101 protein-coding genes and 1 tRNA gene (2 of these 102 running past the window's edge) are annotated in these 115,343 nt (G+C 42.0%); 37 read left to right on the top strand and 65 right to left on the bottom strand.

Going from position 1 to position 115,343, the window contains the following annotated elements:
* The 9 genes from MTN96_RS02145 to MTN96_RS02105 all read right to left on the bottom strand — a co-directional run.
* Window positions 1–264, bottom strand: partial view of a Kiwa anti-phage protein KwaB-like domain-containing protein gene (locus MTN96_RS02145; protein WP_008305532.1) — the beginning only. 648 nt of this gene lie to the left of the window's left edge; the window shows 264 of its 912 coding nt (coding positions 1–264); the start codon lies at window positions 262–264; the stop codon falls past the left edge of the window.
* Window positions 264–827, bottom strand: a complete 564-nt coding sequence (locus tag MTN96_RS02140) for a hypothetical protein (protein WP_032479280.1) — start codon at window positions 825–827, stop codon at window positions 264–266. The genes MTN96_RS02145 and MTN96_RS02140 overlap by 1 nt, the downstream gene beginning before the upstream one ends.
* 104 nt (window positions 828–931) lie before the next feature.
* The gene (locus MTN96_RS02135; RefSeq protein ID WP_248530612.1) at window positions 932–4,045 is read right to left on the bottom strand and encodes an HsdR family type I site-specific deoxyribonuclease; all 3,114 of its coding nucleotides are present in this window, start codon (window positions 4,043–4,045) and stop codon (window positions 932–934) included.
* A gap of 8 nt (window positions 4,046–4,053) precedes the next feature.
* Complete coding sequence (locus MTN96_RS02130) at window positions 4,054–5,259, bottom strand: AAA family ATPase (RefSeq protein ID WP_032482197.1); 1,206 nt, start codon at window positions 5,257–5,259, stop codon at window positions 4,054–4,056.
* On the bottom strand, window positions 5,259–6,497 hold the full coding sequence (locus tag MTN96_RS02125) for a restriction endonuclease subunit S (protein ID WP_248530611.1): 1,239 nt from the start codon (window positions 6,495–6,497) through the stop codon (window positions 5,259–5,261). Before MTN96_RS02125 ends, MTN96_RS02130 begins: the two co-directional genes overlap by 1 nt.
* Window positions 6,494–8,044 (bottom strand): type I restriction-modification system subunit M, encoded by a 1,551-nt coding sequence (locus MTN96_RS02120; protein ID WP_248530610.1) that lies wholly within the window; start codon window positions 8,042–8,044, stop codon window positions 6,494–6,496. The genes MTN96_RS02125 and MTN96_RS02120 overlap by 4 nt, the downstream gene beginning before the upstream one ends.
* Before the next feature lie 69 nt (window positions 8,045–8,113).
* Complete coding sequence (locus tag MTN96_RS02115) at window positions 8,114–9,037, bottom strand: WYL domain-containing protein (protein WP_248530609.1); 924 nt, start codon at window positions 9,035–9,037, stop codon at window positions 8,114–8,116.
* A gap of 317 nt (window positions 9,038–9,354) precedes the next feature.
* The gene (locus MTN96_RS02110; protein WP_222784413.1) at window positions 9,355–9,654 is read right to left on the bottom strand and encodes a hypothetical protein; all 300 of its coding nucleotides are present in this window, start codon (window positions 9,652–9,654) and stop codon (window positions 9,355–9,357) included.
* Window positions 9,655–9,867: 213 nt separating this feature from the next.
* On the bottom strand, window positions 9,868–10,773 hold the full coding sequence (locus MTN96_RS02105; protein ID WP_248530608.1) for a 3'-5' exonuclease: 906 nt from the start codon (window positions 10,771–10,773) through the stop codon (window positions 9,868–9,870).
* A 655-nt stretch (window positions 10,774–11,428) separates the two neighbouring features.
* On the opposite strand from MTN96_RS02105, the gene umuD reads away from it, so the two are divergent.
* Both umuD and umuC read left to right on the top strand, forming a co-directional pair.
* Window positions 11,429–11,878, top strand: a complete 450-nt coding sequence (gene umuD / locus MTN96_RS02100; RefSeq protein ID WP_248530607.1) for a translesion error-prone DNA polymerase V autoproteolytic subunit — start codon at window positions 11,429–11,431, stop codon at window positions 11,876–11,878.
* A 7-nt stretch (window positions 11,879–11,885) separates the two neighbouring features.
* Entirely contained in the window at window positions 11,886–13,154 is a 1,269-nt protein-coding gene (gene umuC / locus MTN96_RS02095; protein ID WP_282451874.1) for a translesion error-prone DNA polymerase V subunit UmuC, read from the top strand.
* Window positions 13,155–13,354: 200 nt separating this feature from the next.
* Here the strand turns inward: umuC and MTN96_RS02090 are convergent, their stop codons facing one another.
* Both MTN96_RS02090 and mobI read right to left on the bottom strand, forming a co-directional pair.
* The gene (locus MTN96_RS02090) at window positions 13,355–14,020 is read right to left on the bottom strand and encodes a pentapeptide repeat-containing protein (RefSeq protein ID WP_248530606.1); all 666 of its coding nucleotides are present in this window, start codon (window positions 14,018–14,020) and stop codon (window positions 13,355–13,357) included.
* A 123-nt stretch (window positions 14,021–14,143) separates the two neighbouring features.
* A complete protein-coding gene (gene mobI, locus MTN96_RS02085; protein WP_000348525.1) occupies window positions 14,144–14,587 on the bottom strand; it encodes a conjugative transfer protein MobI(A/C) in 444 nt (147 codons plus the stop codon).
* 464 nt (window positions 14,588–15,051) lie between these two features.
* Here mobI and MTN96_RS02080 point away from each other — a divergent pair, with 464 nt between their 5' ends.
* The 3 genes from MTN96_RS02080 to MTN96_RS02070 all read left to right on the top strand — a co-directional run bounded on the left by MTN96_RS02080 (window position 15,052) and on the right by MTN96_RS02070 (window position 17,541).
* Window positions 15,052–16,026, top strand: coding sequence for a ParM/StbA family protein (locus MTN96_RS02080; protein WP_025441391.1), 975 nt, complete (start codon window positions 15,052–15,054; stop codon window positions 16,024–16,026).
* A 125-nt stretch (window positions 16,027–16,151) separates the two neighbouring features.
* Window positions 16,152–16,298 (top strand): hypothetical protein, encoded by a 147-nt coding sequence (locus tag MTN96_RS02075; RefSeq protein ID WP_248530662.1) that lies wholly within the window; start codon window positions 16,152–16,154, stop codon window positions 16,296–16,298.
* A gap of 1 nt (window position 16,299) precedes the next feature.
* Window positions 16,300–17,541, top strand: a complete 1,242-nt coding sequence (locus tag MTN96_RS02070) for an integrase family protein (RefSeq protein ID WP_012368404.1) — start codon at window positions 16,300–16,302, stop codon at window positions 17,539–17,541.
* 16 nt (window positions 17,542–17,557) lie between these two features.
* Here MTN96_RS02070 and MTN96_RS37115 read toward each other — a convergent pair whose 3' ends face one another.
* The 4 genes from MTN96_RS37115 to MTN96_RS02055 form a co-directional block, all read right to left on the bottom strand.
* A complete protein-coding gene (locus MTN96_RS37115) occupies window positions 17,558–17,752 on the bottom strand; it encodes an AlpA family transcriptional regulator (protein WP_012368405.1) in 195 nt (64 codons plus the stop codon).
* A gap of 820 nt (window positions 17,753–18,572) precedes the next feature.
* Window positions 18,573–19,607 (bottom strand): HlyD family secretion protein, encoded by a 1,035-nt coding sequence (locus MTN96_RS02065; RefSeq protein ID WP_248530605.1) that lies wholly within the window; start codon window positions 19,605–19,607, stop codon window positions 18,573–18,575.
* Between the two features lie 24 nt (window positions 19,608–19,631).
* Complete coding sequence (locus MTN96_RS02060; RefSeq protein WP_248530604.1) at window positions 19,632–21,176, bottom strand: MFS transporter; 1,545 nt, start codon at window positions 21,174–21,176, stop codon at window positions 19,632–19,634.
* The gene (locus MTN96_RS02055; RefSeq protein WP_248530603.1) at window positions 21,176–22,684 is read right to left on the bottom strand and encodes an efflux transporter outer membrane subunit; all 1,509 of its coding nucleotides are present in this window, start codon (window positions 22,682–22,684) and stop codon (window positions 21,176–21,178) included. Before MTN96_RS02055 ends, MTN96_RS02060 begins: the two co-directional genes overlap by 1 nt.
* 239 nt (window positions 22,685–22,923) lie before the next feature.
* Here MTN96_RS02055 and MTN96_RS02050 point away from each other — a divergent pair, with 239 nt between their 5' ends.
* Both MTN96_RS02050 and MTN96_RS02045 read left to right on the top strand, forming a co-directional pair.
* On the top strand, window positions 22,924–23,592 hold the full coding sequence (locus MTN96_RS02050) for a TetR/AcrR family transcriptional regulator (protein WP_248530602.1): 669 nt from the start codon (window positions 22,924–22,926) through the stop codon (window positions 23,590–23,592).
* A gap of 427 nt (window positions 23,593–24,019) precedes the next feature.
* Window positions 24,020–26,692 (top strand): ATP-binding protein, encoded by a 2,673-nt coding sequence (locus MTN96_RS02045; RefSeq protein ID WP_248530601.1) that lies wholly within the window; start codon window positions 24,020–24,022, stop codon window positions 26,690–26,692.
* 48 nt (window positions 26,693–26,740) lie between these two features.
* On the opposite strand, the gene rimI is transcribed toward MTN96_RS02045, so the two are convergent.
* From rimI to MTN96_RS02030, 3 genes are all read right to left on the bottom strand, one after another.
* Window positions 26,741–27,208, bottom strand: coding sequence for a ribosomal protein S18-alanine N-acetyltransferase (gene rimI / locus MTN96_RS02040; RefSeq protein WP_029772791.1), 468 nt, complete (start codon window positions 27,206–27,208; stop codon window positions 26,741–26,743).
* A complete protein-coding gene (locus MTN96_RS02035; protein ID WP_055252829.1) occupies window positions 27,195–27,500 on the bottom strand; it encodes a hypothetical protein in 306 nt (101 codons plus the stop codon). Before MTN96_RS02035 ends, rimI begins: the two co-directional genes overlap by 14 nt.
* Window positions 27,501–27,564: 64 nt before the next feature.
* Window positions 27,565–27,641 (bottom strand) — tRNA-Trp (locus tag MTN96_RS02030).
* A 704-nt stretch (window positions 27,642–28,345) separates the two neighbouring features.
* Between MTN96_RS02030 and MTN96_RS02025 the strand changes: the two genes are divergently transcribed.
* A complete protein-coding gene (locus MTN96_RS02025; protein WP_096739171.1) occupies window positions 28,346–29,944 on the top strand; it encodes a BCCT family transporter in 1,599 nt (532 codons plus the stop codon).
* A gap of 153 nt (window positions 29,945–30,097) precedes the next feature.
* Here MTN96_RS02025 and guaA read toward each other — a convergent pair whose 3' ends face one another.
* Window positions 30,098–31,675 (bottom strand): glutamine-hydrolyzing GMP synthase, encoded by a 1,578-nt coding sequence (guaA, locus tag MTN96_RS02020; protein ID WP_024033152.1) that lies wholly within the window; start codon window positions 31,673–31,675, stop codon window positions 30,098–30,100.
* 96 nt (window positions 31,676–31,771) lie between these two features.
* Window positions 31,772–33,241 carry an IMP dehydrogenase gene (gene guaB / locus MTN96_RS02015; protein ID WP_004586134.1) on the bottom strand — a complete coding sequence of 490 codons (1,470 nt, stop codon included), beginning with the start codon at window positions 33,239–33,241 and terminating at the stop codon, window positions 31,772–31,774.
* A gap of 146 nt (window positions 33,242–33,387) precedes the next feature.
* On the opposite strand from guaB, the gene xseA reads away from it, so the two are divergent.
* Complete coding sequence (gene xseA / locus MTN96_RS02010; RefSeq protein WP_064385295.1) at window positions 33,388–34,719, top strand: exodeoxyribonuclease VII large subunit; 1,332 nt, start codon at window positions 33,388–33,390, stop codon at window positions 34,717–34,719.
* 11 nt (window positions 34,720–34,730) lie between these two features.
* On the opposite strand, the gene MTN96_RS02005 is transcribed toward xseA, so the two are convergent.
* The 3 genes from MTN96_RS02005 to MTN96_RS01995 form a co-directional block, all read right to left on the bottom strand.
* On the bottom strand, window positions 34,731–35,411 hold the full coding sequence (locus MTN96_RS02005) for a hypothetical protein (protein WP_248530600.1): 681 nt from the start codon (window positions 35,409–35,411) through the stop codon (window positions 34,731–34,733).
* 42 nt (window positions 35,412–35,453) lie between these two features.
* The gene (gene cysE / locus MTN96_RS02000) at window positions 35,454–36,272 is read right to left on the bottom strand and encodes a serine O-acetyltransferase (protein ID WP_004586131.1); all 819 of its coding nucleotides are present in this window, start codon (window positions 36,270–36,272) and stop codon (window positions 35,454–35,456) included.
* A 124-nt stretch (window positions 36,273–36,396) separates the two neighbouring features.
* Entirely contained in the window at window positions 36,397–37,326 is a 930-nt protein-coding gene (locus MTN96_RS01995) for a diguanylate cyclase (RefSeq protein WP_248530599.1), read from the bottom strand.
* 296 nt (window positions 37,327–37,622) lie between these two features.
* Here MTN96_RS01995 and MTN96_RS01990 point away from each other — a divergent pair, with 296 nt between their 5' ends.
* Together MTN96_RS01990 and MTN96_RS01985 are read left to right on the top strand one after the other, a co-directional pair.
* Window positions 37,623–38,030 (top strand): hypothetical protein, encoded by a 408-nt coding sequence (locus tag MTN96_RS01990; protein ID WP_024033156.1) that lies wholly within the window; start codon window positions 37,623–37,625, stop codon window positions 38,028–38,030.
* 1 nt (window position 38,031) lies between these two features.
* Entirely contained in the window at window positions 38,032–38,346 is a 315-nt protein-coding gene (locus MTN96_RS01985; RefSeq protein ID WP_248451878.1) for a helix-turn-helix transcriptional regulator, read from the top strand.
* 87 nt (window positions 38,347–38,433) lie between these two features.
* On the opposite strand, the gene MTN96_RS01980 is transcribed toward MTN96_RS01985, so the two are convergent.
* On the bottom strand, window positions 38,434–41,313 hold the full coding sequence (locus MTN96_RS01980; RefSeq protein WP_248530598.1) for a pitrilysin family protein: 2,880 nt from the start codon (window positions 41,311–41,313) through the stop codon (window positions 38,434–38,436).
* Between the two features lie 259 nt (window positions 41,314–41,572).
* Here MTN96_RS01980 and MTN96_RS01975 point away from each other — a divergent pair, with 259 nt between their 5' ends.
* Window positions 41,573–42,529 (top strand): methylenetetrahydrofolate reductase, encoded by a 957-nt coding sequence (locus MTN96_RS01975; RefSeq protein WP_024033159.1) that lies wholly within the window; start codon window positions 41,573–41,575, stop codon window positions 42,527–42,529.
* Window positions 42,530–42,606: 77 nt separating this feature from the next.
* On the opposite strand, the gene MTN96_RS01970 is transcribed toward MTN96_RS01975, so the two are convergent.
* The 3 genes from MTN96_RS01970 to MTN96_RS01960 all read right to left on the bottom strand — a co-directional run bounded on the left by MTN96_RS01970 (window position 42,607) and on the right by MTN96_RS01960 (window position 45,917).
* Window positions 42,607–43,584: a sensor domain-containing diguanylate cyclase gene (locus tag MTN96_RS01970; protein WP_154945190.1), complete on the bottom strand. Its 978-nt coding sequence runs from the start codon at window positions 43,582–43,584 to the stop codon at window positions 42,607–42,609.
* Between the two features lie 55 nt (window positions 43,585–43,639).
* The gene (locus tag MTN96_RS01965; RefSeq protein ID WP_004586123.1) at window positions 43,640–44,890 is read right to left on the bottom strand and encodes a DEAD/DEAH box helicase; all 1,251 of its coding nucleotides are present in this window, start codon (window positions 44,888–44,890) and stop codon (window positions 43,640–43,642) included.
* Between the two features lie 325 nt (window positions 44,891–45,215).
* The gene (locus MTN96_RS01960; RefSeq protein WP_029773895.1) at window positions 45,216–45,917 is read right to left on the bottom strand and encodes a DUF3581 domain-containing protein; all 702 of its coding nucleotides are present in this window, start codon (window positions 45,915–45,917) and stop codon (window positions 45,216–45,218) included.
* 167 nt (window positions 45,918–46,084) lie between these two features.
* On the opposite strand from MTN96_RS01960, the gene MTN96_RS01955 reads away from it, so the two are divergent.
* Window positions 46,085–46,477 (top strand): hypothetical protein, encoded by a 393-nt coding sequence (locus MTN96_RS01955; protein WP_029773896.1) that lies wholly within the window; start codon window positions 46,085–46,087, stop codon window positions 46,475–46,477.
* A 4-nt stretch (window positions 46,478–46,481) separates the two neighbouring features.
* Here the strand turns inward: MTN96_RS01955 and MTN96_RS01950 are convergent, their stop codons facing one another.
* From MTN96_RS01950 to proB, 5 genes are all read right to left on the bottom strand, one after another.
* Window positions 46,482–46,781: a hypothetical protein gene (locus MTN96_RS01950; RefSeq protein ID WP_024033163.1), complete on the bottom strand. Its 300-nt coding sequence runs from the start codon at window positions 46,779–46,781 to the stop codon at window positions 46,482–46,484.
* A gap of 161 nt (window positions 46,782–46,942) precedes the next feature.
* Window positions 46,943–48,427 carry a glutamate--tRNA ligase gene (gene gltX, locus MTN96_RS01945; RefSeq protein WP_004586119.1) on the bottom strand — a complete coding sequence of 495 codons (1,485 nt, stop codon included), beginning with the start codon at window positions 48,425–48,427 and terminating at the stop codon, window positions 46,943–46,945.
* Window positions 48,428–48,472: 45 nt separating this feature from the next.
* Window positions 48,473–48,832 (bottom strand): glutaredoxin domain-containing protein, encoded by a 360-nt coding sequence (locus MTN96_RS01940; protein WP_004586118.1) that lies wholly within the window; start codon window positions 48,830–48,832, stop codon window positions 48,473–48,475.
* A 55-nt stretch (window positions 48,833–48,887) separates the two neighbouring features.
* Window positions 48,888–49,862 carry a GGDEF domain-containing protein gene (locus MTN96_RS01935; protein WP_248530597.1) on the bottom strand — a complete coding sequence of 325 codons (975 nt, stop codon included), beginning with the start codon at window positions 49,860–49,862 and terminating at the stop codon, window positions 48,888–48,890.
* Window positions 49,863–50,205: 343 nt separating this feature from the next.
* The gene (gene proB / locus MTN96_RS01930) at window positions 50,206–51,309 is read right to left on the bottom strand and encodes a glutamate 5-kinase (protein ID WP_024033166.1); all 1,104 of its coding nucleotides are present in this window, start codon (window positions 51,307–51,309) and stop codon (window positions 50,206–50,208) included.
* A 116-nt stretch (window positions 51,310–51,425) separates the two neighbouring features.
* On the opposite strand from proB, the gene MTN96_RS01925 reads away from it, so the two are divergent.
* Window positions 51,426–52,391, top strand: a complete 966-nt coding sequence (locus tag MTN96_RS01925) for a DMT family transporter (protein ID WP_004586115.1) — start codon at window positions 51,426–51,428, stop codon at window positions 52,389–52,391.
* Here the strand turns inward: MTN96_RS01925 and MTN96_RS01920 are convergent.
* Genes MTN96_RS01920 through pdsO form a run of 3 tightly spaced genes read right to left on the bottom strand, consistent with a single transcriptional unit; the run spans window position 52,280 to window position 55,636 of the window.
* A complete protein-coding gene (locus MTN96_RS01920; RefSeq protein ID WP_029773899.1) occupies window positions 52,280–52,879 on the bottom strand; it encodes a class GN sortase in 600 nt (199 codons plus the stop codon). The two genes, MTN96_RS01925 and MTN96_RS01920, sit on opposite strands and share 112 nt — an antisense overlap.
* Window positions 52,876–54,858 (bottom strand): marine proteobacterial sortase target protein, encoded by a 1,983-nt coding sequence (locus MTN96_RS01915; RefSeq protein WP_248530596.1) that lies wholly within the window; start codon window positions 54,856–54,858, stop codon window positions 52,876–52,878. Before MTN96_RS01915 ends, MTN96_RS01920 begins: the two co-directional genes overlap by 4 nt.
* A 46-nt stretch (window positions 54,859–54,904) precedes the next feature.
* Complete coding sequence (pdsO, locus tag MTN96_RS01910; protein ID WP_024033170.1) at window positions 54,905–55,636, bottom strand: sortase-associated OmpA-like protein PdsO; 732 nt, start codon at window positions 55,634–55,636, stop codon at window positions 54,905–54,907.
* A 200-nt stretch (window positions 55,637–55,836) separates the two neighbouring features.
* Between pdsO and pdsR the strand changes: the two genes are divergently transcribed.
* From pdsR to MTN96_RS01895, 3 genes are all read left to right on the top strand, one after another.
* The gene (gene pdsR, locus MTN96_RS01905) at window positions 55,837–56,526 is read left to right on the top strand and encodes a proteobacterial dedicated sortase system response regulator (protein ID WP_004586111.1); all 690 of its coding nucleotides are present in this window, start codon (window positions 55,837–55,839) and stop codon (window positions 56,524–56,526) included.
* Window positions 56,526–58,661, top strand: a complete 2,136-nt coding sequence (gene pdsS / locus MTN96_RS01900; protein WP_138611217.1) for a proteobacterial dedicated sortase system histidine kinase — start codon at window positions 56,526–56,528, stop codon at window positions 58,659–58,661. Before pdsR ends, pdsS begins: the two co-directional genes overlap by 1 nt.
* Window positions 58,662–58,802: 141 nt before the next feature.
* Window positions 58,803–58,967 carry a hypothetical protein gene (locus MTN96_RS01895; RefSeq protein WP_024033174.1) on the top strand — a complete coding sequence of 55 codons (165 nt, stop codon included), beginning with the start codon at window positions 58,803–58,805 and terminating at the stop codon, window positions 58,965–58,967.
* 8 nt (window positions 58,968–58,975) lie between these two features.
* Here MTN96_RS01895 and MTN96_RS01890 read toward each other — a convergent pair whose 3' ends face one another.
* Window positions 58,976–60,226 carry a multifunctional CCA addition/repair protein gene (locus tag MTN96_RS01890; protein WP_029773901.1) on the bottom strand — a complete coding sequence of 417 codons (1,251 nt, stop codon included), beginning with the start codon at window positions 60,224–60,226 and terminating at the stop codon, window positions 58,976–58,978.
* A 125-nt stretch (window positions 60,227–60,351) separates the two neighbouring features.
* Here MTN96_RS01890 and MTN96_RS01885 point away from each other — a divergent pair, with 125 nt between their 5' ends.
* A complete protein-coding gene (locus MTN96_RS01885; RefSeq protein ID WP_004586108.1) occupies window positions 60,352–60,579 on the top strand; it encodes a hypothetical protein in 228 nt (75 codons plus the stop codon).
* Window positions 60,580–60,587: 8 nt separating this feature from the next.
* Here the strand turns inward: MTN96_RS01885 and MTN96_RS01880 are convergent, their stop codons facing one another.
* Genes MTN96_RS01880 through MTN96_RS01865 form a run of 4 tightly spaced genes read right to left on the bottom strand, consistent with a single transcriptional unit; the run spans window position 60,588 to window position 64,438 of the window.
* A complete protein-coding gene (locus MTN96_RS01880; protein ID WP_064385316.1) occupies window positions 60,588–61,088 on the bottom strand; it encodes a DUF1543 domain-containing protein in 501 nt (166 codons plus the stop codon).
* A 20-nt stretch (window positions 61,089–61,108) separates the two neighbouring features.
* Window positions 61,109–62,458 (bottom strand): sigma 54-interacting transcriptional regulator, encoded by a 1,350-nt coding sequence (locus MTN96_RS01875; protein WP_055252807.1) that lies wholly within the window; start codon window positions 62,456–62,458, stop codon window positions 61,109–61,111.
* A 2-nt stretch (window positions 62,459–62,460) separates the two neighbouring features.
* A complete protein-coding gene (locus MTN96_RS01870; RefSeq protein WP_029773902.1) occupies window positions 62,461–62,982 on the bottom strand; it encodes a hypothetical protein in 522 nt (173 codons plus the stop codon).
* Between the two features lie 4 nt (window positions 62,983–62,986).
* Window positions 62,987–64,438 carry a HAMP domain-containing sensor histidine kinase gene (locus tag MTN96_RS01865; protein WP_248530595.1) on the bottom strand — a complete coding sequence of 484 codons (1,452 nt, stop codon included), beginning with the start codon at window positions 64,436–64,438 and terminating at the stop codon, window positions 62,987–62,989.
* Window positions 64,439–64,739: 301 nt separating this feature from the next.
* Here MTN96_RS01865 and MTN96_RS01860 point away from each other — a divergent pair, with 301 nt between their 5' ends.
* The 6 genes from MTN96_RS01860 (at window position 64,740) to MTN96_RS01835 (ending at window position 68,582) form a co-directional block, all read left to right on the top strand.
* A complete protein-coding gene (locus MTN96_RS01860; RefSeq protein WP_004586103.1) occupies window positions 64,740–64,973 on the top strand; it encodes a calcium dependent protein in 234 nt (77 codons plus the stop codon).
* A gap of 25 nt (window positions 64,974–64,998) precedes the next feature.
* On the top strand, window positions 64,999–65,226 hold the full coding sequence (locus MTN96_RS01855) for a hypothetical protein (RefSeq protein ID WP_004586102.1): 228 nt from the start codon (window positions 64,999–65,001) through the stop codon (window positions 65,224–65,226).
* 289 nt (window positions 65,227–65,515) lie between these two features.
* Complete coding sequence (locus tag MTN96_RS01850) at window positions 65,516–65,752, top strand: EF-hand domain-containing protein (protein ID WP_248530594.1); 237 nt, start codon at window positions 65,516–65,518, stop codon at window positions 65,750–65,752.
* A gap of 8 nt (window positions 65,753–65,760) precedes the next feature.
* Window positions 65,761–65,997 carry a calcium-binding protein gene (locus tag MTN96_RS01845; protein ID WP_004586100.1) on the top strand — a complete coding sequence of 79 codons (237 nt, stop codon included), beginning with the start codon at window positions 65,761–65,763 and terminating at the stop codon, window positions 65,995–65,997.
* 131 nt (window positions 65,998–66,128) lie between these two features.
* The gene (locus MTN96_RS01840; RefSeq protein WP_248530593.1) at window positions 66,129–67,784 is read left to right on the top strand and encodes an amidohydrolase; all 1,656 of its coding nucleotides are present in this window, start codon (window positions 66,129–66,131) and stop codon (window positions 67,782–67,784) included.
* A 120-nt stretch (window positions 67,785–67,904) separates the two neighbouring features.
* Window positions 67,905–68,582, top strand: a complete 678-nt coding sequence (locus tag MTN96_RS01835) for a FlgO family outer membrane protein (RefSeq protein WP_248530592.1) — start codon at window positions 67,905–67,907, stop codon at window positions 68,580–68,582.
* 50 nt (window positions 68,583–68,632) lie between these two features.
* Here the strand turns inward: MTN96_RS01835 and MTN96_RS01830 are convergent, their stop codons facing one another.
* Window positions 68,633–68,863 carry a YgjV family protein gene (locus tag MTN96_RS01830; RefSeq protein WP_096041230.1) on the bottom strand — a complete coding sequence of 77 codons (231 nt, stop codon included), beginning with the start codon at window positions 68,861–68,863 and terminating at the stop codon, window positions 68,633–68,635.
* A 486-nt stretch (window positions 68,864–69,349) separates the two neighbouring features.
* On the opposite strand from MTN96_RS01830, the gene MTN96_RS01825 reads away from it, so the two are divergent.
* Entirely contained in the window at window positions 69,350–70,006 is a 657-nt protein-coding gene (locus MTN96_RS01825) for a Crp/Fnr family transcriptional regulator (protein WP_004586096.1), read from the top strand.
* 144 nt (window positions 70,007–70,150) lie between these two features.
* Here the strand turns inward: MTN96_RS01825 and MTN96_RS01820 are convergent, their stop codons facing one another.
* Together MTN96_RS01820 and pepB are read right to left on the bottom strand one after the other, a co-directional pair.
* Window positions 70,151–70,717 (bottom strand): phosphoribosyltransferase, encoded by a 567-nt coding sequence (locus MTN96_RS01820; protein ID WP_004586095.1) that lies wholly within the window; start codon window positions 70,715–70,717, stop codon window positions 70,151–70,153.
* 182 nt (window positions 70,718–70,899) lie between these two features.
* Window positions 70,900–72,195: an aminopeptidase PepB gene (pepB, locus tag MTN96_RS01815; RefSeq protein ID WP_054982768.1), complete on the bottom strand. Its 1,296-nt coding sequence runs from the start codon at window positions 72,193–72,195 to the stop codon at window positions 70,900–70,902.
* A gap of 120 nt (window positions 72,196–72,315) precedes the next feature.
* Here pepB and sfsA point away from each other — a divergent pair, with 120 nt between their 5' ends.
* From sfsA to MTN96_RS01775, 8 genes are all read left to right on the top strand, one after another.
* A complete protein-coding gene (gene sfsA, locus MTN96_RS01810; RefSeq protein ID WP_055252803.1) occupies window positions 72,316–73,032 on the top strand; it encodes a DNA/RNA nuclease SfsA in 717 nt (238 codons plus the stop codon).
* Between the two features lie 226 nt (window positions 73,033–73,258).
* Window positions 73,259–73,702: an RNA polymerase-binding protein DksA gene (dksA, locus tag MTN96_RS01805; protein ID WP_004586092.1), complete on the top strand. Its 444-nt coding sequence runs from the start codon at window positions 73,259–73,261 to the stop codon at window positions 73,700–73,702.
* A gap of 16 nt (window positions 73,703–73,718) precedes the next feature.
* Window positions 73,719–74,663 carry a tRNA glutamyl-Q(34) synthetase GluQRS gene (gene gluQRS / locus MTN96_RS01800; protein ID WP_248530591.1) on the top strand — a complete coding sequence of 315 codons (945 nt, stop codon included), beginning with the start codon at window positions 73,719–73,721 and terminating at the stop codon, window positions 74,661–74,663.
* Window positions 74,664–74,897: 234 nt separating this feature from the next.
* Window positions 74,898–76,229: a polynucleotide adenylyltransferase PcnB gene (pcnB, locus tag MTN96_RS01795; protein WP_004586090.1), complete on the top strand. Its 1,332-nt coding sequence runs from the start codon at window positions 74,898–74,900 to the stop codon at window positions 76,227–76,229.
* A 4-nt stretch (window positions 76,230–76,233) separates the two neighbouring features.
* Window positions 76,234–76,719, top strand: coding sequence for a 2-amino-4-hydroxy-6-hydroxymethyldihydropteridine diphosphokinase (gene folK, locus MTN96_RS01790; protein ID WP_029773910.1), 486 nt, complete (start codon window positions 76,234–76,236; stop codon window positions 76,717–76,719).
* Window positions 76,720–76,749: 30 nt separating this feature from the next.
* On the top strand, window positions 76,750–77,544 hold the full coding sequence (panB, locus tag MTN96_RS01785) for a 3-methyl-2-oxobutanoate hydroxymethyltransferase (protein WP_248530590.1): 795 nt from the start codon (window positions 76,750–76,752) through the stop codon (window positions 77,542–77,544).
* On the top strand, window positions 77,544–78,392 hold the full coding sequence (gene panC / locus MTN96_RS01780; RefSeq protein WP_004586087.1) for a pantoate--beta-alanine ligase: 849 nt from the start codon (window positions 77,544–77,546) through the stop codon (window positions 78,390–78,392). The genes panB and panC overlap by 1 nt, the downstream gene beginning before the upstream one ends.
* 30 nt (window positions 78,393–78,422) lie before the next feature.
* On the top strand, window positions 78,423–78,659 hold the full coding sequence (locus tag MTN96_RS01775; RefSeq protein WP_024033192.1) for a hypothetical protein: 237 nt from the start codon (window positions 78,423–78,425) through the stop codon (window positions 78,657–78,659).
* 93 nt (window positions 78,660–78,752) lie between these two features.
* Here MTN96_RS01775 and MTN96_RS01770 read toward each other — a convergent pair whose 3' ends face one another.
* From MTN96_RS01770 to MTN96_RS01715, 12 genes are all read right to left on the bottom strand, one after another.
* The gene (locus tag MTN96_RS01770; RefSeq protein WP_004586085.1) at window positions 78,753–79,718 is read right to left on the bottom strand and encodes a PstS family phosphate ABC transporter substrate-binding protein; all 966 of its coding nucleotides are present in this window, start codon (window positions 79,716–79,718) and stop codon (window positions 78,753–78,755) included.
* 115 nt (window positions 79,719–79,833) lie between these two features.
* Window positions 79,834–81,141 carry a phosphate regulon sensor histidine kinase PhoR gene (phoR, locus tag MTN96_RS01765; protein ID WP_004586084.1) on the bottom strand — a complete coding sequence of 436 codons (1,308 nt, stop codon included), beginning with the start codon at window positions 81,139–81,141 and terminating at the stop codon, window positions 79,834–79,836.
* A gap of 58 nt (window positions 81,142–81,199) precedes the next feature.
* Complete coding sequence (gene phoB, locus MTN96_RS01760; protein WP_004586083.1) at window positions 81,200–81,889, bottom strand: phosphate regulon transcriptional regulator PhoB; 690 nt, start codon at window positions 81,887–81,889, stop codon at window positions 81,200–81,202.
* A gap of 634 nt (window positions 81,890–82,523) precedes the next feature.
* Window positions 82,524–83,588 carry a class II fructose-bisphosphate aldolase gene (fba, locus tag MTN96_RS01755; protein ID WP_004586082.1) on the bottom strand — a complete coding sequence of 355 codons (1,065 nt, stop codon included), beginning with the start codon at window positions 83,586–83,588 and terminating at the stop codon, window positions 82,524–82,526.
* 203 nt (window positions 83,589–83,791) lie between these two features.
* Entirely contained in the window at window positions 83,792–84,967 is a 1,176-nt protein-coding gene (locus tag MTN96_RS01750; protein WP_004586081.1) for a phosphoglycerate kinase, read from the bottom strand.
* A 63-nt stretch (window positions 84,968–85,030) separates the two neighbouring features.
* Window positions 85,031–86,041, bottom strand: a complete 1,011-nt coding sequence (gene epd, locus MTN96_RS01745) for an erythrose-4-phosphate dehydrogenase (RefSeq protein WP_029773914.1) — start codon at window positions 86,039–86,041, stop codon at window positions 85,031–85,033.
* A gap of 178 nt (window positions 86,042–86,219) precedes the next feature.
* A complete protein-coding gene (locus MTN96_RS01740; protein WP_248530589.1) occupies window positions 86,220–86,882 on the bottom strand; it encodes a peroxiredoxin-like family protein in 663 nt (220 codons plus the stop codon).
* 79 nt (window positions 86,883–86,961) lie between these two features.
* Window positions 86,962–87,690, bottom strand: a complete 729-nt coding sequence (locus MTN96_RS01735; RefSeq protein ID WP_248530588.1) for an SIMPL domain-containing protein — start codon at window positions 87,688–87,690, stop codon at window positions 86,962–86,964.
* 137 nt (window positions 87,691–87,827) lie between these two features.
* The gene (locus MTN96_RS01730; protein ID WP_024033196.1) at window positions 87,828–88,451 is read right to left on the bottom strand and encodes a 3'-5' exonuclease; all 624 of its coding nucleotides are present in this window, start codon (window positions 88,449–88,451) and stop codon (window positions 87,828–87,830) included.
* Window positions 88,452–88,466: 15 nt separating this feature from the next.
* Entirely contained in the window at window positions 88,467–90,305 is a 1,839-nt protein-coding gene (locus MTN96_RS01725) for a DUF294 nucleotidyltransferase-like domain-containing protein (protein WP_004586076.1), read from the bottom strand.
* Window positions 90,306–90,418: 113 nt separating this feature from the next.
* Entirely contained in the window at window positions 90,419–92,143 is a 1,725-nt protein-coding gene (locus MTN96_RS01720) for a sodium:solute symporter family protein (protein ID WP_004586075.1), read from the bottom strand.
* A 10-nt stretch (window positions 92,144–92,153) separates the two neighbouring features.
* Complete coding sequence (locus tag MTN96_RS01715; RefSeq protein WP_004586074.1) at window positions 92,154–92,417, bottom strand: DUF4212 domain-containing protein; 264 nt, start codon at window positions 92,415–92,417, stop codon at window positions 92,154–92,156.
* A gap of 392 nt (window positions 92,418–92,809) precedes the next feature.
* On the opposite strand from MTN96_RS01715, the gene MTN96_RS01710 reads away from it, so the two are divergent.
* Window positions 92,810–96,250 carry a PAS-domain containing protein gene (locus MTN96_RS01710; protein ID WP_248530587.1) on the top strand — a complete coding sequence of 1,147 codons (3,441 nt, stop codon included), beginning with the start codon at window positions 92,810–92,812 and terminating at the stop codon, window positions 96,248–96,250.
* 81 nt (window positions 96,251–96,331) lie between these two features.
* Here MTN96_RS01710 and MTN96_RS01705 read toward each other — a convergent pair whose 3' ends face one another.
* The 4 genes from MTN96_RS01705 to MTN96_RS01690 all read right to left on the bottom strand — a co-directional run bounded on the left by MTN96_RS01705 (window position 96,332) and on the right by MTN96_RS01690 (window position 102,449).
* The gene (locus MTN96_RS01705) at window positions 96,332–99,037 is read right to left on the bottom strand and encodes a DUF2339 domain-containing protein (protein ID WP_248530586.1); all 2,706 of its coding nucleotides are present in this window, start codon (window positions 99,035–99,037) and stop codon (window positions 96,332–96,334) included.
* A 175-nt stretch (window positions 99,038–99,212) separates the two neighbouring features.
* Entirely contained in the window at window positions 99,213–100,574 is a 1,362-nt protein-coding gene (locus tag MTN96_RS01700) for a DUF4397 domain-containing protein (protein ID WP_024033201.1), read from the bottom strand.
* A 153-nt stretch (window positions 100,575–100,727) separates the two neighbouring features.
* Entirely contained in the window at window positions 100,728–101,633 is a 906-nt protein-coding gene (locus MTN96_RS01695) for a GGDEF domain-containing protein (RefSeq protein ID WP_248530585.1), read from the bottom strand.
* A gap of 231 nt (window positions 101,634–101,864) precedes the next feature.
* Window positions 101,865–102,449 (bottom strand): YqaA family protein, encoded by a 585-nt coding sequence (locus MTN96_RS01690; protein ID WP_024033203.1) that lies wholly within the window; start codon window positions 102,447–102,449, stop codon window positions 101,865–101,867.
* A gap of 189 nt (window positions 102,450–102,638) precedes the next feature.
* Here MTN96_RS01690 and MTN96_RS01685 point away from each other — a divergent pair, with 189 nt between their 5' ends.
* The gene (locus tag MTN96_RS01685) at window positions 102,639–103,874 is read left to right on the top strand and encodes a TMEM143 family protein (protein ID WP_029772949.1); all 1,236 of its coding nucleotides are present in this window, start codon (window positions 102,639–102,641) and stop codon (window positions 103,872–103,874) included.
* 73 nt (window positions 103,875–103,947) lie between these two features.
* On the opposite strand, the gene MTN96_RS01680 is transcribed toward MTN96_RS01685, so the two are convergent.
* The 5 genes from MTN96_RS01680 to MTN96_RS01660 form a co-directional block, all read right to left on the bottom strand.
* On the bottom strand, window positions 103,948–107,082 hold the full coding sequence (locus MTN96_RS01680) for an efflux RND transporter permease subunit (RefSeq protein WP_248530584.1): 3,135 nt from the start codon (window positions 107,080–107,082) through the stop codon (window positions 103,948–103,950).
* 8 nt (window positions 107,083–107,090) lie between these two features.
* Window positions 107,091–108,338 (bottom strand): efflux RND transporter periplasmic adaptor subunit, encoded by a 1,248-nt coding sequence (locus tag MTN96_RS01675; RefSeq protein ID WP_248530583.1) that lies wholly within the window; start codon window positions 108,336–108,338, stop codon window positions 107,091–107,093.
* Window positions 108,335–109,597 carry a TolC family protein gene (locus MTN96_RS01670; protein WP_248530582.1) on the bottom strand — a complete coding sequence of 421 codons (1,263 nt, stop codon included), beginning with the start codon at window positions 109,595–109,597 and terminating at the stop codon, window positions 108,335–108,337. The genes MTN96_RS01675 and MTN96_RS01670 overlap by 4 nt, the downstream gene beginning before the upstream one ends.
* A gap of 148 nt (window positions 109,598–109,745) precedes the next feature.
* Complete coding sequence (locus MTN96_RS01665) at window positions 109,746–110,054, bottom strand: hypothetical protein (RefSeq protein ID WP_248530581.1); 309 nt, start codon at window positions 110,052–110,054, stop codon at window positions 109,746–109,748.
* Window positions 110,055–110,170: 116 nt separating this feature from the next.
* On the bottom strand, window positions 110,171–110,464 hold the full coding sequence (locus MTN96_RS01660; RefSeq protein ID WP_024033207.1) for a helix-turn-helix transcriptional regulator: 294 nt from the start codon (window positions 110,462–110,464) through the stop codon (window positions 110,171–110,173).
* Window positions 110,465–110,706: 242 nt separating this feature from the next.
* Between MTN96_RS01660 and MTN96_RS01655 the strand changes: the two genes are divergently transcribed.
* The gene (locus tag MTN96_RS01655; RefSeq protein WP_054982782.1) at window positions 110,707–111,693 is read left to right on the top strand and encodes a permease; all 987 of its coding nucleotides are present in this window, start codon (window positions 110,707–110,709) and stop codon (window positions 111,691–111,693) included.
* Here MTN96_RS01655 and MTN96_RS01650 read toward each other — a convergent pair.
* A complete protein-coding gene (locus MTN96_RS01650) occupies window positions 111,690–112,517 on the bottom strand; it encodes an AraC family transcriptional regulator (RefSeq protein ID WP_248530580.1) in 828 nt (275 codons plus the stop codon). The two genes, MTN96_RS01655 and MTN96_RS01650, sit on opposite strands and share 4 nt — an antisense overlap.
* A gap of 112 nt (window positions 112,518–112,629) precedes the next feature.
* Here MTN96_RS01650 and MTN96_RS01645 point away from each other — a divergent pair, with 112 nt between their 5' ends.
* Window positions 112,630–115,343, top strand: partial view of a beta-galactosidase gene (locus MTN96_RS01645; protein WP_248530579.1) — the 5' portion only. It continues 385 nt past the right edge of the window; only the first 2,714 of its 3,099 coding nucleotides appear in the window; its start codon is at window positions 112,630–112,632; its stop codon lies beyond the right edge, outside the window.

Genomic DNA, 115,343 nt, shown 5'->3' with positions numbered 1-115,343 from the left:
ATGAAGAGTTTTAAGCTCTTGTACCAATGGGTCATTGATTGAAAAGGTAAGATATTCAATAGACGCATATTTTTCTGATGGCTGATACGTAGCCATACTGCTCGCCTTATCCTGCATCTGTGTCTTTGTAAAACTAACCATTTCAACTAATGACTTCTGTACGACTTCATCAACAGGAACAAACACAAAACCTCGATTGGGACTATCCAGACCAAGACCAAACTCAGTTATATTTACATTTTCAAAATCAAAGTTAATAGGCATTATTCATCCTCTAAAAATACCGTTTGGCTAAGCCTGTAAGCTGAAATTTTCTCTCCTTTGACAATATGAGAGCGCTTTGTGATTAATACGACAGGAATTCTGCCACTAATAGAGTTATTTTCTGTATCAGGTTTCAACGTATATACCCTGAACCCCTTCATGGCCCAAAAAATGTTCATATAATGCATATTCAGATGCCAAAACAGAAATACAATGAACGTTATTGCCGCCACATGACCCGCTAAGTCTCTAATACTATCGATATTGACACTATAGAAAGGAAGTAACATAGCAAAAAGGTAAACAAGTAGATGATCTCTGTGATCCTCACAATCGCCAGCGGTCAATTCTCGCCGATCTTTTCTTTTTTTTACTAATCTTACGCGGAACCACAAGAATAAATTTGGCACCGTAATAAAAAAAAGGCAGAAAGAAAGAAAATATACTTCCGAAATACCTTTTATTCCCCACCCCTTAATTGCCCAAAGAATGAATAGTGGGGACATACTGCTCAAGACCATTAGTAGTCTAGCTAGCGACAAACCTTCATTATTTCCTGTCATAAAACCACCCTTAAACCTGAATAAACGCTACTCACCAAAAGAATAGATTCTGTAAAATCTATATCATCGAGCAAGCGAGCGGCGCTTAAATAGATCGTCATTTTTTATATCTGCCCACCCACACCTTTGAATTTTTCAACAAAAGCGGCAATTTTCTGAAAAACCGTTTGCTTCTGGGTTCGGTACTGTGGGTTCAATGGGCTAAGTTTGGGCAACGCCTCATTAAGTGCAGTGCCATTTTCAGAGGCGTACTCACGTTTGAGTGATGATGCAATATAACGTTTGGCAGCATCGATATTGAGCTTTTCAGAGGCAATGATGGCATTGGCTTCGCGCTTCTGCTCCGCCTGGGCGAACTTGAAGAAGGCGTCGATAATGCTGGCTTTGTCATTGATCTCATCTAGGTTTGTCTGGTTAATAAAATCAACCACCAAGCTCTCTTTCGCTCTATTGCCAAGGCTACCGCGGATCATACGACGAACTTCTTCAATCAAGCCTTCTTTGCTCTTGTTCTTCTTATTGTGATCAAAAATCAGTTCAAGAATGTAATCGAGGTTTATTTCTTGCGATTTGAGCAAATCAATTTCAAAGACCACATCGTCCCAGTCTACCGTTGACTTATCTTTGTCCTGACCTTCTTTATCGCGTCGCAACCAGTCGCGGGTATCGTTGTAGGTAGAGCGATAATCTTGAATAGCGCGCTCGCTTGGCATATCGATGGTTTGCATTGCCTCGATGTCAGCATCGTCCAGATAGTACTTTGACTTGAACTCTTCAACAGCTTGTTCATCACTGGTATCTAGGCTTTGCAGTGCTTTTAATCCAGCAAACTCATCGTAGTTTTGTAAAATATTTTCTGCTTTGAGGTATTCACCAAATAGCTTGGCAAACTCTTTTTTATCTTGTTCTTTTTCAATATTTTCTGGATTTGGAAAGCGTTCTTGCAGCTCTTTGACGATATCAACAAAACCTCGACGCGCTTGGCCAGTAGCAATATCGTTAAAGCCGTCCATGTATTCTTTGTAGCTCTTCTCCAACACCACGTTTTTGGTGTTTTTGTCACCAAACAAGGTGATTGCATCAATGGTTGCCTGTTCCAAGTCCCGGAAGGTAACAATATTGCCAAAGGTCTTCGTCGCATCATAAATGCGGTTAGTGCGAGAAAATGCCTGCATCAAGCCGTGATAGCGCAAATTCTTATCAACAAACAAGGTGTTAAGCGTAGGCGCATCAAAGCCCGTTAAAAACATCCCCACCACTATGAGCAGATCTATTTCTTGATTCTTCACGCGCTGGGCAAGGTCACGGTAGTAGTTCTGAAAGCCATTACTGTCCACGCCATAGTTAGATTTAAACATGGCGTTGTAATCCGTGATCGCGGCGCTCAAAAACTCTTTCGCGCTGCTGTTCATCGCGCTAACTTCAAAGCTCTCATCTAAAATATCACCGATAGCGTCCTGCTCTTCATTGGCTGCAAATGAGAAGATAGTCGCAATTCGCAGAGATTTACTTGTAGGTCCATTTTCGGCCTCGGCCTGCAATGTTTTAAAGGTTTCATAGTACGCTTTCGCTGCATCAACACTACTGACCGCAAACATGGCGTTAAACCCTTTGGCACCAGAATAGGCTCGATGCGTTTTCTGGTTAAAATGGCTCAGAATATACTGCGAGATTTCACGAATGCGCATTGGATGCAAGAACGCTTTCTTATTCTCCGCGGCACTAAGCTTCTTTTCATCCTGCTCAGTCTCAATGCTCTTAAATTGCGGACGAACATCGTTATAGTCCACTTTGAACTTGAGTACTTTTTCATCACGAATGGCATCGGTGATCACATACGTGTGCAACTGCTGGCCAAACACGCTGCCCGTGGTTTCAGCACCCAAGGCGTTTTCAGGGAAAATTGGCGTACCGGTAAAGCCAAACTGGTAGTACTTTTTGAATTTCTTCTTCAGGTTTTTCTGCGCTTCACCGAACTGGCTTCGATGACACTCATCAAAAATAAAGACAACTTGCTTGTTGTAGATAGCTAAATCGCTTTCGCTTTTGATTAAGTTGTTGAGCTTTTGGATTGTGGTAACAACAATCTTGTTATCGTCTTTGTCCAGGTTACTCTTAAGCCCTGCGGTACTGTCTGAACCGTTCACACTATCAGGCGAGAACCGCTGATACTCTTTCATGGTCTGATAGTCGAGGTCTTTTCTGTCCACCACAAAGAAGACTTTATCGATACAATCTAAATCGGTGGCCAAACGTGCCGCTTTAAAGCTGGTGAGTGTTTTGCCAGAGCCCGTGGTGTGCCAAATGTAACCCCCACTTTCAGGCTTAGCCCAGTCTTTAGCGTTAAACGCGCTCTTTATCTTCCATAAAATGCGCTCAGTGGCCGCAATTTGGTAAGGGCGCATCACGAGCAAGGTATTGCTGACGTCAAACACAGAGTAACGCAAGATCACTTCAAGCAGCGTCTCTTTCTGGAAAAAGGTGGCGGTAAAGTCTTTTAAATCCTTGATCAGCGTATTGTCTGACTTCGCCCAGTTCATCGTAAAGTCGAAGCTGTTTTTGTCGCGCTTGGTGGTATTGGCAAAATAGCGCGTGTCGGTGCCATTAGAGATCACAAACAACTGCAAGAACTTGTACAACGAGTTCTCTGCATTAAAGCTCTCTTTGCTGTACCTATGAATTTGATTAAACGCCTCACGGATAGCCACACCACGCTTTTTCAGTTCAATTTGCACCAAAGGCAAACCATTGACCAAAATCGTCACATCGTAACGGTTGGCATGGCTTCCCGTTTGCTCAAACTGCTTAATGACCTGCACTTTGTTGCGAGCAATGGTTTTCTTGTCGAACAGGTAGATGTTTTCTATATGGCCATCATCAAAGACAAAATCGAAGATATAGTCACTGTGCACCTTACGGGTTTTATCAAGAATATTGTCGCTTGGGGTGTTTAAGTATTGCTCGCAAAAGCGACCCCACTCGGCATCAGTAAACTCGACCTTATTGAGGGCTTGCAACTGTTTACGCACATTCACCATCATGGCATCGGGTGTCGTTAACGCAGGTAAATACTCATAGCCCTGGTTGCTTAGGTCCTGAATCAGTTCACGCTCTAAATCACCTTCGCTTTGATAGCCCTCAGCAATTTGGTCTTGGCGCGTGTATTTATCTAAAACAATGTAATTTTTAGACTCTGCGATTGCTTTGTATTCTGCCATATCTATTCCTAAGCCTGTGTCCCTTGTGGAGCGCGTATCCCTTTATAAATATTGTCTATCTCTTTCACTAGAAACTTAAAGACGCGCTTATGATCTTCTTCGACTTCGGCCACTTCATGGCCTGCGTGTTTTGCATGGTTATATAAATTAATCACCCGTGCATAGGGGTTTACTTGCCCGGTAGCCCTATTACCTTTGACACCGGGCAACAACTCACCCCACTCTTCGTACCCCAAAAACGTTGAGGTTTTTTCGAGAACATTTCGCAAAAAATTAAAGTGGTATTTGTGGATATCGCCTGAGTCTGCCGCTTTCATTAACTCATTCTTTAAATGCAGGTGATACGAGAAGGGCGAATCATTTTCTTGCTCAATCAGGTCATGCTTGCCATCATCGAGCTTGCGCAAAACGAACTTGGGTGCTCGATTAAACTCGTTATGCAAAACATTGTAAAAAAGCGGATTATGAGTGGTGATGATGAACTTAAGACCAGAAATAGCGAAGTCACTCGACTTAATTAAACGAGCTAAATCAACAGCCAACTCTATTAGATGGTTGTCATCTAACGAGCTCACTGGGTCATCAATAAACACATATTGTAATTGGTTAAATTGGTCAGTTTCGCGGCCAGCATCTTCAGGTACATTTAAGATGCTAATCACTTGTTCGAGCAATGAATAAAAAATACTCCAAATAAAGTTACTTTCTTCACCCTTTGATATTTTAATTTTTCTATCTGGTTCGTCATCGCCACCTTGATGTGAAAACGTCACCTCAGAAAAGGCTTTCACGGTAACATCTTTTCCGTCTTTGTCTTTAGCCGTGTATTGCGGATTAAAGCGTGGCGTTAGTTTATCGTTAGCATAGCGCTGGAACGTGCTGATCACGTTCATGTCTTGCCCTTGCTCTTGCAAAATCCAATCGGTAAACGTATTAGGTTGGATTTTTAACTTCGGCTCTGCATCAGCATCTAAGTCGTTATCCCAGTAAAACAAGTCTTCCGTAAACGCGTTGTAATACAAAATCTTATGGCGCGAAAGTGGCGCTTGCTCTGCACCATCAAGATCATCCTGTCCATCTTCCTTTGGCGCGATGATCTCTTTAAATTCACGGGACAAACGCGTCTTACCTGTGCCATTAAAGGCATAGATCAACTGCACCTTGTTTTGACGTGCTTTAAGCTGTTCTGCTATTTCCGTTAGCGTGTTACTCATTAAGCTGCCTCATCTGATTTAGGAAAGCTTAACAACAGATCACGATAATACTCGTATTGCTTTTGGCGTAGCTCAATTTCGCGTGGGAGACCTTCCGAAAGCGATTTTGTGAGTTTATCAAATTTATCTAAGATACTAACTATATGCTCCTGCTTATGGAGTGGAAGAATTGGTACCTTAACTTCAAGGATCTGCCCTTTACGTAAATTTGTTTGATCAACGCCATTATTGTGTTTAAGCAACTGTGGTGTTCTATCTAAAAAATAATGTAAAAACTTAGGCAAAATTTCAGACTTATCTTTAACGGTAATTCCACCTATACGCTGATTTAACGTGTACCTTTCGTCCTCATCTACAATAAATGTTTTTGAGAGAGCTTTACCATTGGGTAGATCACTCATTACGAGTAGAATATCGTCTTTAAAAAGAGGGCATATTTGGCTATCTGAGTACTTAGCAATTAACCCATCTGTGGAGATAAATTTTGAATTTACAACAATAAACTTACCATCTTCTGATATAACTTTCTCATGTCCTTTTCCATTCGCAAAGTGCGCGACCTCCTCCAGCGTCTTCCACTCAACCTCACCCTCTTCAAAACTCAACAACTGGCCGCGGTAGTAGTTGTATTGTTTTTTCCGCATGTTAAGCTCGGCGGTCAGCTCGGCGGTCATGGCGGTAAATGCGTCCAGAATACGCACTATTTCAGCTTGTATTGCCAGCGATTTTTCTGGGTTATCTGGGCATGGGATGGGAACCTTGTAACTTGATATCATTTTCAAATTGAGACCACCACGACCACTATTACCAGAAGAAATCTGGCGTAGATTCTCATATTGAGAATCTAAAAAGTGATATAAATAGTCGCAACTAATTTTTTCCTCATCAAAAGTAATCGCAGCTAGTGATTGATTGGTAGTCAACTCAATTCTAGTTCTTGCAACCTTTCCACGAGTCTTTCCTTGGCCTGCCAATGCCATAACGATTGAGTTTTTCGGTACTATCTTTGCGCTAGAATTTTTAAAGCCAGCCTCGCTAATGTATTGCTCGGTCTTTTCAATGACTTTTAAATTAACCTCGCCTGAGCTCATCCAAGGGATCGTTCCGCCCTCCCAATACTCTGTATTTTTAGTGCTAGGAGTTCCGCCGGAATATATTTTTTTTGCTACTTTACCAAGAGGTATCCACTCTCCACCCATTCCGTCTAACAGTTTTTCCATAAAATTCAGATGGCTCATGCTTCAATCTCCGCCACAATGGAGTCAATATCGCTGCGAAGCGCATCAATTTTAGCAACGGTGGTTTTTAGTTCCGCATTGAGTTCGGTAATGTCTATCACTTCACGCGTGTCTTTGGCGTCTACATAACTACTTACTGAAAGGTTGTATTCAGCTTTAACAATATCATCGAAGTCGACGGTTTTAGAAAAGTGCTCTACATTCTCTTTGCTGATAAACACTTTCATGATGTCCTCAATGTGCTTATCAGTCAGTACGTTATTATTGGTTTCTTTTTTGAAATAAGCTTCGCCGCTTGCATCGATAAACTGGGTGGTGGTATCTAGCTTGTGCTTAGACAGCACTAAGATATTCACCGCAATGGTGGTGCCAAAAAACAGGTTTGGTGCCAGTGAAATCACGGTTTCAACATAGTTGTTGTCAATTAAGTACTGGCGAATTTTCTTCTCCGCACCGCCGCGGTAAAAAATACCGGGGAAGCACACAATGGCTGCACGCCCTTTGCTTGATAGGTAACTTAGTGCATGAAGCACAAAGGCAAAGTCGGCTTTTGATTTAGGCGCAAGCACACCTGCGGGCGCAAAACGGTCATCGTTAATTAAGGTTGGGTCGTCGCTACCAATCCATTTCACCGAATAAGGGGGGTTAGAGACAATGGCATCAAACGGCTTGTCATCCAAAAAATGTGGCTCAGTTAAGGTATCACCCAACTGAATATTAAACTTGTCGTAGTTAATGTTGTGCAAAAACATATTCATACGCGCCAAGTTGTAGGTGGTGTGGTTGAGCTCTTGGCCAAAAAAACCATCTTCAATGATATGCGCATCGAAGTGCTTTTTAGCTTGTAACAGCAACGAGCCCGAACCCGCCGCAGGGTCATAAATTTTATTGACACTGGTCTGGCCGTGCATGGCGAGCTGCGCGATCAATTTTGAAACGTGCTGAGGGGTAAAAAATTCGCCACCGGATTTACCCGCATTGGCGGCATAGTTAGAAATCAGGAACTCATAGGCGTCACCGAATAAATCAATTTGGTTTTCTTCAAAATTACCGAAGGTTAAACCTGCCACACCTTTTAACACAGCGGCTAGGCGTTTGTTTTTTGCCTCTACCGTATTACCCAGACGATTACTGGTCGTATCAAAATCCGCAAACAAGCCTTTGATGTCTTTTTCTGAATCATAGCCATTGGCTGAGTTTTCGATTGCCGCAAAAATAGCGGCCAAATCCGTATTTAAATTGTCGTTTTTGTGCGCATTGGCCGCCACATTGCTGAACAACTGGCTAGGGTAAAGAAAATAGCCTTTGGTTTTAATGGCATCTTCTTTGGCAAAACCGATGTTTTCGTCATCGTCAGACATGGCAGCATAATTAACGCTCTCATCTCCGCCTGTGATGTAGTTGACAAAGTTTTCACTGATAAAACGGTAGAACAGCGTACCCAGTACATATTGTTTAAAATCCCAACCATCCACTGAGCCTCTTACATCGTTGGCAATCGCCCATATTTGGCGTTGAAGTTCGGCACGTTGTTGTAAACTTGTCATTTGTTAATTCCTGCTTTTAATTCGTCATAATTCGTTTATGGGTTATGCAATATTCACTGTCGTCGAACATCATTCGTTAAACCCTGGAGCTAAATTCAAATTTCCGACCCCGTAGAGTGTCGGAGTATTCTTTAACCAAAGTTGGTATTCAGTGCCTTGAAGGCTGTGTGCTTTGGAACAATCCACATGCCATTGGCGAAGCAAATACCCAACGGTTGCCGCCCTGATCTCAACCTTCATCACGCCACCTTTCATGCCATAATCCAGTTCAATCGCTTCCCTGTGCTCTATGCGTGGGTGCGGCACTAACTCCAATTCAACAAAGCGGTTCCATTGCCGGTCTTGGGTTTCGAACTCCGTTTCAGACAACGTGGAGTCTTCAAGCACAACCGCAGCTTTAATTCGGGTCAGCACAAAGTCTCTGAATTCACCATGCTTGCGGTCAAAACCACGAACGTGCCAACGCAAGCCATTGTCTACAAGCGTATGCGGCACAATTTCACGCGTGGTTTCACCGCTCGATAACGACACATAGGTGATACTCAAGGCTTTGCCTTTGTGTATGGCCTCGGTGACTTTTGCCACTATAGATAAACTGGGCTTGTTAAGGTGATAAGGCGCTTCACAAGCCAGCGGTGGTTTTACCTTTCCAGTGAAGCCATCGCCGTACCCTTGGCTAATCGTCGCCAGCGTTCTCACAACGTCGTAGTCGAACAAGGGCTCAAATGCTTCACCGCGCTTGTGCAACTTGAGCTTTTGGTCATACTCAATGTTGCCTGGTGCAAGCTCTCGGTACATTGTGAAGTCTTTCGTTGCTTGTGCGGCGGCTATACTGAAGCGATCGACTAAATCCGCCCGCACCGCTTCTCCCTTAAACAATAAAGTGAAATCGATGTGGGCAATGCGATCCCTGGTTGCTTGTGGCAACTGCGCTATCTGCGAAAGCCTATCTGGCTTCGCCACTACTGTTTGTTTCAGACCATCATTTGTCATGCGTCTTGTTTATCCAATTCAACCAGTTTCTTAAAACTCTGTTTATAAAGTACGGACCGACATCGCGTCATCACATTGAAAAGCGTCACTCAATGCTGCTCTTTATCCGCAATGACTAATCAATCTCTATTGGTTGAAGCTGGACAGATGGCCATAAAACACTGAATAGGCTTCAACCTAATTAATTTTATTAGGTGTCATCCTATCACAAATTATTTTGTAGGGAAGACTAAGCGGCAACTTTTTGATCTGGATTGCAATTGCCGCTCAGGTATGGGCGCAAAGACATTGTTTTGTGCCATTGCTGATAGCCGCTATCAATGCGCTACCCGAACCAATGGCACCACGATGTTACCGTGATGCGATGCCCCTTTGTCCGACTCTATAGACATCAGAACGCGTTGCTCACTCTCCCGAACACGCCTAGCAACTTCTGCCTGGGCGGGTAGCAATGGCAGAATCCCTTCAGCAATCGCTTCTGGTGCAGACTCTTGGCCACAGGACATCAAGTGCTTCCATGGATCTTTAAGAAAGCGCTCGAACGTGATGCCAAATTCAATGATGCGGGCAGAGACGAAGATTTCGCCCCAGTATTCAATGTAGGTGTCTTGGTACATGGAAAGATTCCTCTTGTTGGTTATATACCCTTCCTACTTGCAGCCGCAGCGGTGTTACCTGCATTCGCTCACCCCAATCACATAGAAGACCTATGCTCATGGGGATTCGCTCACTTGCCGCCTAGCTGCAACACCAAGTAGTTTGGGTATAACGTAAGTTCACTTTCCATTTTCCAGAGGTTTTCAAATATGCAAGGCTTACCTTATAGAGAGCTACAAAGCTTTAAATCGATTGCGGGCATCTTTGTAGTCATAGTGGGCATGTTCTGAGCCACGATGATACAAATCATCCAGGTAAGTTTGTTCCTGCGGCAACTCGTCTTCGCTGATTTCGCGCCACCAATGTTTGTTGGCACCTTTAACGCCGTCATGCCAGCGGTAACCACGCTCTTTTAAATAGTCCTTTACGTCAAACGGCGCACCAAACGCACGAACTAACACAGTTCGCCTGTCTGCTTCAGACAACAAGTTTGCAACGGACTCGGGCAACAAATGAAACAACCAGGCCATCGCCAAACAATCGGTTGCAGCTCGGTGTCCTTCATAAAACCAACCTAAGCGAAGCAGCAGGTACTCAAGCTTTCGACTTTCAAAACCCAGCTCCTTCCAATCTATGCCACTGGCTGAACAGGCCCAAGATAGATGTCCTAATGCAGCAAACCGCTTTTCAAAGAAAGGGCGATCAAACTGTGCATTGTGTGCAACCACCAGCGGATCATCGGATAACCAACTCGCTACCAGTGAATCATCAATGTGCTGGCCTTGCACCATCTCATCAGTGATACCGGTTAACTCGGTAATCAGCTCGGGGATTGGCTTGCCGGGATCTTCATACAAGCTGATCACATCAACAATCGACACAATCTGCTTAGCAGAAGGACTGTAAAGCACCTTAACCATACCAAGCTCAATAATGGACTCATCATCGGCAGACAGTCCGGTTGTCTCTGTATCGAGCAGCACCATTGGCTGTTCATCACCGACCATAGGAGAAAGTTCAAGTGGCCAGGACTGCGGCTCACGCGTTAATGGAATACGCTCCAGCAATCTAAAATCTTCTGGTCTTTCTGGGATATCCGCGAGGCGCTCTAGCGGAAATGGCGCAGGAGCTCTTGTCATTGATGGTTCCTCTTCAATTCTATTGTTCTCTTTGGGTTATTTCACTGTGCCCTGTTCGTTTATAAACGCGTTTGTACAAAATGCACCTTGGATACCTCAGCGTTTTTTTAATCTTTCTACTGGGTGAACCCATATATGAAGGCTTTGGCTAAGCCTTTCAGAAAGCCTTAGCTAAACCGTTTAGGTAACCCTTACCGATACCCTTTACGTATGGCTTTGCCAACCCCTTTTCAAACGGTCGCAATAGGCTTGAACTGAGTTCGACTGAGCATTTTAATGATGCTCCTGACTTCGCTTCAAGCCAGTAAATTCAATACGAAGCAGAATTTTACTAACTGTTTTTAAACCCTTTGCGAAGGGTTCAACAAGCCTTGTCTGACGGTTACTTGACCCATGCGTTAACCAGTAGCAGTAACAGGATCAGTAACAGAAACAAGAGCAGTAGGCAGAAGCAGTATTGTCCAAGCCTTGCTGGCTTTGACGAGGGCGAGCAATCCCCACATCAAGCTTTTCAACACAAAAAAAGAAATCACCCACGACACAACGTCTTACTCGAACAACTACAGTTTTACCTACAATTTTACTTGTAGAAATCAGCATAGCATTAGATACTGTATAAACAAACAGTATAAATTATAATTTTTCGAGGTTCGTCATGAGTGTCTCGCTGATAGGCCGTAGCGGCGCACTTGCCTTCATCAAAGCCAAGCGCCTTCGTATTCCATTGTTCATGGAACGTGTTTCTGCTGGTTTTCCCTCACCAGCGCAGGATTATGTTGAGCAAACGCTCGACCTTAACGAGCTTTGCATCAAGCGACCGGCTGCAACGTTCTTTGTGCGTGTTGAAGGTGATTCAATGATTGATGCCGGGATTTACCCAGATGATATTTTGGTGGTTGATCGCTCTGTCCAAGCCGAACACGGTGACATTGTCATCGCTGGCATCCATGGTGAACTCACGGTAAAGGAGCTTCAACTAAGGCCGTGCGTCATGCTGATCCCAAGAAACCAAGCGTATGAGCCCATCCATATTCCTGAAGGGACAGAGTTAGAGATATTTGGCGTGGTTACCAATGTGGTACGAAACATGCGCCGTAAGTCGTGACTGTCCCATGCCTGTGTTTGCTTTGGTGGACTGCAACAACTTTTACGCCAGTTGTGAGAAGCTGTTTCGTCCTGATTTAAAAGATACGCCGGTTGTGGTGCTGTCCAACAACGACGGCTGCGTGGTTGCACGCTCGCGTGAAGCTAAGTTACTCGGTATAAAAATGGGCGTACCCGTCTTTCAGATCAAAGCTGAAATGCAGCGCCATGGCATTTTGGCATTCTCCTCTAACTATGCGCTGTATGCAGATTTAAGCAGTCGAGTGATGCGCACTTTGGAGGAGATGGCACCACGAGTAGAGGTTTACTCCATTGACGAAGCGTTTTTGGACTTAACCGGTATTGAGTCTGCCATATCTCTTGGCGAGTTCGGACAACAAGTGCGAGAGCGCATAGGCCACTGGATTGGGATCACCGTCTGTGTAGGCATTGCACCGACAAAAACACTCGCCAAGCTGGCAAACCATGCCGCCAAGAAATATCCCGCCACTCAAGGGGTTGTAGACCTGACCAATCCAGATCGGCAACGTCGATTGCTCGCATTAGTCCCGGTTGATGATGTTTGGGGCGTTGGTAGACGGCTTTCTAAGCGTTTAAATGCGTTGGGTATCACCACAGCCTTAGACCTAGCCAATGCCTCTCCTAGAGCCATCAGAGACCAGTTTTCAGTGGTTTTAGAGAGAACCGTCAGAGAGCTCAATGGTGAGTCGTGTATTGAACTTGAAGAGATCCCGCCAACTAAGAAACAAATCGTCTGTAGCCGTTCATTTGGCGTAAAAGTGACGCATTTTGAATTGTTACGTGAAGCTGTATGCGAATACGCAACCCGCGCCACTGAGAAGCTTCGCAAAGAACAGCAGCAAGCCAAAGTGCTGACCGTGTTCATACGTACCAGCCCCTTTAAGGACAACGAGCCGCAGTACAGTAACTCCGCATCGGGCGAGTTGTTGATACCCAGTTGTGATACGCGGGATTTTATTGAGCTGGCCAATCACTTACTCAAGCGGATTTGGAAAGATGGTTTTCGTTATGCCAAAGCGGGCGTCATGCTGTCTGACTTTTACGATCCCGGCATGTTTCAACCAGGACTATTCGATGACGTATCGACCCGCTCTAATAGCCAGCAGCTGATGTCTGTATTGGACACTATTAATCAAAGCGGTGCCGGAAAGGTTTTCTTTGCTGGACAAGGTACGAAGAAAGATTGGTCAATGAAGCGAGAGCATTTGTCTCCCGCCTACACAACACGCTGGGACCAGTTACCGCGAGTGAAGTAATGAAATAAATGTAAATTAACCACACAGCTAGACATAGAAAGGAGCTTTACTAAAAGTTTGTAGGCACAAAGAACAAAAAATGCTGTCACTGTCATAAAATCCAACACCATAGGCATCACCTCCACTAACGTTTTAACGACTTCAACTTTCAACCCGCATCGGTCCGTAGACTGGTATCCGTCCGTTATCGTAGGTATTTTCTATGTTGCTGTGGGCCGGGTAATGTCTAAGCTATCAGGATTTCCAACCCTCCGCAAGAATGCCGAAATATAACTCAATGTATAGAAATCGGACTCTAGTGTGTTTAGCTTAGACAAGTTATTGATTAGGTAGTTAACTCCGAATTCATCAAGCAAAAAATCCAGTGCAATTGTATTTACTTTGTCGCCCTTCCTATGAAGCACCCCGGATTTTCTTATAAAAGAATTCTCTCTCAAAACATCAACAATACTCATTAAATCAGAAGGATACTGGGCACCATCAGGAAAACTGTTATATACCTTGCTGTTTTGAAACTGCTTACATGCATGAGTGTTAGTACTTAAAATATAACAATCAACAAATTCGACACCATGTAACTGCATACGCTCAAAGGAAGTTGAAATCAATATGCATCTTTCAAACTTAAGGCCGTCATGTGTACACTTTTTAAAATGAGTTCCCTGTAAAAAACAGTTTTCAAATCTCACATTATTGAGGTTGCAATATTTGAACTTTGCACCAACCAGAGATGTATTTTTGAAATGTGACTCGCTGAATACGGAGCTAAAACTCGAAGTTTTATTGAAGTTTTTGTTGTAAAATTTAGTGTGCTCTGCCTGCTTTTGCACATAACTATATCGATTATTTTTTTTGTTCCTTGCCATAACTCTTCCTGTTAAGCCTAAATTTTCAAGCAACTATACAACAGGAGAGACTAGTCTCCTTGATTTTTAAGGAGATCATATACGCCATTTCTGTTTTTTTGCTGCTTTAGAAAATCAAATACGTCAATATGCATTGACTCTTCGACGAAGCATGTTGAGCTTATCAACCTGGCGTCGAATATCACTGAAAAATTCTTCTTTCTCCATAGCCAGCGCTAACTCCCATTCTTTGGCCAAACCTTGGCAGTCCAAAAATGCGTATCTCAGCTTCGTCTTTGAAATACGCAGCCCCTTGCTAAAGACCACGCGTTTGCCTCGTTGACCGTGAAAACTGTTGATGTACCACTCAATGCCAAAGCCATACTTAAAGTCTCTGATACGGACACCAAGCAGCCCCCAATCTTTAAAGGGCGCATTTTCACGAACCTTGTAATGGGTAACCCAAAAGTCATCAACTTCAGCTCGTGCCAGTGCTTTTAGCCTGTCCGTTTCTTGCTGAAGTAAATCTGATACCTCTGCTTTCCATTGTTCATTGACGATTTCTACCAAACCAATTTCCCCATCCAATTAACCCCAAAAGCCAAAACCACTATCCGTTTGGCTTTTGGATCGAAACGCCAAACGTAAAACTACCGTAACAATCACTGTTTGGCGTCTCGATAAAAATCAACTCGCGCAATCCCATACCTGACAAGGGATGCAGGCCGATTTCACTTAAAAACGCCTAAAAAGACGTATTGCCATGAAAATACAAACCGTTTGGCAAGTTCAGGCCAGAATGCAAACGACGTTTGGCGTCTCGATTTTTTTGGCTAGGTTATCCGCCGCCAAACAGAGCCTATTCTCATACTTTTGCGAAAATGCAATAGGCAGATAGATGAAAGGATTTGTCACCTTTCTGCCCACCGCCAGTGCACCGAATCCTGATAATGACATTTGAGTGAACCGCCAGAGCACTTGGACATACCCAAGCGTGACCAGTGCGGTTGATTGAAAACCGTTAGAGCACTTTGAGTGCACAGGAGATAAGTATGTTTGTACTAGGCGTAGATATCGGTTACTCGAACCTGAAGCTGGCAATTGGCCAATCAGGCAGTGAACCGAAAACCATTATTCTGCCTGCGGGTGCCGGTCCTGCGGATCGCATGCCAGAGCGTATCGGTGGAGGCGATGATGACACTTGTTTGTATGTATCTGTCGATAATGAGCGTTGGGCCGCTGGTGTGCCTGCTGGACGCCTTCAAGGCTGGGAACGAGAGCTTCACCCGGAGTATCCCACCACAAAAACCTATAAGGCGCTTTTTCATGCCGCCTTGTTAATGGCTGAAACAGAATCCATCGATTTGGTTGTCACTGGATTACCGGTTTCCCAGTTTCATGAACCACAACGTAAGTCTGACCTTGTGCAGCGTTTAAAAGGTGTCCATCAAGTGACGCCTAAGCGCAGCATCACTGTTCATGACGTCAAAGTGCTGCCGCAGCCTGCCGGTGCCTATATGGATCTGGTTCAAACAGGTGGTGATTTGGGCTTGATTGAAGAAGGTCGCGTCGTCGTCATCGATCCAGGCTTCTTTTCTGTTGACTGGGTTGCCCTTGAGGCCGGAGAAATTCGCTACAGCTCATCAGGAACCAGTCTTCAGGCAATGTCCGTGCTACTGGAAACCATTGATAAGCTGATTTCGGAAGATCACGGTGCCAAAGTAGGTATGGATCGACTTGAAAAAGCCATGAGAACCGGCGACTTACAGGTCCTGCTATTTGGAGAAAAAGTCGATATTTCACCTTACCTGAATGCTGCCATGAAAAAGGTAGCGCCTGTTGCTCTTACAGCCATGCGCCAATCCATGCGTGACGAAAGCATTAATGCGGACTTGGTATTGATCGCCGGAGGTGGAGCCTTGGCTTATAAGGAAGCGGCCAAGGAGATTTTTTCACGAAGCAAGATTATCGTACCAGAACAGTCTGTTTTGGCGAACGTCCGAGGCTTCTGGTTTTATGGGGCGTGATCATGAGAGTCGTCGTCAACATTCCCCCAGGGAGCCACCCTGAACTGCTCAAAGAATTAGAAAAGACGCCGCCACGGGAACGCGCTGAGCGTCTGAGGATGCTGGCCACCTTTGGCTTAATTCACATGAGCCAACCCAATTTATCCACTACATCTGCACCGGTGGATGGCCATGCACCAGATGATGAAGTGACTTCTATGAGTACAGCGCCAGAACCCAAAGCAGAATCACGCAAACAATCATTAAAATCAAAACTAGGGCTGGGCTTATAACATGGCGTTATCAGTTAGCTGGCTCGATGCCAGGTTAAATAAAGAAGCAAAAGAAACCGTAGTAAAAGCTGACCGAGATGGACTAAGTGCTCGGGTCTCGCCCAAGGGCAAAATTGTTTTTCAGTTTCGTTATCGGTTCGATGGCAAGCAACAGCGGGTAGACATAGGTACTTACCCACTTATGAAGCTTGCTGAAGCCAGGAATGAGCTGGATAGGTTAAGGGCAGTACTTGATCAGGGCCGAAACCCTAAGCTCTACCTACAGCAGGAACGGGCCAAGTATTCTGCCAACCAAAGCTTCGAATCGATTTTTCGAGACTGGATAGACTCTGCCGGTAAGCAAGGGCTAAAGGAGAAAACGTGGCACTTCCAAAAACGCAGCAGTGAAATATATTTGCTACCCCGACTTGGCAAGTACCCATTAACTGACATCAATGAATTGTCCTTGCGAAACTGTCTTCGTGAGGTTTCGGAGTCGTCCCCTTCAAACACAGAGCGCCTAGTGTCTGTGCTGCATAAGTTCTATGACTGGCTGATTGATGAACAAATTTTGGAAATTAACGCTGCCGCTGGGATCACAGCAAAAAAGGTTGGCGGTAAGAAAGGCAAACGAACTCGGGTGCTAAATGACAACGAGATCAGGATACTTTGGCGCTATTTGCACGAGTCAAAAATCACTGAGAAGAACCGCATTTATATAAAATTGCTTCTGCTATTGGGCGGTCGCAAGGGCGAACTCATTCAAGCTGAAAAGCATCACTTTGACTTACAATCTGCAATGTGGACAGTGCCCATAGAGATCCGCAAACAAGGTGAGAAAATAGGAGCGCCGATCATGCGGCCATTAATCAAACCAGCTATCGAGCTGATTGAACTGGCGATGCAGATGAGTAAATCAACTTACTTGTTTCCCGCGAACGGACAAGAAGAACTTGCCACAAATGGCTTTGATACCACTATTCCTAACAATGTGAAAATCTGGGCTCGCAGGTCGCTTGGTATTGAGATGGAACACTGGTCTATGCATGATCTTCGAAGAACGATGCGAACGCGAATGTCGGCAATCACGACGCAAGAAGTTGCCGAGTTGATGATTGGCCACAGCAAAAAAGGGTTGGATGCTATCTACAACCAATATCAGTACCTGGATGAAATGCGTCATGCTTACGACGTTTGGTATCAACAACTAGAAACCATCATCGAGCCGACAGGCTTTCCATTCAACTGGCGTTTCGGACAGTAAAATAAAAGAAAGAGGCTCAGTCCTCTTTCTTCTCATACTCCTCCAAGTCTTCAATGTGCCACAGCTTGTTTCGTGTATTTCGGTTGATACGAGGTTGCGGCAAGCTGCCATCTTTTATTCTTCGCCAGAGCGTCGTATAGCTAATGTGGTAACGAGCCATCACTTCGTAAGATGTTAGAAAAGGGGTTATCTGGTGCGCTACGGCTGTCATCTGCATTCTCCTGAAAATCAATGTAAAGCTATCATCGCCTGATTCATCACTTGTTGATGGTCAGAAAGATGCATGATTTGTTCAGAAGATCAGGCCCATACAAATGAACTTTTAGGACAGCAAGAAAGCAACCGGTAACCAACTCAACCGGCAAACAATTAGAGATAATCGCGAACGTCTTACCATCATTTCTCGATTTTTGGCATAAAAAATATAGGCAAGTTTTGGCTAAAACCCAGTAGGCACAAGGCCTACAGCTAGGTTTGTGTCATGGAATTTGGCTAAAAACGGTAAATATGGCGATTTGTACTCAAGTTTGTACACACTTTCCGAGGTTACGCTTGAACATCATTGAAAAGCAAAGAAACGAGAAAAAGACAAAAAGCCTTTAAATTCAGTACGTAGAGATGTGATTGTGGTGTGCAATGAAAGGTGGTTTTAAGCGTTGAAAGGCTGGGCGGCATCAGGGTGCGATATGATTGCAAAAGTCCTTCGCTTGCTAATTTCGTTGATAATATTCTGGTCTGCCATTAATAAGTTCTTTTAGTTTGATGCCAAGTTACATGCATAACATTGAGTGTATGCAAGGCAACCCGTTAAGTTGATCGTTATTAACTGGGCTTTGAGCAATTTAGTGTGAATAAATTGACAACAATTAACGCCATATAGCTAATTTTTTAATAGTGGCAATTGTAACAGGAGTCGGTATAAAAGTGTGCTATCTAACTCAAAAATATCTTGGCTTTATATGCAAAAGGAAGGAGTAACTAATTTTAAGGGCCAGCAACATGGTTACTGGCCCTGTAATTAACGCAATGTGCTACTGCGTTATTGAAATACTTGGTACCACCGACATACCTACTCGTAACTGCTTAAGCGCCGGCTGGTTTGCATCTAAGCTAATTTTAACCGGTAAACGCTGCACAATTTTGGTGAAGTTTCCCGTGGCGTTATGAGCACCAATGGCTGAGTAGCTCACGCCACTGGCAGGGCTTAGGCTATCAACATGGCCGCGTAAAATTTGCCCTGGTAGTGCATCTACTTTTATTTCAACTGCTTGCCCTACTTTTACATTAGCTAGCTGAGTTTCACGGTAGTTTGCACTAACAAACACTTTATCAAGCGGTACAACAACCAATAGCGGGCTGCCTGGGTTTACATATGCCCCTACACGCACCGATTTTTGGCCAACTATGCCATCAATAGGCGCAGTAATTTGGGTATACGATAACTTAAGCTCGGCATCTACTACACGTGCTTTAGCTTGTACAAGTACGGCTTTGGCTTTTTCGATATCGGCACGTAAAATTTCAATCTGCTGCTTTGCTGCTGCAAGACCTGCTTGGTTTTTATGCAAGTTTGCTTTTTGAATAGCCAGCTTTGCTTGTGCTTCTTCTCGTGCTTGCACAGTGCCTGAGCCATCGGTTGCTAAGTTGGTATAACGCTTTAAATTTAACTGCGCTAATTTAAGTGATGCAGTATCGGCCTCTACCGCAGCTTGCGCTTGTTGTACCAGCGAATCTTGATAAGTTAGCTTAGCTTGCAAGCTAGCTACACTAGCTTTAGCACTATTAGCTTGGGCTTTAGCGGAATCTAGGGCCACTACAAAATCGCGATTATCTATGGTGGCAATTAAATCGCCTTTTTGTACTCGCTGGTTATCTTTAATGAGTACTTGATCTACCGTGCCAGATACCTGAGGCGCCACAAAGGTAAAGTCGGCTTGCACGTAGGCATCGTCAGTTGTTTGAGTTGCACTTTGCGACTCAGGTTTATTAAGATAAATAATACTGCCTGCAACAACGGCAAGTATAGTTGCTGTAACGGTTAATTTAACTACTTTTGGTAAGGCCATAATATATTACTCAACGATTAAAATTTAAGATTTATTAAGATTCGGGGCTGGTACAAAGTTCATACATAGCGCCAGCGGAATTAATACAAGTGCTAACACACCAAGCACCAAGTAGGCATCACCTACCGACATCACTAACGATTGCTGGGCAATAACGCCACCTAATTGCTCATTAGGTATGGTGTTTGCCAATGAGTTACCGACCAGTGAGGCGCGATCTAATAGCATTTCGTTATGAAAATGACTGCGCACCGTTAATAGCTGCCCCACAACAGCCCCGCCAATAAGCGAGCCAAACACACGTAATGTGTTTATGGTTCCCGAAAAAAACGGCCCTTCGCTTGGGTCTAGTACACTGGTCATTAAAAATAAAATAGAGACCACTGCCATGGGCTGGCCAAATGCTTGCAACAGCTGCGCTGTGATAAATTGATCGCGATGCCATAAAGGCGTAATTTGTGCGCCGCTAAAACAGGCCAGCGCAATTAAAAATAATCCAATTGACATCACAATACGGGCGTCTACCCATTTTTTGTATAAAAGCAGTGCCACTACCGAGCCAAGTACAAGTTGTGGTAGCGCAATTAATAACCCTACTGGCGCTAGCTGTAGTGCTCTATAGCTATGCAAACTGGCTAAATGGGTTGAGGGCAACATTGAGCCCGACATCAACACCACTAGCAACATGGTAAGCAGTACAGAACCAATACCTAAATTGCGCCGGCCTAATAATTGCGGTCTCATAAATGGCGCTTTGTGCTGCCACTCGGTTAATACGTAGCAGCCAAATAAAATTAGCCCACCAAAAACACACACACTAATAAGCGATGAATTAAACCAATCTAAACGCACACCTTGATCAAGCGCGATGGCAATTAACGTCAAAGACGATACGCCGCACACTAGGCCTAACCAGTTTCCTTCTTTAAAGCGCGCATATTTAACGCCCTCTTTTGGTAACCCCCACGCAGTTAGTGAGCCCGCAATAATACAAAGCGGAATAACTTGCCAGTAAATCCAGCGCCAGTCCGATAACACATCAGCCCACTGCCCGCTTAGCCAAATAGCTAAGTTTGGGGCGAATGTAGCGGTCATCGCGTAAAGCGCTAAACCGTGTAAACGTATGTTAGGGGGTAAAAATTTAAGTGCAGCCATCATTAATATAGGAATGAGTGCGCCACTACTTACTCCTTGCACAAAACGCAGTGCAATTAATAAGTTTAAATCATGAATAAAAGGCAAAATAGCCGCAATAACACCACATATAGTCACCATAGAAATATGAAAGCGTCTAACCGATAACGTAATGGCAAACCACGAAGCAAAAGGCATAGCGATTAGCTCCCCAACGGTATAGGCGCTTGAAAGCCAAGAGGCATCATCTAAACTTGCCCCCATTACGCCCCTCACATCTGCTAATCCAAGTGCCCCTACTCGGTTATTTAAACCCGCCATCATAGCGGCAATAAAAATGCCTAATAACCCAGCCAGTGCTTGTTTTGATGGCCCTGCGGGCTTAGCAACAGGTGCTGCATTTTGTACAGGCACATTAATCGTGACTGCATTCATTACTCGCCCTCCGCCTTGGCTGACATTGGCGCAAGCGCACTTTCAGGTAGCGCGTCTGGGTTCCAGCCACCACCGAGAGATTTATACAAATTTACAACCGCAATCGAGGCATTGGTTGCACTGTTATTTAACTTAGTTTGGCTTGCTAATAAATTACGTTGCGCCGTTAAAACACTAAGGTAGTCGGCTGCCCCTTGCTGGTAGGCTCTTTCAACGGTTTGTAAAGCCTGCTTATTAAAGTCGTGAGCAATTTCAACTTTGTGATGGTGATTTTGCTGCGCAGCCCAACCATCTACTGCGTTATCAACTTCGTGCCACGCTTTTAGTACAGTTTGACGATACGTTAATGCCGCGTTTTTCTCGCGCTCTTTAGTAAGCTTAAGCTGTGACTTTAAGCGCCCACCCTGAAAAATAGGCAAATAAACATTTGGTCCCACTGAAAAAACACGTGAATCCCAGGTTGATAAATCACTCTGCGCATACCCTTCAACTCCTAATGAGCCCGTTAAAGTAATGCGTGGGTAAAAATTCGCTTCGGCCGCGCCAATAGCGGCAACAGCGCTGTGTAAGTTTGCTTGCGCTTGTAAAATATCTGGGCGGCGTTTCACAAACTCTGATGGAATAGCCGAAGGGATTTCGCTTGGCATAACAGGCGCAGCAATACGCTCGGCTAACAAAGTATTTAAGGCACGTGGTTTTTCACCTACTAGCAACGCAAGCGCGTTCATTAACACATTACGGCGCTGCGTTTGCTCTGGTAGCGCAGCATTAATTGTTGCCAGCTCTGCTTTTGCACTAATTGTTTCAAAACGTGTACTTACACCGTTTTTTTCGCGGCTTTGTGCAAGCTTTAACACACGCTCTGCAATGGTTTTGTTTTCGTGTGTTATGTTGAGCTGCGTTTGCGCACTGCGCAGTAAAAAATACGTTTTAGCCACCTCGCCAGCTAAGCTAACACGCGCGGCTTCACGCGCATACAAAGAGGCCTGCAGCATAGCGACGGCCCCTTCTTCAACACGTTTATTACGGCCCCATAAATCAAGTTCCCAGCTGGCATCAAAACCAAGCTGCCAAAAGTTATCAGGGTCTGAGGGCGCACCAAGTGCAACAAATTTACCATTCTCGCTCAGCCCTTCGCGCTTGTAGTCAAACCCAGCAGATACACTGGGTAAGCGGTCTGCCGATGCAATACCCAATGCCGCGCGGCTTTGGGCAATTCGGCTTGATGCTAACTGTAAATCAAGATTACCTAACTGTGCTTTGCGCTCTAGCTCCGTTAAAATAGGATCGTTTAAAATTGTCCACCAATTCCACGCCAATTCAGCATTACCGCGTTGTAGCTGAGTAAATTCGGGAGTTGGCTTTATAGCATCGTTGTTTATATTTGTATTAGGCTCTTCAAAGTTAGGACCCACTACACAACCCGACAAAGCCGCAGCTAATGTAAGCGCAATAGCTGAATGCCGCGAATAATTAAAAAGTCTTTTATTAAGACACTGATTAGCCATTTTTAAATCCTAAATTAATAACACAATTATTTATGTACTGTACCGCTCGGTTCGAGCGATAAGCAAAAAAAAGCTAAGCACGCTAATTGCTGCCTAGTCACACCTTAAATACATTTAAACAGGGTAATACCGATAGTTAACAGCTGCTAAAAACACCCTTAACTTAAAGCTCAAATTGAACTGTACCGCTCGGTTTGATATGCTAGGCGTAATTTAACATTATGTCAAGGTGAAATGTAATGACAAAAACGCTTACTAATGCCCAAAACACTCTGCCTCCAAGTGAATTAGAGCTTGGTGCAAAAGCACGAACGGTATTACACGCTGCACGTAAAATATTTTTAATTCATGGTTTTAATGGTGCAACCACCGACATGATCCAACGTGAGGCAGGCGTATCAAAATCGACGGTTTACGCTCACTTTGCAAATAAAGAAATTTTATTTTTAGCGGTCATTAAAAGCGAATGCGAAATATTTACAGCATCAATCGATAATATAACGTTTAAGCCAGGCAACTTAACAGAAAACTTACGCCGCCTTGGGCATGCTTATTTACAAATCGCTCTATCAGAGACAGCCATGGCTCTATACCGAATTGTTGTTGCTGAAGCCCCCCGCTTACCCGCCCTAGGTCATATGTTTTATAACTCTGGCCCGCGGGTGGTAAAAGACAAGGTCTCTAGTTATTTAAAAGCGGCAGTGGAATCTAAAGAGCTGGATTTTGAAGAATTAAACATTGAAGAAGCCACTAACCTATTTGTAGCCTTAATGCGCAGTGAGCTACATTTAATGTACTTAACTCACCCCGATCAGCCAGTGCTTAAAAAAGATATAGACCGCTGGGTAGAAGTAGCAATAAACTTTTTAGTGCGCTCTTACGGTACGGCTCACACTCAAAAGAACTAATTTTTAAATGTGTAATACTTTAAATAAATAGCATTTTAAAGCCACGCATTAATTTTAAACGTGGCTAAATTACCCTTAATGCCAATGCCCTAACAACGCATATTTTAATACATTATGCTAAACACTAATAAATATAAAAATAGCGCTATAGGTTTACCCCTTGCGCTCAATTTATGACAGGCATTGATACTGCACTGTTAGCTATATAATTAAAAAACCAAGCAGCGCAGCCGCTAACTTATTTAAACAAAGCTAAATATAGCGCCTTGAAAGATAATCTCGCTTAAGGTGCTCATTAGCCGTATTTAAACCAATTATATACACACTTTTTTTACGCTAAATTAACCCAAATCAGCTTACGCTTCTTGTGTAATAAAGTCGTAACGCATATCATTGCTAGATTGCACGGAGGATAAGTAGTTTGGTCATGAAAACCAGTAAGTTAAGTATTCGATTATTATGGTATATAACCCCGCTTGTTATATTACCCTTGTTGTTTTTAGGTGGTTTTACATTAACTAACGTAACCAACTCAACACAAAAGCAGGCTGATCTTATAATGAGTCGCTTTGTTGAGCAGCAACAGCAAAAGGTTTTCAACTACATAGACTCGTTTCATTCAACAGCAAAACTACTGTCTACCTCGCCTGTTTTAAACGATTTTTTATCAAACGACATTCATGCTGATGGCAGCTATACCCGCCGCTTAGGGGCACTAATGGATGTTTTTGCCAGTTATAGCGAAGCCTACCCAGATATAATTAGTATTAACTTAGTCTCGGCCAGTGGTAAAAGCGACGCGTATTATTCTAATAATTTAACAACCGCACCGCAGTCATACCCATTTTTTAAGCAAGTACTGCAAAGTAATTTGCGCCAACAACAATTTATGGTGCAAAACAACGACGGCACCACCAACTTATTTTTTGTACAGCGCGTACAAAGTGTTGATTACTATTTAAAACGCCCACAACAACTTGGCTTTATAGTATTGCAAGTTGAGCCTTCTATATTAAACACCAGTATTTTAGAGGCGCCTTATAACAACACCCTTAATTTACTGCTAACCAACGACGGGCAAATTTTATTTAGCTCAGACTACAGCTTACGCGGGCAATATATTACCGAGCACGAGCTTGAGCAGGTTCACGATTTAGCCGATGTAGGCACCCTTTCGACTATTGAGCTTTCGAGCATAGATAAAATAGAAAGAATGATATTTGCCGTACAAATGAGTGGCGGTTATTACTTTGTATCAACCATTCCAAAAGGCGTGCTTTATCAATCGGGTAAGGCAATTAGCTTAATCACAGGCTTAATTGTGATAATTTCGGTGATCACCCTGCCTATCCTTATTTTTGTGGTTGTGCGCAATTTACTGCTAAACCCAATTGAGCTTTTAGGGGCCGCCAGCCACCGTGTAGGTGATGGTGATTTATCGGTAAATTTACCTGCTCATACAAATGATGAAGTTGGGGTGTTGTTTAACGATTTTAATCACATGATCAACCAAATAAGACACTACCAAGAACAGCTAGAAGAATATAAACACCATCTAGAAGACAAAGTAGAAAGCCGTACTAAAGCGCTCGAAGCGATGAACAGCCAGCTTGAACTTGCCATAGCTCAAGCAGAGCAAGCAAACCAGCTTAAAAGCCGTTTTTTAGCAAATATGAGTCACGAGATTCGCACCCCACTTACAGCCATTATGGGCTTTACCGAGCAGTTATTAATTAACGATAAAGTGGTTAACGACAAACAGCATTTAAATACCATTTTACGCAACTCTAAACACTTATTAGAGCTAATAAACAACATACTCGATTTATCTAAAATAGAAGCAGAAAAGCTCGCTGTAGAGCAAGCACCACTTAATGTAGTGCAGCTGGTTCACGATATAGAATCAATTATTGAACCGCTAGCACACGAAAAACAACTGGCGTTTAGCATTCATTACGAGCTGCCATTACCGCGCACTATTTATAGTGATATGACGCGCTTAAAACAAATTTTGATAAACATAGCCAGCAATGCCGTAAAGTTTACCGAGCAAGGCAAGGTGTCAATTTGTGTGCACTATTTGCAAAGTAAGCAGCAGCTTGAATTTGTTGTTAAAGACACCGGTATTGGTATGTCTGAGCACCAAATAAAGCGTATATTTAAACCTTTTGAACAAGCTGATGCCACCACCACGCGCCGCTTTGGAGGCACAGGATTAGGTTTATGTATTTCTAAAAACTTAGCGCAATTATTGGGTGGTGATGTTACTTTAAAAAGCGAAATTGGCATAGGCAGTCGCTTTGCTATTACCGTTGATTGCCATATTAACGAGCCTAAACAGTCACTAGAGCTTTTAACTGAGCAAGCACAGCTTATTCCAGAAAAAGACCCTTTCTTGTCGTTTGCCACTTCTAGTTTTGATGCCAACATATTAGTTGCCGAAGATAACCCCGATAACCAGCTACTTATAAAACTGCTTTTACAAACCTGGGGCCTAGAGCCAGATATGGCTAACAATGGTGCACAAGCAGTAGAAATGGCGTTAGTAAACGACTACCAGCTAATTATTATGGATATGCAAATGCCTGTAATGGGCGGCCTTGAGGCAACTAAAATGCTACGTCATGCAGCCTACGATGGGCCCATTATCGCGCTTACTGCCAACGTAATGAACCATGATATAGACACATACATTGAGGCAGGTTGCGATAAAGCGCTGGCAAAACCCATTGATAAAGACGCGCTTGAAAACGTGCTAGTCAGTTACTTAAATCTTGAAAAAGATAATCAGAACAAGTGGGATAGTTTACTAAAAAGTGAAAAGTTTCAACAAATTAACGATAACTATGTGGCTAACCTGCCAAGTTACTTACAAAAGGTAAACAGCTTAAAAGCCAGTAACGATGCAGAGGCGCTTCGAAGCGTAGCTCATAGCTTAAAAGGCAGTGCTGGTTGCTTTAATTTTGACGATATTTACCACAGTGCAGCGCTACTAGAAGAAAACCTGCTTAGTAATGACCAAGCGCAGCGCCCCACATTAATTGTAAATTTAATTAATGCTATTGAGCAAACCATAGCTAAAAGTAAAGTAACAGCCTAAAAATACGCGTTTTACTTTAAACGTTTATTTAGCGCTTAATTTAACCCTTTAACTAAACCCTAAGTTAAGCGCCATACCCATTAGTATGGCGTCTTCATAGCCATTTTTAGAGGGCTCATCGCTTGGGTAATAGTTTTTACGTACCGACATTTGCGTAAAGCCAGCATGTTCGTAAAGCGTTATTGCACGCGCGTTTGATTCGCGTACTTCTAAAAAAAGGTTTTCAGCATTTTGCTGCTCGCCATATTCAATAAACTGGCTAAGTAACTGCCTTGCAATGCCTTTACCTTGCTCACTGGGCGTTACACATATATCCATAAGGGTAAAGTCAGGCCCTGCCTTTTCACCTATATAAAAACCTACCAGGGTGTTTTCATCAAACGCCGCTAAATTAAAGTAACGGCCGCCCATGCAAGAGCTCATTGTTTTAAGAGACCAAGGATGAGAGTGGCAGGCTGTTTCAATAGCCATTAATTGTGCTATTGCGCTTTCGTTTACAGGTTTAAAGTTTATCAAGGTGTGTGCTCATTAAAGCCCATAAAGCGCGCTTATCAGAAGCACTGAGCTGTGAGGTTGGTAGTGTAAGCTTATCGTCGGCTAACTGTATGTCTGCCCCTTTTAAAACATGATTAATTGTTAAAGAAGGTGCACTAAAACGTATATCACTTAATAACTGCTTGCTCAGCGCTAAAGGCTCAGCTGGAGTGCTTTGTGAAACGGCTAAAGTAGGATCAGTATTTTTAGGACGATAATGCTGATTTAGTTCAAGGTTTTCTATACCAAAAATAGCTGCGTAACGTGGATGCATAACAACTCAGTAGATTAAACACTAGAACAATATATGAAGTAATAAAAACGATGTAAAGAAGAAATGGCAGGGGCGGAGAGATTCGAACTCCCAACCGTCGGTTTTGGAGACCGCTGTTCTACCAATTGGAACTACGCCCCTGCAATGTCGACGAATTATAGAGACCTTTTAGAAAAGGTAAAGTAAAAAATTAACTTTTTAGTTTAACTGCTTTTAAATTATACAAAACGCTGAATTAGCAAGCTAAATAGCGCTGTAAAGCCACTTTAGCTTTAGCAGCACTCACCTTTAAAAAAATAAATGCTGCTCAGCTTAGCGTAATTAAAACTGCAGTATGTGCTTTAAAAACGTACGAGCTTAATAACCGCGGTACTGTTTTTACCTACGCTTAGCCCAAACGCTATGCTGTAAATTTCTTCTTAAGTGTTAAATACTTTAGCTAGCATGGTGTATTTACACTTGCTGCTAGTTATTTTTATAGCGATTTAGCTTGGTGGAGTCGCTGTATACATAAACAAATCAATAACATTGGCAGCATTTATGATACAATTTAGCGTCTAGGGGATCCGCGTTATACCAATCGTGTTAAGTTATTAGTCGCTTATAGCGACAGATAAATAGAGCGGTTACAAGGCATTAATTTTTACATGTAGTTGCTCTACCTGAGAAATTTATAACGCTGTTAGCGCTTTATTTAGCTCGCTAGAAAGGCTAAGTATTTAAGTCGATTGGTATTACCACCTAATTGCATATTTCATCATGTATCTTACTTACGCGGGTCATTCACAATGCAAATATGGAGGAGCTTTACTATTAGCAGTTGCTGGTAGTTCACGCCGTGTTATATGAAGTTTAAATCAAAAAAATACAGTATCGATTCAACCGATTACCAAGTAGGACAAGATAACGTTAGCAAATGGGGCATGGATATTCATACTAATGTATTTTCTGTTTCTATTGGCCTATCTCTACTTTTTATAATTACTCTACTTGCACTCTCACCTAACGAAGCTAAAGAGGCGATTAACTCAATAAAAAATGCCGCACTAACTAATTTTGACTACGTATTTATGTGGGGCGCCAATATATTACTGCTGTTTGCAGTAGGTATTGCCGCTTCACCGCTGGGGAAAATTCGCCTTGGCGGCGATAAAGCAACTACAGACTATTCAACCTTATCGTGGGTATCTATGCTCTTTGCTGCAGGCATGGGTATAGGCCTTATTTTTTGGGGTGTGGCAGAGCCCACCGCCTTTTACACCGACTGGTTTGGCACGCCTCTCAATGCAGAGGCCTTTACCGAGCAAGGCCGAGAAATAGCTTTAGGGGCAACTGTATTCCATTGGGGTCTGCACGCGTGGGCAATTTACGGTATGACCGCTTTGTGCCTAGCCTATTTTGTTTATAACAAAGGCTTACCGCTTTCTATGCGCTCAATATTTTATCCGCTTTTAGGAGATAGAGTATGGGGCAAGTTAGGTGATGTTATCGATGTAATGGCGGTATTAGTAACCCTTTTTGGTCTTGCTACGTCGTTAGGCTTAGGCGGGGCACAAGCAGCCAGTGGTATTAGCCACGTACTCGGTTTTAAAAGCTCTTTATTATTACAACAAGGCATTATTTTATTAATTATGAGCTTGGCTATCCTCTCTATTGTGCGCGGTATGGACGGTGGCGTTAAACTCCTGAGTAATATAAATATGGGCATAGCCTTTGTGTTTCTGGGTTTAGTGTTTATTTTAAACTTTACCACGGTACTTGATTCTGCATACACTGCAGTAATAGGTTATGTTAAAAATATCATTCCTCTAAGCTACAGCACAGGCCGAGAAGATACGCAGTGGCTACATGGCTGGACTGTGTTTTATTGGGCGTGGTGGGTTGCATACGCACCTTGCTTTGGTATGTTTGTAGCGCGTATTTCAAAAGGGCGCACCATACGCGAGTTTTTAGTGTATGTATTACTCATTCCTACCCTTGTAACTACTGCTTGGATGTCGGTTTTTGGTGGTGTTGCGATTGATCAAATTATAAATGAAGTTGGGGTACTAGGCGCAAATCAAGGCATTACAGATGTAACGCTTAGCTTGTTTTATATGCTAGATGCTTATGCATTTGGTACGCTGCTTTCGCTTTTAGCTGTGGCGTTAATAATTATCTTTTTTGTTACCACCCTCGACTCCGGCTCTATTGTAATAGATAGCCTTACATCAGGCGGAAAACTAGAAGTACCTATAAAGCAAAAGCTAGTATGGGCCGTTATTGCCAGTATTATTGCTATGTTAATGCTGTGGATTGGTGGCACCGATTCAATTCAAGCATTGCAATACATTACTATTATTGCCGCCCTGCCCTTTACTATTATTTTAATTTTAGGCTGTATTAGCCTAGTTAAAGGGCTACTTACAGAAACCGAGCAACCTACGCCCGTTCCTGCAAAATAAACCCGCTTAGCCCACTTCACTTAATGAGTTTATTGGGCAAGAGCTAACGGTTTTTAGGCATAAAAAAAGTCCGTGTAAGCGGACTTTTTATTATTTAAATAACAAAACTATGTTTGCAATCTAAAAGGCATTAACCATTAGTAAAGACGGGTGTTATTCCCACTCAATAGTGGCCGGTGGTTTACCAGAAATATCGTAAACAACACGTGAGATACCGTCAATTTCGTTGATGATACGGTTAGAAACCACACCTAAAAACTCATACGGTAAATGTGACCAACGCGCCGTCATAAAGTCGATAGTTTCTACACAACGTAGTGATACAACCCAATCGTATTTACGTGCATCGCCCATAACCCCTACCGACTTAACAGGTAAGAATACAGTAAACGCTTGGCTTACTTTATGATAAAGCTCAGCTTTGTGTAGCTCTTCAATAAAGATAGCATCAGCACGACGTAGTAAATCACAGTACTCTTTTTTAATTTCGCCAAGTACACGTACACCTAAACCTGGCCCTGGGAACGGGTGGCGATAAAGCATGTCGTACGGTAAACCAAGCTCTAAACCAATTTTACGTACTTCATCTTTAAATAATTCACGTAATGGCTCAACTAAGCCCATTTTCATGTCATCTGGTAAGCCGCCCACGTTGTGGTGAGATTTAATTACGTGTGCTTTACCTGTGGCTGAAGCGGCTGATTCTATTACGTCTGGGTAAATAGTCCCTTGTCCTAACCACTTCGCATTTTTAAGCTTTTTAGCTTGCTCATCAAATACATTAATAAACGTATGGCCAATGGCTTTACGTTTTTCTTCTGGATCTGATTTGCCTGCAAGGTCAGCTAAAAATTGCTCCTCAGCGTCTACTTTAACAATGTTTAAGCCAAATTTATTACCAAACATGTCCATAACTTGCTGACCTTCGTTTAAACGAAGTAAGCCATTATCAACAAATACACATGTTAGGTTTTCGCCAATTGCACGGTGGATCAGCATTGCTACAACAGATGAATCAACACCTCCTGATAAGCCTAAAATAACTTCATCATCGCCAACGGTTTCTTTAATGCGCTCAATAGCATCATCAATAATTTTGGCAGGTGTCCATAGCTTTTCACATCCACAAATATCAATTGCAAAACGCTCTAATAAACGTTGCCCTTGATGAGTGTGCGTTACTTCTGGGTGAAATTGTACGCCGTAAAAACGTTTTTCTTCGTTAGACATAGCAGCATGCGGACACGTTGGTGTTTTAGCTGTGGTGCTAAAGCTTGCCGGCACTTCCATTACTTTGTCGCCGTGGCTCATCCACACGTCTAAAACGCCGTTGCCGCCATCGGTAATATGATCTTCAATTGCATCGAATAATGCACAGTTACCCACTTTTTCTACTTGTGCATAACCAAACTCTTTTTTATCTGAGCTGTGTACACTGCCGCCAAGTTGAGCTGCCATGGTTTGCATGCCGTAACAAATACCCAGCACTGGCACGCCAGCGTTAAACACGTATTCAGGTGCACGCGGGCTGTTCTCTAGTGTGGTTGACTCAGGGCCACCAGATAAAATAATACCTTGTGGATTAAATTCGCGAATTTGCTCTTCGGTCACATCCCATGCCCACAGCTCACAGTAAACGCCAATTTCGCGGATACGACGCGCGATTAATTGAGTGTATTGCGAACCAAAATCTAAAATTAGAATTCGTGAATCGTGAATATCTTTGCTCATGAAGGATCTCGTAAAGTAGATGCTAGATTCCACTAATTTGCTTAGTGGCTATAAAAGAGGGCTGGTAATTCCAGCCCCGTAATTTAAACGTGTTGTTTAACCTAAGCGGTAGTTAGGCGCTTCTTTGGTAATTTGCACATCGTGGACGTGCGACTCACCCATACCTGCAGATGTAACACGTACAAACTGCGGTTTAGTATTTAGCTCTTCAATGGTGGCACAACCCGTTAATCCCATTGCGCTACGAAGGCCACCCACTTGCTGATGAATAATCGTTGCAATTGGACCTTTATAAGCGACGCGACCTTCAATACCTTCAGGTACTAATTTGTCAGCTTGGTTAGATTTTTGGAAGTAACGATCTGACGAACCTTCTTTTTGATCCATCGCACCCAATGAGCCCATACCACGGTAAGATTTGTAGTAACGGCCTTGGTAAAGTTCAACTTCGCCTGGCGCTTCTTCTGTACCAGCAAGCATTGAGCCCACCATTACACACGATGCACCCGCAACCAATGCTTTAACAATATCGCCAGAAAAACGAATACCGCCATCAGCAATAACTGGAATGTCACGCCCTTGTAAGCCATCTACCGCATCAGAAATAGCCGTAATTTGTGGCACACCACAACCTGTAACAATCCGCGTAGTACAAATTGAACCTGGGCCAATACCTACTTTAACCGCATCCACACCTGCATCAGCAAGGGCAATTGCGCCTTCGGCTGTAGCCACGTTACCGGCAATAATTTGTAAATCTGGGTAAGTTTCACGAGTTTGAGAAACACGGTCAATAACACCTTGTGAGTGGCCGTGTGAAGTATCGATAAGTAAAACATCAACACCCGCCTCTACTAATGCAGCAATTCGCTCATCAGTACCTGCGCCAACACCAACTGCAGCACCTACACGTAAACGACCTAGCTCGTCTTTACATGCATGTGGTTTGTCTTGCGCTTTTTGGTAATCTTTTACGGTGATCATGCCTTTTAGTTTAAACGCATCATCAACCACTAAGATTTTTTCAATACGGTGTTCGTGCATTAAACCTAAAATTTCTTCGCGCGATGCGCCTTCTTGAACCGTTACCAGTTTGTCTTTTTTAGTCATAACGCTAGAAACTGGCTGTTCAAGCTTCGTTTCAAAACGCATGTCACGACCAGTAACAATACCTAGTAGGTTATTTTCGCTATCAGTAACCGGGAAACCCGAGAACCCTTTTTCTTGCGAAAGAAGCGTCGCATCTGCAATGGTTAAATCGGCAGACACAGTAACAGGGAATGACACAATACCTGCTTCGTAGGTTTTAACTTTACGTACGTTTCTCGCTTGTTCTTCAATGGTCATGTTTTTATGGATAAAACCAAGACCACCTTCCTGCGCGAGGGCAATAGCTAAACGAGCTTCTGTAACAGTATCCATAGATGCTGAAATAAGCGGCAAGTTAAGTTTGATACCACGCGTTAAGCGAGTTGAAATATTTGCCGTGTGTGGCAAAACAGTAGAATGACCAGGTACTAAAAGTACGTCATCAAAGGTAAGAGCTTCTTTAGCGATTCTAAGCATTTTGGCAACTTCTCACATGTGGATCTAAGATAAGGAATTGCGGCCAAATTTTAACAGCGTTGTGGGCATTCGTAAATAATATTTCGCAAATATTTATGATAAACTTGCCTTATAACTTGCCTCATAATAGTTTTAGGTTGTTTTTTATGTTTTCGAAGCCTTCGCAAACGGTTTACACCGTATCGCGCCTTAACAGAGAGATTCGTACAGTTCTTGAGCAGGGCTTTGCATCGCTAATTTTAACAGGCGAAATTTCTAACTTCATTACCCCTGCTTCTGGGCACTGGTACTTTTCATTAAAAGATGAAAAAGCACAAATTAAAGCGGCTATGTGGCGCGGCAATAACCGCTCTCAAAGTTACCGCCCCGAAAACGGCGCACAAGTAACAGTAAGAGCCCGTGTTTCACTTTACGAACCACGCGGTGATTATCAGCTTATTGTTGAGCATATGGAACCTGCCGGTGAAGGCCAGCTTAAGCAAGAGTTTGATGCATTAAAAATGCGCCTAGCCGCTGAGGGGTTGTTTAGTTCGGCCTATAAAAAACCACTGCCGCAAAATATAAACCGTGTAGGTGTAATAACCTCAGCAACGGGCGCTGCTATAAAAGATATATTAACCGTACTTAAACGCCGCGCACCACAATTAGAAGTCATTATTTACCCAGCCATGGTGCAAGGCAAAGAAGCCCATGTGCACTTAATTAACCAAATACAGTTAGCCAATGCACGCAATGAGGTCGACGTACTTATTGTAGGGCGAGGCGGTGGCTCGTTAGAAGATTTATGGTGCTTTAACCATGAGCAGCTTGCGCGTGCTATTTATCAAAGTGAATTACCCATAGTCAGTGCGGTAGGCCACGAAATAGACACAACCATCAGTGACTACGTAGCCGATGTACGCGCAGCAACGCCTTCAGCAGCCGCTGAACTTGTCAGCCCTAACACGCAAGAGCTACATAGTAAGGTTATTGAGCTCATTAACCGTTTAAATAATGCCTTTAAACACGATATGGCCGATAAGCGCGCACTAGCAACACAGTTACAGCACCGGCTTAACTTGTGTCATCCGCGCAATCAACTTAATCAAAAAGCGCAGCGATTAGATGAGCTAACTATTGCCTTACAACAAGGCATGCGCAATCGCCTTTACCAACAAGAGCGCACGCTTAATAATTTAACCCCGCGTTTAATGCGTCAATCGCCTGATAAAAAGTTATCGCAGGCCAGCCATCAGCTTATGCAGATACAAACTCGGCTTGAACAAGCAATGCAGCACAAGTTGCAACACGCGCAAAATAGCTTAGCGCTGCAAGCGAGTAGGCTTGACTCGGTAAGCCCACTTAATGTTTTAGCGCGCGGTTACAGCATAACCAAAACCCAACAAGGCAAAGTGGTTAAATCGGTAGATCACATTAAAACGGGTGACGTGCTAATTACAGAGCTGGCCGATGGCGCTATAAAATCAACGGTGTTGTAAAGCTCTTTCAGTTAAAGCTCTGTGGCCATTAGTAAGGTTAGCTCGGTGTCGCTTGACGTTGAGGTTGTTCTTTTAAATTGCAACCAAAACTCTTGCTTCATTAACTTATCGTTTAGCTCTCGCCATTGGGTATGATCAAACGAGTCGTTATCAGTAGGTGCAGCAAGTTCAAATTTGCATACGGTGGTTTTACACGCTGCACTAACAATCTCTGGGATAGAGCTTAGATCAGAGGTAAGTAAAAAATCTTGTAAAGCTATTTCTGTTTGATAAGCCCACTCTTCATTACGTATTTGCTCATCAAATTGCGCTTGCAAAACGGCTTGTGCATCAGAGGGGTCACGTAGCTGCTGCGCCGCGTTTTTCATCAAGGCTTTTTGCGCTGCTAATTGCTGTTTAAGCTGCGATACTTGCTCTTCTAAAGGAAGCTCATCTAGCGGTTGTGGATCTGGTTTAGGGGGATTATCTTTTTGCTCTATACGAGCGCTTTGCTCAGGGGCTGCTGGTATAACACGCTTTGCTGTTGCTTCACTGCTTTTAACTGGCTGAACAAAAGGTGCCTGCTGCTTTGTATCAGCATGTTGTAACTTTGCGGGGTTTGCGTCACTTGAAGATAAATTAAAGTAGCTCCACGTTAAACCTACACCCGCAATAAATCCTATCCCTAGTGTTAATAAGCTATTTTTGTTCATTTTAATTCCTTTTAAAATTATTTTTATTTATACAGGCTGCTATTACAGCATGGCGCTGGTGTGTGATTCGTTTTCAGGCTCTGGAGTGGTTAAAAAGTTTTGGTTCATACTTTGCGCCGGACACGGACAATCCGGTCTGCCAATAATTTTAGCCGGTACGCCTACAGCGGTGGTATGTGGCGGTACCGCAGTTAAAACAACTGAACCTGCGCCAATACGTGCGCCCTCGCCTACTTCAATATTACCCAGCACTTTAGCGCCTGCACCAATAAGCACACCGGCTCTAATTTTAGGATGACGGTCGCCCTGCTCGTTACCCGTACCACCAAGCGTGACCGATTGCAGTATTGATACGTTATCTTCAATTACTGCAGTTTCACCAATAACAATACCGGTGGCGTGGTCAAACATTATCCCTTTACCAACCTGACACGCAGGGTGAATATCAACCCCAAACACTTCTGAGGTTCGGCTTTGAATAAAACGAGCAAGCTCTTTACGGTTTTGCTGCCACAAGCAGTTAGCTAAACGATGCGCTTGAATAGCATGAAACCCTTTTAAGTTTAAAATAACCGTAAGGTAGGTTTCGGCTGCTGGGTCTCTGTCTTTAACGGCTTTAATATCTTCGGCCACATAGGTAAGCATACGGTCGCACTTTACAAACGCTTGGTCAAACAACTCACGTATTGTAAAAGCCGATACAACAGCATCTGCCAACTTATTAGCAACAATAAAGCTTAACGCCGAACCTAAACACTCATGGTTTAAAATGCATGAATACACATGACTTGCTAAAAGTGGTTCGCGAGTTACAACTTCATTAGCTTCACTGCGAAGCTGTTGCCAAATTTCATGACGCATAATACTACACTGCCTTAAATTGATATAAAAAGAGCCTTTTCCTAAGTTTAACGGATTTAAAGCCTAAGGTGTTAACGCCTTAGTTATTTGTTCTGGTTATTAGGTATAACTAAGAGTAAAAAAATTATATGAGTGCTAAATCACTCACACACAAAGCATCTTTTCCTTTATCTTTTGCTTTATAAAGTAAATCGTCTGCTTCTTTGATTAAATACGCACAGGTAAAGTCACTACTGGGTGTAATAGTAGTGAGGCCTACACTCACTGTAAGGGTTTGGCTGGGTAATGAATGTTTATTTTCAATGTTTAACTGTTTTAATTTTTCTAAAATTTCGTTCAATACTAACAAGGCCTGATCTGAGTTTGTATTTCCATACACTAAAACAAATTCTTCACCACCAAAACGGGCACATAAATCACCTGGGCGTTTAGTAAATTCATTAAGTACTTTAGCCACCCTTTTTAAGCATGTATCGCCTTGTTGGTGGCCGTAAGTATCATTGAGTAATTTAAAATCATCTATATCAATAATAGCCAACGAAAGCGGCATACCTAAACGCTGACAACGATTCCACTCTTGCTCTAAAAAAGTATCAAAAAAGCCTCGGTTAGCAATATCAGTTAAGCCATCAATAGCGGCAAGTTTTTGTACTTGCTCTTCAGCCAGTTTACGCTCGGTAATATTTTGATGACTAATAGCGTAATACGCTTTACCGGTATGGCTAAACGACACTACTCGCATCATAAACCAACGTTTTTCATCTTCACTATGACATGGATATTCTAAATAAAAGTCGTCATTAGCCCCCGAAATAACTGATTTAATGCCGTTAAATGCCTTTAAACCAAAGCTATCTCCTTTTTTCGCAGCTTTTTCACACTCTGCTAAGTAATTTTGCTGCTCCCACATATCACAGCAGGCACAGTCGTTTTGCTCACCAAAGTTTTGCCAGCTTCGGTTTATATAAACTATGTCGCCGTTAGAATTAATAACCACTACTTGGTCGGGCGTGGTATCTAGTACCAACTTAAAAAACGCTTTATCGTCAATCACGAGCTTTCCATTTTAGCTTTGTTGTTAATCAGTATAATCAATAACAATTTTTTAACACAATATTGTTACTTTACTTCACGCTAGTTGCATAATTTATTAATGTGAAGTAATACTCCGTATGACAGCTAAGCAGTCTATAAAAAATATAAAAATTTTACTTTTACATTAAAAATCAGATACTAAAGCAGCATGACAGGGTTACTGTCATATGCCAAACTAGCTACTGGCATACTACTGACGGCGTAAAAAATAAAAACAAACGCTAAATTAGCATCATCAACTCAACAAGGATAACGATGATGAAAAACGATATATTGAATACAAAAAAGCTTGGTTATAAATTTTACTTTCAAGATGGCGACAATCAAATAGCCTGTTTTGGAAGCTACTTTACTGGTAAAGAAGAAGTATTTGTAAACGATGACCTATTTAGTAAAAAACGAACTATCTACTGTGCAAGCACGCACTCTTTTGCTTTTGAGGGTTCACAGTACCAAGTAAAATTTGACATGCTTAATATACTTACGGGGCGTCTGGAGTGCACTCTTTATAAAAATAGCAGTGTGATAGCCAAACAAGTTCAAAGTAGTCTTTCAGACGATCCTAAAAAGGCAGCATTTTTTCTTGCTGGCTGTACATTAGGTGGGGCGGTGTTTGGCTATACAACGGCAACAATTGTTGAACTATTTGTAGGGAAGCTTTAACGTGCAATTAAATCCTACAACAGTTAAATCGCTTAGAAGTGAGTTAGATTGGACGCAGCAACAGCTCGCAGATGCCTGCGATGTAAGTTTGCGGACTATTCAACGGGTAGAAAAAGAAGGCGCCGCTTCTAAAGAAACCACTATGGCGCTTTGCGCGGTACTTGAAGTACGCCAAGGCGAGCTAATTAAACTTGATGAGCCTATAAATAATGACGTTAAAAGTACGCCAACTAAAAGCTTTTTAGCGGGGGTTGTTATTAGCTCCTTAATAAGCTTTGCTCTAGGCGCAGGCTCAGTGCTTTTAGCGACTAACTAATATTAAGCTTTAATAGCATTAATTAAATAAAAATGCCCCAGGCTATAAGCGCTGGGGCATTTTTTATATGTTAGAAAAAGAGATTAATTACTGAAACACTTTTTCAACTGCCATTACTTCAATGTTGTTAGCTGGAATAGCTAATTTATAATCGGCAATGACTTTATCCTCAGCAACAAGCGCTGCTGGTTTTTCTGTGTTGTAAACCATTGGCGATGTTTGCTCTGACACTAAACGTTTTTTCATGTCTTCGCCGTCACCGGTAATAAACACGTACTGTACGTTATCTGTTTGTAGATTATCTTTAATCACGCGATTAACATCAGCAAGCGTTAGCTTTTCAAGTTTACTTGTCACGTTTTTTACAAACGACTCTGTGTTATAAAATTCGCTATCAAGTGCATAACCTAATTGGCGGTTTTGACTTGCAACAAGCTGTGGTACGTAGTTAATTAAAAAGTTACGTGTTGCTTCAAAGTCTTTTTCGGTTAAGCCATTTTTAATAAGCTTATCCAGCTCAAACAACGCGGTACGTGTTGCAAAGTGTGCATCGTTATTAGAGCGCAGCGGGCGTAACCAAATTTGGAATATTTGCTCAGAACGTCCTAAGTTTGCATCAGGCTTAGTTTGAAACATGCCACGTGGGAAGTACTCAATGTAAGCGTAATCGCCATAGTTCATACCACGTGTTTGACGAATTCGCTCATACAGGTATGAGTTAGAACTACGGTGCTCACCAAAGTACGAACGCACCAGCCAAAGGGCTGTCCAATCTTCACTACTACGAATAGTATCAATTGGGAAACCAAATGATACCGCAGTAGATTGCGCCGACTTTTCTACAATCGTGGCATGGTGACCTTTAAGCTCTGGTGCATCAGGAATACTTAAACGGCTTTGCTCGCCTTTAGGTAAGGTTGCTAAATCGCTCATGATTTCTACTTTAAGCGCTTTTGGCACAGCGCCAATTAAACCCAGTGTTAGTTTAGATTGGGTAAGCTCTGTGTTGTAAAATGCTTTTACATCATCAAGCGTTAGTGCTTCTAAATCCGAAATATCCCCGTAATTGTAGCTTTCGTATGGGTGACCTTTGTAAAGTGCGCTGTAAAGCACTTCTTTACCTAGCTCTTCATCGTTAGAGGCTTTTAAGCCCGATTTAATACCGTCGATCATTTCTTTTTTAAGGCGCTTAAAGTCATCGTCTCTAAAGCCTGGGTTAAGTAACTGATCGCTTACAAGCGCATACCATGTGGCAGCGTTATCTTTATGAATACGCCCTTGGAATGACAGCATTTCTTTATCTATTTGATAACCAAAGCTGCCAGCAAGCGGATAAAGCGCTTTTTGTATGTCTTTGTAACTCGTACTTTGCGAGCCACCTTGAGCAAGCATAGCGGCGGTGAGCGCAGCAACCCCTTTTTTACCTTGCGGGTCTGCAGCAGCCCCTGTATTGAATAAAAAGTTTACATCAATCAGCGGCGAGCTATTCGTTTTATCAAGCACTTTAAATACGGGTGCCTCTGGCGCTTTATCATGCTTAGCTACTAATGCATTTAAGCTTGTTTCTTGTTCAAAGCCTGGCGCTTTATCAAGTGCCGACATAGTTACAGTAGTACGCGCGTCATCTACAAAATACTTATTAGCCACGGCTTTAATGTCTTGGGCTGTGATGTTGTCGGCCGATTTATAAAGCTGGTTGATAACCTCCGGGTCGCGCTCAAAATGCATATAACTTGCAAGTGTTGACGCAATCGCTTGCGACGAGTCTAAGCCGTTAATAAAGCTGTATTTAAGGTTAGACTTTAAATCACTTAGTTTTTGCTCATCAACAAGTTCGGTACGTGCTTTTGCGTAAGTGCGGTTAATAGCATCGCGTGCTTTTGCTAAATCATCTTCGTTTTCTACTTTTACAAACACATGCAGTAAGCCAGGATCTTTTGTCTCTGGATTGTAGGTAAACATTTGACTCGCTATTTGTTTATCAACAACTAGCTCTTGGTATAAATCGGAGTTATTAGAAAAATAAAGCTGTGAGATTAAATCAAGTGCGGCTCTGTCCTTTTTAGCAGGCTCCCATGCAGCCCCTTTGTAAGATACAAGCAACCAATGACCAGGCAAACCTTCGTTTTTCTCATGTACATATTTAGGCGCTTGTTGTGCAGGCTCGGCTTTTATATCGGCAACGTAATCGCCTTTTTCCCAGCCACCCCAATGTTTTTTAACCATAGCCATTGTGGCTTTAGGGTCAACATCGCCCACAATCACTAGCGATACATATTCAGGCTTATAAAACTTATCAAAAAATTCTTTACCATACGCCATTTGATCTGGCATGGCTTCTATATCTTCAAAAAAGCCCATGGTGGTATGTTTATAAGTGTGCGTGTCAAACGCTTCTTCGCGTACTGCGCTCAATAACTTACGAATTGGGCTGGCGTTATTTTTTAAATACTCCCCTTTAACCGTTAGCGCTTCGGTTCTAAATTGCTCTTCGGTGTAGGTTAAGTTTTGAAAAATATCGGCTTCAATTTCAAGTACTTTATCAAGGTGCTGCTTTGAGAAGTTTAAATGGTAGTTTGTGTAATCGTTAGTGGTGTAAGCACGGTTATCGACCCCTGCATTTTTAAATATGGCAGTGTATTCCTCTTGCGGAAATTTTTTAGAGCCTTTAAACATCATGTGCTCAAAAAAGTGAGCAAAACCGGTTTTACCTGCTTTTACTTCATTACGCGAGCCAACCGAGACCGGAATTTGCAGCGAGACGACATCGGGGTAATCGGTTTTAACAACCATTACGCGTAAGCCGTTATCAAGCTCTTCGATTAAGTACTCTTGCGAAAATACATGTTCGTCAGCTTTTGTTGTTTGCTGTTGTTGTGCCGCTTGGGTGTTTTCGCTTTGCTGTGTTGCGCAGCCTGTTAGTGCCAGCGATACCGCTAAGCTTGTTGCTAGTAATTTAAATTTCATTGTTGTCCCTTTTTAAATTGAGCAAATTTGTTATTAGGTTTAATACTAACTCGCTTAGATTATGCCCCAAAGCCACTAAATATAAGAGCCCAACGGCTATTTATAATGTAAACAACTGTGTCAATTCCCTATTTTAAAAACATTTAAGTATGAAAAAACCTCAAGTTGATTGAAAAACTTTCACTAAATAAATCTATCTAGACGTCTAAATGGCTGCTATATTAAATTACATACATTGGACTAAGCTGGAATGAGGATTATGGCTTTATCACTACAAGAAAAAATAGAAGACACCAATCAAGGTGTTTATCTTATTGGTACTACTCCACCTAAAATTGGTACTGATAAAGCGCAACTAAAAATCATTGCAGAAAAACTACTTGCTCGCTTACACGAAATTGAATACGACGGCGTGATAATTTACGACATTCAAGATGAAAGTAGCCGTACAGATAAAGCACGCCCATTTCCGTTTAAACAAACTGTAGACCCACGTGAATACAGCCACTTACTACGTAATTTATCTGCTCCAGATGTCATTACTTACAAAAGTGTGGCACAGCGTGGTGTAGAGGAGTTTAAAGGCTGGTTGGATGAAACTAAAAACGACTACGATTTAAAAAATGTCGTTTTAGTGGGTAGCCCCTCATCGGTAGGTGATATAAAACTAAGCTTGCCCGATGCCTATAAAACATTGGCAGAGCAAAGTGATGACTTCTTTTTAGGGGGCGTTACCATTGCTGAGCGACATTCAAGTAAGCGAAATGAGCACGAGCGCCTTATAGAAAAAACAGCACAAGGTTGTCAGTTTTTTATATCGCAAGCGGTTTACGACGCGCAAGCAACTATAGAGCTAATCACAAGTTACGCGCGTACCTGTAAAGCACAAGGTATTACACCAAAACGGATTATTTTAACGTTTACTCCATGCGGTGGCGATAAAACCTTAGAGTTTATGCAATGGTTGGGGATCTCAGTGCCAGAGGCCACTAAATGGCGCATGCTCGATGCAGACAATACCTTAAGTGAATCTGTACGTATTTGCCGAGAAAATCTCGACCTAATACTCAAAAGTTGTGCGCACCTAGATGTGCCACTGGGCTTAAATATTGAAAGCTTAACAAACCGTAAAGAAGAAATTGACGCATCAATAAACTTATACCGTTTATTAAAAGCCATTATGGAATTAAACCTAGCCGAAAAACAAATCGCTTAAAGCCTAATTATCCCCGTTTATAGCAAGCCTAATGGCTTGCTTTTTTGTTGCTATGTTTAAGTGTATTACTTTTATTATTATGCTTTTTTAGCCAATTTGTACGCTTGTTTATTTTTATACATTTGGTGATCGGCCAAATTTAATAACGTATCAAAAGGTTGCTTTTGTTTATTAGTAAAACTTTCGCCTATGCTGAGTGTCAGCGCGCATACGTTGTTTTCTAATAGTGCGTTTTTATACTCAATTTTTATTTTATCAATAATATGGCTAAGCTTACTTCTATCACTAATTTGCATCACAGCTACAAATTCATCGCCGCCTAAACGCCCTACTATATCAGCCTCTCTTAAATGTGTTTTTAAGGTATTTGCTAAGAGGATTAACGCTTGATCGCCTATTTCATGGCCATAAGTGTCGTTTAGTTTTTTAAAGTCGTTTACATCAATAAACAAGCAACACACATCAAAACCTAAACGCAGCGCTAAATTAAGTTTGTGTTGGGCAAGTAAGCTAAGTGCACGGCGATTATAAATATTGGTAAGCGGGTCAAGCATGGCTATTTCGCGCATTTGCTCAAAGCTATAAATAAGGGCTAAATCGTCTTCAATTAAATCACGAAGCTGCTCTATTAGCTCAAAATATTCATCGGTGTAACTGGTTTTTTTTGAATCTTTTAAACATAAGGTGCCAAATACTTCACCTTCAGGCCAGTGAATTGGCAAGCCTAGGTAGGATTCAACGCCATCTTCAATAACCTCGGGCATGGTATTCCACTGCGTATCGCTGCGGGTATCGCTAACATACAAAGTGTTGTTGTTTTCGGCTACATATTTACAAAATAAGGGAGTTTCGGGCGGGAGTATAGGGTTGGTTTCAAAGTGTGAGCCACCTTCATTAGCTCTAATAACTACACGATAACCTTTACTAGTAGCCTGAACTATATAACCAGAGGGGGCCGAAAAAAGCCCCGTAATAAGATCAATGGTTTTTTGCCATTTATGTAATGATATTTGGCCATCGACACCAGAAAACGCCCATTGATCTGTTTCAAACATAACTATACCTCAGCTATTTAGTGGCCTTAGTATAGCCAAATAAATATGTTTAAGGCTACTTTCTGCGGCGTTTACTTGGTGCTCTTTGCCCGGTAATGCGCTTTTTATCGCGATCTTTACGCGCTTTGTTGGTGTTTTTACGGTTATCTTTAGGGGGCTTGTTTAAATCAGGCTCGTAACCTTCTAGCCATTGTGGTGCTAAACGGGTATCCAGTAGCACTTCAATTTCTTCCAATAACCATTGCTCGTCAATACTTACCAGCGACATGGCAAGGCCTTGCTCGCCAGCGCGCCCCGTACGGCCAATTCGGTGTACGTAATCTTCTGCTATGTAAGGTAGCTCAAAGTTTATTACGTATTTAAGCGCTGGAATATCTAAACCGCGGGCAGCTACATCGGTGGCAACTAAAACCCGCGTTGTGCCTTCTTTAAAGTTTTGTAATGCACGGTCGCGTGCACCTTGCGATTTATCGCCATGGATAGACTCAGTTTTTAAGCCGTCTTTACACATTTCTTTGGCAAGTTTATCGGCCATTTGTTTGGTACGTGTAAATATAAGTACTTGGCGCCAGTTTTTCATGCCAATCATGTGTGATACAAGCTCACGCTTTCGCTCTTCATCTACTGCGTAAATAACTTGCTCTACTTCAACCGCGGCTGAGTTACGTTTATCAACTTCAATTAGCTCGGGGTTTTTAAGTAGCTTTTTACTCAGCTCAAACACGCTGTCATCGAATGTGGCTGAGAACAATAAGGTTTGGCGATCGCCTGGAATGTGGCGCAAAATACGTTTTATTTCATCAATAAAGCCCATATCCAGCATGCGGTCGGCTTCATCAAATACTAACGAATCAACACTTGAAAGCACCACACTGCCTTTAACAATATGATCAAGTAAACGCCCAGGCGTTGCGACTATCACTTGCGCCGTTTTAAGCGCTTTAATTTGCGGGCCAATACTTGCACCGCCATACGCTAAAGCGCCTTGAATATTTGTGCCTTGAGCGTATTTTTCAAAGCTTGCAAACACTTGCTGAGCAAGCTCACGCGTGGGCGTTAAAATAACCACTCGAGCTATGCCTGGCTCATCTTTTTTTGGTGTATTTAAAAGCTTATGTAGTAGTGGTAATACAAAGGCGGCTGTTTTACCTGTGCCTGTTTGCGCGCTGCCCATTACATCGCTGCCCGCTAATATGTGCGGAATAGTTTTAACCTGAATTGCGGTAGGCGTGGTGTAATTATTTTGCTCAATTGCGGTTAGTAATAACGAATCGAGTTTAAGAGATGAGAACGATGTGGCAGACATAAGCTTAGCTTTAAAATAACAAAGAGCACTATTGTACGCATATTACGGTACTGCGTAAATTAACCAGCTCATAAAAGTATTCAGCCTAGCTGCATTCGCTAATCAATAAAAAAGGCGCTAAATAACAATGCATTTAGCGCCTTTTTTATACCAATCCGCTTAATTAAGTGATCTATTTTGAGGACAGATAAACGTGTTGATAGCTAGGCAAAAAATTCGCTATTTAGTTGTTCTAAATGAGAATTTTTAACACAGATAGCAACACTTTTAGTCCCTAAAAATGATTAAGTATTATTGCGGGTTGGTATTATAATTTAATAACGTTTTAAACCGGTTTTAAGGTGGCTTTGCGCTCATTATAAAACGCGATTAAGTCATCAACCGTTGCTTGGCAGTATTCACGAATACCCGACACCACCATGTGCTTTTCACCAAAACCCACTTTTTCGCCGTTTTCTAGTAAATTAAAGCGCAAGGTAATTTTGCCGCGCTTACCCGTGTACTCAAAACTTGGCTCAGCAAACTCAAGCGTTGGCGTTTGAATATTAATGTTATCAAGGTTAATGATCATCGACTCGTAAATAACCATAGGGCGCGCTGGGTTAATCATTACATCTTGCTTACCCATTAGCGGAATAATTACGTGCGGAAATGCAGCACCAGAAAACTCAACATAGTTTTTTATTAAGCTATTAGTAAGTGTTGGGCATTTGCTGGTTTTACCTTCGCGTTTTACCTTTAAAATTACTTTGTCGCCGTTGGTTACATCAAACTCATCATCCCCTTCTGGGAAATTAAGTTTGGTGTTTTCATCAACCATACCGGCAAAGGTAAATTCCATTCGCTCACTTATACCGTAGCGGTCTAACACTAAAGAAAAAAGTAAGTCTCCTGGCGCGCAAAACTTTTTGGCATCTTTGTCATGAAGTGGGTTGTAATCATCGGCAACGCACTTTGCGAAACGACACCCTTGCTCACGAGAGATAGAAACATAATCAGCATGCTGCTGAAAGTAAGGACTTAACATAGATTGTTCACTGCTTAAACTGCTTATAACCTGCCCATACTACCAGAAAAAATTTAAAGAGAGGTCGAATCACTTACAAATTCATACAATTAACTTAAGAGTAAATGTTGCACACACCTGTTTTAGTTAGTAATTTAGGTACCAAACTAAATAAGGGACTAATTATTATGTTACGTGTTTTTGCAGTAATAAGCGTACTCACTACTTTGGCTGGATGTTCTAGCGTGACTTTTCATACCGATATAGATAACGATGTTTTATCTGAGGAAATTGGTACGTACGTTAAAAAACGAGATTTACAACAGTTTTATAGCGACCAAGAAGCACACGAAAGTGGCGCCACACTTTTAGGCCGAATAGAAGGCGAAAGCTGCAATGGCGACGGTAGAGGCGACAATAATATAAGCTACAATCGCTTAAAATCAAATGCTATAGATTTACTTAAAGCAGATGCAATGCGCAGAGGCGGTAACGCCTTTACTATAAATTCTTGTAGCGAAATCTCTGTATCGTATTGTGACCTGTCTGTTTTATGCAGCGGACAGGCCTACGACTATTAATAAATTATATATTAAGCGCAAAGCTCAGTAGTACGCGCTTTCCCGATTCAATTTTAGAAACACTATGCTCGTATTTGTCGGGTCTAAATAAATACACCCGGTTAAACCAATTAATAATGCATTTTGAGCATTTAAAAACCCCACCAGCTTTAGGTTTTACTAGTACAAAATTAAGTTTGTAGTAGCGCCCTTGCTGTACTGGATCTATATGGTTCATCACACTGTGATGTGTAGGGTAAGTAACTAGGTTTATTGAAAAGGCATTACTGCTAAATAAAGCTTTGTTTTTTACAGGTGCAATCATGCTGCCTCCTTTTAATTTACATGCAGCATTGTAGCATTTGCTAAGGCGCCACGGCTTGCGCTAAACAATATCAAAACGCGATGACATATAGCCAAACGGCCTGAAACAAAAAAGCCGAGCTTAATTAATAAGCTCGGCTTTTTATAAAGTATGACTAAAGATTATGCACTTGGGTATGTGCGGTACGCACGCTCAATATTTTTAGCCTGCTTTTTAGAAATGCCTAAATGAGCAAGCGCTACACGTAAACGCGCACGTGATAAGTCTGAGCCTAAAATTTCCATTGCATCAAGTACTGACGTTGAAGACGTTTTGCCCGTGATTGCTACAAATATTGGCTCTAAAAAGTCTTTAATTTTAAGTTCGTGGAATGTAGCAACTTCTTTTGCAATGGCAAAAATAGCTGGCTTATCAAAACTACGTAAACCTTCAAGCTGCCATACAAAAAACTGTAGCGCTTGGCGTATTACGTTTTCGTCAGCTTTGCCCGCCGTTAACAGTGCTGGGTCGTAAGTTGGAATACCGCCTACAAAATGTCCTGCTAAATCAACCATGTCCGAAAGCGTATTAATGCGCGTTTTAGCTTCTGGTAATACTTTAGCTAGCATTTCGCCATTAAACTTCCAATCAACAAAGCGCTGCACAAGCTCTTCGTCTGTTAGGTTTTCGCGGATCCACATGCCGTTTAACCAGCTTAGCTTATCAACATCAAATACTGGGCCGCCAAGTGATACACGCTTCATATCGAAGTGTTCAATCATCTCGTTAAGAGTGAATTTTTCACGCTCATCTGGCATTGACCAACCCATACGGCCTAAGTAGTTAAGCACGGCCTCTGGTAGGTAACCCATTTCTTTATAGTAATTAATAGAAGTTGGGTTTTTACGCTTAGAAAGCTTTGATTTATCTGGATTACGCAGTAGTGGTAAATGCCCTAGCACAGGTGCTTCCCAACCTAAATCTTCGTAAAGTTTTAATAGTTTAGGTGCTGAGTTAATCCACTCTTCGCCACGGAAAATATGGCTTATTTGCATGTGGTGGTCATCCACTACGTTTGCTAAAAAGTACGTAGGGAAACCATCGGCTTTTAATAGCACTTGCATGTCTACGTTTTCCCACGGGATTTCAATTTCGTCGCGTAGGTAGTCGTTAAATTTAAAAGTGCCTTCGCTTGGTATTTTCATACGTATAACGTAAGGCTTGCCTGCGGCTAGGTTTGCTTTAATTTCATCTTCGGTGTGGTTTAAGCCACGGCCGTCGTATTTAGGGCGCAGACCTTCTGCCATTTGCTCTTCACGCATTTGGTCAAGCTCTTCGCTGGTTGCAAAACAGTAAAATGCTTTACCTTGCTCAACTAATTGGTGTGCGTATTTTTTGTATAAATCGCTACGCTCTGATTGACGGTAAGGGCCAAATTCACCACCTACGTCAGGGCCATGATCCCACTCAAGACCTAACCAACGTAGGCTATCCATAATCGCTTGTTCTGACTCTGGCGTGCTACGAACTTGGTCTGTATCTTCAATTCGAAGCACAAACTCGCCGCCTTGTTGTTTAGCAAAACAGTAGTTAAATAAAGCAATATAAGCGGTGCCAAGATGCGGGTCACCTGTTGGAGATGGGGCAACACGAGTACGGATTGTCATGATAATGTCTCTTTTAATAAGTGAGATAAAAATTAAGGGGGTCGTTTAAGCCGCTACTTTGTTTAAGTAAGCAATAATATCGTTAGATTCGTATAGCCACTCTACTTGGCCATTTTTTTCTATACGAAGGCATGGCACTTTAATTTTGCCGCCTTGCTCTAACAGCTCTTGACGAAATTGTTGATTATTTTTTGCATCACGCGTTTCTATTTTTAAGCCTTCGCGCTTAATTGCACGGCGTACTTTTACGCAAAACGGGCATGCTTTAAATTGATAAAGTTTAAATTGTGAGGTTTGCTGATCAAGCTGCGCTTGCACATCGCTTGCACGCTTTTTACTGCGAGGAGTAAATACAAAATTAAAGAATAAAATTATACAACCTAAAAACCAACGAACGAATTTCATGTTTTGTGCCTGCCTACAACAATTTAAGGAGCCAGATTTTAGCACAAATTTACAATCAAAAAAGCTCAATACTATTATCGGTGGTCACTTCTTCATTTACCTCAAGCTCGCTATAAGCAGTCACTTTATTACGGCCGCTATTTTTAGAATGATACAGCGCCATATCGGCTTGGTTTACGATACTAGATACAGTATCAATACTTGCCAGCTCTAAAAAGCCAATACTAATTGTAAGCTGCCCAACTTGCGGAAAAGGATACTCAGCAATATTTGAGCGTAAACGGTTAAGTGCTATATGTGCTTGTGCCTCGGTTTTGGTTTGAAATAACACCGCAAACTCTTCGCCACCATACCTAAATACGTAGTCTTCTAGCCTAAAGTTATTTTTTAACAGCCGCGCCACAAGTAAAATAACCTCATCGCCTATTACATGGCCGTAGCTGTCGTTTACACGTTTAAAGTGATCGATATCTGCAATGGCTAAATACCATCGTCGCTTTTCGTTTGTATCATCACGGGGCAATAAAAAGCCTTTGCCTGAGACAATTTCGATCACTTTTTTATCAAAGGTTTGTCTATTTAAAAGCTCGGTTAAAGGGTCTAACCGCGATTTATGTAATAGCCCTAGCTGGTTGGCATAAATATTTAAAATATGCACGGCGAGCATTGTGGTGGTTTGCGCTAACTCTTTTGTGGTTTCTATTAGTAATATGCCAATTACTTTACCAAAGTAATACACTGGCACATACGTAGTTACTACACCTAAGGCACGGCTTACTCTTATTTTGTTTTGGGTTACTTTATTAAGCAGCGCTAAGGCTTCGTTAGACTCTAATACTTCAAGGCGGGTGTGCGAGTTTATAAGCGTAGGCGGTAATTGCGCACTAAAGTGTTTATTAATATAAATAGCAAAATTTTCAACTTCGAGTAGGTCGCCAATAATCTGCACTAATGATGCATCTAAATCACTTTCTTCTTCTTGCTGAGTTAGACTGATTATCCATTCGTGCCCGCAATTGTTTGCCTTCATTAGTTTGCCTAAACTGTTTTAACTTCAATCAGTTTAGACAAAATCATCAACTTTGCTAATTAATTAACCAATACTTTTGAATTAGGTCGCATTGAGCTATGTGGATTAAAGTTTGTTTTAGCTAAGCGCTATTAAATCGTAGCGCGAGCTTAGTAACTTAGTGAGCTCAATAACTACTGCGCTGTTATTTAATAACTTACATACAGCAGAGCCTCAAACAGCCTATGCTTTGCATTTATGCTTTGTATTTATGTTTTTGTACAACCAGTTATTCTAAACACAACATAGGCTCTGCCTTGCTTAAATACCGAATATACGGCCGCAACACGCGCTATTTAAAAAGCTAAAGCAAAACTAAGTCGTCTCTGTGTAGCACCACAGCGCCACTATCAAAGTCGAGTAGCTCGCCTATTTGCTCTGAATGAGCACCTTTAATTTTATTTACTTCAACTTGGTTAAAACGTGTTAACCCTCGTGCAATAACTTGGTTATTGGCGTCTATTAAATCTATTAAGTCGCCCCGCTCAAAACGGCCAAACGCATTGGTTATGCCTTTTGCCAGCAGGCTTGCCCCTTTGTTTTGTAGCGCCGAAATAGCCCCTTTATCAATCATAATTTGGCCGGTACTTTTAGGCCCAGCCATTAGCCATTTTTTACGGCCATCTTTTGGCGCAGTAAGTTTTAAAAACCGCGTACCGGGTAATTGCTCACTCATGCATTTTAAAATAACGTTGTTGCCAGCGCCTTTTGCAATAATAACCTCTACCCCTGCGCGCCTTGCTACGTCGGCGGCTTGTAGTTTTGTGGCCATACCACCGGTGCCTAAACTTGTACCGCTACCACCAGCCAGTTGGCGTAACTCATCGTTTATATGAGTGACTTCGTCAATCAGTTTTGCGTCGGTATTTGTGCGCGGATCGCTGGTAAATAAACCTTCTTGATCGGTAAGCAGTAATAGCTTGTTGGCATTAGCTAAAATAGCCACCAGCGCCGATAAATTATCGTTATCGCCTACTTTTATTTCAGCGGTTGCTACCGCGTCGTTTTCATTAATAATAGGCACCACATCGTGGCTTAATAACGCATTTAAGGTGTCGCGCGCATTTAAATAGCGTTCGCGGTCATCTACGTCGGCACGGGTAAGCAGCATTTGCCCTACGTTTATGCCATACAAGGCAAATAAGCTTTGCCAAATATGTATAAGCTGACCTTGCCCTACGGCTGCCAACATTTGTTTATCTATTAGGCCGCGGCCACAGGGTTTAATAAGTTGTTCGCGACCCGCAGCAACCGCGCCACTTGACACTAATATAACTTGGTGGCCTTGCTTTTTAAGTTCGCTACATTGGCGAACCAGCTCAACCATATGGGCTTTATCTAACTTATCGGTGCCGCCGGTTAGTACACTTGTACCAAGCTTAACAACAATTACCTGTTCCCTACGCATTATTATTTACTATTAAAATGAAAGATAAATAAACTTATACCAGCTCGGTATTTTTGAACAAGTTAAAATTATTCATGCTAGGATCGGCGTTAATTTAATTTGATAAAATTTCATTTATGCCAGCCAGTTTATGCCTAATTATTGCCACCTTTTTATGGGGTAGCTCCTTTATTGCACTTAAATATGCTATTGCCGTTTACGACCCTGCACTAGTTATATTTTTACGCATGCTAACCACCTTAGTTTTATCGCTTTGTTTATGGCGTTATGTAATTAGGTTTGAGTATTTAAAAGGCGATTGGAAGTACTTATTAGGTATGTCGCTCGCAGAGCCATGCTTGTACTTTTTATTTGAAGGCCACGCAATGGAATACACCTCGGCCTCTCAGGCGGGAGTTATTGTTTCGTGTTTGCCTATTATTGTGGCGTTGATGGCGTTTTTTATGCTTAAAGAGTATATAAGTAAAGCCATTGTGATTGGGTTTACCCTGTGTATTGGCGGCAGTATTTTACTTACTTTGCTTTCACCAAATACCGATCAGGCCCCTAATCCATTATTGGGTAACTTTTTAGAACTTATGGCCATGGTATGCGCGGCGTTTTACACCATTAGCATTAAGCACTTAGCCAATCGCTACTCGCCGTTAACGCTAATTGCTTTACAAGGCATAAGCGGCAGTGTGTTTTTTGCACCGTTTTTATTTTTTATCGACTTGCCAAGCGAAAACCAGCATGACCTAACCGCCCTTATGAGCATTTTGTATTTAGGCTCGTTTGTCACCTTAGGTGGCTATGGTATGTATAACTATGCAATTGGCAAAGTGTCGGTATTAACGGCTGCGGCTTATTCAAATTTAATTCCTATTTTTACGCTTATTTTATCGGCCATTATTTTGGGTGAAGTACTCGATTTTTGGCAATGGGTGAGTATATTTGTTGTTTTTGCAGGGGTGATGATAAGCCAACGACATCAAGAGCTGGTGGTAGACATACCGCTTAATGACGCTGGCGATGACCCTATCAACTCAGCCGATACAAGCCATCTTAAATCAGTACCCGATGCCAGCGAGTCAAAAGGGTAACAGGTTAATAAATAAAGGCCTGGGGTTTGTAAAAACGCCTGCTGGGATTGATGAATAACCTCAATCCCCTTCACTTTATAATGCTGTATTACGCCGCTTTGCAGCTGCAGCGTAAACGTTTCACCCACTTTAGTGTGTTTTAAAAATGCAAAGTGGGTATCGTTGTGACCCGCTATTAACGCACCGCCATGTTTATCTCCAAGCTTTGCCCCTGGCAAAAAGTGGCTTGGTGCAAATGCTAAATTACGACCACTTGCCCCAGCTAAAACGCTAAGCACTTTATTATGCACAGGCCAGTTAAGCTGCGCGGTTACAAAGCTGTCGGCGTAAAACCACGGTTTAACACGAGCGTGTGGCGTAATAAGCGCCTCTTGCCAGGCCTGCTCTATTAATACTTGGGCAAGCCATGCCTTAGCTTGCATATAAGCACCATGAGAAAACAGCCCCAGCCCAGCGATTAATAAGCCCGCACTTAGCCACTTATTCATTTAAGCCCTCGGTTTATTTTAACCGCGCCATAGCCAAGTAATAAAATGCAGCCCAGCAATATGTACAGTCGGCTTTGCCCATCAGTTTGTGGTAAACGCATAGCCAGTCCTTGCGGCGCTGCGTTCTTAGCCAGTGCCGTTTGCTTTGCAGGCTCGTTAATTTGAGTGTGTTCAATAGCTATAAAAGCAGTAAACGGGCTCAGTAGTTGATGTGTGAGTGCAAGCCCCTGCACCTCATTTTTAACTGACTGTCGGTCATTATACAAAAGCAACGATTTAATTTTTTGGCGCGCCCACAGCTTATCAATCCCTTTTGCGCTGGCGCTATTTTGTGCGCGTAGCTTTATATTTAAAGGGCCTTGAGCGGTTTGCCCACTAAGCGTAATTTGATTTGTATCATTTAGTTTTATAGCCACCATTATTGGCTCGCCAAAATATAAATCAGGCAAAGGTGATGGCCAAAAATCTAAACTGTGAGTGCTTTCATCGCGCAGTGCTAAATTAGTGATAGCGGGATGAGCAAGCTTATCAAATAATTGCTTCATTTTAGGCTGCACCTCATTTGTGCTGCCAATAAACGTAAATGACCCTTTACCTATATCTGCTGCGCGGCGCATAAAAAAGCTATTGGGGGCACTGCCAATGCCTACAGTAAATAAACGGCTATCACCCAATTTACGCTGAATATTTTTAAATAAGGCATCTTCGTTACTTACACTGCCATCCGTTAAAAACACCACTTGGCGTACAAAGTCTTCAAAACTGCTGCCATCAAGTACCGCATCAAGTGCACCTTGTATTTCGGTACCACCGTCGGCCTCTAGGCTATAAATAAAGCGCTCAGCGCGGCGTAAGTTAAAGTCACTAGCAATAAGGGGTTTATCGCTCATGGGGGTAACCACGTTATCAAAGCCAATAATGTTAAAACTGTCGTCGCTATCAAGCAAAGACAGCGCATAAAACAGGGCCTTTTTAGCTTGCTCCATAGATTGCCCGTGCATAGAGCCAGAGGTATCTACAACAAACACCATTTCGCGAGGTAGGCGCTGCGTTTGTGTAAAGTGATCTGCTGGCGGCATTAGCATAGCAAGCCCGTACCGGTCGCCGTTTTCAAACTGCTGGGTAAAAAATGCTGCTTGTGCGCTTTCTTTTTGCAGCGGTTTAAACTCAAGTACAAAGTCGCGATTGGCCCCCGTTTGCTCATTTAAAGCAACCGTATATTGCCCAAAGGCCGGATTTTGTACTTCTACACGATGAAATTTAGACGTTATATCTACAAGCTCTAAGCCTACATCTATATCAATATTTAAACTAAATTGGCTGTTTGGCGCCTCACTGTGCTGCGTTTTGCTATACACAGGGCTTAACCACCCCTGAGGAGCATGGGTTAGGCTAGTTTGCTCAGCTTCAATATTTGCGCTTATTGTGTGATAGCGCGGCGTAATAGTACTTGGGAAGCGAATAGCAAAAGTGCCATTGCTGTAATCAATGATCTCTTGGTATTCAAGCTCTATCACAATTTGCTCGCCAGGGCCTATATTTGCCACGTTAGTAATAAACATATTAACGCGCTGCTGGCGTACAAGTGCGGCTTGCTTGCCTGCATTTTTAGCTGCCTGATACTTTTTTTCGGCCTCTACTTTTTTATCTATTTGGCCTTTTATGACTCGCTCACCTATGTGCATCGTCATCGCATGTACGGCGCTTTCATCAGGTAGCGGAAACACATAACGCGCATTTACCGCAAACGGATTATCGTTTTGATAAGTTTGCTTAACAACCACGTGATTTATCAGCCCGGTTAGGGTCATGTTAGCATCGCTTTTTAATATAATTGCCGGCGCGACAGATGCGCCGCTGCTGTCAAAAAGTTCAAGCTTGGGCGACTGTGCACGGCTATTAAAACTAAGTAGAAGCACAGCCACTAAGAAAATAAAAATGCTTACTTTAGTAAGCATTTTGGTTGGGTTACTCAACATAAAATCACTCCATCGAACGCTTAACTTTACTCAAATAAAAGTGGCTTTAGTTACTTGCCGTTTGGCCATTTACTGGGTTTATTGAGCGGGTAGTCAGTGTTACGCGTCGATCAAAAAAGTTATCTTCTACGGTATTGCTGCGCGCTAATGTTTGTTGCTCGCCAAAAGCGTGCGCACTTAAACGTGTATGGCTAATACCGTGCTTTATAAGGTAACTTTGCACTGCGTTTACACGTTTTTTAGACAATAAAAGATTCGCTTGCTCATCACCGCGCTGATCGGCAAAGCCACTTAAATCTAATGCTAGTTGCGGCTGATTTTTTAACAGCACCACAAGCTGGTCTAACTGCGTAGCAAAGTGCGGGGCAATAGCACTTGAGCCGGTTTTAAATTGTACTGTCATGGCAAGTAAGTTATTTATTTGCGATTGTGTTAACTGCTCATTTTGATTAGTCAGTACATCTAACTGCTGCTCTAGCCTATTGTTTTGATTAAGTACCTGTTGGTAGTCGCTGGTTTTTTGCTGCATCACTGTTATTGCTCTCTGCTGCTGGGCAATTTTGTCATCAGCTACTTTTGAATCACCAATTAAGCCCCCGGCAAATGCGCCAATAAAAGCACCAATTGGCCCACCAACGACACCACCAATAATGGCGCCAGTACCTAAGCCGATGGCGGTTTCTTTATGTGCTTCTTTAGAAGGGGTGTTAGCGGCTGCTGCAAATGCAGGTGTACACACTGTGGCTACTAGCGTTAATGCGATTAATGTCTTCTTCATAATGTAATCCTTAAACTTGTTTTAATTTGTGATGTTTTGTTTTGATGGTTGTATTAAAACAGCTGCAAGTGGCAACAAAGGGGAGCAAAAATGGCAAACCGCTGAGCAATTGTGGCAAAAAAATGGCAATTGCCTTTTTAAGCGTACATAACTGAAAAACTTCGATATAGTGCGTTTTAAAATAAATAAGGGTGAGTAGAATGAAAAAAATAGCCATCATTGAAGATGAAACCGCCATCCGCGAAAACTATATTGAAATGCTTAGCGCCCAAGGTTATCAGGTAAGTGGTTTTGCTAACCGCGTCAGCGCAGAGATTGCATTTAAAGACGCCCTACCCGATTTAGCCATTGTTGATATTGGTTTAGGCCACGAAATAGACGGCGGTTTTTTGCTTTGCCAAACCTTGCGTACGCTTTCTAAAACACTGCCTATTATTTTTTTAACCGCCCGCGATAGTGAAATAGATACCGTGTGTGGCCTGCGTATGGGCGCCGATGACTACCTAACAAAAGATATTAGCTTAGCCCACTTGGCTGCCAGAATAGGCGCGCTATTTAGACGCATGGAAGCGCTTGAGCAACCCGCCGATGCCAATGCATTAATTACACGCGGCCAGTTAACGCTCGACACCCAGCGCATGCAAGTATTTTGGCAGCAGCAATTGGTTGATTTAACCGTGACCGAATTTTGGATGTTGCACTCACTTGCGCAGCGCCCAGGCCATGTAAAAAGCCGTAACGATTTAATGAGCGATGCAAAAATTTACGTAGACGACAGCACTATCACCTCGCATGTAAAACGCATTCGTAAAAAGTTTATCGCCCTTGATAACAACTTTGACTGCATAGATACGGTGTACGGCATGGGCTACAGGTGGGAACAACGCTAATGTTACGATTTGGCCTGCGCAGTAAATTTATATTACTGTCGTGTTTTTTGTTTTTACTGCCTTGGCTTGGCTACGAGTACGTGTGGGAAATGGAAAAATTTTTACGCCAAGGCCAAGAAAAAACCCTCGTAGGCACCACACGGGCGCTCGCCACCGCCCTGCATGAACGCCCAGCCCTTTTTGATGAGCAAACCAACTTTTTAGACCAGGTAGTAAAAGGGCGCGACTTATATGCGTACAATCTTAAAAACGCCATTCAACTCGATGGCAAACTGAGCGACTGGCAAAGCTATCAACCACTCTTTTGGCATTACGATAAACGCTATTTACAAAAAGCAGACAAGGAACATAAAGCTGAGGATTTATCGTTTGATCATATGGTTGGCAAGTTTGATAACTATTTATATGCCGTGTTTAAAGTAACTGACGATCACCTTGTATATCGTGCTAAAAATAGTTTAAGCATTACTAATAACGACCATTTAATAATTGGCCTAAAAAGCCCAGACGGAGATTTTAATACGTACATTATTGCCCCACGCCAAGATGGCTGGGTAAATGCGTTTGATGCTAATACCAAAACACCGTTTACAAAAATTCAGGGCTATTTTATACGCACTGAATCGGGATATAACGTAGAGCTGCGCTTTCCTATAAATATGCTTGGTAACAAGCTAGGCTTTGCCGTGGTCGATATTGACACAAAAAAAGCGCCGCTCGATTTTAAAACAATGTCGACCTCTAATTTAAATAACCCAAGCGATTTAGGCTCAGTATTGGTGCCCTCACCAGAAATTAACCGAATTTTAAAAGGTATGGGTCACAGTGGTAGCCGTATTTGGGTGGTTGATAATCATCATCGCGTATTAGCGCAGTCGGGCACAATTCAAAATGCCGATGGCGTATGGGCCGACGGTCTTAAAAACCAGCCGCCTAAAAATGCCTGGCAACGCTTTGAGCAAACGTATTTGCACCCACTTTATTATAAAATTTTAACTCGCCCCGAAAACGAATTTTTAGATACCCTGCACGATGTTGCCTCAATGCAGGGCACGCATTTAGCTAAGGCACTAAAGGGGCAACCAGCGTCGTCTTGGCGGTTAACCCCCGACAGTAAAGCCGTTATTTTATCGGCGGCTTACCCTATTTGGATAGAAGATAAAGTGATTGGCGCAGTAATCGCCGAGGAAACCACTAACGGTGTTCGCACCCTGCGTAATAAATCGCTGGAAAAGCTTTTTAACGTTATTTTAGCGGTGATGCTAATTGGCACCGTTACGTTGTTCTTTTTTGCCTCGCGTATTTCGAGCCGCATTAGGCGACTGCGCGACACCGCAGAGCAAGCCATTGATGCCCAAGGGCGCATTACCGGCAGTATTAATTACAGCGACTCAAACGATGAAATTGGCGACCTTTCACGAAGTTTTGCCAATATTGTTGGCCGCTTAGGCGGGTACACGAATTATTTAGAAAATATGTCATCGCGGTTATCTCATGAGCTACGTACACCGGTGGCTGTGGTTCGCTCTTCTTTAGAAAACCTACAAAGCTTGGAGCAAAATGAGCTTAGCCAAAAATACCTAGAGCGAGCAAGTGAAGGGGTTGAGCGCTTAGGTAAAATAATAACCACCATGAGCGAAGCCACGCGCCTTGAACAAAGCATTCAAAGCAACGAGAGCGAGCCGTTTGATTTACAAAAAGTAATTAATGGCTGTATGCAAGGCTACCAGCTCACTTACCCTGAGCAGTTATTTGAGCTTGATGTATGCCAAAGCCCTTTACCTATGCAAGGTGCTCCCGAATTTATAGCTCAGCTACTTGATAAGCTTATTAATAATGCGCTGGAATTTAGTGAAGCAAATACAGCTATTAATGTAGGTCTTAAGCAGAGCGAAAATAAAGCAATATTAACAGTGAGTAATACAGGCCCCGCCCTGCCTGAAGGGCTAACTGAGCATATTTTTGATTCTATGGTGTCGGTGCGTAGCCAGCAAATGCAGCAACAACCGCACTTAGGCTTGGGACTTTATATTGTAAGGCTGGTGTGTGATTACCATAAAGGCAGTGTCACTGCACAAAACAACGAGCGCGGTAATGGCGTGGTGTTTAAAGTAACCCTGCCTTTACAAAGCTAAGCTGTGCATAAAGTGGCGCCCTACTTAGTCGCCCTTATTTTTTGCACATCGATTACAATTTACTACAACTTAAAATGTAACTATTCACTTTTAATTCAGTCAAACGGCCATACCCTGAACGCTAATTAAGGAGAATAGATCATGAACAACCCACTTGAGCGTGAAGAGATCGAATTTATTTTTGATCTATACAGGCCCCAAGAGCAAGCACCTAGCTTGCCTTCAGAGCCTGCCACCTCTACATATAAAAACTTACGACAGCCAGAACAAGTTAAAAACGAAGGCGTGTCTGAATATCTCAGCTAGGGTATTGCCTATTGCGTTGCTTGCTCGTTTTGTAAAAACGCTTTAATGCAGTTTATTTCTGCCAGTTTTACCTCTTCGCCTATTTCTGGGCCTTTTTTGCCATTTTTAAGTGCAGTTTGCACTACCTGCTTTTTATCCATTTTTTGTAATTCATTAAAAATTGCACGCAGCTTAGCCCCTTGCGGATAGGGCTTATTTACGAGCGTTTCTCCGCGCCCTTGCGCATCACATTGGCATGCTTGGGTAAACGCAATAAATCGCTCTGGGTGCACTAAAGCATTTAAATTAGTAACAATTAATTTATGAATCGTTTGTGGTCTTAATTGCTCAAGCGTATGGCATAAGGTGTGATTATCACTGGTGAGTACGCCAATATCGCGAAAACGATTAGGCACTTTTAAACGCTCACAAAACTTTTCTACTACGGCTACCCCTTCGCGTTCATGACCGCGTAAATTACCGCGTTTTTTAAAGCTCAAGGCCTTACCAAAATCATGAGTGAGTGCCGCAAACCGTGTTTCTAAATTAAAGTTTAAATCGGCAGCGCGCCTAAGTACCAACATAGTATGAACAAACACATCACCTTCGGGGTGGTGGTTTGCAGGTTGCGGCACCCCTTGCATACTCTCTATTTCAGGGAAAATACCTAAGCCATGTAATGCTTGAAAATACAGTTCAGGGTGTTTTTCACCCAGCGCTTTTTCGGTTTCGAGCCATACGCGCTCGGGCACTAAATGATTAAGCTCACCTTTGTTTTTAAGCTCGCGCATTAATGCATAAGTACTTGGGTGAATACGCCATTCGCTTCCGTAGCGTGCTAAAAAACGCGCTATGCGTAATACCCTTACCGGGTCCTCTACAAAGGCTTCTGTGGTGTGGCGCAGTATTTTATTGTGTAAATCGCTTTGGCCATTGAAAGGGTCAATAACGGTGCCGTTTTCATCAAGTGCCATTGAGTTTATGGTTAAATCGCGCCGTGCTAAATCTTCTTCAAGGGTGACATTAGGGCTGGCATCTACCACAAAGCCGGTATAGCCTTTACCGCTTTTTCGCTCGGTGCGGCCCAAGGCGTATTCTTCTTTTGTTTTTGGGTGTAAATAAACCGGAAAATCACTTCCTATAGGCACAAAACCAAGCGACTCCATAGTTTGGGGTGTTTCGCCTATAACAACATAGTCGTTATCTTTTGATGCTATATTAAGTAGCTGGTCGCGTACCGCGCCACCAACAAGGTAAACTTGCTTAAGGTTGTGTTTCACTGTTTATCCTAATCACACTGGGTGGTTATTTGTTGTCGATCATACCATTAAAATCACCATAGTTTGCCAAGCTTAAGTAAGCTCATTACAATAGCGCTTTATTTTAAGCCATAGCCTTATACTCAATGAAAAATCATTCATCAAAAAAAGAACTTATGCTACTGCCTATATTACTTGTGGTTATTGTAATGTGCGTGGCGGGTCACTTTTTACTACAGGCTAACTTTCAAGATAGCAACATGGTTGAATACATGTTGGCAGCGCTGCCCTTTGCGATGTTTGGCCTAGTTATTGTGGCATTTAAAATGGCAGCTAAAAGCGAAGCCAATGAGCAAAGCGAGCAAGACTCTTAATTTTACTGTTAAAGAATATAATAGCCAAACCAATCTGGTTTTATTGGTTGAGCATGCCCACTTGGCGTAAGCTTAATATTTAGTTGGCTGTCGAGCAGGTCTATAGCAAAGCAGTCATCTACATCATGTAAATCATCTTTATGAATATGGCTAAGGCCTGCAAGCAAATCGCTTTTAGCGCGCTCCTTGGCCTCTGCAGCACTACTGGCAACATACAATGCAAAGTCGTGTTGCTCAGCCATAGAGTCACTTCTGTAAGCCCCTAAATTAACAAAATACAGCTGCTTATTTTGCTCAACGTAGGTATCAACGACTTCTACTTTATAACCGTCGATATGGTTAATTGCCATGTAGCTGTCCATATGCACATTGTTTTTATCGCCCACCCATTGGCTTTTTAGCTTTGAGTAGGTTTGCTCAATGCTTTGCCCTACGACAAAGCGAATATCGTGCATTTCTATGTGGCAGCCTTGAATTCGCCCGCCCAGGTACACCATAAATAACTGCATTTAATAACCTTACTCTTAAATTACACTAAATTATCGACATCAATATTGTGTTTTTTTATTAACTTATAAAAATCCGAACGATTACGTTTGGCAAGCTTTGCACCTTCAGCTACGTTACCACCGGCCATTTTTAGGGTGTTTATTACATAATCGCGCTCAAACTCTTTTTTGGCATCATTTAGAGAAAGCGGCTCTGCACTGGCTTGGTTTGAGTTAAGTGCGTTTAACACTAAGTGCGCAGAAATTACCTCGCTGGCGCTCAATGCGACCACTTGCTCTACAACATTTTGTAACTGGCGTATATTCCCAGGCCAGTCGTAACGTACTAGTGCATGCATGGCATCGTTTGCAAAGCGCTTTTCTTTTTGGTTCATACGTTTAGCAATACTTGCGCTAAAGTGCTGGGCAAGCAGGCTTATGTCTTCTCGGCGCTCACACAGCGGTGGTAATTTTAAATTAACAACATTTAGTCGGTAGTATAAATCTTCCCTAAATTGTTGATTGCTAATCGCATCGGGTAAATTTTTGTGAGTGGCCGATACAATGCGCACATCAATAGGAATCTCTTCTTGAAAGCCCACCGGGCGTATGGTTTTTTCTTGCAGTACACGCAGTAACTTAACTTGTAAATTAAGCGGCATATCGCCAATTTCATCTAGAAATAAGGTGCCGCCTTGAGCTTGCTGAAACAAACCTTGGTGATCTTTCACCGCCCCTGTAAAGGCGCCTTTTTTATGGCCAAATAATTCTGACTCTAAAAGCTCCCCCGGCACTGCGCCACAGTTAATAGCCACAAAAGGCCCTTCACTTACATGACTGTGTTGATGAATCGCCTGAGCCAGCAGCTCCTTACCGGTACCGCTGGCGCCAGAAATAAGTACATTTACTTGGGTTGGCCCCAGTAATTTTACTTGCTCAAGGAGGTGCAACATAGCGCCACTGCGCGTTACTATATTACTTTTTTGGGGCGATTCTTCTGCGTTTACGCCATGTATTTCAATGGCTTTGGCTAGGCTGTCAAACAGCTCGTCTTTATCAACCGGTTTTGTAATAAACGCAAAAATACCTTGTTTTGTCGCCTCCACCGCATCGGGTATAGAGCCATGCGCTGTCATCATTATAACCGGCAGTGCTGGGTAACGGCTTTGTAATTGGCGATGTAAGGCCATGCCGTCCATTTCATCCATACGCAAGTCTGTTATAACTGCATCAAACACTTGGTTTTTAAGAATTTGTAGTGCAAGTATGCCGCTTTCACAGGTTGTTACGTCATACCCTTTAGACTCGATTCTTAGTGCAAGTAATTTAAGTAAACTTGCATCGTCATCAACGAGTAATACTTTTGCACCTTGTGGTGTGTGTGTTGCCATAATTACTGCTCCTTAGTGTCTTCGCGTAGTAACAGCTGCTGCTCTATGGTGGCTAAAGACGATAACGTTTGCTGCATTTTGTCATTTAACGCCTGCTGCTCTTTTAGGGCATTTATTTGCCGAGTAACATGTTGCTTTTGAAGCCATAAATATTGTTTTATTGGCTCAGGCCAAAAGTAGGCTAAATCGAGTTTTTGTAATCGTGTCATTACCTCCTCTGGTGCACTTGAGGTGTTAACACACATGAATTTAAAAAAACGTTTTAGCTCTTTTTCACCTAAATAAGTATGTAGGCTTGGCTTTACTTTAAAACCGCCACATTGATTAGCATGCCATGCAACAACACGTTCTGCGCTGGGGTAAACGGGGTCACTTTTAGGGCGCTTTTTAGGATTTGGCACCGCATTTTTTGCAGGCTCTACCTCCTGCGACACTGCTGCTGTTTGTGTGTTATTTGTTTCACACCCAGCTAAAACAACCGTACTACTGAGCACACATAAAATAGCTATTAAACGCGTACGCATGCTATTAAACTCCTTGATTAATTAAAGGTATTTTTATTGTAAATAAGCAGCCTTGGGGCTGGTTATGCTCAACACTAAGCTGGCCTTGTAACTGCTCAACCGACTCTTTTACTATGGTTAAACCTAAGCCACTGCCTTGCAGCGTAACATCTTTATTATGCTTGCCTTGGTAAAATGCGCTGAATATCTGGTTTTTTTCTTGCTCTTTAATACCACAGCCTTCATCGCGCACTTGTATTGTTAGTAGCTTTTGCTCAAGTGCTAAGGTTACATCAACACTTTGCCCTGTATTTGAAAATTTTAACGCATTAGAAATGAGCTGAATGAGGGTCATTTCTATCAGCTCTGTGGGTAATGCAAGTGGCTGTTTTGTTATGCTGTTGTGCCAATTTAAGCGTTGCTGCTTAGCCGTTAAGCGGTGCTCAAAATGGCTGTTTATTTTATTTATTAAATTGCCAAATTCGACTTCGCTAACACTGTCTTTACTGGTTCTGATAGCGTTATAACTAAGTAGGCTGTCAATCATAGTGCGCAGACGCACCATAGATTGGCTAATAAGCTCAAGTACGGCTTGCTGCTCTTTTGTAATGGGGCCGACTATTTCATCGCTAAGTAAATCGGTGCCCTCGACCATTGAAGCCAACGGCGTTTTAAGCTCGTGGGTTACATGGCGTAAAAAGGTATCTTTTTGTTGCTCAAGCATATGTAGCTGCTCTTGCACCCATTGTAGTTTTTCGCCTAATTCCACCAGCTCACTTGAGCCTTGCACTGCAATTTTTTGCTGCCAGTGGCCTTGCCCTAGTTTATCTATTACCGACGTAAGCCCTTTTAAGCGCTTACTTATGCGCCATAAAAAGCCCCCGCCCACTAGTAAAGTAAGCGGAATAAGCGCCACTAACCAGTTAATAAACGAGCTTTGTAAAGTACTTAATTCACTTTGGTTGTTTTGTATTTGCGCTGCATTCGTATCGCGCAACCACACCGTAAGCTCAGCCACTAAATCGCTAATAGGCACAAACAATGCAGCATCTTGTTGGTTATTTTCAATTAAAGCTTGATGAGTACTACGCAATGTTGTTGCTAAGCGACGCCACTGCATAGTGTATTGCTGTGTGGCACTGGCTTGGCTGAGCGTGTCGATTGTTTGTAAGGAGGATTGCCATTTTTCGTTTATTAACGTGTCGAGCGACTCGCTTTTTAACACCCAGTTTTGTCGCGTTGCCCGCTCTAGACTATTAAGCTCTTGCTTTAAAAAATTAAACGACTTAGTAACTTGGTAATTATTACTAACAATAAGCTGGGTAACAGCGAGCTGTTTGTTTAACGCATTTAAAAAAACAATAACCACTAAACTAAGCGGCAGTAACGACAGCAGCATACTAATTATAAACTGACCTATTAAGTTAGGCCGCCAATTAAGCATTGCACGATACTTTTTAGCCAACGTTACAGGCATTATCATTTCCTTTTATTATTTTAAGCGCCCTATTTTAGTTACTTACCTTATACTCTCGCTGAATCAACTTCTATATTTAACCCAATATACCCACCTGTTGCCATTTAGCAACACACTAAGCTATTGATAACTATATCAACGACTAATAGTACGTACCGCCTGTTGCAAAAATAACACACATTTAAGTAAAAAATTCCGACCAGCGCCCCATAAAAAATATAAATTATTGATTTTAAACACCTATTTAAATTGGCATTATTTTTGTAGTAGTGAGGGCAACTTTAATCAATAAGGAAATTAAATGAACAACCGCTTTTTAGTAATTTTACCCATGCTGGCTTTTGGGTTTATGGGCACAGATGCAATAGCTATGGACGTTCAAGCTACTTTTAATGAGCTAGATAAAGACAGTAACGGCACACTTAGCGAATCAGAAGCGGGTGAAGATGCCGTACTACACGAAAACTTTTCACAAATAGACACTAACCAAGATGGCCAGTTGTCGCTAAGTGAATTCAAAAAGTTTATTCAGTAAATTCATTTAATTAGGGAACATGATTATGAAACAACTTATCGCAGCATTTGCATTAATGTTTTTAGCCATTAGCGCCACGGCTTTAGCCTCTTCTGTCAACATTCGCTTTGCTCATTTAGACAAAGATATGGATGGGGCAGTATCGCTTGCAGAAGCCAAACAAGATAAAGAAGTAATGAGGCAATTTGCCGATTTAGACGAAAATCAAGACAAGAAAATTTCTAAAGAAGAGTTTCAAAATTTTAAACCTTAATTTTGATTAAGCGCTTTAATAACAAACTCAATAGTAACGATGTTTAAATCTTTTTCTCTGGCTAGAAATTTTAAGCAGTTAACGCTAAAGCTGACTGCTTAAAATAGATTTATTATCCACCGCTGAAGTTAATTAAGTTTTACTTAAGCTTTTACCTAGTAAGGTAGGTTCCAAAAGCATTTGCCATAATCCCTGAGGGAATGTGTAAACGGATTTAATGTTGGGAAGTTAAATTATGGCAAGTGCTTTTTTTATTAATCTACAAACACTGTATGTTGGAAGGAAAACCATGAAGTGTGTTTTTTTTAGTGTTATCGCTATTACTATGATCAGCTTTAATGCTGTTGCGTTAGATGTTAAACAACGTTTTGATCACCTTGATGCCAATAAAAGCGGCTTCTTAACAGAAGACGAATTAGAACCACAGCCTCATCTACTCAGCACCTTTACTCGCTGGGATAAAAACCAAGACAAACAAATCTCGCTTCTTGAGTTTAAAGACTATTTAACCAATAACCTTTACTGAGTATAAGTATGAAGACCGTAAGCTATTTAGCGCTTGTTGCGCTGGGCCTTTTTAGCGATGTAAGCCTTGGCCAAAGTACAGAAGTTGCCGATAAATTTGAAAAGTTTGACCGTAACCACGATGGCTTTTTAACCCGTTCAGAAACCGCCATTGACCCCGCCCTTTGGTCGCGTTTTTCAAGTTATGATAAAGATAAAGACGGCAGACTTACCCTTTCGGAATATGGCATATACGCCAGTAAGTAACTCTTTTTTATAAGCGTAAGCGCTAAATTTTTAACAGCCCTTACGCTTTTAAGCTATCTACCTCAACATATTGGTATTCTAAAAGTGAGTTTGCTAGTGTTATTTTACTAACAATAAAAAATAACCAACTTATGCAACTCAAAAAACTATTTAACCCACTACTGCTTGCCGGCTTATTTGTAAGCAGCACTGCGATTGCGCAAACGCAGGTCATTTACAACGCTAATGGTTACACTCCCTTATACCAAGGTGGTATTCAAACGTTTTCTACTTTAGTGATTAAAAACGGTAAAGTTGTTAAAACTGGAGATGATACGCTTAAAAACACTTTTCCTGATGCCACACTTATTGATGCCAAAGGTAATACGTTACTGCCAGGGTTGATTGACGCTCACGGGCATGTAATTGGCCTTGGCGATAACTTATCGCAACTTGATGTCCGCGGCGCTAAATCGGTCGCTGAAATAACCACAAAGCTAGAACAATTTGCGAAAAATAAACAAGGCTGGATACTAGGGCGAGGCTGGAACCAAGAGCTGTGGAGCGACACGCGCTTTCCTACCGCCAAAGACTTAGACAAAGTAGTCAATGACCGCCCAGTGGTACTTTCGCGCGTTGACAGCCATGCAATTTGGGTTAACAGCAAAGCCTTAGAGCTGGCCGGTATTACCGCAGCCACTCAAGCCCCTGACGGCGGCGAAGTTATTAAAGATGAATTTGGTAATCCAACCGGTATTTTTGTTGATAAGGCCGAGTCGTTAATTACCCAGCATATGAGCGCCCCTTCAAAACAAGCTATAAGCGACTCGTTAGATGCCGCAGGCGCGCACTTATTAAGCTTAGGCATTACCTCTACTCACGATGCCGGTATCGATAAAACCACCTGGGAAGTTTACAAAGAGCGCAGCGAGCAAGGTAATTTGCCACTAAGAATAGTCGCCATGCTAAGTGCTGCTAGCCCCGATTTAAAGCACATGCTTAAGGCAGGGCGCTATCAGGATGCAGCATCGTTTATGTCTATCCGCAGTGTAAAAGTATATGCCGATGGCGCATTAGGCTCGCGCGGGGCTGCGCTAATTGATGACTACGCTGATAGAAAAAACCACCACGGCCTAATGCTAGAAACCCAAGCCAAGCTTGAAGAATTATTTACTTTAAGCTTTAAAAATGGCTTTAGCGCCAACACCCATGCAATTGGTGATAAGGCAAATAAAGTGGTACTTGATGCGTATCAAAACGTGTTTAAGCAAACGGGCGGTATGTTACTGCGTAACCGTATTGAACACGCGCAAATAGTCACCCCTGATGACATTCCGCGCTTTAAAGCACTTAAAATCATTCCATCTATGCAGCCTGTGCATGCCACCTCAGATATGCATATGGCTCAGCAGCGCTTAACCGATAACCAATTACAAGGCGCATATGCATGGCAAACATTTTTAAAGCAAGGCTCTGTGATTGCAGCAGGCTCTGACTACCCAGTAGAGCTGGCAAACCCTTTTGATGGCTTGTATTCAGCCATTACCCGTATGGATCATAATATGCTGCCTGAGAACGGCTGGCGCGCAAGCGAAGTGCTAAGCCGCGAACAAGCCCTAAGAGCGTTTACACTTGGCGGCGCGTATGCAGCGCACCAAGAGTTTAAAATAGGCAGCTTAGAAAACGGAAAATGGGCAGACTTTATTTTAATAGACAAAGACTACTTTAAAGCCCCTGTTGATGAGATTTATAAAACACAGGTTTTACAGACTTGGGTAGCTGGAGAATTACGCTTTAAAAAAGAATAGCTTATAAAATAGGCAAATTTAAAAATAAACAAAGTAATTACGAATATTTACTAAAGTAATTAAAAAGAGTGTCGATAAGTGAGGGAATTTAAAAAATCTCTTATGTTTCAGGAAGAAAACATGTTTTCAAAAAAACTATCGCTTACTTTATCGGCTCTTTTTACTTTATCACTTAGTGCATGCTCTACTCACCCAGTTTATAATGGCCACGCTTCGCATAATAATATTGGCCATCACAATAGCCATAATCGTTACACAGACGTTCATCAGCCACGCGTAAATAACTGGCAGTTCCCAGAAAATAACTACCGCCCTATTAACAGCAGTAAATTATTAAGTAACTATACAGAACAATTAGCAATGAAGCTGATTGAAAATATGAACTACATCAACAGTGGAACGCCTGTTGCAATTACTTCGTTTGTGAATTTAGATGACAATTTACAAACCACAAATATATTTGGTAATCACTTGGCTGAAAGCTTTATTACTGAAATGCAGGAGTTTGGCTTATCGGTAGTTGATTACAAACACACGGGCGCTGTGCATGTAACCCCGTTAGGTGATTTCTCGTTTAGTCGTAATGGTAAAGAAATTAAAGGTTACCCGCATATTGATTACACTTTATCAGGCACTCTAACTTACACGAATCGTGGTGTAATAGTTAACGCTCGTATTATTGGGGCAAAGTCTAAAGTAGTGGTCTCATCAGCTAAAGGATTTATCCCAAGCTTTGTTGTTGAGTCACTTTATCCAACTCGTAGAACTGATGGCATTGTCTTAGACGCGGTGCTTTAAAACAAAAAAGGGTTAACTTAAATGTTAACCCTTTTTTTGAATTTTTAGCTTCACGCTTCTTTGACTTTAGGCTGTCGGTAGAGCTTTACAATATGGTACATATTTACCAGCGCTAATAAGCCATTAGTAAACGCAACAGGCACTGCACCAATAGCCACGCCGTAAATAGTAAATACAATACAACCAAACATATTATACCAACGCAGTTTTACTACATCGGTCATTGTTAACGATGCAACCAAGAAAGCTGATGCAATATAACCTAAATATTCCCAACTCAATTGTTCTCTCCTACCCTTTAGGTTAGCATTACGCCAATGCTAACGTGTGGCACTTGTCAGTGTTACAACGTTTAATACCAATTCGCAATAATACTCAATCATTTTGTGGGGCTAAACGTGTCGCTACCTGTGTTAAAAAATGCTCATTTACGACTGCATGAATGCAGAAGGTAGAGCAATACAGGAGCAATTGCCGAGAACGACTAAATAGCTATTTTTTGCCTAGCTATCAACACGTTTTCCTAGCCTTAAAATTGATCACTTAATTAGGCAGATTGGTATAAAATAAAAAAACTAACTTGCTTAAAAAACCTTAAAAAGTATATTGGTTGTAGCCAATAGCTTCCTAAATCATTACACGGGAAATGAAGGTATTACGTACTTAGCAAGGCTAAATACACTAGCAAGTTAGCGTAAATTCTTAGAGCCTTAATAATATCGTCATTAAGGTGTAATAAATAGGACAATTGTCCGAAGAGCATATTGATGTTTCAATACCATTTTTCTAGTTACCTTGTTGAACAATTACTCACTTTTGCAGGGAGTAGCTATCAACAATCAAAAAAAGAAGTGCTGATCCACCAAGATCAACCACTTAGTAAACTTGTGCTGGTGCGCAGCGGTACTATTTCATTTAGTTATGACGTAGGTAACGGACGCCGCCTATTATTAGGCCAATTAGATTGCAACAACACCCTAATTGGTGAAATAGAAGCACTAAACAATAACCCATGTATTTATACGGTCACCTGTTTTAGCGATGTAACCTATAATTTAATAGAGCTTCGCCACTGGCGAGCATTACTACTCGAAAAGCCAGAGCTGAGCTTATATACCGCGCAAACCATTGCGGCTAAGTTTCAAGAAAACCAAAAAATTAATTTAGATAAGTTACTGCTGCCTTTAAGCTACAACATAGCTAAAGACTGCTTACTACGCGCCGAGAACAATAACCCAACGCTACTGCGCGCATACCCAACCGTTAACGCCGAAGCAGAGCGCTTTGCAACCACTGAGCGAGCTTATCGCCGCGTAGTTACCGAGCTTGTTGAAAAAGGCTTAGTGCAGCGCAGCTCCCATGGGCTAAAAGCGGTCGATACGCAAAGTTTAAGTGATTACGTAGACAGTTTTGCGCAGCTGTAAAAAAATCAGACACAAAAAAAGGCCGTAATGGCCTTTTTTAGTTTTTATGGTATTTATTAGCACTGCGCTATAGCAGTAATTTATTTAAAACGAGTACACAAACACGCCCCCGCGCAAATAAACTCCTACTTAACGCTTTGGCAATTACTTATCTAATAAAATATCTTGGATATTTACTAAATCAGATTTACCTTCAATTATTTCATCTGGCGTTAAACCCGATAACTCATGTGGGAACACTAACCACTCTTCTGACTCATGAATAAAGTAATCTGGCACCATCTCTACTTTTGAGTTTTTAGGCTTATAGTACGGACATGCCACACGAATATCGCGTGGTAAGTTTAAGCGCATAAGCTCAGAAAGCTTTTCTTTTAGTGCAAATATACTGCGGCCAGAATCAAACACATCATCAACAATAAGCAATGAGTCACCAGCATTAGCGTTTTCTACAATGTAGTGTAGGCCGTGTACTTTTATTTCTTTAGATTGCTTGCCAATACCGTAATACGACGACGTACGCACCGCAATGTGATCAGTCTCAATGCCTTTGTAATCGTAGTATTCTTGCACAGCAATACCAATAGGTGCACCACCTCGCCAAATACCAATTATAAAGTCTGGACGAAAGCCATCTTTATAAACTTGTGCCGCTACGCGGAATGAATCTTCAAGTAGCTGTTGAGCTGTGATGTAGCACTTATCTGACATAGTTTAGAACCCCAGTGGTGAGTATAACATTTGAGTGTAGGCACTTTAGCCAATAATTAAACACCCAAACAGGTATTGGCGAAGGATTTTACCGTAAATAAAAATAAATTGCTTGCCTGCAAATAGCAAAATAGGCACCAATTGGTGCCTATTTTATGTATTAAACGCCTAGTTACGTACTATTAAGCTTTTTCTAACAATGTACGTGCCACTGTGCGCATACCTTGCGTAGTTGCACCTGCAGCCCATTGGCTAGTGCTACCCATATTAAATGCTGCAGCTAAATCAATGTGTACCCAACCTTTACCATCGTTTGGTACAAAGCGAGATAAAAAGCCTGCTGCATTTGATGCGCCGCCGTAACCGCCACCTTTTTGAGCGCGGCTATTTGCCGTATCAGCATATGGAGATGGGCAGTTTTGCTGGTGCCATTTTTCAAGCGGAAGAGGCCATGCAGCTTCCATTTCTTGCGATGCAAAGTCTTCTACTTCGCGTACCAGCTCTTTATCAAGGGCAAATAATGCGTTGTACTCTTGACCTACAGCAACGAGTGCAGCACCGGTTAGTGTTGCCGCATCTATAATTAGCTCTGCGCCAGTTTCGCCTGCAGCCATTAGACCATCAGCAAGCACTAAACGCCCTTCAGCATCGGTGTTTACAATTTCAACGGTTGTGCCATTTTTGTAGGTTAAAATATCACCTAGTTTGTAAGCGTGGCCCGAAATTAAGTTCTCTGCACAGCATAAAAACAGCTTAATGCGTTTTTCTATACCGCGGTTAATAGCCAGTGCTAAACCCGCTGTTACCGTTGCCGCGCCACCCATGTCGCACTTCATTCCTAGCATACCTTCGCTAGATTTAATTGAGTAACCACCAGAGTCAAACGTAATACCTTTACCTACAAGCGCAGCGCTTACCGGTGCGTTTTCATCGCCTGTTGGGTTGTAATCAAGCTCAAGTAAAACAGGTGGACGCTCAGAGCCACGGCCCACAGCATGAATACCAATCCACTGTTGCTCTAATAACGCATCGCCTTTAATAATTTGGTAGCTTACGTGTTCAGGCGCTAACGATTGAATAAATTCGGCGGCTTTTTCAGCAAGGCTCTCAGGGTAAATGTCATCGGCTGTGCCGTTTACCATTTCTCGTGCCCACGTAGCTGAGGCTTTTAAATGCGCAAGCTCGTTTAGATCTGACTGTGCGTTATCAACAAATTCAACACCATGTAATGATTTAGGTGTTACAAACCCTTGGTAAAAAGCCCATTGGCTTTCTGTGCACCATGTATCGCCCGCAAGCTCAACCTGTTTAACACCTTGGCTTGCAATTGTTCGCGCCGCTTTTTGAACATTTTTTAATGTTTCTTGCTCAGATAAATGAACCGTTGCGCCTTGCTCGTTAAAAGACAACGCCGCGTTTTCGCCCCAATGGCTTGGTGCTGCTTGCTCGCTTAGTTGAACAACAAATTTTTCACTCATGTTAGAATACCCTTACACTTAAATGTGCCACCGAGTTTACTATAGTGAGTACAAGTTCCCAACAGCTTGAGATAAATAACATAAACCAACGCATCTGCAGCGTTTAGCATTGGAATTTAAATGAAATACACCCCAGCTTTACAGCCCGCCACGTTATTAAAACGCTATAAACGCTTTTTAGCCGATCTCCAACTTAACGATGGAACTGAATTTACCGCCCATTGCGCCAACACCGGTAAAATGACAGGTTGCGCAGAGCCAGGTTTTAGCGCTTTTTATTCAACCAGCGATAACAGTAAACGAAAATACCCTCAGTCGTTAGAGCTCACTCAAAACTCCCTCTCGCAATTAATATGCGTTAATACCGCCGTGGCAAATAAAGTGGTCGAAGAGGCTATCAACAACCAGGTTATTACAGAGCTTAACGGCTACGAGCAGCTTCAAAGTGAAGTAAAATACGGCAGCGAAAACAGCCGTATCGACTTTTTACTCACCAGTGACAATAAACCCGCTTGCTATGTAGAGGTAAAGTCAGTCACCTTGTTAAGCGAAACCGCACCACAAAGTGGGCAAGGCTACTTTCCGGATGCGCAAACCGTGCGTGGGCAAAAACACATTCGCGAATTAATAGAAATGATCGAACAAGGCCACCGCGCAGTATTACTGTTCGCTGTTTTGCACCAAGGTATTAATACGGTGAGTGCAGCAAGCCACATAGATAAAAAATACAGCGACTTATTAAACCACGCGATTAAAAAAGGCGTGGAGGTATACGCTTATAAGGCATCTATTTCACCAAATGAAGTAACGCTTAGTGAGAAAGTGGCCTTTAAATAAAAAATTTAACTTGCTTTTAAACTTTATGCCCATATAACTAGGCAAGTTTAAATACCGAAATAACGATTAATAAAGCATCAAAATCAAAATATGAGCCTTTTTAGTCAACACACTGGTTGAAGCTAATTCGATTAATTAAAAAATAAATTTGCCTAGGGTATAAGATTCTGCTATTTATACCGCCGGCTAATGCTGAGGCATTAAATTAAGGATTTAGGAGAGAGTTATGCCAGACCAACAAAGACATGGTTTATTGGCTCAAGCCGGTTTAGAACCATACCAAGAAAAGCCGGGCGAAGAGTATATGAATGAAGCACAACGTGCTCATTTTAAAGCGATTTTAGAAGCGTGGCGTAACGACTTACGTAATGAAGTTGACCGCACGAAATCGCATATGCAAGACGAAGCTGCCAACTTTCCTGATCCAGTTGACCGCGCTGCGCAAGAAGAAGAGTTCTCTTTAGAACTTCGTACTCGCGACCGCGAACGTAAACTGATCAAAAAAATTGAAAAAACAATTATCTTAATTAAAGAAGATGATTTTGGCTTTTGTGAGTCATGCGGAATCGAAATTGGTATTCGTCGTTTAGAGGCGCGTCCAACTGCAGATTTATGCGTAGACTGTAAAACCCTTGCAGAAATTAAAGAAAAACAAGCTGGGCGCGGTTAATTAAAATTAGTTAACTATGTCTCCTACAGCCGTTACCACGCCAAAGCGTGACTATCGCGGTCGATTTGCACCGTCTCCTTCTGGGCCACTTCATTTTGGCTCACTTGTGGCGGCTGTGGGCAGCTACCTTGATGCTAAAGTAAATCAGGGTAAATGGTTAGTGCGCATTGAAGATATAGACACCACCCGCGTGGTTAAAAATGCCGACACCCATATTCTAAATACCTTACAAGCCTACGGCCTTTACTGGGACGAATCCGTTGTTTATCAAACTCAGCGCCTACCTCTTTATCAAGAGGTAACAAACAAGCTGATCCGCCAACAATGTGTATATGGTTGTCGCTGTTCTCGCAAACAAATAAAAGCCATCGGTGGCATTTACCAAGGTCACTGCAAAACGCTTAACTTATCAACAGAGCAAGGCGCACTTCGTCTTAGCCAGCAGCACCCAACATGCCATTTTAACGATTTGATTCAAGGCGATATTACTGTAAATAGTGCATTAGCCCATGAAGATTACATAATAAAGCGCAGCGACGGATTATTTGCCTACCAGCTAGTGGTCGTTATTGATGACATTGAGCAAGGTATTAATCGTGTGGTACGAGGCGCCGATTTAATCGAGCCTACAGCACGGCAAATAAGTTTATTTAAACAGCTTAATGCGCCCATTCCCCAATACGCACATTTACCCCTTGCGGTGGCCGAGCCTGGTTTTAAACTCTCTAAACAAAATTATGCGCCCGCTATTAGCACAGACAACCCAAAGCCCGCGCTTATTGATGCGTTTGAATTTTTAAACTTACCTGTACATAGCCAATTGAATGATTTGTCTGTGGAGCAATTAATGGCGTGGGCTATTAACGAATTTAGCTTAACAGCGGTGCCAAACATACCCGAAATTCAAATTTCGCAAGGTCAGCATCCAAACAGCACTAAATTTACGCATTTAAGCAAATAAAAAACTTAAAAACGGCTTAATTTCAGTCCATCAACTTAATTTTTATACCGCGCTGGTATATGATAGCCGCCTAAATAGAGGCTATTTACAATAAATACAAAGCACCGCACTATAATACCTAATTTATGTGCTTTTTGATTGCGATGACCAGCCAATCATCATTTCTGTAGGAGACAGATTATTATTTCCAAGCTTTTTCAATTTTGCAGGCAAATAATCGGCCCGAATGCCGATGTGCAAAGCACTCAAACAAGTGATGAACCGGTTGTTGTAACACGCGGCGAACATGGTATTTCACGTAAACAATTTAGCCCAAATGCAATCAAAGTACTTTACCGTTTAAAAGACGGTGGTTACGACGCTTACCTTGTAGGTGGTTGTATTCGCGATATATTGTTAGGTCAACAACCAAAAGACTTTGACGTTGTTACCAATGCCACCCCAGAGCAAGTTAAAAAACTATTTAGAAATTGCCGCCTAATTGGTCGTCGTTTTCGCTTAGCACATATTGTTTTTGGTCGCGAAATTATAGAAGTAGCCACCATGCGCGGGCACCACGAAGCGCAAGAAGACAAAAACCAAATTAGCCAATCAAGCGAGCACGGGCAGTTACTGCGCGATAACGTGTTTGGTAGCATTGAAGAAGACGCCGAGCGCCGTGATTTTTCTATCAACGCGCTGTATTACTCTATTAACGATTTTTGTATATACGATTACGCCAATGGCTTAGCGGCTATACAAGCAAAACAAATTGAGTTAATTGGCGACCCAGAAACACGCTACCGCGAAGACCCTGTACGTATGCTACGTGCGGTACGCTTTGCAACCAAGCTTGATATGAGCATAGCGCCAAAAAGCGAAAAGCCAATTACTGCGCTTGCCAGCCTACTTGATAACATACCGCCAGCGCGTTTATTTGAAGAAGTTCTAAAGCTGTTTTTAAACGGTAAAGCCGAAGCTAACTATTTAATGCTACGCCAATACGGCTTGTTTAAGTCGTTATTTCCGGTGCTTGATAAAATTTTAGATAAAAACCCTGACGGCTTAGAAGCGGCGTTTATTCAGCAAATGTTTCAAAACACCGATAAACGCATTAATGCAGATAAAAAAGTAACGCCTGCGTTTATATTTGCTGCTTTAATGTGGTTTCCGCTGCTTGAGCGCACAACTAAAATTAAACAACAAGAACAGCTGTCTTACTTTGATGCCTTTGCTCAAGCCATGAATAAAGTTCTGAGCGAAAATGCCCAGCATATTGCAGTACCTAAACGCTTTACCTTAGGCGCGCGCGACATTTGGCATATACAGCAACGTTTAGATAAACGTGCCGGCCAACGCGCTTACAGACTTACCCAGCAGCCACGATTTAAAGCCGCTTATGACTTTTTATTATTACGAGTGGATGCCGGTGAGCACCAACATAGTGAGCTTGCCCAGTGGTGGACACAATACTTGAGCCTAGATATTAATGGCCAAAAAGAAATGGTGAAAAATCTAGGCCACCAAGGTGGGCCAAAACCACGTAAACGTCCGCGCCGCCGCACCACTAAAAAGCCAGCCGAGTAATTGCATGCAGTGTGTATATTTGGGTTTAGGTGCCAACCTAAACTCACCCAAAGAGCAGCTTGATAACGCCGTTTGTGCGCTTAAAAAGCTGCCTCATTGTGAATTTATAAGTGTATCGCATTACTATGCAAGCAAACCAATGGGCCCACAAGATCAACCCGACTATGTAAATGCCGTAGCGTGTATTAAAACCGCGCTTGAACCTGAGCAATTACTTGATTTAACTCAAGCCATAGAGCTTGAACATGGACGGGTAAGAAAAGCCGAACGTTGGGGGCCGCGTACGCTCGATATAGATACCTTACTGTTTGGTCAGCAAGTGATTAATACCCAGCGCTTAACTGTGCCACATTATGGCCTGTGCGAACGTGAGTTTGTAGTTTACCCTTTACTTGAGCTTGCCCCAGAACTGATTTTACCAAGCGGCATTGCATTAAAAACCATTGCGCAAGACTTACCGCTCAACGACTTACAACAATTACCTCTGTAATTAACCAAGGCTTATGCCTGCGAGGATATTATGTCTAAAATAACCGTTTCTACTTTAAATAAAATGAAAGCAGAAAATAACAAAATCACCGCATTAACCGCTTACGATGCCAGTTTTGCTAAGTTATTTCATGATAACGGTGTGGACGTTATTTTAGTTGGCGATTCTTTGGGCATGGTGCTGCAAGGTGGCGACGATACCCTAGGCGTAACCAATCAAGATATAGCCTATCATACCCGCTGTGTACGCGGTGGCAGCCGTGAGCTTTTTGTAATAGCCGATATGCCCTTTATGAGCTATTCAAACGTTAGCGACACCTGTAAAAATGCAGCAGAGTTAATGCGTGCAGGCGCTAATATGGTAAAACTTGAGGGCGGTGAATGGCTTTACGACAGCATTAAAAGTTTAACGCAGCAAGGGATTCCTGTTTGTGGCCATTTAGGATTAACGCCGCAATCAGTACACGTATTTGGAGGCTTTAAAATTCAAGGCCGCGAAGACGACAAAGCACAAAAAATGATTGATGATGCAAAAGCCCTAGAAGCCGCAGGTGCCCAATTATTAGTGCTTGAGTGTATCCCAAGTGCGCTCGCTAAACGCATTACCAATGCCGTCACCATTCCTACCATAGGTATTGGCGCAGGTAATGTAACGGATGGCCAAATACTGGTAATGCACGACTTAGTCGGTATTTCGGCAGGATACATTCCTAAATTTTCTAAAAACTTTTTACTGGAAACTGGCAACATGCCAGATGCAGTTAAAAAATATTGTTCAGACGTTAAAAGTGGCGCATTTCCAAGCGCCGAACATGAGTTTAAATAATGCAGTCAATTACTGAAATTAAATCATTACGTAGTCAAATTAAAGCTTGGCGCCAAGCAGGTTTAAGCGTGGCTTTAGTGCCAACCATGGGCAACTTACACCGCGGCCACTTTTCATTGGTTGAAAAGGCAAAAACAATGGCCGATAAAGTGGTTGTGAGTATTTTTGTCAACCCAATGCAATTTGGTGCCAACGAAGATTTAGATAGCTACCCGCGTACATTAAACGAAGACAAACAAGGCTTAGCCGACTTAAACACCGATATTGTGTTTACTCCAAGCGTAGACACCATTTACCCAAATGGACTTGGTGAGCAAAGCTTTGTAGATGTACCAGGCGTATCTATGGGGTATTGTGGCGGCACGCGCCCAGGACACTTTAGAGGCGTTGCCACAGTAGTGACTAAGTTATTTAATTTAGTACAACCAGATTATGCATGCTTTGGCGAAAAAGACTTTCAGCAGCTGCAAGTGATTAAAACCATGGTACGCGATTTATCAATTCCGGTTGAAATTGTTGGTGTACCGACCATGCGTGAAGTTTCAGGCCTAGCTATGAGCTCGCGAAATGGCTATTTATCTGCAGAGCAAAAAGCCACGGCTACCGCATTATTTAAAACACTAAACAGTTGCGCTGAGCAGCTCAAAGCAGGCAATACCGATTACAAAGCACTTGAGCAAAGCGCACAGCTTAGTTTAGAGCAAGCCGGCTTAAAGCCTGATTATTTTGAGATAGCTCAACGAGATACATTAAAAGCTGCTACACTTGATGATACACAACTTGTTATTTTAGCTGCCGCCTTTTTAGGCAATGTTAGATTAATCGACAACTTACAAGTTGAGATTTAACAAAAGCGCAGTTCAACGTTAAGGATAAGCATGCAAACATTTATTAAAACGAGTGCCCTCGCCCTTTCATTTTCATTGTTAGCAGCTTGCCAAAATCAAGTGAAAAACCCTGAGTTAAACCAATGCGCACAACAAAACTATCAGTGCGAAAATAGTTGCGATCAGCAATCGATTGACAAAGGGTTAAAACAGCAAGTGTGCTCTGCCAAATGTGTAGAGAGCTATAATCAGTGTAAAGCACAAGCGCAAAAGCTGACTGATCTGTAATCGCTTTTTAGTAAGTTAATCTGTTTTACGCTTTAAAATTTTACACACAAAAAAACCGCTCATTGAGCGGTTTTTTTATTGGTTGGGTTTAAATTATAAACCTAACTTTTTAAGCTCTGCTTCTACTAACTTAGCAGATAGTGGTACGTAACCATCTTTTTCAACGATTTTTTGACCGTCTTTAGAAAGTACCATTTTTAAGAACTCAGCTTCAATTGGTGAAAGCGGCTTATTAGGGTGCTTGTTCACGTAAACGTATAAGAAACGAGAAAGTGGGTATTTACCTTTAGCAACATTATCAAGCGTTGCATCTACGTAGTTAGTGCCTTTTTTAGATAAAGGAACCGTACGTACACCCGACGTTTTGTAACCAATGCCTGAGTAACCAATCGCGTTTAATGAAGATGAGATTGACTGTACAACAGAGGCTGAACCTGGTTGCTCATTTACGTTGTTACGGAAGTCACCTTTACACAGTGCTTTCTTTTTAAAGTAACCGTAAGTACCTGATACAGAGTTACGTCCGTATAATTGAATGTCTTTTGCAGCCCAGTCGCCCGTTAGGCCAACATCGCTCCAGCGGTTAACTTGCTCAGACGCACCACATTTACGAGTAGATGAAAAAATAGCATCTACTTGGTCAATACGTAAGCCTTCAATTGGGTTATCTTTGTGTACAAATACCGCTAATGCATCAATCGCTACACGCACTTCTGTAGGCTTGTAACCGTAGCGTTTTTCAAACGCTTCGATTTCTTTTGATTTCATTTTACGGCTCATAGGACCCATGTTAGAGGTGCCTTCAGTAAGCGCTGGTGGAGCAGTAGACGAACCTGCCGCTTGAATTTGAATATTTACATTTGGGTAAATACGTTTGTACTCTTCAGCCCAAAAAGTCATCATGTTAGCTAAAGTATCAGAGCCTACAGATGAAAAGTTACCTGAAACGCCGTTAATTTTTTGATATTCAGGAATTGCGTCGTCAAGAGCAACAGCCTGTGCAGATACTAATGTTGTAACAGCCACACCCATTGCGGCAACTAAGTTTTTAAATTTCATGCGGGGTTCTCCGATTTGTTCGTCCCATTTCCTAACTGTCGTCTACTGTAAAGTGAGTAGATGACAGTTACATTACTCTTAAATGACACTTTTATGACTTTGCCTTTTATTACCTTTAACTTGCTAAGTTAACAAGCTTATCCTTTGAAAAGTCGAAAGAAAAACACGAGCCTTTGCCAAGCTCACTGCTTATATTTAATTTACTATCGTGACGTGTAAGCACATGTTTAGTAATTGCTAAGCCTAAACCTGAGCCACCGGTTGTGCGACTCCTTGCTTTATCAACGCGGTAAAAGCGCTCAGTTAAACGATTTATATGCTCTGGTGCAATACCATCGCCATTATCATTTACACTAAAGTGCGCAAGCCCCTCTTTGCGCTGCCAAGTAACAACAATTTTCCCGCCCGCTTTAGTGTAATGTATAGCGTTAAACACTAAATTAGAAAACGCACTGCGTAGCTCATCTTCAGAGCCTTTAATATCAAGCTCATTATCTATATCAAAAATAAGCTCGTGGCCTTTATCTTGGTTTATAGACTGAGCTTCGGTTTTAATGTAGTTGAGCATTTGCGGCACATTAATGGCTTTGTCGTTGTCTTGCCTACGCGCCCCTTCAATACGCGAAAGAGATAAAAGCTGATTAACTAAGCTGTCCATACGCTTACATTGCTCAAGCATGGTATTTTGCGCTTTATTCCACATTGCAGGCGGTGGCATCATATCGCCATCCATCATTTCAAGGTAGCCAGTAACAACCGTAAGCGGCGTACGCAGCTCATGCGATACATTGGCAACAAAGTCTTTGCGCATTTGCTCTAGTTGCTTTAGGCGTGTTACATCACGTACTACCACCATAAGCTGCGTGTTGGCATACGGCATTACCCTAAATTCAAGCACTTGGTCAACAATATGCCCGTTATCAAGCTCTAATGGCTCTTCAAATTCACCGCGCAGCATGTACTTAGCAAACTTAGGTTCGCGTATTAGGTTATCTAGGCGCTGGCCATGATCGGTCGGCCATTGGAGCCCCAATACTTTAAGTGCAAGTTGGTTACACCAAACAATGCTTAAATCACTTTGCAACACCACTACGGCATCGGGTACGGCTTCAGCTCCATCGCGAAAGCGACGAATTAAATCGGCCAGTTCATTGCGTTTTTTACGATTACGATGCTGTAAATGATAAATGCCTTCAAATACTTGTTCCCACGCACCCTCGCCCTCTGGTGGGTTAAAGCTACGTTGATTTAAAAGCCAATCGCTTAAGCGATAAAGTTGATGATAATGCCAGACTAAAAGAGAAGAAGTGCCTAAAAATAAAAGCAAAAAAGGTGCACCAATAAGCACACCAACTAATAACAGGGGTAAAAAATAGATAAACAGACGTTTTACTAACGCCTGTTTATTAATAACTCGATACATACACTCACTTTACCTTTGAGTAGTAATTTATGCGTACTCACACCCTAGCTGCGGTACCTTATAATTTACTAGAAAAACGATAACCTGCACCACGTACTGTTTGTACTAAGCGATCATGCCCAAGCGGTGCAATCGCTTTGCGTAAACGACGTATGTGCACATCAACTGTACGGTCTTCTACGTACACATTAGTTCCCCAAACATGGTCAAGCAGTTGCTCACGGCTATAAACACGCTCTGGGTGAGTCATAAAAAAATGTAATAATCTAAATTCGGTTGGGCCCATATCAAGCTCGCTTCCCTCAGAGGTAACGCGGTGCGATATTGGGTCTAAACGCAAGCCATGTACTTCTATGGCTTCTTCTAATGAGGTAGGCGATACACGGCGAATAACCGCTTTAATGCGAGCCATTAACTCTTTAGGAGAAAAAGGTTTAGTGACGTAGTCATCTGCCCCTACTTCTAGGCCGCGTACTTTGTCTTCTTCTTCGCCGCGGGCTGTAAGCATAATGATTGGAATTTGGCGTGTGTATTCACTTTGCTTAAATTGCTTAGCAATTTGAATACCGCTACCGCCTGGTAACATCCAATCGAGTAAAACCATATCTGGGTATGGTTCAACCATAGCTGCAATTGCAGAATCGTAATCTTCTGCTTCAATTGCTTGAAATCCATTTTGCTCTAAAACAAAAACTAACATCTCTCTGATAGGAGCTTCATCATCTACGACTAGTACTTTACGTGACATTCCAAATTATCTCTTACGCTATCGAATTAGTTTTCATTATTATGACTAAGTATGACATTTTTATGAAAGTGTAACGTGTAAATTAAAATCCTGGTAAAAAAAACACAAAATAGTGACAAAAAACCTCATTAACGTCATATTTTTAAAACTATTTTGCAAATTACGGTTAATCAAAACATATTTACAAAAAGATGACAGTTTTATTTCTGAGTAGATATTCATGGCGGGATCATTACTTTACTAACACAGTAAAAAAACCAGATACGAAACTGAGTTTGCACTGGAAGATGTGATTACGTGGTTAAAAATAGATCTGTTTTTTACTAAGCAGCCTATAAAAAGATCAGATTTTTACTAAGCCGATCGGGTTTGGGATCACGGTTATACTTAGTCAAACAACTAAGCATCTGATCTATTGTACAAATAAAAAACGATCTGATTGATTGAGCGCCTAACGTGGCGTAAATTTATGCGCTAGTTGGTAAATAAATGATCCGAATGCGGGGCGGTTAGTAAATCAGTGATCCCATTTTATTAAGTTGGTACAACAGTGATCCCAGTGCTTTGCGGTATAAAAAAACCAGCTGGATTACGCCAGCTGGTTTTTATAACGCTATTTATTAATCAAAGATCATTATTTAATTTGTGGGTCTAACTCACCACTTAAATATTTAAGGTGCATGTCATCAAGTGAAATTGGCTTAATTTTACCTGCTTGACCAGCCGTACCAAACGCGTTGTAACGCGCAACACAAATCTCTGTCATTGCTTTAGTTGCTTCTGCTAGGTATTTACGCGGATCGAAGTTAGATGGGTTAAGCGCCATATGACGGCGAATAGCACCGGTAGAGGCCAGGCGTAAATCGGTATCAATATTTACTTTACGTACACCGTATTTGATCCCTTCTACAATTTGCTCAACAGGTACGCCATACGTTTCAGGAATTTCGCCACCGTATTGATTTATGATCTCTAACCACTCTTGTGGTACAGACGACGATCCGTGCATTACTAAGTGCGTGTTCGGGATACGTGCGTGAATTTCTTTAATACGATCAATCGCTAAAATGTCATCTGTGGGTGGGCGCGTAAATTTGTACGCACCGTGCGATGTTCCACAAGCAATTGCCAAGGCATCAACATGGGTTTTATTTACAAAATCAGCGGCTTCTTCTGGGTCGGTAAGCATTTGATCAGTAGTTAGTTTACCTTCTGCGCCTACACCATCTTCTTCGCCCGCTTCACCGGTTTCAAGTGAGCCAAGTACACCTAGCTCGCCCTCTACCGATACGCCACAAGCATGTGCCATAGCCACGGTTTCGCGTGTTACTTCTACATTATATTCGTAGCTTGATGGGGTTTTTCCGTCAGTCATTAATGAGCCATCCATCATAACTGATGAAAAGCCAAGTTGAATTGAGCGTTGGCAAACACCGGGTGAGGTACCGTGATCTTGGTGCATTACTACTGGAATGTGCGGCCATTCTTCAACGGCTGCTAAAATCATGTGGCGGATAAATGGAGCACCAGCATAAGCACGTGCGCCTGCTGATCCTTGAACAATTACTGGGCTGTTTGTTTTATCAGCCGCTTCCATTATTGCGCGCATTTGCTCTTGGTTATTCACGTTAAAGGCTGGAACGCCGTAACCGTGTTCAGCTGCATGATCTAAAAGTTGTCGCATACTGATTAAAGCCATTGGGTATTCTCCAATTTATCGACAGCAGTCTCCTGCCATCTAGTTTGAACGGATATGTTAGTTTGACGCAATCACTGCGCCACAAAATAAAGCAATTTACACTGCTTAGTTTTGTCTTAATTAACTATTAAATAAGGGTGAGAGGTATTTAATAATTAATCGTTGGTGAGGGTTTCCCCTCACCTAATGCGGCTAAAAATTTATTATTTAGCGCGCGACTCTAGCATTTCTACTGCTGGAAGTTTTTTGCCTTCTAAAAACTCTAAGAACGCACCACCACCGGTAGAAATGTAAGATACTTTATCGGCAATGCCGTATTTATCAATTGCCGCTAAAGTGTCACCACCGCCTGCAATCGAAAACGCATTAGAGTTAGCAATTGCCTGGGCAATAGCACGTGTACCATTACCAAACTGATCAAACTCAAATACGCCAACTGGGCCATTCCATACAACAGTACCGGCGTTTGCAATAATTTTTGCAAGCTGGCTGGCTGTATCAGGGCCAATATCAAAAATCATGTCATCGCTTGTTACTTCGCTTACATCTTTAAGCGTAGCGACTGCAGAGTCTGAAAATTCATTACCTACCACAACATCAGTCGGTACCGGAATTTCACCATCGTTTGCTTTAGCTGCTGCACATAAACGATTTGCTTCATCCATTAAATCAGCTTCATAAAGTGATTTACCAACCGGATGACCCGCAGCTGCAATAAAGGTATTAGCAATACCGCCACCTGTTACAAGCTGATCTACAATCGTTGAAAGCGAGTCTAAAACGGTTAATTTAGTTGATACTTTAGAACCACCTACAATGGCCACCAATGGGCGTGCTGGGTTATCTAGTGCTTTACCTAGTGCTTCAAGTTCTGCTGATAATAACGGGCCAGCACAGGCAACATCTGCAAATAAGCCAACGCCATGAGTAGACGCTTGTGCGCGGTGAGCGGTGCCAAATGCATCCATTACATACACATCACACAGTGCAGCAAGTTGTTTTGATAAGGCTTCGTCGTTTTTCTTCTCGCCTTTATTAAATCGTACGTTTTCAAATACAACCACTTCGTTATCGGCAACTTCAACGCCGTTTAAGTAGTCTTTTTCAAGGCGTACATTTTGCTCAAGTGCATCGTTTAGGTAATCGGCTACAGGGGCAAGTGAAAATTCGTCATCGTACTCGCCTTCCGTAGGGCGGCCAAGGTGCGACATAACCATTACTTTAGCGCCTTTTTCAAGAGCTAGCTTAATAGTAGGCAGTGCAGCACGAATACGTGCATCTGAGGTCACTTTACCTGCTTTAACTGGTACATTTAAATCTTCACGAATTAATACGCGCTTGCCGTTTAAATCTAAATCTGCCATTTTTATGACCGACATAACATCTCCTTAGTTAACGATACTTGAACCTGAAAAATAAATTTTAAAATTATTATAAAATGCTTACTTAGCCATCATCGCACGTGCTGTATCTAGCATGCGATTGGCAAAACCCCATTCGTTATCACACCAAACAAGTAACTTTATCAGGCGTTTGTGACTAACACGTGTCTGCGTGCCATCAATAATACAAGAATGTGGGTCGTGATTAAAATCAACCGATACCAATGGCTCTTCGGTGTAACTTAAAATACCTTCTAAGCGGTCTTTTGCTTGGGCTTTAAGTGCCGTATTTACCGCCTTTAAATCTACATCGGCATTTACTGTAACACTTAAATCCATTGCCGTTACGTTAATTGTCGGCACGCGAACCGCAATGGCTTCAAAGCGCCCTTCAAATTTGGGTAAAATGCGGTCTATTCCTCGTGCTAATTTTGTATCAACCGGAATAATAGATTGACTCGCAGCGCGGGTACGACGTAAATCATGATGGTACGCATCAATCACTTGTTGATCGTTCATCGACGCGTGAATGGTGGTAATAGCACCCGATTCAATGCCAAACGCATCATCTAGCACTTTAATAACAGGCACCACACAGTTTGTAGTACACGAGCCGTTAGATACAATAGTGTGCTCGTGTTTGAGCTCATCATCGTTAATGCCATACACAATGGTGGCATCTACATCGTTATCAGCTGGGTGCGAAAACAACACCTTTTTAGCACCCGCGGTAATGTGTAATTGTGCATGCTCGCGCGAGTGATAAACACCGGTACATTCAAGTACTACATCTACATCAAGGGTTTGCCAAGGCAATTCTACTGGGTTTTCTTCACAAAATAGTGCAATGGTATCGCCTGCAACGCTAATGGTGTCTTCACCAAGTTTTACAGGAAAAGAAAAACGACCGTGGGACGTGTCGTATTTTAATAAATGAGCAATAGCTTCAGGGTCAGCAAGTTCGTTAATCGCAACAATTTTTATCTCGTCGCTCAAACCTGACTCGTACAACGCGCGGACAATATTTCGACCAATACGACCAAAACCATTAATTGCAAGTTTGATTGCCATGAAATATAAAATCCACTCTCTTTACGTGCAGACAAAGGCATCGATGCCTTTTAGATGGCTGTATTGTAATCGACCTTGAACATTATTATAAGAGGGAGCGATTAGAAACTTTAAATTAACCCAAAAGTAGCTAATTTACTTGGCTAATTTTGGGCATAAAGCGAGCTTGCGTTATTGCTTACTGTAGTGCTTTTAAAGCATTAATTATATCTTGCGGCTCTGAGCGGGTGCGGTAATCAACATCAACATAGCGCCACATCACTTTACCTTCGCTATCTAAAACAAACGTGGCAGGGATAGGTAAAATACTGCCATTGCCGTTATTAAGCGACTCTAAATCAAGGCCGCGGTCTTCACGCATATGCTCTAATAAAAATGCAGGTACTTGCCACGCTACGCCATAGCTTGCTGCTACATCTGCATTTTGGTCACTCAGCACAACAAAATCCATATTACGTATGTCGTTTTCGCTCATTGAGCCATCGGGCGCTTGCGGGCTAATAGCCACCAGCTGTGCGCCTAATGCGTGAATTTCAGGTAGGCGTGACTGCAATGCTTTTAGCTGTAAATTACAATAAGGGCACCAACTACCACGATAAAAAGTTATAACCACAGGCCCTTTTGCAAGTAGCTCATCTAATAAAACTTGCTCACCGTGCTGATTCGGCAGTTCAAAGCGTGGGGCTTTTTGATCTAAATTAAGTGCATTTGCCCCTTCTTGAAACGCTTTTGCCTGAGCAATGGTTTCATCAACGCCTTTCATAAAACCAGGGTTACCTTTTCGCCCTGCAGCTACTTTTGCCTCGGTTTGTGCTTTTAATGTGTTGCTTTCATCGCTCATAGTATTGCTACCTTCAAATTAATCAAAAACATAAAGCTAGCTTACAGTACGAACATGTATTTGAAATGAAATTATTAATTTAATCAGTTATCTCTAAATCAAACACCACGTTTATGGATGATTTAAAGCTTATTGTTGCCTGTAAATCGTTACTAAGTATTTGAGGAAAAGAGTTATTATCATACTGCGCCCTGTGCATCTTGGTTATAGCTGTACTAAAACCACTGTCATAGTTGTTTTTAGTTGAGCGAATAGTGCGTACTTCACCTACTTTTGCATTGAATGAATCAGCAAGTAAATCCGCTTTTATTTTTGCATCTTCAATTGCTAACTGTGTGGCTTGCGCTTGTAATTGCTCAAATTTTGAAGATAAAAACGCAATATTTTGAATCGCATTTACTTCTTGGTTCAATAAAAAATCGGTTAAATCGCTCACACGCTCAATACTGTTTAGCGTTACTTCAAACGTTCTTATCGCTGCGTATTCGCTAAGGGCCTGATGCCCTGTTTCAATATAATCCATTCCTGTTTTTTCAATTTTAACGTTTGAGGCAACTACGTCATCGGCGCTTATTTCAAATTGATTGAGCCCATCGATTAATAACTTCACTTTATTCTCAAGCGCGTTATTGGCGGCTTTCGCCTCATTTTTAACACTATTCACCTTAAATAGTATTTTAGCCATGTCAGGCTCAACTAATACCTCAGCAGTGCCTTGCACTGAGATATGACGATTGGCAGGTAAGCTCGAATTAGCACAAGCGATGAGTGGCAAAAAGAGTAGAGCAATAGCGGTAATGAGTTTCACGTCGTTCCTTAAAGTAGTTAGTTAAATAATGATTACGTAACCGTACCTATAATCATACATTTAAAAATAAAAGAAAACTGCCCTTTATTGTAAGCAGAGTTTACCTCGCGCGGCATAAAGCCGCGTCTACAGCCAACCTAGGTTAACTCACCCACTTTTAGCTCTTTACCACGGTTTATTTGGTAGCACTGGGCTAATAATAATTCGGCGGTGGCCTGTGCGTCTGTAAGTGCGTTATGGCAATGATAGCTTGGTAACTCATAACGTTTGCGACACGCACTTAGGGTTAAATCATCTTGTTTTATTTCTGCACCTTGGCAAATAAGGCGCTTTTTTTCTATGTGGAGGGTGTCGAGTATTAACTTAGGTTGCGCACTTATATTAGCGTTTTTAAGGGCTGCTTTTAAAAACCCCCAATCCAGTATGGCGTTATGAAAAACCAAAATATGGTCACTAAAATCACGGCTTAGCTGCGTTAATATAGTGTGCAGGCTTTGTCCTTTAGCCACTGTGTCGTCAATAATGCCGTGAAAAACAGGGCTTTGGTCTAAGCGTTTAACGTTTTTATTAATTAAATGCTGAGACTCACTCATTTTTATACATTGGTTATCTATTTTTACCCAGGCTACTGAGACAATTTCATGCTGGTTTACATCAAGCCCAGTAAGCTCTAAATCAATCACTAAATAGCGTTGCGTTAACGCATTTTGACTTAATAAATTACGCCTTTTTATATACTTACTGAGCCATTTTTTTACCACAGCGCTTACCTCTTATTACAAACTGCCACGGGCAAATTTAAACGCCGCGGCTTGCTGCGCTTGTTTTACTAAATAAAAAGCCTCTTTAAGCTGATGACGCTCTAATGAACTTAATTTATCGGGGTTTATGCAGTTACTTGGCAAACCTTCTTCGTTTATTTGCGTACTAAAACGCAACTGAGTTAAAAATCGCCAGCAATCTTTTAAATTATAAATATCGTCTTTATTTAGCAGTGAATGCTTAAGTAAAGCATCTAAGCGCTCTTGGGTATTGGCGCGTTTTATGCCTGCTTTTAACGCATATAAACGCACTATGTCGTTAATGATCACCACACCACGTTTTTTTAAATCAATGTATTTATGATTATTATCATTTTTTTGCGTTTTAAGTTTATTAAACAAGCCAATAGGCACTGAGCTGGCTCTTATATCGGTTGCCATAGCAGCATAAAATAACTCATCGCGCGATATTCTGTTTAACTGCTCACAAAAGCCGCTGTATAGGGCATTGGAGCCTTCTATAAAGCGCAAATCAAAAAATATTTTGCAGTTAAGCATGGCGCTAGGCGTTGGGCTTTTTATCCATTTAAAAAAGCGCTCGCACCACTGGCTTACACTCATTCTGCACTCATCGCTGCTGGCCATAATATTCCCTGGGCAACGCCTAATGCCACATTCTACTAACTGCTCACATACAAACTCCCCCATGTGTTTAAAGTAAGCTTGGTGTTGCTCGCTTAAATCATCTGGGAGTAATAAGCCGTTGTCTTGGTCTGAATGTAGGGTTTGCTCTTCGCGTGCTTGCGAGCCAAAACATATAAAGCAAAAACTGGTGGGGGCTGCGCCATTTTCTTCTTGAAATAAATGAATAAGACGCGAAGTAAGTGCATCGGTTAAGCCGCTGAGCAATTTACCAATTAGCGATATGTCTTCTATGTTGTACGAAAAACTACGCAGTAACTCAGGGATTTCGCCCGCATAACGTTTTAAATCGGCAATGCTGTGAGCTTTATAAATACGGCCAATAAGCTGCACAGGGTCACTTTTTTGCTGGCGCAGTAAATCGGTACTGGTAAGCATACCCAAAGGCTTATGGTTTTCATCAAGTACAGGTAAATGATGAATATTGTATTTAAGCATTAAATGCAAAGCAGAAAACACCCGATTGTTTTCAAATATAAATTTAGGCTTTGCACTCATTATGCTGCTAACCGCATCTTGCGGGTCTACCTCGTCGGCCAGTACACGGTTACGTAAGTCGCGGTCGGTCACTACGCCAACTAAAATGGCGTGTTCGGTGATCATAATTGACGATACGCCGTGTTTTTTCATTTTTTTAGCGGTTTGCCTAATACTGGCATCGGGGGCTAAGGTTATGGCGGTGCGGGTCATCAGCTCAGATATTCTGCGCTCAGACCAGCTATCGTTTTTACTTTTATAATGAGATGAAAGTAAACGATTGGCGTGCGCGCGTACAAAATATTGCTCAAACGGTTTGTATTGATGACGTAAAAAGTCAAAATGCGTTTGCGCAAGCATATACACTATGCCCTCTTTTTGTACCTGTAACCTATTTTGAATCGCTTCCCCTGTTAACAAAGAAGGATAGCCAAAGTAATCTCCCTGCGCTAAGCGCTTCACTACATCGCCTTTTGCATCCACTAGGTCGTATAAACCAGAGCGAATTAAAAAAAGCTTTGGGGTTTGCGTTTGCAGCCACTGCGCTTGGTTTTCTCGGGTTAAATAAACACTATCAATATGGCTTACAAAATACTCACACGCACTGTCGTGTAGCATGCTAAATGGCGCCTGCATACACACAAACTGGGCAACTTCTTGCTGCTCTACACTCATTGCTGTACTCTTAAAAAGTATACACAAAACCTAATGTACTCATTATTTGAACAAATAAAAAGCCCGACTAAAGTCGGGCTTTTGGTGCTTTATTTTTAAGTAGGCTTAGCGCATTAATGTGCGTGTGCTTCACCTGACCCTTTAGGATTACGAATACCTTCCACCATTTGTTGTATTTCAAGCGGTGTCGATTTTGTTAATTTAAGTACAGTTGCAGCTACCACAAAGTTAATTATCATCCCCACTAAGCCAATTCCTTCGGGTGAAATACCTAAGAACCAATTTTCTGGGCTATTAAGCTCAGGGCTTACAAATTTAAAGAAGATAATATACGCAGCGGTAAAGCCTATACCGGTCACCATGCCAGCAATTGCACCTTCTTTATTCATTGTTTTAGAGAATATCCCCATAATAATTGCCGGGAAGAAACTCGCCGCCGCTAAACCAAAGGCAAAGGCGACCACCGATGCAACAAACCCAGGCGGGTTAATCCCAAAGTAAGCCGATATAACAATGGCAATCATCGCAGCTAAACGAGCAGCTAGTAGCTCTTGTTTATCGCTTATGTCGGGTTTAAGGGTGCGTTTAAGTAAATCGTGCGACACTGATGTTGAAATAACCAGCAATAACCCTGCTGTGGTTGAAAGCGCAGCAGCAATACCACCGGCCGCAACTAATGCGATTACCCATGCTGGTAAATCAGCAATTTCAGGGTTAGCCAGTACCATAATATCGCGGTCTACTTTTACTTCGTTTGCGCTTGTTGGGTCTTCTACCTTGCCGGCGGTGTAAAACATTTTGCCGTCGCCGTTTTTATCATTAAAGGTAATTAAACCCGTGCGTTCCCAGTTTTTGATCCACGCAGGTGCTTGAGCGTACTCTGTACCGCTACCATCTTTACCGTTAATGGTGTCAATCATGTTTACACGTGCAAACGAGGCAACCGCCGGTGCAGTAGTGTAAACAATAGCAATAAATACCAGTGTCCACGCTGCTGAAATACGGGTATCTTTAACGCGAGGTACAGTGAAAAAGCGAACAATTACATGCGGTAAACCAGCAGTACCCACCATTAAAGCGCCGGTAATAGCAAATACGTCAATCATGCTTTTAGAGCCTTCGGTGTATTGTGCAAAGCCCAGCTCTGCGCTTAACCCGTCTAGCTTATCAAGTACATACATGCCTGAGCCATCACTCAATGTGGCACCAAAGCCGGTTTGCGGGAAGAAGTGGCCTGTCATCATCATTGAAATAAAGATAGCGGGCACAAGATAGGCAAACACAAGCACACAGTACTGCGCTACTTGCGTGTAGGTAATGCCTTTCATGCCGCCAAGTACCGCATAGAAGAATACAATCACCATTCCAATGTAAACACCGGTTTCAATTTCTACTTCTAAAAAGCGCGAAAATACCACGCCTACGCCACGCATTTGTCCAGCAATATAAGTAAAACAAATAAAGATGGCACACAAAATAGCAACAACACGTGCTGTTTGTGAGTAGTAACGGTCTCCTATAAAGTCAGGTACAGTGAATTTGCCAAATTTACGTAAGTAAGGCGCTAAACACATAGCGAGTAATACATAGCCGCCAGTCCACCCCATTAAGTAAACACCGCCATCGTAACCTGCAAACGAAATAATACCCGCCATTGAAATAAACGACGCTGCGCTCATCCAATCGGCTGCGGTTGCCATACCATTGGCAAGCGGAGGTACGCCGCCCCCTGCCACATAAAACTCATTTGTAGAGCCTGCACGCGCCCAAATTGCAATGCCGATATAAAGCGCAAAACTTAAACCAACAATTATAAATGTGAGTGTTTGAACATCCATTACCTAGCTCCTATTCGTCTACGCCGTATTTTTTATCTAACGTGTTCATTTTGAAAACGTAAACAAAAATCAAAGCTACAAAGGTGTAAATAGCGCCCTGTTGTGAAAACCAGAAGCCAAGTTTAAACCCAAAAAAACGTACTTCATTCAGTACATCTACCAGTAATATGCCAAAGCCAAATGAGACCACAAACCACACTGCTAGTAACTTAAACAGTAGTGAAATGTTTTCTGCCCAATAAGCTTTTGCTTGTTCTTCATCTTTAAAAGCCATTTTTATTTTCCCCTTTAAGCATTGCATAATTGCAATGAGTGGTTTTTTTATAGTCGGTTATTAATTTAGCAACGCGGCGTGAAGAGTGAAGTGAGACCATAGTCGTAACAGCCTGTTAACGTTTACGTAAACTGCAAATGCAATTGTATTTAAAAATACAATTACACATAATTTTCAGTAGGTTAGCTTTTACCAAAGGGCGTTAACGGCAAAATTTAAGTGGCTTTGTGTAAAAATGCGACATTAGTCTAATAAATCATCAACAATATAAATAATCATTTAAAATCAACATAATAAAAACAACGTTAATATTTTGCATAAAATTGTGCACGCACACTTAAAGTTATCTCTGTTATTGTGTGTGGGTATAAATAATAAGGTTTAATAACAACATGACTGCTGTACTGATTTTTGTAGCATTAGGCTATATTGGGGTGCTTTTTTGGCTTGCTAATTGGGGCGATAAAACAACACCACTTGCTAAACGGATTAGCCATCATCCTTTTGTGTATTCGTTATCGTTAGGGATTTATTGTACCTCGTGGACGTACTATGGTTCGGTTGGTACCGCCGCCACCAGTAGTTGGAGCTATTTACCTATTTTATTAGGGCCTTCATTGTTGTTCTTTTTTGGCCAAGGCTTTTTACGCAAACTGGTATTAGTAAGTAAAAAACAAAACATTACCACCATTGCCGATTTTATTTCTGCCCGCTATGGTAAACGTCAAACCAGTGCAATACTGGTCACTGTTATTGCCCTACTTGCTACCATTCCCTATATTGCGCTGCAGTTAAAAGCACTCAGTACCAGCTTTTTGCTTTTGCAAAACAGCAATCAAATATCTGGCGAAATGCTTACCCTCACCGCCACGTTAATTATGGCGCTGTTTGCAATATTTTTTGGTACCCGTAAGGTAGATGTTACCGAGTACCGCTCTGGGCTTATGCTAGCAGTCGCCTTTGAGTCAATGATAAAGCTCATTGCGCTTATTGCCGTCGCTGGCTTAGCCTTGTACACCTTATTTAATTTACCCACCCTTAGCGGCGACAAAGTCACAGAGTCGATTTGGCAACACTGGGGCAACTTTAACTTTTTTAGTTTTAACTTTATTGGCCAGTCACTTATGGCTGCCGCGGCCATAATTTGTTTACCACGACAATTTCATGTCACCGTGGTAGATAACCAAGACAAACGCCATTTATTTACTGCTCGCTGGGCTTTTCCGCTGTATTTATTACTCACCGCCGCGATGATAATTCCTATTGCTACTGCCGCAATTCACCCAAGTATTGGTAGCAGTTTTTCACCCGACAGCTTTGTATTAGCGCTACCGCTTATTCACGACCAAGCTTTTTTAAGTACCTTTGTATTTATTGGCGGGCTTTCTGCAGCCACCGCCATGATAGTGGTGGCCACACTTACGCTTAGCACCATGATCTCTAACGATGTAGTGCTGCCGCTTCTGCTACGCCGTAAATTTAAGCGCAACTTAATTACCAGCAGTTATAAATCGCAAATTTTATTAGTCAGGCGTTTTACCATAGCCGGCATACTTATATTGGCTTATTTTTATCAGCAATGGTTTGGCCATGGTAGTGCGCTGGCTAGTATGGGGCTGGTGGCATTTTCGTTAGTAACGCAGCTGCTCCCGGCTATTGTGGGCGGGCTTTACTGGCGAAAAGGCCATGCTTATGGTGTATATGCGGGGCTATTAGCGGGTTTTATTTGTTGGGTATTATTTTTAATGATGCCAATTTTAGATGCCGGCAGCGCTCTTGATAGCGAGCTTCAGCAAACCCTTATTACACGCGGCACTCTGATTGCCTTATTTGCTAACATTGGTTGTTATATTAGCTTTTCGTTAGGGGCAGAAGAGCGCTTGATAGACAAAATTCAGGCGGCTGCATTTGTTAACCCTAAAGATCAGGCTATTTTATCGCGCCGCTTAAACAAAAATGTTAAAGCCACGGTTTACGACTTTAAAATACTACTGCAAACCTTTTTAGGTATTCAGCGTAGCCAACAAGTACTGGCGCACTTTTCACTTTCGCACCAGCTAAGTGACAATAATGCCCACCCCGAGCCCGAATTTATAGCCTACTGCGAGCGTGCGTTAACTGGGGTGTTAGGGGCGTCTTCGGCGCAGGCGCTAATCCGTACGGTTTCATCGGGTAAACGAATGGCCTTTGAAGAGGTGGTTAACTTTTTTGACGAAACCACACAAGCACTGCAGTTTAACCAAAACCTTTTGTATACCTCGCTCGAAAATTTAAGCCATGGTATTTCGGTGGTCGATAAAGATTTAAAACTAGTGGCATGGAATAAGCGCTACAGCCAAATGTTTGGCTACCCCGACGGCTTTTTAGAAGTGGGGCAACCCATTGAAGATATAATAAGGTACAACGCAGTACGCGGTGAATGTGGCCCTGGCGAAATAGAGCGCCAAGTAGAAAAACGCGTTCAGCATTTAAAAAATGGTAGCTCGCATCACTTTATTCGCCACCGCCGTAATGGCCAAGTGTACGAAATGATAGGTAACCCCCTGCCCGATGGCGGCTTTGTAACGAGTTTTTCAGACATTACAAACCATATAAGTACGCAAAATGCGCTTGAAGAAATTAACATGGATCTTGAAAACCGCATTGAAGCGCGAACCCAAGAAGTGCAAACCATTAATAAAGATTTACAAGCACAAATAGATAGCCGAGTAAAAACAGAGCAAGCACTTACTTTAGCCAAGCGCGAAGCAGAGCAAGCCAACGACAGTAAAACGCGATTTTTAGCACTGGCTAGCCACGATATTTTACAGCCTCTTAACGCGGCGCGTTTATACCTTGCAGCCATTGATGAAAAGCAGCTTGATACAACTAACCAAAATAGCTTTAATAAGCTTGGCCACAGTTTAGACTCAACCGTGCATTTAATGTCGGCCTTACTAGAAATTGCCAAGTTAGAGCAAGGCGCAATGACCCCAACCCCTCGGCACTTTTGTATAAACGATATACTTATGCCACTGCAAAGTGAGTACGCTATTTTATCAAGCGATAAAGGCTTAAAACTAACCGTGCGTTCAAACGCACAAATTGTGCATAGCGACATTACCTACTTGCGCCGAATTATACAAAACTTGGTGTCTAATGCGGTTAAATACACCGAAACAGGGCGAGTATTAATAGCGTGCAGAAACCGTAAACACAATTTACGTATAGAAGTATGGGACACCGGCCCAGGTATTAGCCAAATAGAACAAGCTAAAATATTTAACGACTTTTACCGTATAGAAGCCGGTGATAACAAAGGCGTTGGTTTAGGGCTTGGCGTTGTAAAACGTATGGCCGATTTACTTAGCTTAGAGCTTGATGTGCACTCAGAGCCCGGTAAAGGGAGCCGCTTTAGTATTGAGGTACCCTATGGCGATGCGCAGTTTGTACAGCAAAAAGCAACGGCCAGCAGCTTAGTAGAAAACCGCGCCGCGATTAACATAGTCGCGGTAGACGATGACCCCGAAAACCTAGCAGCAATGGCCAGTTTACTTAAAAAGTGGCAAGCCAATTACACCTTGTTTGACGATGTAAATAAAGTACTCGCGCACGCTAAACAGCACGCAGCGCCCGATGTAATTTTAATGGATTACCAATTAGGTAATGATTGCGATGGTATTTCGCTTATAAAAACACTGCGTGATACATGGCAAAGCGAAGTGCCCGCCATACTTATAACCGCCGTACGCGACACCGAGCTTAAACAAGAAACCAAAGCGGCTAATATTCATTATTTAAGTAAGCCGATTAAGCCTGGTAAGCTTAAAGCCTTACTTAATCACAGTACGTAATAGCCAATTGGCAGCGAAAAATAAGCCCAGCATTAGCTGGGCTTATTTATGTGCTTAACAAAGCGTTGGAACCCTTAATTATTAGGCTGGTTTGGCTTGGCTTCGTAGTTTTTGAAATAACCAACTAAGCCCCACTAACGACAAGCCTAAGCCGATAAACGACAGCGCTTTTAAAAGCCCCGTTAAATTAGCCATGTCCACTAAGAATACTTTTAAAATAACGGCTGCCAATAATCCTAACCCTATTTTTTGGATTAATAGCTGATTTTTTAAATGCCCTAACACCACAGTAATAGCCCCTAACACAAGCCAAATAACCGAGTAGCTATAAAGCTCCGCGTTGCTTGCACCTGTTGATAAGTAAATATAAGGGCCTTGCCAGTATTGGCGTATAAAGCCATTAATTGCCAATACACTCAATACACCCGCTACTGTGAGTATAAATGGCGCAGCTTTTGTATACAGCGGCTTAATTAACGTATAAAGCCAAAGCACGAGACCCGCAGGCACTAACCAAAGCAAAAATAGCCAATTAAATACAAAATATTCGCCAATATAAATAGAGCTTAAAAATGGGTTGGCGTTTAGTAAGATGCTCAGTGCAGTAACACCCGCAGCACCTGCTAATGCCATGCCTGCCACTTGGTATAATTTAGCTAAGCTACCGGCAATACGAGCACGGTGTAAATATACACAACCCAGTGCAAGCCAATTACAGGTGAGTAAAGCTTGTTCGTAAAAGCTCAAAGAATCAAACTGCGGATAGTGTCCTACCAGTTGATAGCTGGTTTCGGTGGTAATAAATAACGCCAAGCAATGCAGCGCTGCGCCTTCAAGCCAAACTTTTAACTGCGATGCGTTAAAGCATTTGGCTGCAGTGTAAAATAACACCACACACAAAGGATAAACTACTAAGCTCCAGTGCACACCCAATACACTAAGCGCCTCGTAACTTGGGGTCCACGGTGACAGTGTAAGGCGAAGTAGTAATGCAGCCACCAGCGCTTTAATTGGCCAATGTGGCATAGGCACCCGATAGCGGTTTATTAACACGCTAATAAGTAAAACTTGAATAGCCAGTGCAATGGTTAGCCCGCTGTCATTTAATAACATAGTGATAGCAAGCGTGATGTTGGCATTTGCCCCCACCCAATATGTAAAGCGCTGAAAAAGCGTTGCGCCACCTATTGCGCACTTAATTAAAATGGCGCTACTTGTAAGTAGTATCACTGCCCACAATGGATAGGCTGTGGCCAACGCATGGTTTGGGATTATAGCGTATAAGGTGGCAATCATTATAAATACGCTAAACGAGGCAGTAATATGAAAAGCCAATCGTTTAGGTTGCCACTTTATACCAAAATAAAGCCCATATACGCTGAGCGCTAACCCTAAAAATATAGCGCCACCATATTGGTGCCTAAATATAAATAGCGAGTCAGAATAATCAGCATAATAAGAAGGCGTACTTAATAGCCAGAGTACAGCTATTAACATCGCCACCCCTTGCCATAAATCCCAGCGGCTATTTTTAAGCACTAAAAACAGCAATGTTAATATGCTTAACGCATTTATTATTTGCCACTGTAAGTAGTTATTACTATCAAAAAGCATAGCCAGTAACAAAGGGACAATACAGGCAAGCATTAAAGGGTTACTAGGGAGTGCATTTATTAGGCGCTTTAAACTATGTGGGCGAGTTTCAACAACCGCAAGTTTTAACCCCAAACGTGGCACGGCAATTAAACCAATAACACTTAATAGCCCATACGTGCCCATAAGCCAAATGGTGCTGCTGTTAGCTAAAGTAAAGCCAACAACATACCAGCTCAAATGCCCCGCCCAAAGTAAATACCACAGCCATGCACGCTGTACTTTATGCGCGACCAGCGCAGCAGATAAGCTCACAAACCCAATGTACATATAAAGCGCAAATAAATTATTGCTGCCAGTATTAATCAGCACGGGGACACAATAAGCACCAATAATACCTAGTACGGCTAATACTGGGCCAAGCATTATTGCCATAGCGCTCGCACTTATGGCAATAACCCCAAGGACAACAAATGCTGTTAAAGGGCTGATCATGTTATAGCTGCTATACGCTAATAAGGTCAGTGCAAAGCACGTAATAAAACCCCCACTGGCAAGCGCTGCAGGTATATAGTTATTAAACCCTTCAAATACACTATTTTTGTAATGCATATAAGCTGCGGCTGCAATTAAGCCACCACCAAATAAACCACCTAGGATTAATCGCATTGCAGGAGAGAGCAACCCGGCTTCTAAACTGTACTTTGCTAAAAATATACCGCCTAGCGCCAATGCGATTGCGCCTATCCAGGTCATCCAGTTTTGTTCAAAGTCGCTACGCAGTTTTTCAAAAAAAGAAGTGAAAAGTGTGGGTTTGAGGTTTTTACTGCCTTGCTTATGTTTACTGGCAGAAGCATTACCGGGAGTCTTTATTGCTGAAGCTGGCGTTTTTACCTGCCCACGAGGCTGACTTGGCTGATTGGATTGATTAGGACTAACTTGATTAAAAGTCGCTTCATTGCTATTTGCTTGGGCCGTGTCTGCATGTTCAGCTGTGGAGCAATCGGTGCTTTTATCGGCGTTTTCACCGTGGCTTTGTGCGTTGTTAGCTAATTCTAAACTAAGTACTTTTGCTTTTAATTGGGTAATTTCTTGCTTTAAATTACTAAGTTGTGCAATTGCGACAATACCGCAAATAGCACCGGCCATTATAGCAAATGCAAATAAACCCACTATTCCTAAAAACTCATCCATGGCACGCTCTTTTTATTTATTATGTTATGAGTGTACCTAAAATTTTTAAAAGTTATAGCACTCTGCTTATATATGGGTTTATTTAATGTAAACAAAATCACGCTACAGCCAGGCAAAAAAAGCCCCAAACAATAATGCTTAGGGCTTTTACTTTCTAGAACGTGTTACATGTTACTTATTCTACGCTGTCTGTAATTGTGCGCGTTACACTCATTTTAAAGCCTGAACTGGTTGTCTCATCGTGCTCTAAAATTAAGATATAGTTACCTTCTTCGGTAAAATCTATATCGCTTTGTTGAATTAACACTATTTGTTGGCCGTTATCTTCGTATACGGCATACACAGTGTAAGCTTCATCATCTACATCAATTTCTTCTTGATCGTATCTATCTAAGCCATCAATTACATTGGTGGCGTCATCAACAGTTTCACCATTTAAGGTAAAGTACACGTCAACTTCGCTTACTGTTTGCCCTGCGTAGCTTTCAATTAGGTTAACAACCGAAATAGTATGGCTGTAGCTGCTAGGTGTTAGGTTTTCCTCAACACTCATCATGCGTAAACCATTATCGACATCGTTGTAAAAAACGCCTACCGCACTTTGCTCGCGCTCTAGGGTCATTAAAAAGTTATCGGCAAGCTTAGTGCCCTCTTCGTCGTACATTGCAACGCTGTAACTGTTTGGCGAAAGCTCAACGTAATCGGTGTAGGTATCGCTTGCTACCGTATTGGTATCGTTAACTGTGGTGCCACGGGTCGTGCTAAAGCTAACTGGCGAGTAATCGTCAACGGTATTTATAAAGCGCAATTGGCCTAACGCTGATTGGTGCTTTAGTGCTGTAACATAGTTATTGTCAGTCACAATATCGAGCGTGATACCATTTTCTTCTGTTGCATAACTTGGGCGGATCATGGCTACGTAGCTTTCTTCATCGTAAAAATAAACCGACTCCGACTCATACACTACATCAGTGCTACCTGCCTCAGTGATATAAATTGTGTAGTAACCCTCATCAAGGGTTTGTAAATCTAGCTCACTCAAATACTGTGTTGATGTAAATAGTTCAGCACTTTCAAATACGCCATCATCGGTTGCTAGGTAAATATCGTAGCTAGTGTCTTCACTGGTGATATTGTAAAAACCTAAGTTAAACTCGTCTGTATCACTTGAAATGGGCACACTTAGCTCTGTGAACGTAGGTTCGTCAAAGTTACCGCTCATTACAATTAGTTCGGTTTTGTCACCTTTGATTGATACTTCTTGTTCGCTAATTGTAATGTAGCTGTCGTTTGCATCTAAGTATTCAAAGCTTAAATCGTAAGTGCCGGTGCTGTAATTATGACGCGTGGTTACATCAGCAAAATCAGTGCCTGAGCGCTCAGTTTCGTCTACAAATAAACGCGTATATGGGCTGTTATAAGAGCCATTATATAATTGTACGTAGCCTGTATCACTTGAGCCGTCGCTGCCGCCACAACCAACTAGAATAGACATTAAACTTAGAGGTAAAGCAGCTTTCAACAGAGAGTTGGTCATTAAAGTTTCCTTATTATTAAAATCACTATTATGACTTCTTTGCTGCATTTTAATTTCATAGTTTACAAAGTATTACCCTCGCTGACAGTTCTTTACGAAAACGTTTAAAAGTGTAATAAATGTGCAAATAATAAGGATATTTGCGTAGAAAGCTTAAGGGGCTATTTTATATTGATCTCGGCCATTATTTTTAGCAACGTATAAAGCCATGTCTGCCCGCTTCATTACCTTGTCGAGGGGCTCGTTAGCGCTTTGCAGCGCCATACCAATACTTACGGTAAGCTGTTTGACCTGTTTAACTTTAATATTGTGCGCAATGTCTATTAGTTGCCCACAAAATTCAGCCGCTTGGCTTATATTACCGGTAGGCAAATAGCCGCCAAACTCCTCACCGCCTAAACGAGCAAATACTGCATTATTAACAAATGCACTATTATACTTAGTAGCTAACTGCTGTAGTACTAAGTCACCCTCATCATGGCCAAACTCATCATTAATAGCCTTAAAATGATCAATATCTATAATTAAAATAACGTAAGGCGTACTAGGGGCAGTTTTAACATGCCGATAAAAATAGCGTCTATTATGTACTTGTGTAAGATCGTCCGTTATCAACTCGTGCGCTAAACGGTTATGTATACTTTGTACAAAACGCATGGTCTTAAATAACCCATAGGCGGTAAAAAACATTCCCATGGTTCTGCATAAGTCTTCAAAATAAACACTCATCCAATAAGGCTGCACAACTAATTCATCTATTACATCAGCTGTTGTACCCATACTCCATAGCAATAAACCTAAAGTAGAAAACACGTACGCTTGTTTTGAAAGCTCAGAGCATTGCACTATCCAAAATAAAAATACGAGCACGATGAGATTGCAAAAATCGGTAGTAAAACCGTACACGTTATTTTGCACATCTAAAGGGGGGAAAGTATTTAAAGCATAAAGCGAGAAGGTAATGATATAAAGCAATAATGCTATACTTACCGCTTTATTTACCCAACTCATTTTATAAAAGTTTGACAATCTAACAGTAAGTTTTACAGTTTCAATCATAGGGTGGCGCTTTTTAGTGCGTTATTAACAAACTATAGCACACCAGAAAAAACCGTTATAAAAGGTTACCTTACCCTGTACTTTCTGGGTTATTTCACCACCTTGTATACAAAAGCTTGAGCAATGCAGACACAAATACAATGCAAAGCTACAAACCCACATTTGCATTAGTACCTACACAGTTTTAGTCGCGCTGAGCAGCTTACTTAACTATACCAACCAAGCATAAAACTATATTAGAGTGCTAAGGCCCCATAAAGCTAATATTAAAATAGTAATAGCAATCATCGCTTTAGTTTTGTGTTTACTGATTATTTGCTCGGCTTTATTACCTGCGTAATATACAACAACGGCTAAACTAAAATAGCGAATTGAACGAGCAATACCAGAGGCTAATAAAAACAAACCAATAGAGTATTTCGTAGCCCCAGCGGCAAGCATCGCAATTTGAAACGGAATGGGCACAATGCCCAGCGTCATTACAAACCAAAAACCTTGGCTTTGCATTTGCTGCTTAACATTTTCAAATTGCTCTTGGCTTGAAAACATTTCAATAACCCAGTCACCTACAGCGTCAAATAGGTAATAACCCAGCGCATAACCAAATAAAGCACCAATCACGCACCCAACTGTAGCCATAAGCGCTATTAACCAAAGCTTTTCACGACGTGCTTGCATAAGAGGCACAAGCACTGCTTCAAGCGGAATAGGGACTATCGTGGACTCTAAAAACGACGCTACGGTAATGCCTGTTAGCATATGTTTAGAATCTATAAAGTGCCGTGTTTTTTCTTTTAGTTTTTTTTGAATAGCCATGTAAATCCCTTTTTGCTTGTGAGGATAAGCCGTTGCTCAATGGGTTAATTCTTACATATTTACGTTAATACACGCTGAAAACATTTAAAGATTTAACAGCCACATAACTGTTAACAAATTAGCAATATTTATAAGAATATTTTATTATGTGCCAATGCAGTTAAATACCTACCAAAGCAGTTAAAATTTATGCAAAGTGCACGTTTTATTCCCTTTAGAAAACAAGATATTGTTGATATGTGTAGCGCTGAGCTCACAAACAACTCAGAGCAAACATCGTTTAAACAATTTTGCGATTTATTAGCAAGCCTTATCCATTACGATTACCATTCAACACTTGAGTCGCTCAAAAATAACTACGCGCCCTTTGATCCTAATAGCGATACGCGATCTTTAGCGCCAGTATCAGCTGATCAAAAAGCGCAGTGCCAACGCGAATTTGCTAAAGATTTTGCTAAGGTACTTAATGCAGCTAACTTTGAAGTGATCACCCATCAAGACCTGCAAGATGCACTCAACGAAGAATCCCTTTTTAAAGTACGCCTTGAGGTAGAGTTTGACGACTTTGAAGAAGTGGTTTTTTACCGCCGTGGCGAATCACAACTCACTGAAACCATAACCAGCTTTTGGGGCTTGCGTAAAAAGCCCCTGCACTTTACCAATTACGACCGCGTTGCAGTGTTTATTCGCTTTAAAGATAAAGCCTACTTTGAGGCTAAAAATAAAACGCCTTTAGGGTTTGAACCAAGCTCTACCATAGTTAAGCTGTTTCAAAATGTACCCAAAGCCGACCTTGAAATGCTATTTCCAAATAGCGAAGTACGTATGCGCCCTATAGATAAAGTGATTATTGGCTCATCGGCTTTAGTAGGCGGTGCTGTGGTATTAATCACTAAGCTTGGCGCATCTATTTTATTGTTATTTGCTTTATTTGCTTTTTGGGGTGGCTTTAGAAGTGAAGCCGTAGAAATGACCCAACAACACTTTATTACCTTTGCTATTGGAATGGGGGTTTTTGGCAGCTTTATTTTTAAAGAGTGGAGTAAATTTAAAAACCGTAAAATTAAATTTATGAAAGCGCTAAGCGATAACCTCTACTTTAAAAATCTAGATAACAATGCCGGTGTTTTTCATACCCTTATTGACGCCGCCGAAGAAGAAGACATAAAAGAAGCCCTGCTTGCCTACACATTTTTACTAAAATCAGAAAGTGGCTTAAGCGCACAAATGCTTGATGAGCAAATAGAGGCGTGGTTTAAAACAAAGTATAAATGCGAACTCGACTTTGAAATTAGCGATGCGCTTGAAAAGCTCACTCGGATGCGTTTAGTAACCTGCACTAACGATGTGTATAGTGCAATAAATTTAGATCATGCCAAAACTATTTTGGATGAGCGCTGGGATAATCTTTTTCAATATAATTAACCTGCATGGTTTACTTAACAACAAAAAGCAGCTGAAACTTCAGCTGCTTTTTACGTTGTATTTTGAGCTGCAACTAACTAAGTTGCTTGTTAAATTTTGCATGCACTAATTTATAAAGCGCAGGCAATATTAATAGCGTCAGTAGAGTTGATGAAATAATTCCGCCAACCACAACCGTTGCCAGCGGCCTTTGTAGCTCAGCGCCGGTGCCTGTATTTAGCGCCATAGGAATAAACCCTAAACTCGCCACTAAAGCCGTCATAAGTACTGGTCGCAAGCGCGAAAGCGCACCGCTTTGTATTGCATCTATCAAACTAAGCCCATCAGCTCTTAACTGTTTAATAAACGACAGCATAACCACACCATTTAATACCGCTACACCACTTAGCGCGATAAACCCCACACCTGCCGATATTGATAACGGCATATCGCGTAGCAGTAACGCGAGCACACCACCACTAAGGGCAAGTGGTACGCCACTAAATATAATAAACGAATCACGCAGTGAATTAAACGCGCTATAAAGCAGGCCAAATATAAGTAATAAAGTAACCGGTACCACCAGCGATAGCCGCTTACTTGCTGATTCTAACTGCTCAAACGTGCCGCCGTATTCAATCCAATAACCACTAGGTAAATTAAGCTGCGAATTTAAAGCGGCTTGCGCATCGCTTACAAAGCTTGCTAAATCGCGCCCTTCTACATTTGCAGTTACTACAACATTACGCTTACCGCTTTCACGGTTTATTTGATTAGGCCCTTTATTAATACTAATATTTGCAACTTCGCCCAGCGGTACAAATGCAAGGTCGGGATTAGCACTTTTTGGCACAGCAACAGGTAAACGTGCAAGCTGTGTTATATCGCTAGACCAACGCTCATCTAAACGCACTAATAACGAAAAACGTTTGTCGCCTACATAAATTAGCCCAGTTTTTACACCACCTATAGCAGCACTTACACTTTGCTGTATATCGGTTACGGTTAAGCCTAACAGCGCCATGTGGTCGCGAAGCGGCGTTACCGAAAGTGTAGGCAGGCCTTCCATCTGCTCAAGGCGTACATCGGTTGCGCCAGTAATATTTTGTACCAAGGCTGTGGCTTTTTCACCGAACTGTTTTAATGTTGATAAATCATCGCCATAAATACGCACAGCCACATCGGCGCGCACGCCAGCAATTAGCTCGTTAAAGCGCATTTCTATTGGTTGGGTAAACTCATAGTTATTACCGGGTACTTCATTAACTAAATGACGAATTTGCTTAACCAGTTCTTCTTTGCTTAAAGCAGGATTTGGCCATTGATCGCGAGGTTTTAACATTAAAAAGGTGTCGGCAACGTTAGGTGGCATAGGATCGTTTGCTACATCGGGAGTACCAATTTTTGAAAATACTTTTGCCACCTCCGGCTTAGCTAAAATGGCTTGCTCAAGCTCTTTTTGCATTTTTACCGATTGCTCAATACCGGTGCCGGTAATGCGCAGCGCATGCATAGCGATATCGCCCTCATCAAGCTGCGGTAAAAATTCAGCCCCCATATTTTTAACTTTAAAGCCAAGCGCAATTACAAGCACACCCGCAATACTAACCATCATCCACGGTAATTTAAGCGATAAGCCAAGTAGCGGTTTATAGCCTTTTTTAATTCCGCGCATCACGGCATTTTCGCTCTCACTCACCTTAGCGCGTACAAATACCGCAATGGCGGCAGGTACAAAAGTTACTGCAAAAATAAGTGCGCCAACTAGTGCAGCAACAACAGTAAATGCCATTGGCTGAAACATTTTGCCCTCAACACCACTTAATGCAAACAGCGGTAAATACACCAGCATAATAATTAAAATGCCAAATACTGCTGGGCTGAACACTTCTTTAGTGGCGGCGGTTACCACATTTAAACGCTCGTTTAGTGTAAGTTGCCTGCCATGCTTATGTTGCGCAAGGCCAAGTTGCCTTAAGCAGTTTTCAACTACAATTACAGCGCCATCAACAATTAAACCAAAATCGATTGCGCCTAGGCTCATTAAGTTACCCGACACCCTATTACCTACCATACCGGTTATGGCAAATAACATACTAAGCGGAATAACCATGGCCGTAATCAATGCGCCAGTTACGTTACCCAGTAGTAGCAGTAAAATAACAACCACCAGCACCGCGCCTTCAAACAGGTTGGTTTTTACAGTGTCTATGGTTTTATCAACAAGGGTTGTACGGTCATAAACAGCCTCAACCACTACACCTGCTGGTAGGCTTAGCTGTACATCTTTGAGTTTATCTGCCATGGCTTTTGCCACTACGCGGCTGTTTTCACCAATGAGCATCATGGCGGTGCCAAGCACGGTTTCTTTACCATTATAAGTAGCGGCGCCGGTTCTGAGCTCTTTGCCTAAACGCACGTTGGCCACATCTTTTATGCGAACGGGTGCATCATCTCGCTTAGCAACTACGGTATTGGCTATATCATCAATGGTTTTTAATTGCCCCGGCGAGCGCACTAAATATTGCCCATCAAAACGCTCTATAAATCCTGCGCCTTGGTTACTGTTATTTAATTTAAGTGCTGTGATTACATCGCTTAGCGTGAGCTTATAAGCGAGTAGTTTTTCAGGCATGGGCGCTACTTGGTACTGGCGCTCAAAACCTCCTTGGCTGTTTATTTCGGTAACGCCTTTTACTTTTAATAACTGCGGACGAATAACCCAATCTTGCAGGGTACGTAAATCTTCTGCATTAAATGGCGTGCCATCATCTTTTAATGCACCGTTATTTGCATGCACAGAATAAGTAAAAATCTCCCCTAGCCCGCTGGCAATTGGCCCTAAGTTTGGTTCAATATTGGCTGGTAAATCTGATCGAATACTTTGAATGCGCTCTGATATTTGCTGGCGCGCCCAGTAAATATCGGTGCCTTCATTAAAAATAACGGTAACTTGCGAAAGCCCATAACGCGAAATTGAGCGGGTGTAATCAAGCTTAGGAATACCCGCCATTGCAGTTTCAATCAAATATGTAATGCGCTGCTCGGCTTCAAGCGGGGTAAAACCCGGCGCTTTGGTATTTATTTGCACTTGCACATTGGTTATATCGGGTACGGCATCAACGGCTAAATTTTGTGTGTTGTATACGCCAAACCCAGCAAATAAAAGTGTGAGTGCCAGCACCATCATGTGGCGCTTAACCGCAAACGAAACTATCCAGTTAATCATGTTGCCTCCTAGTGAGAGTGACTTGCGCCGCTTTTTAAAATATCGGCTTTAATTACATAACTGTTCTCAGTTACGTACTCACCGTTTGGCGAAAGCCCTTCGAGCACTTCTACCCATTCGCTATTTTTAGCACCGAGTTTTACTGGGCGTACTTCAAACACATTGCCGCTTTTAATAAACACGCTAGGTTTGCCATTAAATTCCTGAACAGCAATCGCTTTAACGCGTACAGCCGCATCTATTTTTGCAATGCTAATATCACTATTAACATGCATACCAGGTCGCCAATGGCCATCAGGGTTTTTAAGCTCGATTCGCGCACGTGCAATATGCCCGCCACTCATCATTGGGGCTATGTAAAACACCTCACCTTGGGCATTTAAATGATGATGTAAGTCGTACACTGTAGCGCTTTGCCCTATGGCGAGCTTTTCGATGTTATCGGGAAAGGCAGACAGCTCAACCCATACGGTTTCAAGGTTTACTATTTGCATTAAAGCGCTACTGGCAAGCTCGCCGCGCTTTAAATATTGCTCGGTAATAACGCCTGTAATTGGGCTTTTTATGGTGTAATTTTGTAGGGTTTCGCGGTTAGTTATGCTGGCAAGCTTATCGCCTTTTTTAACGTTTTGACCAATGCTGACAAAAATATCGTTAACTAAGCCGGTATAAGGCGCCATTACTTCAACAGTGCTCTGCGCAGTGGGCGCTATAACACCAAATAGAGTATCGGTTAGCTCAACGCTACCTGCTTTTGCAGTGTCAGTTTTAATACCAGCGCGTTCAATTGCTTTCTCGCTTAGCGTTGTACGCCCTTCTTCTTGCTCATAATGATAATTTATTTCAGCGCCTTTATAGCGAGCCATTACATCAAGCTTAAAAGAATGCGGCTCGTTTACGCTCACGGTACTTACTAAATAGTCATCTTCAGCTTTAAAGCGAATAAGCTGTGGCTCTTCACTTAAACGCTGCACGTTTATGGTTACCTTTAACTGGCTTATATCAACGGCTTTACCGTTATTAAACCCATATATTCGCAGCTCAGTATTACCGGCAAACTGGATTAATTTAAGCTCTAAATTAAGCGTGTTATTGGTTAGTAAAAAGCCACCATGCGGGCCTTTTTCTTGGTGTTCATCTTCATGGCCTTCTTCGTGACCTTCTGCGTGATGATTAGCCGACGCCATAGCCGTGCTACTTAAAAGTGGGAGTGTAAGTAATTGCGTAATTAATAATGCGATAAGAGTTTTATTCATGATTGATGAGTCTCAATTAAAGGTTGGCCAGTTAAACGCTCAAGGGTAAGGAGTACTTGATATAGCTCGCTATGGGTGTTGATAAGTGCACGTTTAGAATCAAATAAAGCTTGCTGTGCATCGAGTAATTGCAATACCGATATTTGCCCTTGCTGATAGCTTTTTAAACTTTGTTTTATGAGCGTTTGCGCTTGTGGAATAACGCGCTGTGTTAAAAGCTGTGCTTGCGCCGCTTTACCTTGGTAATACGCATAGAGCGTGCGTATTTGCTTACGTAACTGTATACGTAATTGCCCTTGTTGTTCATTAAGTAGCGTAAGCTGATGCTGCGCCGCCTCAATATTACCGCCATTAGCGTTACTTAATTGCAGCGGCATTGAAAACGAAAACACTAACGAGCTGGCATCAGTTTGCTGGTTATATCGCACACCACCACCAAGGGTTAAATCACTTTGACCCGTTGATTTTTGCAGTGCTAAATTAGCCGTTTGTTGCATGTATTGCTGCTGTAGTAGTGCAAATTCTGGTGCTGTATTTACCATATCAAGTAACGCTGCCTCACTTTTAATAGCAGCTATTTTTGATAAATCTCCCGCATAGTAATCACTCACTTGCTCCTCTTGCCAAAGCTCATTGAGTGCTAAGCGAGAGCGCTCAAATTCACTTTGTAGCATGGCCGTGTTTAAATCTACTTGGCTTAATGCATAACGCATGCGGGTTACATCAGCACTTGAGACCGCACCGGCTTTAGCGCGTTTTTCAATTGCGTTGAGTGCCTGCTTAACAGTGTTTTTACGCTCACTGTTTAGTGCAATTAACGCCTGAAATTTTAGCACTTGGTAATAACGCTCAGCGGTGGTTGCTAAAAGTGCTAACCGAGTATTTTTATACTCAATTGTTTGCGCTTTTATATTTGCAGTAGCGTAATTAATACGATTTTGGCGTTTATCGCCAAGCTCAATTAACTGGCTCAAAGCCAGGGTGTACTGCGCCCCTGAAAACGCATGAGAGCCATGAGTTCCTAAAAAGTTTTCAGCTTCAAAGCTCAGCTCAGGGTTAGGTGAAAGCGCGGCTTGGCTTTTAAGCGCGGTTAATATTTTTTGATGGTAAGGGTAGCGTTTAAGCTGTAAGTTTTGCTGCTCGGTATTTTTAAGCGCTTGCTTTAGCGTTAATACGTTTTGAGGCTCGCTTTTTGCCAAAGCGCTCAATGTTGGTAATGCACACAGTAGCGCCACCAGCATAAGTAGTTTTTTGTTCATATAGCATATCCGTTTTAACAAACAGAGTTGGCTTAATCACTATGCCTATTTTAAAAACAAGCGCGATTAAGCAACCTAAATATGTACATAACTAGCCTTGTAGCGAACAGGCGCAGGCAGTTATATACAAAGTGTTTAAAATTAAAAACTAGCTATAAAAATTGGGTGGCGGAACATCTGGTGGGTAATTTAAACCATTGTAGCAAGCAGGCTGAGCTGCTTGGCTTTTTTCAGGGTTTATAGAGTGATTTAGTGTACTGTAGTAACCACAGTGGCAATGTTGATGGGCATGAATTTCAGTAGGTGGTTGCGCGTCTTCATCGTTTGTATCGGCCACAGGCTGAATGTGCGAAGCATGATTGACTTCTTCTTGTAAATGATACGCGGCAGCATCACAGCTAATAAAGCTGTGTACAAGCACAAGAAGTATCACGACTAAAAAGTAGTTTGAGCGCATCCATTACCTAATTAAATTTAAAGTAGGTTCCTATTTTACAAACTAGGAACAGCGGCATATTAAACCCGCACGCGTCTTGAGGTCAATAAACAACGCGCAAAACCGTTGATAAAAGTTTACTGCCCTTCGTCTACACAACATTCGTTTTGTAAAAAACCAATTACATCGTCTAAGCGCTGGTACATAGCCACGCAATAAAGCGTGCGCCCTTCGCGCCTTTGGCTAATTAGCCCAGCGTTAACTAAACCCGATATATGGTGCGAAAGTGTAGAGCCCGCCATGCTTAGCTCTTCTTGTATATTGCCAACACTAATTCCAGTGTGCCCTGCTTTAACTACACGCTTATATATAGTTAAACGCGTAGGATGGCCTAATTCTTTTAATGCTTTTGCAACGTCGATAATTTCCATTACAACCTCGTAATTTCTAAATTATTAGAAATAATAACAATTTGAATCGTTAAATACAGCTTTATTAGCAAGCTACCTTAAAAGTTAAAAAATAAAACATTTAAAAACAAGGGCATAAAAATCACTTCCATATATCTAGAAATAAAGTATTGACGATATTATTGCCCATCAATATACTTCCATAAAATTCGAAATATAACTTACTTAACGTAAGTTATACCCTGTGTACTTTGGAGTGCGTTATGAGTAATGAAATGCTAGCAATGGCAAAAGAGGCGTTAGGCATGTTTGCCTTTTTAGCTACAGAGTTAACTATTTTATTTATTGTTATTAGTTATTTAGTGGGTGTTTTACAGCTATTTATAACACCCGAAAAAATTCAATCTATTTTAAGTTCAAAAAACGGTAAGGGCTACGTTGTTGCTGCTTTATTGGGGGCTATTACACCATTTTGTTCGTGCTCAACCATTCCGTTTTTAAAAGGATTATTAAGAGCGAGAGCGGGCTTTGGCCCTATGATGGTATTTTTATTTGGCAGCCCGCTACTTAACCCGGTGATCATTGGGTTATTTGTAATTACCTTTGGCTGGCAGGTCGCTTTATTTTACTTTTTAGTGGCTATGGTGGTGTCGGTTGTAGCAGGCTATACCCTTGAAAAGCTAGGCTTTGAAAGGTATGTAAAACCAGAAGCTTACAGCACAGAATCTACTAGTAGCTGCGCAAAACCAAGCTGTAGTGAGCCTAAAGAAGTTGAGCCAAGCTGTGCAACCACAAGCTGCGGCGAACCTAAAGCAATAGAGCCTACTAAAAAAGCGCAGCCTAATCGCTGGGTAAAAGTGTGGCATGCAACCTTTAAAGACTTTAAACAGGTGTTTCCGTACTTAATGCTAGGGGTAGCAATAGGCTCGTTTATTTATGGCTTTATTCCTACCGAGCTAATTGCTAAATATGCGGGCGATGGTATGTGGTATGCCATTCCTATTGCAGCCATTATTGGTATTCCACTTTATATTAGAGCCGAAGCCGTTATTCCGCTAAGTGCCGCATTGGTCAAAAAAGGCATGGCGCTTGGCTCGGTAATGGCATTAATAATTGGCAGCGCGGGCGCAAGCTTAACAGAAGTTATTTTGCTTAAATCAATTTTTAAAAACCAAATGATAGCCGCCTTTTTGTTTGTCATTATTACTATGGCTATTGGTGCAGGCTTTTTATACCAAGCTATTTTTTAAATGCTCATTTTTCTAAACTCAGTGGGTGACACGCCCACTGATTTTTTAAACCGTTTTGAAAAATTAAATATATTAGGGTACCCCACGTAAGCGGCAATATGGGCAACCGGCCAGCGGGTATTTAGTAGCAAGTTTTTAGCCCGTTTAATACGTAAATAAATAAGCTGCTGCATTGGGCTTTTACCAAATTGTGCCTGGCATAACCTGTGTAAATGCGGTGCTGAGTAATGTACTTGTTCGCACATAGCCTCTATTGTCCAATCAAATTGCAGGCGTTCTTCTACCTCTAAAAACAAGCTGGTTAATCTATTTTGCCCGCCTATTTGCGGCTCGCTTTGAAGCGTAGTATTTAAGTAGTGGCTTAAAATAGGCATTACGCCTTCGCGCAAAGTAGCGTTTGCCTCGCTGTATAAAAGCTCCATCGCTAAATGTAATGGCGCTAACTGCTGATTAGTTAATACTTTAGCCTGCGCTAAATTTAAATGTTGCCAACGCTTGGTGTTTGCAAGGTTTAGCCAAATCACATCCCATTTTTCGCTCGCTATTTTAACCTCAAAACTTTGCCTTGCAGGCAATATAGCTAAGCTATTTTCGGCAAGTGCATATTGGTTATTAATGGTTTTTAGCGTGCCCTGGCCAGCCAAGGTATAAAAAAGAGTGTGTTCAAGCGGGTTAGTACGCGCAACACAATAATCACCCAATAAATTTGAGCAACCTGCCAGCTCTATTTCAAGGCTTGGCATTTGCGAAAGCGTGGCTAAATCAATAAACCGCTCTGTACACTCTGGGCCAATATCGAGTACATCTACAATGGTGTTGCGCATAATTTAAAATGATAGCTTTGGATAAATAAAAGAGAGCTTTAAGCATAACCGCAACGCGCTATTTTAGCTATATTTAAGCCACTATAATTGCCACACATGCAATAGGACACGAATGAACTCACTACAGCACATAATTAACCGCCGCGATTGGGAAAACCCAATTTCGGTGCAAGTTAATCAAGTAAAAGCGCACAGCCCACTCAATGGCTTTAAAAGCGTTGACCATGCCCGTACAAACACTCAATCACAAAAACAAAGTTTAAACGGCCAGTGGGATTTTAAATTATTTGATAAACCCGAAGCGGTTGATGAGTCATTACTAAGTGAAACACTCGCCAGCGACTGGCAAAGTATTCCAGTGCCTTCTAATTGGCAACTACACGGCTTTGATAAACCTATTTATTGTAATGTTAAATACCCCTTTTCCGTAAACCCGCCATTTGTACCAAGCGATAACCCAACAGGTTGCTACCGCACTGAGTTTACGATTACGGCGGATCAATTAGCTCAGCGTAATCATATTATTTTTGAAGGCGTAAACTCGGCGTTTCACCTTTGGTGTAACGGTCAATGGGTGGGCTACTCGCAAGATAGCCGCTTACCAAGCGAATTTGATTTAAGCAAACTGTTAGTGGCTGGCACCAACCGCATTGCGGTTATGGTTATTCGCTGGAGCGATGGCAGTTACCTAGAAGATCAAGACATGTGGTGGCTAAGCGGTATATTCCGCGATGTTAATTTACTTACTAAACCGCAACACCAAATACGCGATGTATTTATAACCCCAGATTTAGACGCCTGCTACCGCGATGCGACTTTACATATAAAAACCGCAATAGATGCGCCAAATAACTACCAAGTAGCAGTACAGGTTTTTGATGGCGAACAAGCACTGTGTGAGCCACACATACAAAGCACTAACAATAAACGCGTTGATGAAAAAGGTGGCTGGAGCGATGTAGTATTTCAAACAATTGATATACAAAACCCTAACAAATGGACCGCTGAAACCCCGACCTTATACCGCTGTGTTGTAAGCTTACTAGATGAGCAAGGCAATACAGTAGATGTAGAAGCCTACAACATTGGCTTTAGAAAAGTAGAAATGCTTAACGGGCAGCTTTGCTTAAACGGCAAACCGCTACTTATTCGCGGTGTTAATCGCCACGAACACCACCCCGAAAACGGCCACACGGTGAGTACCACCGACATGATTGAAGATATTAAGCTGATGAAGCAAAATAACTTTAATGCTGTACGTACCGCTCACTACCCTAACCACCCTCGTTTTTACGAGTTGTGTGACGAGCTAGGTTTATACGTAGTAGACGAAGCCAATATAGAAACTCACGGTATGTTTCCTATGGGTAGGCTTGCAAGCGATCCGCAGTGGGCTGGCGCATTTATGTCGCGCTATACGCAAATGGTTGAGCGCGATAAAAACCACGCCTCTATTATTATTTGGTCACTGGGTAACGAATGCGGGCACGGTGCCAACCACGATGCGATGTACGGCTGGTCTAAAAGCTTTGACCCATCGCGCCCAGTGCAATACGAAGGTGGCGGCGCAAATACCACAGCAACCGATATTATTTGCCCTATGTATGCCCGTGTAGATACCCATGTTGCCGACGACGCCGTACCTAAATACTCTATAAAAAAATGGTTAAGCCTACCGGGTGAAACGCGTCCACTTATTTTATGCGAGTACGCCCATGCAATGGGTAACAGCCTAGGTAGCTTTGACGATTACTGGCAAGCATTTAGAGAATACCCGCGTTTGCAAGGCGGCTTTATTTGGGATTGGGTAGACCAAGGTTTATCTAAAACAGATAAAAACGGCAAGCATTATTGGGCTTACGGTGGCGATTTTGGTGATGAGCTAAACGACCGCCAATTTTGTATAAACGGCTTATTATTTCCAGACCGAACACCGCACCCAAGCCTGTTTGAAGCTAAATACAGCCAGCAGCATTTACAATTTACACTGCGTGAGCAAACTCAAAACCAATACACCGTTGATGTATTTAGTGATTATGTATTTAGAGCAACCGATAACGAAAAACTGGTTTGGCAGTTAATAGAAAATGGCCAATGTGTAGAGCAAGGCGAGCAAGTTATTAATATTTCTCCACAAAGTACGCAAACGCTAACTATTAATACAAAAACGGTGTTTAAAGCAGGTGCGCAATATCACCTTAATTTAGATGTTGCACTGATTAACGACTCAAGCTTTGCAACTGCCGAGCATGTATTAAACACCGAGCAATTTAAGCTTATAAATTGCCAAAGTTTAAGCGCTGATACATTTTCGCCTGCTTTAGCAAACGCCTCAGCACATGGCACTGTAAATATTAGTGAAACCGACACACAGCTTAGTATTGAAGGCGATACCTTTAAACTTGTGTTTAATAGGCAATCAGGCCTTGTTGAGCAATGGCTACACAATCAAACCCAAGTTATTAAAAGCCCATTGGTTGATAATTTTTACCGCGCCCCGCTTGATAACGACATAGGCGTAAGCGAAGTAGATAACCTAGACCCTAACGCATGGGAAGCGCGCTGGCTAAGAGCGGGTATTGGGCAGTGGCAGCGTACATGTCGCTCGTTTGAAGTAGTGCAATCAAAAGTAGATATACGTATTACCTGTGTATTTAGTTATGAATTTAATGGCGCAGTACAAGCAAAAACAACTTGGCTTTATACACTTAATAATACCGGTGAAATTAGCTTAAATGTTGATGTACAACTAAACGATACTCTCCCGCCCATGCCACGCATAGGGTTAAGCACAACGCTTAATAAACCAAGCGATACACAAGTAAA

It is taken from the genome of Pseudoalteromonas sp. 2CM28B (assembly GCF_023161935.1).
This window is presented reverse-complemented; position numbering and strand designations above follow the sequence as displayed.

What these genes read in the sequence shown, in the direction of transcription:
- MTN96_RS02140 (WP_032479280.1), bottom strand. Translation starts at nt 827, where the DNA reads ATGACAGGAAATAATGAAGGTTTGTCGCTAGCTAGACTACTAATGGTC.
- MTN96_RS02135 (WP_248530612.1), bottom strand. Translation starts at nt 4,045, where the DNA reads ATGGCAGAATACAAAGCAATCGCAGAGTCTAAAAATTACATTGTTTTA.
- MTN96_RS02130 (WP_032482197.1), bottom strand. Translation starts at nt 5,259, where the DNA reads ATGAGTAACACGCTAACGGAAATAGCAGAACAGCTTAAAGCACGTCAA.
- MTN96_RS02125 (WP_248530611.1), bottom strand. Translation starts at nt 6,497, where the DNA reads ATGAGCCATCTGAATTTTATGGAAAAACTGTTAGACGGAATGGGTGGA.
- MTN96_RS02120 (WP_248530610.1), bottom strand. Translation starts at nt 8,044, where the DNA reads ATGACAAGTTTACAACAACGTGCCGAACTTCAACGCCAAATATGGGCG.
- MTN96_RS02115 (WP_248530609.1), bottom strand. Translation starts at nt 9,037, where the DNA reads ATGACAAATGATGGTCTGAAACAAACAGTAGTGGCGAAGCCAGATAGG.
- MTN96_RS02110 (WP_222784413.1), bottom strand. Translation starts at nt 9,654, where the DNA reads ATGTACCAAGACACCTACATTGAATACTGGGGCGAAATCTTCGTCTCT.
- MTN96_RS02105 (WP_248530608.1), bottom strand. Translation starts at nt 10,773, where the DNA reads ATGACAAGAGCTCCTGCGCCATTTCCGCTAGAGCGCCTCGCGGATATC.
- umuD (WP_248530607.1), top strand. Translation starts at nt 11,429, where the DNA reads ATGAGTGTCTCGCTGATAGGCCGTAGCGGCGCACTTGCCTTCATCAAA.
- umuC (WP_282451874.1), top strand. Translation starts at nt 11,886, where the DNA reads ATGCCTGTGTTTGCTTTGGTGGACTGCAACAACTTTTACGCCAGTTGT.
- MTN96_RS02090 (WP_248530606.1), bottom strand. Translation starts at nt 14,020, where the DNA reads ATGGCAAGGAACAAAAAAAATAATCGATATAGTTATGTGCAAAAGCAG.
- MTN96_RS02080 (WP_025441391.1), top strand. Translation starts at nt 15,052, where the DNA reads ATGTTTGTACTAGGCGTAGATATCGGTTACTCGAACCTGAAGCTGGCA.
- MTN96_RS02075 (WP_248530662.1), top strand. Translation starts at nt 16,152, where the DNA reads ATGAGCCAACCCAATTTATCCACTACATCTGCACCGGTGGATGGCCAT.
- MTN96_RS02070 (WP_012368404.1), top strand. Translation starts at nt 16,300, where the DNA reads ATGGCGTTATCAGTTAGCTGGCTCGATGCCAGGTTAAATAAAGAAGCA.
- MTN96_RS37115 (WP_012368405.1), bottom strand. Translation starts at nt 17,752, where the DNA reads ATGACAGCCGTAGCGCACCAGATAACCCCTTTTCTAACATCTTACGAA.
- MTN96_RS02065 (WP_248530605.1), bottom strand. Translation starts at nt 19,607, where the DNA reads ATGGCCTTACCAAAAGTAGTTAAATTAACCGTTACAGCAACTATACTT.
- MTN96_RS02060 (WP_248530604.1), bottom strand. Translation starts at nt 21,176, where the DNA reads ATGAATGCAGTCACGATTAATGTGCCTGTACAAAATGCAGCACCTGTT.
- MTN96_RS02055 (WP_248530603.1), bottom strand. Translation starts at nt 22,684, where the DNA reads ATGGCTAATCAGTGTCTTAATAAAAGACTTTTTAATTATTCGCGGCAT.
- MTN96_RS02050 (WP_248530602.1), top strand. Translation starts at nt 22,924, where the DNA reads ATGACAAAAACGCTTACTAATGCCCAAAACACTCTGCCTCCAAGTGAA.
- MTN96_RS02045 (WP_248530601.1), top strand. Translation starts at nt 24,020, where the DNA reads ATGAAAACCAGTAAGTTAAGTATTCGATTATTATGGTATATAACCCCG.
- MTN96_RS02035 (WP_055252829.1), bottom strand. Translation starts at nt 27,500, where the DNA reads ATGCATCCACGTTACGCAGCTATTTTTGGTATAGAAAACCTTGAACTA.
- MTN96_RS02025 (WP_096739171.1), top strand. Translation starts at nt 28,346, where the DNA reads ATGAAGTTTAAATCAAAAAAATACAGTATCGATTCAACCGATTACCAA.
- guaA (WP_024033152.1), bottom strand. Translation starts at nt 31,675, where the DNA reads ATGAGCAAAGATATTCACGATTCACGAATTCTAATTTTAGATTTTGGT.
- guaB (WP_004586134.1), bottom strand. Translation starts at nt 33,241, where the DNA reads ATGCTTAGAATCGCTAAAGAAGCTCTTACCTTTGATGACGTACTTTTA.
- xseA (WP_064385295.1), top strand. Translation starts at nt 33,388, where the DNA reads ATGTTTTCGAAGCCTTCGCAAACGGTTTACACCGTATCGCGCCTTAAC.
- MTN96_RS02005 (WP_248530600.1), bottom strand. Translation starts at nt 35,411, where the DNA reads ATGAACAAAAATAGCTTATTAACACTAGGGATAGGATTTATTGCGGGT.
- cysE (WP_004586131.1), bottom strand. Translation starts at nt 36,272, where the DNA reads ATGCGTCATGAAATTTGGCAACAGCTTCGCAGTGAAGCTAATGAAGTT.
- MTN96_RS01990 (WP_024033156.1), top strand. Translation starts at nt 37,623, where the DNA reads ATGATGAAAAACGATATATTGAATACAAAAAAGCTTGGTTATAAATTT.
- MTN96_RS01980 (WP_248530598.1), bottom strand. Translation starts at nt 41,313, where the DNA reads ATGAAATTTAAATTACTAGCAACAAGCTTAGCGGTATCGCTGGCACTA.
- MTN96_RS01975 (WP_024033159.1), top strand. Translation starts at nt 41,573, where the DNA reads ATGGCTTTATCACTACAAGAAAAAATAGAAGACACCAATCAAGGTGTT.
- MTN96_RS01970 (WP_154945190.1), bottom strand. Translation starts at nt 43,584, where the DNA reads ATGTTTGAAACAGATCAATGGGCGTTTTCTGGTGTCGATGGCCAAATA.
- MTN96_RS01965 (WP_004586123.1), bottom strand. Translation starts at nt 44,890, where the DNA reads ATGTCTGCCACATCGTTCTCATCTCTTAAACTCGATTCGTTATTACTA.
- MTN96_RS01960 (WP_029773895.1), bottom strand. Translation starts at nt 45,917, where the DNA reads ATGTTAAGTCCTTACTTTCAGCAGCATGCTGATTATGTTTCTATCTCT.
- MTN96_RS01955 (WP_029773896.1), top strand. Translation starts at nt 46,085, where the DNA reads ATGTTACGTGTTTTTGCAGTAATAAGCGTACTCACTACTTTGGCTGGA.
- MTN96_RS01950 (WP_024033163.1), bottom strand. Translation starts at nt 46,781, where the DNA reads ATGATTGCACCTGTAAAAAACAAAGCTTTATTTAGCAGTAATGCCTTT.
- gltX (WP_004586119.1), bottom strand. Translation starts at nt 48,427, where the DNA reads ATGACAATCCGTACTCGTGTTGCCCCATCTCCAACAGGTGACCCGCAT.
- MTN96_RS01940 (WP_004586118.1), bottom strand. Translation starts at nt 48,832, where the DNA reads ATGAAATTCGTTCGTTGGTTTTTAGGTTGTATAATTTTATTCTTTAAT.
- MTN96_RS01935 (WP_248530597.1), bottom strand. Translation starts at nt 49,862, where the DNA reads ATGAAGGCAAACAATTGCGGGCACGAATGGATAATCAGTCTAACTCAG.
- proB (WP_024033166.1), bottom strand. Translation starts at nt 51,309, where the DNA reads ATGCGTAGGGAACAGGTAATTGTTGTTAAGCTTGGTACAAGTGTACTA.
- MTN96_RS01925 (WP_004586115.1), top strand. Translation starts at nt 51,426, where the DNA reads ATGCCAGCCAGTTTATGCCTAATTATTGCCACCTTTTTATGGGGTAGC.
- MTN96_RS01920 (WP_029773899.1), bottom strand. Translation starts at nt 52,879, where the DNA reads ATGAATAAGTGGCTAAGTGCGGGCTTATTAATCGCTGGGCTGGGGCTG.
- MTN96_RS01915 (WP_248530596.1), bottom strand. Translation starts at nt 54,858, where the DNA reads ATGTTGAGTAACCCAACCAAAATGCTTACTAAAGTAAGCATTTTTATT.
- pdsO (WP_024033170.1), bottom strand. Translation starts at nt 55,636, where the DNA reads ATGAAGAAGACATTAATCGCATTAACGCTAGTAGCCACAGTGTGTACA.
- pdsR (WP_004586111.1), top strand. Translation starts at nt 55,837, where the DNA reads ATGAAAAAAATAGCCATCATTGAAGATGAAACCGCCATCCGCGAAAAC.
- pdsS (WP_138611217.1), top strand. Translation starts at nt 56,526, where the DNA reads ATGTTACGATTTGGCCTGCGCAGTAAATTTATATTACTGTCGTGTTTT.
- MTN96_RS01895 (WP_024033174.1), top strand. Translation starts at nt 58,803, where the DNA reads ATGAACAACCCACTTGAGCGTGAAGAGATCGAATTTATTTTTGATCTA.
- MTN96_RS01885 (WP_004586108.1), top strand. Translation starts at nt 60,352, where the DNA reads ATGAAAAATCATTCATCAAAAAAAGAACTTATGCTACTGCCTATATTA.
- MTN96_RS01880 (WP_064385316.1), bottom strand. Translation starts at nt 61,088, where the DNA reads ATGCAGTTATTTATGGTGTACCTGGGCGGGCGAATTCAAGGCTGCCAC.
- MTN96_RS01875 (WP_055252807.1), bottom strand. Translation starts at nt 62,458, where the DNA reads ATGGCAACACACACACCACAAGGTGCAAAAGTATTACTCGTTGATGAC.
- MTN96_RS01870 (WP_029773902.1), bottom strand. Translation starts at nt 62,982, where the DNA reads ATGCGTACGCGTTTAATAGCTATTTTATGTGTGCTCAGTAGTACGGTT.
- MTN96_RS01865 (WP_248530595.1), bottom strand. Translation starts at nt 64,438, where the DNA reads ATGCCTGTAACGTTGGCTAAAAAGTATCGTGCAATGCTTAATTGGCGG.
- MTN96_RS01860 (WP_004586103.1), top strand. Translation starts at nt 64,740, where the DNA reads ATGAACAACCGCTTTTTAGTAATTTTACCCATGCTGGCTTTTGGGTTT.
- MTN96_RS01855 (WP_004586102.1), top strand. Translation starts at nt 64,999, where the DNA reads ATGAAACAACTTATCGCAGCATTTGCATTAATGTTTTTAGCCATTAGC.
- MTN96_RS01850 (WP_248530594.1), top strand. Translation starts at nt 65,516, where the DNA reads ATGAAGTGTGTTTTTTTTAGTGTTATCGCTATTACTATGATCAGCTTT.
- MTN96_RS01845 (WP_004586100.1), top strand. Translation starts at nt 65,761, where the DNA reads ATGAAGACCGTAAGCTATTTAGCGCTTGTTGCGCTGGGCCTTTTTAGC.
- MTN96_RS01840 (WP_248530593.1), top strand. Translation starts at nt 66,129, where the DNA reads ATGCAACTCAAAAAACTATTTAACCCACTACTGCTTGCCGGCTTATTT.
- MTN96_RS01835 (WP_248530592.1), top strand. Translation starts at nt 67,905, where the DNA reads ATGTTTTCAAAAAAACTATCGCTTACTTTATCGGCTCTTTTTACTTTA.
- MTN96_RS01825 (WP_004586096.1), top strand. Translation starts at nt 69,350, where the DNA reads ATGTTTCAATACCATTTTTCTAGTTACCTTGTTGAACAATTACTCACT.
- MTN96_RS01820 (WP_004586095.1), bottom strand. Translation starts at nt 70,717, where the DNA reads ATGTCAGATAAGTGCTACATCACAGCTCAACAGCTACTTGAAGATTCA.
- pepB (WP_054982768.1), bottom strand. Translation starts at nt 72,195, where the DNA reads ATGAGTGAAAAATTTGTTGTTCAACTAAGCGAGCAAGCAGCACCAAGC.
- sfsA (WP_055252803.1), top strand. Translation starts at nt 72,316, where the DNA reads ATGAAATACACCCCAGCTTTACAGCCCGCCACGTTATTAAAACGCTAT.
- dksA (WP_004586092.1), top strand. Translation starts at nt 73,259, where the DNA reads ATGCCAGACCAACAAAGACATGGTTTATTGGCTCAAGCCGGTTTAGAA.
- gluQRS (WP_248530591.1), top strand. Translation starts at nt 73,719, where the DNA reads ATGTCTCCTACAGCCGTTACCACGCCAAAGCGTGACTATCGCGGTCGA.
- folK (WP_029773910.1), top strand. Translation starts at nt 76,234, where the DNA reads ATGCAGTGTGTATATTTGGGTTTAGGTGCCAACCTAAACTCACCCAAA.
- panB (WP_248530590.1), top strand. Translation starts at nt 76,750, where the DNA reads ATGTCTAAAATAACCGTTTCTACTTTAAATAAAATGAAAGCAGAAAAT.
- panC (WP_004586087.1), top strand. Translation starts at nt 77,544, where the DNA reads ATGCAGTCAATTACTGAAATTAAATCATTACGTAGTCAAATTAAAGCT.
- MTN96_RS01775 (WP_024033192.1), top strand. Translation starts at nt 78,423, where the DNA reads ATGCAAACATTTATTAAAACGAGTGCCCTCGCCCTTTCATTTTCATTG.
- MTN96_RS01770 (WP_004586085.1), bottom strand. Translation starts at nt 79,718, where the DNA reads ATGAAATTTAAAAACTTAGTTGCCGCAATGGGTGTGGCTGTTACAACA.
- phoR (WP_004586084.1), bottom strand. Translation starts at nt 81,141, where the DNA reads ATGTATCGAGTTATTAATAAACAGGCGTTAGTAAAACGTCTGTTTATC.
- phoB (WP_004586083.1), bottom strand. Translation starts at nt 81,889, where the DNA reads ATGTCACGTAAAGTACTAGTCGTAGATGATGAAGCTCCTATCAGAGAG.
- fba (WP_004586082.1), bottom strand. Translation starts at nt 83,588, where the DNA reads ATGGCTTTAATCAGTATGCGACAACTTTTAGATCATGCAGCTGAACAC.
- MTN96_RS01750 (WP_004586081.1), bottom strand. Translation starts at nt 84,967, where the DNA reads ATGTCGGTCATAAAAATGGCAGATTTAGATTTAAACGGCAAGCGCGTA.
- epd (WP_029773914.1), bottom strand. Translation starts at nt 86,041, where the DNA reads ATGGCAATCAAACTTGCAATTAATGGTTTTGGTCGTATTGGTCGAAAT.
- MTN96_RS01740 (WP_248530589.1), bottom strand. Translation starts at nt 86,882, where the DNA reads ATGAGCGATGAAAGCAACACATTAAAAGCACAAACCGAGGCAAAAGTA.
- MTN96_RS01725 (WP_004586076.1), bottom strand. Translation starts at nt 90,305, where the DNA reads ATGAGTGTAGAGCAGCAAGAAGTTGCCCAGTTTGTGTGTATGCAGGCG.
- MTN96_RS01720 (WP_004586075.1), bottom strand. Translation starts at nt 92,143, where the DNA reads ATGGATGTTCAAACACTCACATTTATAATTGTTGGTTTAAGTTTTGCG.
- MTN96_RS01715 (WP_004586074.1), bottom strand. Translation starts at nt 92,417, where the DNA reads ATGGCTTTTAAAGATGAAGAACAAGCAAAAGCTTATTGGGCAGAAAAC.
- MTN96_RS01710 (WP_248530587.1), top strand. Translation starts at nt 92,810, where the DNA reads ATGACTGCTGTACTGATTTTTGTAGCATTAGGCTATATTGGGGTGCTT.
- MTN96_RS01705 (WP_248530586.1), bottom strand. Translation starts at nt 99,037, where the DNA reads ATGGATGAGTTTTTAGGAATAGTGGGTTTATTTGCATTTGCTATAATG.
- MTN96_RS01700 (WP_024033201.1), bottom strand. Translation starts at nt 100,574, where the DNA reads ATGACCAACTCTCTGTTGAAAGCTGCTTTACCTCTAAGTTTAATGTCT.
- MTN96_RS01695 (WP_248530585.1), bottom strand. Translation starts at nt 101,633, where the DNA reads ATGATTGAAACTGTAAAACTTACTGTTAGATTGTCAAACTTTTATAAA.
- MTN96_RS01690 (WP_024033203.1), bottom strand. Translation starts at nt 102,449, where the DNA reads ATGGCTATTCAAAAAAAACTAAAAGAAAAAACACGGCACTTTATAGAT.
- MTN96_RS01685 (WP_029772949.1), top strand. Translation starts at nt 102,639, where the DNA reads ATGCAAAGTGCACGTTTTATTCCCTTTAGAAAACAAGATATTGTTGAT.
- MTN96_RS01680 (WP_248530584.1), bottom strand. Translation starts at nt 107,082, where the DNA reads ATGATTAACTGGATAGTTTCGTTTGCGGTTAAGCGCCACATGATGGTG.
- MTN96_RS01675 (WP_248530583.1), bottom strand. Translation starts at nt 108,338, where the DNA reads ATGAATAAAACTCTTATCGCATTATTAATTACGCAATTACTTACACTC.
- MTN96_RS01670 (WP_248530582.1), bottom strand. Translation starts at nt 109,597, where the DNA reads ATGAACAAAAAACTACTTATGCTGGTGGCGCTACTGTGTGCATTACCA.
- MTN96_RS01665 (WP_248530581.1), bottom strand. Translation starts at nt 110,054, where the DNA reads ATGCGCTCAAACTACTTTTTAGTCGTGATACTTCTTGTGCTTGTACAC.
- MTN96_RS01660 (WP_024033207.1), bottom strand. Translation starts at nt 110,464, where the DNA reads ATGGAAATTATCGACGTTGCAAAAGCATTAAAAGAATTAGGCCATCCT.
- MTN96_RS01655 (WP_054982782.1), top strand. Translation starts at nt 110,707, where the DNA reads ATGAGTAATGAAATGCTAGCAATGGCAAAAGAGGCGTTAGGCATGTTT.
- MTN96_RS01650 (WP_248530580.1), bottom strand. Translation starts at nt 112,517, where the DNA reads ATGCGCAACACCATTGTAGATGTACTCGATATTGGCCCAGAGTGTACA.